This window comes from Vibrio sp. V15_P4S5T153 (genome assembly GCF_963874485.1).
Lineage (GTDB): Bacteria > Pseudomonadota > Gammaproteobacteria > Enterobacterales > Vibrionaceae > Vibrio > Vibrio anguillarum.
Genome location: NZ_CAWNHR010000011.1, coordinates 91,306 through 206,648, shown reverse-complemented (window position 1 = coordinate 206,648; position 115,343 = coordinate 91,306). Strand labels below are relative to the sequence as shown.

The 115,343-nt window shown below is 43.8% G+C and carries 108 protein-coding genes, 2 tRNA genes, 1 other RNA gene and 2 pseudogenes (1 of these 113 running past the window's edge); 57 read left to right on the top strand and 56 right to left on the bottom strand.

The window, feature by feature from the left end; translation table 11 throughout:
- The 12 genes from AACT42_RS02840 to AACT42_RS02785 all read left to right on the top strand — a co-directional run.
- Positions 1-334, top strand: partial view of an LPS-assembly lipoprotein LptE gene (locus AACT42_RS02840; RefSeq protein ID WP_064624756.1) — the 3' portion only. 293 nt of this gene lie to the left of the window's left edge; only the last 334 of its 627 coding nucleotides appear in the window; its start codon lies off the left edge, out of view; the stop codon is at positions 332-334.
- A gap of 9 nt (positions 335-343) precedes the next feature.
- Entirely contained in the window at positions 344-1,369 is a 1,026-nt protein-coding gene (gene holA / locus AACT42_RS02835) for a DNA polymerase III subunit delta (RefSeq protein ID WP_094132787.1), read from the top strand.
- A gap of 62 nt (positions 1,370-1,431) precedes the next feature.
- On the top strand, positions 1,432-1,749 hold the full coding sequence (rsfS, locus tag AACT42_RS02830; protein ID WP_094132789.1) for a ribosome silencing factor: 318 nt from the start codon (positions 1,432-1,434) through the stop codon (positions 1,747-1,749).
- Positions 1,750-1,752: 3 nt separating this feature from the next.
- On the top strand, positions 1,753-2,223 hold the full coding sequence (gene rlmH, locus AACT42_RS02825) for a 23S rRNA (pseudouridine(1915)-N(3))-methyltransferase RlmH (RefSeq protein ID WP_013857336.1): 471 nt from the start codon (positions 1,753-1,755) through the stop codon (positions 2,221-2,223).
- 6 nt (positions 2,224-2,229) lie between these two features.
- Positions 2,230-4,110, top strand: coding sequence for a penicillin-binding protein 2 (gene mrdA / locus AACT42_RS02820; RefSeq protein ID WP_094132791.1), 1,881 nt, complete (start codon positions 2,230-2,232; stop codon positions 4,108-4,110).
- Positions 4,110-5,231 carry a rod shape-determining protein RodA gene (gene rodA, locus AACT42_RS02815; RefSeq protein WP_013857338.1) on the top strand — a complete coding sequence of 374 codons (1,122 nt, stop codon included), beginning with the start codon at positions 4,110-4,112 and terminating at the stop codon, positions 5,229-5,231. The genes mrdA and rodA overlap by 1 nt, the downstream gene beginning before the upstream one ends.
- A gap of 2 nt (positions 5,232-5,233) precedes the next feature.
- Positions 5,234-6,016, top strand: a complete 783-nt coding sequence (locus tag AACT42_RS02810; protein ID WP_094132793.1) for a septal ring lytic transglycosylase RlpA family protein — start codon at positions 5,234-5,236, stop codon at positions 6,014-6,016.
- Positions 6,017-6,108: 92 nt separating this feature from the next.
- Positions 6,109-7,287: a serine hydrolase gene (locus tag AACT42_RS02805; protein ID WP_064624748.1), complete on the top strand. Its 1,179-nt coding sequence runs from the start codon at positions 6,109-6,111 to the stop codon at positions 7,285-7,287.
- Between the two features lie 118 nt (positions 7,288-7,405).
- Complete coding sequence (gene ybeD, locus AACT42_RS02800; RefSeq protein WP_010317329.1) at positions 7,406-7,684, top strand: DUF493 family protein YbeD; 279 nt, start codon at positions 7,406-7,408, stop codon at positions 7,682-7,684.
- A 213-nt stretch (positions 7,685-7,897) separates the two neighbouring features.
- Positions 7,898-8,551 carry a lipoyl(octanoyl) transferase LipB gene (lipB, locus tag AACT42_RS02795; protein WP_064624745.1) on the top strand — a complete coding sequence of 218 codons (654 nt, stop codon included), beginning with the start codon at positions 7,898-7,900 and terminating at the stop codon, positions 8,549-8,551.
- 5 nt (positions 8,552-8,556) lie between these two features.
- Positions 8,557-9,525 carry a lipoyl synthase gene (gene lipA / locus AACT42_RS02790; RefSeq protein ID WP_013857343.1) on the top strand — a complete coding sequence of 323 codons (969 nt, stop codon included), beginning with the start codon at positions 8,557-8,559 and terminating at the stop codon, positions 9,523-9,525.
- 146 nt (positions 9,526-9,671) lie between these two features.
- Positions 9,672-9,998, top strand: a complete 327-nt coding sequence (locus tag AACT42_RS02785) for a hypothetical protein (RefSeq protein WP_013857344.1) — start codon at positions 9,672-9,674, stop codon at positions 9,996-9,998.
- A gap of 117 nt (positions 9,999-10,115) precedes the next feature.
- On the opposite strand, the gene glyA is transcribed toward AACT42_RS02785, so the two are convergent.
- Entirely contained in the window at positions 10,116-11,366 is a 1,251-nt protein-coding gene (glyA, locus tag AACT42_RS02780) for a serine hydroxymethyltransferase (protein WP_013857345.1), read from the bottom strand.
- A gap of 346 nt (positions 11,367-11,712) precedes the next feature.
- Here glyA and AACT42_RS02775 point away from each other — a divergent pair, with 346 nt between their 5' ends.
- The 8 genes from AACT42_RS02775 (at position 11,713) to AACT42_RS02740 (ending at position 21,292) form a co-directional block, all read left to right on the top strand.
- Complete coding sequence (locus AACT42_RS02775; protein WP_013857347.1) at positions 11,713-12,312, top strand: YitT family protein; 600 nt, start codon at positions 11,713-11,715, stop codon at positions 12,310-12,312.
- A 373-nt stretch (positions 12,313-12,685) separates the two neighbouring features.
- Positions 12,686-14,080, top strand: a complete 1,395-nt coding sequence (gene vpsL, locus AACT42_RS02770; RefSeq protein ID WP_017045831.1) for an exopolysaccharide biosynthesis glycosyltransferase VpsL — start codon at positions 12,686-12,688, stop codon at positions 14,078-14,080.
- 20 nt (positions 14,081-14,100) lie between these two features.
- Positions 14,101-15,291 carry an outer membrane beta-barrel protein gene (locus tag AACT42_RS02765; RefSeq protein ID WP_094132794.1) on the top strand — a complete coding sequence of 397 codons (1,191 nt, stop codon included), beginning with the start codon at positions 14,101-14,103 and terminating at the stop codon, positions 15,289-15,291.
- A 6-nt stretch (positions 15,292-15,297) separates the two neighbouring features.
- On the top strand, positions 15,298-15,816 hold the full coding sequence (gene vpsN, locus AACT42_RS02760) for an exopolysaccharide export protein VpsN (RefSeq protein WP_088732057.1): 519 nt from the start codon (positions 15,298-15,300) through the stop codon (positions 15,814-15,816).
- A 13-nt stretch (positions 15,817-15,829) separates the two neighbouring features.
- Positions 15,830-18,034, top strand: a complete 2,205-nt coding sequence (vpsO, locus tag AACT42_RS02755) for an exopolysaccharide regulatory tyrosine autokinase VpsO (protein WP_094132796.1) — start codon at positions 15,830-15,832, stop codon at positions 18,032-18,034.
- A 2-nt stretch (positions 18,035-18,036) separates the two neighbouring features.
- Positions 18,037-18,738: a VpsP family polysaccharide biosynthesis protein gene (locus AACT42_RS02750; protein ID WP_094132798.1), complete on the top strand. Its 702-nt coding sequence runs from the start codon at positions 18,037-18,039 to the stop codon at positions 18,736-18,738.
- Between the two features lie 551 nt (positions 18,739-19,289).
- Positions 19,290-19,904 carry a hypothetical protein gene (locus tag AACT42_RS02745; RefSeq protein ID WP_013857353.1) on the top strand — a complete coding sequence of 205 codons (615 nt, stop codon included), beginning with the start codon at positions 19,290-19,292 and terminating at the stop codon, positions 19,902-19,904.
- Between the two features lie 71 nt (positions 19,905-19,975).
- Positions 19,976-21,292, top strand: a complete 1,317-nt coding sequence (locus tag AACT42_RS02740) for an O-antigen ligase family protein (RefSeq protein ID WP_094145619.1) — start codon at positions 19,976-19,978, stop codon at positions 21,290-21,292.
- Positions 21,293-21,446: 154 nt separating this feature from the next.
- On the opposite strand, the gene AACT42_RS02735 is transcribed toward AACT42_RS02740, so the two are convergent.
- Entirely contained in the window at positions 21,447-24,323 is a 2,877-nt protein-coding gene (locus AACT42_RS02735; protein WP_094132039.1) for a beta-prism lectin domain-containing protein, read from the bottom strand.
- A gap of 273 nt (positions 24,324-24,596) precedes the next feature.
- Here AACT42_RS02735 and AACT42_RS02730 point away from each other — a divergent pair.
- A pseudogene (locus tag AACT42_RS02730) lies at positions 24,597-25,828 on the top strand (hypothetical protein).
- 164 nt (positions 25,829-25,992) lie between these two features.
- Here AACT42_RS02730 and AACT42_RS02725 read toward each other — a convergent pair.
- The 15 genes from AACT42_RS02725 to AACT42_RS02655 all read right to left on the bottom strand — a co-directional run bounded on the left by AACT42_RS02725 (position 25,993) and on the right by AACT42_RS02655 (position 44,498).
- Positions 25,993-26,772 (bottom strand): RbmA family biofilm matrix protein, encoded by a 780-nt coding sequence (locus AACT42_RS02725; RefSeq protein ID WP_176429039.1) that lies wholly within the window; start codon positions 26,770-26,772, stop codon positions 25,993-25,995.
- Between the two features lie 214 nt (positions 26,773-26,986).
- Entirely contained in the window at positions 26,987-27,739 is a 753-nt protein-coding gene (gene vpsK, locus AACT42_RS02720; RefSeq protein ID WP_094132041.1) for an exopolysaccharide biosynthesis glycosyltransferase VpsK, read from the bottom strand.
- Positions 27,729-28,892, bottom strand: coding sequence for an exopolysaccharide biosynthesis protein VpsJ (vpsj, locus tag AACT42_RS02715; RefSeq protein WP_047689545.1), 1,164 nt, complete (start codon positions 28,890-28,892; stop codon positions 27,729-27,731). Before vpsj ends, vpsK begins: the two co-directional genes overlap by 11 nt.
- Positions 28,889-29,953 carry a glycosyltransferase family 4 protein gene (locus tag AACT42_RS02710; RefSeq protein ID WP_094132042.1) on the bottom strand — a complete coding sequence of 355 codons (1,065 nt, stop codon included), beginning with the start codon at positions 29,951-29,953 and terminating at the stop codon, positions 28,889-28,891. Before AACT42_RS02710 ends, vpsj begins: the two co-directional genes overlap by 4 nt.
- On the bottom strand, positions 29,928-31,028 hold the full coding sequence (locus tag AACT42_RS02705; protein ID WP_176432265.1) for a sugar-transfer associated ATP-grasp domain-containing protein: 1,101 nt from the start codon (positions 31,026-31,028) through the stop codon (positions 29,928-29,930). The genes AACT42_RS02710 and AACT42_RS02705 overlap by 26 nt, the downstream gene beginning before the upstream one ends.
- 65 nt (positions 31,029-31,093) lie before the next feature.
- Positions 31,094-32,425: an exopolysaccharide biosynthesis protein VpsH gene (vpsH, locus tag AACT42_RS02700; protein WP_094132044.1), complete on the bottom strand. Its 1,332-nt coding sequence runs from the start codon at positions 32,423-32,425 to the stop codon at positions 31,094-31,096.
- 212 nt (positions 32,426-32,637) lie between these two features.
- On the bottom strand, positions 32,638-33,852 hold the full coding sequence (gene vpsF / locus AACT42_RS02695; protein ID WP_094132045.1) for an exopolysaccharide biosynthesis protein VpsF: 1,215 nt from the start codon (positions 33,850-33,852) through the stop codon (positions 32,638-32,640).
- On the bottom strand, positions 33,849-35,258 hold the full coding sequence (gene vpsE, locus AACT42_RS02690) for an exopolysaccharide biosynthesis flippase VpsE (protein WP_094132046.1): 1,410 nt from the start codon (positions 35,256-35,258) through the stop codon (positions 33,849-33,851). Before vpsE ends, vpsF begins: the two co-directional genes overlap by 4 nt.
- A complete protein-coding gene (locus tag AACT42_RS02685) occupies positions 35,255-36,415 on the bottom strand; it encodes a VpsD family glycosyltransferase (RefSeq protein ID WP_094132047.1) in 1,161 nt (386 codons plus the stop codon). The genes vpsE and AACT42_RS02685 overlap by 4 nt, the downstream gene beginning before the upstream one ends.
- 115 nt (positions 36,416-36,530) lie before the next feature.
- Complete coding sequence (vpsB, locus tag AACT42_RS02680; protein ID WP_047689523.1) at positions 36,531-37,772, bottom strand: UDP-N-acetyl-D-mannosamine dehydrogenase VpsB; 1,242 nt, start codon at positions 37,770-37,772, stop codon at positions 36,531-36,533.
- 17 nt (positions 37,773-37,789) lie between these two features.
- A complete protein-coding gene (wecB, locus tag AACT42_RS02675) occupies positions 37,790-38,908 on the bottom strand; it encodes a non-hydrolyzing UDP-N-acetylglucosamine 2-epimerase (protein WP_081245367.1) in 1,119 nt (372 codons plus the stop codon).
- Positions 38,909-39,208: 300 nt separating this feature from the next.
- On the bottom strand, positions 39,209-39,736 hold the full coding sequence (locus tag AACT42_RS02670) for a low molecular weight protein-tyrosine-phosphatase (protein ID WP_013857370.1): 528 nt from the start codon (positions 39,734-39,736) through the stop codon (positions 39,209-39,211).
- 305 nt (positions 39,737-40,041) lie between these two features.
- Positions 40,042-43,152, bottom strand: coding sequence for a vibriobactin export RND transporter permease subunit VexH (gene vexH / locus AACT42_RS02665; protein WP_094132048.1), 3,111 nt, complete (start codon positions 43,150-43,152; stop codon positions 40,042-40,044).
- Positions 43,152-44,204, bottom strand: coding sequence for an efflux RND transporter periplasmic adaptor subunit (locus tag AACT42_RS02660; protein ID WP_094127336.1), 1,053 nt, complete (start codon positions 44,202-44,204; stop codon positions 43,152-43,154). The genes vexH and AACT42_RS02660 overlap by 1 nt, the downstream gene beginning before the upstream one ends.
- Before the next feature lie 144 nt (positions 44,205-44,348).
- Positions 44,349-44,498, bottom strand: coding sequence for a hypothetical protein (locus AACT42_RS02655; RefSeq protein WP_176432263.1), 150 nt, complete (start codon positions 44,496-44,498; stop codon positions 44,349-44,351).
- A gap of 188 nt (positions 44,499-44,686) precedes the next feature.
- Here AACT42_RS02655 and AACT42_RS02650 point away from each other — a divergent pair.
- Both AACT42_RS02650 and AACT42_RS02645 read left to right on the top strand, forming a co-directional pair.
- Positions 44,687-44,771, top strand: a tRNA-Tyr gene (locus AACT42_RS02650).
- 79 nt (positions 44,772-44,850) lie between these two features.
- Positions 44,851-44,935: transfer RNA gene (locus AACT42_RS02645), tRNA-Tyr, on the top strand.
- A 99-nt stretch (positions 44,936-45,034) separates the two neighbouring features.
- On the opposite strand, the gene AACT42_RS02640 is transcribed toward AACT42_RS02645, so the two are convergent.
- The 9 genes from AACT42_RS02640 to gmhB form a co-directional block, all read right to left on the bottom strand.
- Complete coding sequence (locus tag AACT42_RS02640) at positions 45,035-45,802, bottom strand: PKD domain-containing protein (protein WP_094132049.1); 768 nt, start codon at positions 45,800-45,802, stop codon at positions 45,035-45,037.
- Between the two features lie 22 nt (positions 45,803-45,824).
- The gene (locus tag AACT42_RS02635) at positions 45,825-46,061 is read right to left on the bottom strand and encodes a hypothetical protein (RefSeq protein ID WP_047688867.1); all 237 of its coding nucleotides are present in this window, start codon (positions 46,059-46,061) and stop codon (positions 45,825-45,827) included.
- 76 nt (positions 46,062-46,137) lie between these two features.
- A complete protein-coding gene (locus tag AACT42_RS02630; RefSeq protein ID WP_019282941.1) occupies positions 46,138-47,772 on the bottom strand; it encodes an ATP-binding protein in 1,635 nt (544 codons plus the stop codon).
- On the bottom strand, positions 47,763-48,485 hold the full coding sequence (locus tag AACT42_RS02625; protein WP_013857376.1) for a winged helix-turn-helix domain-containing protein: 723 nt from the start codon (positions 48,483-48,485) through the stop codon (positions 47,763-47,765). Before AACT42_RS02625 ends, AACT42_RS02630 begins: the two co-directional genes overlap by 10 nt.
- A 257-nt stretch (positions 48,486-48,742) precedes the next feature.
- Positions 48,743-50,434, bottom strand: a complete 1,692-nt coding sequence (treC, locus tag AACT42_RS02620; RefSeq protein WP_094132050.1) for an alpha,alpha-phosphotrehalase — start codon at positions 50,432-50,434, stop codon at positions 48,743-48,745.
- A 61-nt stretch (positions 50,435-50,495) separates the two neighbouring features.
- Positions 50,496-51,920, bottom strand: a complete 1,425-nt coding sequence (treB, locus tag AACT42_RS02615) for a PTS trehalose transporter subunit IIBC (protein WP_026027679.1) — start codon at positions 51,918-51,920, stop codon at positions 50,496-50,498.
- A 167-nt stretch (positions 51,921-52,087) separates the two neighbouring features.
- On the bottom strand, positions 52,088-53,035 hold the full coding sequence (gene treR, locus AACT42_RS02610) for a trehalose operon repressor TreR (protein WP_094132051.1): 948 nt from the start codon (positions 53,033-53,035) through the stop codon (positions 52,088-52,090).
- Between the two features lie 55 nt (positions 53,036-53,090).
- Entirely contained in the window at positions 53,091-53,435 is a 345-nt protein-coding gene (locus AACT42_RS02605) for an MliC family protein (RefSeq protein ID WP_017044208.1), read from the bottom strand.
- Positions 53,436-53,461: 26 nt separating this feature from the next.
- Positions 53,462-54,013: a D-glycero-beta-D-manno-heptose 1,7-bisphosphate 7-phosphatase gene (gmhB, locus tag AACT42_RS02600; RefSeq protein WP_013857382.1), complete on the bottom strand. Its 552-nt coding sequence runs from the start codon at positions 54,011-54,013 to the stop codon at positions 53,462-53,464.
- A gap of 197 nt (positions 54,014-54,210) precedes the next feature.
- Between gmhB and metN the strand changes: the two genes are divergently transcribed.
- From metN to AACT42_RS02585, 3 genes are read left to right on the top strand one after another with little or no spacing between them, the layout of a single operon-like run.
- Complete coding sequence (metN, locus tag AACT42_RS02595) at positions 54,211-55,245, top strand: methionine ABC transporter ATP-binding protein MetN (RefSeq protein ID WP_013857383.1); 1,035 nt, start codon at positions 54,211-54,213, stop codon at positions 55,243-55,245.
- Positions 55,235-55,912, top strand: a complete 678-nt coding sequence (locus AACT42_RS02590) for a methionine ABC transporter permease (protein ID WP_094132052.1) — start codon at positions 55,235-55,237, stop codon at positions 55,910-55,912. The genes metN and AACT42_RS02590 overlap by 11 nt, the downstream gene beginning before the upstream one ends.
- Before the next feature lie 49 nt (positions 55,913-55,961).
- Positions 55,962-56,771 (top strand): MetQ/NlpA family lipoprotein, encoded by an 810-nt coding sequence (locus AACT42_RS02585; protein WP_013857385.1) that lies wholly within the window; start codon positions 55,962-55,964, stop codon positions 56,769-56,771.
- A 94-nt stretch (positions 56,772-56,865) separates the two neighbouring features.
- Here AACT42_RS02585 and AACT42_RS02580 read toward each other — a convergent pair whose 3' ends face one another.
- Entirely contained in the window at positions 56,866-57,642 is a 777-nt protein-coding gene (locus tag AACT42_RS02580; RefSeq protein ID WP_088728698.1) for a Zn-ribbon-containing protein, read from the bottom strand.
- A 2-nt stretch (positions 57,643-57,644) separates the two neighbouring features.
- Complete coding sequence (syd, locus tag AACT42_RS02575) at positions 57,645-58,190, bottom strand: SecY-interacting protein (RefSeq protein WP_176429088.1); 546 nt, start codon at positions 58,188-58,190, stop codon at positions 57,645-57,647.
- A gap of 98 nt (positions 58,191-58,288) precedes the next feature.
- Between syd and queF the strand changes: the two genes are divergently transcribed.
- The 5 genes from queF (at position 58,289) to xni (ending at position 65,648) form a co-directional block, all read left to right on the top strand.
- Entirely contained in the window at positions 58,289-59,134 is an 846-nt protein-coding gene (gene queF / locus AACT42_RS02570) for an NADPH-dependent 7-cyano-7-deazaguanine reductase QueF (protein WP_013857388.1), read from the top strand.
- A gap of 14 nt (positions 59,135-59,148) precedes the next feature.
- Complete coding sequence (locus tag AACT42_RS02565; RefSeq protein ID WP_094132054.1) at positions 59,149-61,416, top strand: tetratricopeptide repeat protein; 2,268 nt, start codon at positions 59,149-59,151, stop codon at positions 61,414-61,416.
- A gap of 109 nt (positions 61,417-61,525) precedes the next feature.
- Entirely contained in the window at positions 61,526-63,082 is a 1,557-nt protein-coding gene (locus AACT42_RS02560; RefSeq protein ID WP_017044199.1) for a GGDEF domain-containing protein, read from the top strand.
- Between the two features lie 301 nt (positions 63,083-63,383).
- The gene (ppnN, locus tag AACT42_RS02555) at positions 63,384-64,751 is read left to right on the top strand and encodes a nucleotide 5'-monophosphate nucleosidase PpnN (RefSeq protein WP_017044198.1); all 1,368 of its coding nucleotides are present in this window, start codon (positions 63,384-63,386) and stop codon (positions 64,749-64,751) included.
- A 111-nt stretch (positions 64,752-64,862) separates the two neighbouring features.
- Positions 64,863-65,648: a flap endonuclease Xni gene (gene xni, locus AACT42_RS02550; protein WP_026028115.1), complete on the top strand. Its 786-nt coding sequence runs from the start codon at positions 64,863-64,865 to the stop codon at positions 65,646-65,648.
- A 44-nt stretch (positions 65,649-65,692) separates the two neighbouring features.
- Here the strand turns inward: xni and rlmM are convergent, their stop codons facing one another.
- The 6 genes from rlmM to pomA form a co-directional block, all read right to left on the bottom strand.
- The gene (rlmM, locus tag AACT42_RS02545; RefSeq protein ID WP_017045575.1) at positions 65,693-66,784 is read right to left on the bottom strand and encodes a 23S rRNA (cytidine(2498)-2'-O)-methyltransferase RlmM; all 1,092 of its coding nucleotides are present in this window, start codon (positions 66,782-66,784) and stop codon (positions 65,693-65,695) included.
- On the bottom strand, positions 66,781-67,179 hold the full coding sequence (locus tag AACT42_RS02540; RefSeq protein ID WP_013857395.1) for a DUF423 domain-containing protein: 399 nt from the start codon (positions 67,177-67,179) through the stop codon (positions 66,781-66,783). Before AACT42_RS02540 ends, rlmM begins: the two co-directional genes overlap by 4 nt.
- Complete coding sequence (locus tag AACT42_RS02535; protein ID WP_026027676.1) at positions 67,169-68,080, bottom strand: transcriptional regulator GcvA; 912 nt, start codon at positions 68,078-68,080, stop codon at positions 67,169-67,171. Before AACT42_RS02535 ends, AACT42_RS02540 begins: the two co-directional genes overlap by 11 nt.
- Before the next feature lie 376 nt (positions 68,081-68,456).
- On the bottom strand, positions 68,457-69,905 hold the full coding sequence (gene thiI / locus AACT42_RS02530; protein ID WP_094132055.1) for a tRNA uracil 4-sulfurtransferase ThiI: 1,449 nt from the start codon (positions 69,903-69,905) through the stop codon (positions 68,457-68,459).
- A 162-nt stretch (positions 69,906-70,067) separates the two neighbouring features.
- Entirely contained in the window at positions 70,068-71,012 is a 945-nt protein-coding gene (locus tag AACT42_RS02525) for a flagellar motor protein MotB (RefSeq protein ID WP_017044193.1), read from the bottom strand.
- An 11-nt stretch (positions 71,013-71,023) separates the two neighbouring features.
- Positions 71,024-71,788 (bottom strand): flagellar motor protein PomA, encoded by a 765-nt coding sequence (gene pomA / locus AACT42_RS02520; protein ID WP_013857399.1) that lies wholly within the window; start codon positions 71,786-71,788, stop codon positions 71,024-71,026.
- Between the two features lie 353 nt (positions 71,789-72,141).
- Here pomA and xseB point away from each other — a divergent pair, with 353 nt between their 5' ends.
- The 3 genes from xseB to dxs all read left to right on the top strand — a co-directional run bounded on the left by xseB (position 72,142) and on the right by dxs (position 75,320).
- The gene (gene xseB / locus AACT42_RS02515; protein ID WP_010319093.1) at positions 72,142-72,384 is read left to right on the top strand and encodes an exodeoxyribonuclease VII small subunit; all 243 of its coding nucleotides are present in this window, start codon (positions 72,142-72,144) and stop codon (positions 72,382-72,384) included.
- Between the two features lie 148 nt (positions 72,385-72,532).
- On the top strand, positions 72,533-73,417 hold the full coding sequence (gene ispA / locus AACT42_RS02510; protein WP_094132056.1) for a (2E,6E)-farnesyl diphosphate synthase: 885 nt from the start codon (positions 72,533-72,535) through the stop codon (positions 73,415-73,417).
- Positions 73,418-73,436: 19 nt separating this feature from the next.
- Positions 73,437-75,320: a 1-deoxy-D-xylulose-5-phosphate synthase gene (dxs, locus tag AACT42_RS02505; protein WP_017049457.1), complete on the top strand. Its 1,884-nt coding sequence runs from the start codon at positions 73,437-73,439 to the stop codon at positions 75,318-75,320.
- A gap of 110 nt (positions 75,321-75,430) precedes the next feature.
- Here the strand turns inward: dxs and truC are convergent, their stop codons facing one another.
- A complete protein-coding gene (gene truC / locus AACT42_RS02500; RefSeq protein WP_094132057.1) occupies positions 75,431-76,153 on the bottom strand; it encodes a tRNA pseudouridine(65) synthase TruC in 723 nt (240 codons plus the stop codon).
- Positions 76,147-76,467, bottom strand: coding sequence for a YqcC family protein (locus tag AACT42_RS02495; protein ID WP_094132058.1), 321 nt, complete (start codon positions 76,465-76,467; stop codon positions 76,147-76,149). The genes truC and AACT42_RS02495 overlap by 7 nt, the downstream gene beginning before the upstream one ends.
- A 122-nt stretch (positions 76,468-76,589) precedes the next feature.
- Here AACT42_RS02495 and AACT42_RS02490 point away from each other — a divergent pair, with 122 nt between their 5' ends.
- Both AACT42_RS02490 and AACT42_RS02485 read left to right on the top strand, forming a co-directional pair.
- The gene (locus tag AACT42_RS02490; protein WP_094132063.1) at positions 76,590-77,633 is read left to right on the top strand and encodes a DUF3549 family protein; all 1,044 of its coding nucleotides are present in this window, start codon (positions 76,590-76,592) and stop codon (positions 77,631-77,633) included.
- Between the two features lie 11 nt (positions 77,634-77,644).
- Complete coding sequence (locus AACT42_RS02485; protein WP_017045584.1) at positions 77,645-77,944, top strand: DUF3301 domain-containing protein; 300 nt, start codon at positions 77,645-77,647, stop codon at positions 77,942-77,944.
- Here AACT42_RS02485 and AACT42_RS02480 read toward each other — a convergent pair.
- Positions 77,904-78,416 carry a GNAT family N-acetyltransferase gene (locus AACT42_RS02480; protein WP_013857407.1) on the bottom strand — a complete coding sequence of 171 codons (513 nt, stop codon included), beginning with the start codon at positions 78,414-78,416 and terminating at the stop codon, positions 77,904-77,906. The two genes, AACT42_RS02485 and AACT42_RS02480, sit on opposite strands and share 41 nt — an antisense overlap.
- A gap of 868 nt (positions 78,417-79,284) precedes the next feature.
- Here AACT42_RS02480 and AACT42_RS02475 point away from each other — a divergent pair.
- Positions 79,285-79,572: a hypothetical protein gene (locus AACT42_RS02475; RefSeq protein WP_094132059.1), complete on the top strand. Its 288-nt coding sequence runs from the start codon at positions 79,285-79,287 to the stop codon at positions 79,570-79,572.
- A 7-nt stretch (positions 79,573-79,579) separates the two neighbouring features.
- On the top strand, positions 79,580-80,029 hold the full coding sequence (locus AACT42_RS02470; RefSeq protein ID WP_026027673.1) for a YaiI/YqxD family protein: 450 nt from the start codon (positions 79,580-79,582) through the stop codon (positions 80,027-80,029).
- Between the two features lie 51 nt (positions 80,030-80,080).
- On the opposite strand, the gene ykgO is transcribed toward AACT42_RS02470, so the two are convergent.
- Complete coding sequence (gene ykgO, locus AACT42_RS02465) at positions 80,081-80,206, bottom strand: type B 50S ribosomal protein L36 (RefSeq protein WP_010319082.1); 126 nt, start codon at positions 80,204-80,206, stop codon at positions 80,081-80,083.
- A gap of 3 nt (positions 80,207-80,209) precedes the next feature.
- Positions 80,210-80,464, bottom strand: a complete 255-nt coding sequence (locus tag AACT42_RS02460; RefSeq protein WP_010319081.1) for a type B 50S ribosomal protein L31 — start codon at positions 80,462-80,464, stop codon at positions 80,210-80,212.
- Between the two features lie 121 nt (positions 80,465-80,585).
- Here AACT42_RS02460 and tsaA point away from each other — a divergent pair, with 121 nt between their 5' ends.
- The 5 genes from tsaA (at position 80,586) to AACT42_RS02435 (ending at position 84,373) form a co-directional block, all read left to right on the top strand.
- Positions 80,586-81,281, top strand: coding sequence for a tRNA (N6-threonylcarbamoyladenosine(37)-N6)-methyltransferase TrmO (gene tsaA / locus AACT42_RS02455; protein ID WP_017045586.1), 696 nt, complete (start codon positions 80,586-80,588; stop codon positions 81,279-81,281).
- Between the two features lie 88 nt (positions 81,282-81,369).
- Positions 81,370-83,085: a proline--tRNA ligase gene (locus tag AACT42_RS02450; RefSeq protein WP_017044181.1), complete on the top strand. Its 1,716-nt coding sequence runs from the start codon at positions 81,370-81,372 to the stop codon at positions 83,083-83,085.
- 140 nt (positions 83,086-83,225) lie between these two features.
- The gene (locus AACT42_RS02445; RefSeq protein ID WP_094132060.1) at positions 83,226-83,867 is read left to right on the top strand and encodes a tellurite resistance TerB family protein; all 642 of its coding nucleotides are present in this window, start codon (positions 83,226-83,228) and stop codon (positions 83,865-83,867) included.
- A 108-nt stretch (positions 83,868-83,975) separates the two neighbouring features.
- Positions 83,976-84,182: a YaeP family protein gene (locus tag AACT42_RS02440; RefSeq protein ID WP_010319078.1), complete on the top strand. Its 207-nt coding sequence runs from the start codon at positions 83,976-83,978 to the stop codon at positions 84,180-84,182.
- The gene (locus tag AACT42_RS02435) at positions 84,182-84,373 is read left to right on the top strand and encodes a DUF4250 domain-containing protein (RefSeq protein WP_010319077.1); all 192 of its coding nucleotides are present in this window, start codon (positions 84,182-84,184) and stop codon (positions 84,371-84,373) included. Before AACT42_RS02440 ends, AACT42_RS02435 begins: the two co-directional genes overlap by 1 nt.
- Before the next feature lie 38 nt (positions 84,374-84,411).
- Here AACT42_RS02435 and AACT42_RS02430 read toward each other — a convergent pair whose 3' ends face one another.
- Together AACT42_RS02430 and purL are read right to left on the bottom strand one after the other, a co-directional pair.
- Positions 84,412-84,645: a DUF3622 domain-containing protein gene (locus AACT42_RS02430; RefSeq protein ID WP_010319076.1), complete on the bottom strand. Its 234-nt coding sequence runs from the start codon at positions 84,643-84,645 to the stop codon at positions 84,412-84,414.
- Between the two features lie 240 nt (positions 84,646-84,885).
- Positions 84,886-88,782 (bottom strand): phosphoribosylformylglycinamidine synthase, encoded by a 3,897-nt coding sequence (gene purL, locus AACT42_RS02425; protein WP_094132061.1) that lies wholly within the window; start codon positions 88,780-88,782, stop codon positions 84,886-84,888.
- A gap of 312 nt (positions 88,783-89,094) precedes the next feature.
- On the opposite strand from purL, the gene mltF reads away from it, so the two are divergent.
- Positions 89,095-90,633: a membrane-bound lytic murein transglycosylase MltF gene (gene mltF, locus AACT42_RS02420; RefSeq protein WP_094132062.1), complete on the top strand. Its 1,539-nt coding sequence runs from the start codon at positions 89,095-89,097 to the stop codon at positions 90,631-90,633.
- Positions 90,634-90,842: 209 nt separating this feature from the next.
- The gene (locus AACT42_RS02415; RefSeq protein WP_254917022.1) at positions 90,843-90,977 is read left to right on the top strand and encodes a hypothetical protein; all 135 of its coding nucleotides are present in this window, start codon (positions 90,843-90,845) and stop codon (positions 90,975-90,977) included.
- A 37-nt stretch (positions 90,978-91,014) separates the two neighbouring features.
- On the opposite strand, the gene tadA is transcribed toward AACT42_RS02415, so the two are convergent.
- Both tadA and AACT42_RS02405 read right to left on the bottom strand, forming a co-directional pair.
- Positions 91,015-91,530 (bottom strand): tRNA adenosine(34) deaminase TadA, encoded by a 516-nt coding sequence (gene tadA / locus AACT42_RS02410; protein ID WP_170888572.1) that lies wholly within the window; start codon positions 91,528-91,530, stop codon positions 91,015-91,017.
- Positions 91,531-91,550: 20 nt separating this feature from the next.
- The gene (locus tag AACT42_RS02405; protein ID WP_017045589.1) at positions 91,551-92,438 is read right to left on the bottom strand and encodes a LysR family transcriptional regulator; all 888 of its coding nucleotides are present in this window, start codon (positions 92,436-92,438) and stop codon (positions 91,551-91,553) included.
- Positions 92,439-92,564: 126 nt separating this feature from the next.
- Here AACT42_RS02405 and AACT42_RS02400 point away from each other — a divergent pair, with 126 nt between their 5' ends.
- Both AACT42_RS02400 and fghA read left to right on the top strand, forming a co-directional pair.
- The gene (locus tag AACT42_RS02400) at positions 92,565-93,698 is read left to right on the top strand and encodes an S-(hydroxymethyl)glutathione dehydrogenase/class III alcohol dehydrogenase (RefSeq protein WP_013857421.1); all 1,134 of its coding nucleotides are present in this window, start codon (positions 92,565-92,567) and stop codon (positions 93,696-93,698) included.
- A gap of 51 nt (positions 93,699-93,749) precedes the next feature.
- Complete coding sequence (fghA, locus tag AACT42_RS02395) at positions 93,750-94,592, top strand: S-formylglutathione hydrolase (protein WP_094134196.1); 843 nt, start codon at positions 93,750-93,752, stop codon at positions 94,590-94,592.
- Between the two features lie 63 nt (positions 94,593-94,655).
- Here fghA and AACT42_RS02390 read toward each other — a convergent pair whose 3' ends face one another.
- The 5 genes from AACT42_RS02390 to AACT42_RS02370 all read right to left on the bottom strand — a co-directional run bounded on the left by AACT42_RS02390 (position 94,656) and on the right by AACT42_RS02370 (position 99,319).
- Entirely contained in the window at positions 94,656-96,215 is a 1,560-nt protein-coding gene (locus AACT42_RS02390) for an AbgT family transporter (RefSeq protein ID WP_094134195.1), read from the bottom strand.
- Positions 96,216-96,471: 256 nt separating this feature from the next.
- The gene (locus AACT42_RS02385) at positions 96,472-96,885 is read right to left on the bottom strand and encodes a type IV pilus modification PilV family protein (protein WP_047688932.1); all 414 of its coding nucleotides are present in this window, start codon (positions 96,883-96,885) and stop codon (positions 96,472-96,474) included.
- Positions 96,875-98,182 carry a hypothetical protein gene (locus tag AACT42_RS02380; RefSeq protein WP_094134194.1) on the bottom strand — a complete coding sequence of 436 codons (1,308 nt, stop codon included), beginning with the start codon at positions 98,180-98,182 and terminating at the stop codon, positions 96,875-96,877. The genes AACT42_RS02385 and AACT42_RS02380 overlap by 11 nt, the downstream gene beginning before the upstream one ends.
- Positions 98,173-98,841 (bottom strand): PilW family protein, encoded by a 669-nt coding sequence (locus tag AACT42_RS02375; RefSeq protein WP_094134193.1) that lies wholly within the window; start codon positions 98,839-98,841, stop codon positions 98,173-98,175. The genes AACT42_RS02380 and AACT42_RS02375 overlap by 10 nt, the downstream gene beginning before the upstream one ends.
- Positions 98,819-99,319, bottom strand: coding sequence for a GspH/FimT family pseudopilin (locus AACT42_RS02370; RefSeq protein WP_017043370.1), 501 nt, complete (start codon positions 99,317-99,319; stop codon positions 98,819-98,821). Before AACT42_RS02370 ends, AACT42_RS02375 begins: the two co-directional genes overlap by 23 nt.
- A gap of 102 nt (positions 99,320-99,421) precedes the next feature.
- Between AACT42_RS02370 and AACT42_RS02365 the strand changes: the two genes are divergently transcribed.
- Positions 99,422-99,853: a type IV pilin protein gene (locus tag AACT42_RS02365; protein WP_176429100.1), complete on the top strand. Its 432-nt coding sequence runs from the start codon at positions 99,422-99,424 to the stop codon at positions 99,851-99,853.
- Between the two features lie 109 nt (positions 99,854-99,962).
- Here AACT42_RS02365 and dnaJ read toward each other — a convergent pair whose 3' ends face one another.
- From dnaJ to grpE, 3 genes are all read right to left on the bottom strand, one after another.
- Positions 99,963-101,105: a molecular chaperone DnaJ gene (gene dnaJ, locus AACT42_RS02360; RefSeq protein ID WP_026027474.1), complete on the bottom strand. Its 1,143-nt coding sequence runs from the start codon at positions 101,103-101,105 to the stop codon at positions 99,963-99,965.
- 286 nt (positions 101,106-101,391) lie between these two features.
- A complete protein-coding gene (gene dnaK, locus AACT42_RS02355; protein ID WP_013857431.1) occupies positions 101,392-103,299 on the bottom strand; it encodes a molecular chaperone DnaK in 1,908 nt (635 codons plus the stop codon).
- A gap of 344 nt (positions 103,300-103,643) precedes the next feature.
- A complete protein-coding gene (gene grpE / locus AACT42_RS02350; RefSeq protein WP_038148829.1) occupies positions 103,644-104,243 on the bottom strand; it encodes a nucleotide exchange factor GrpE in 600 nt (199 codons plus the stop codon).
- A gap of 142 nt (positions 104,244-104,385) precedes the next feature.
- Here grpE and nadK point away from each other — a divergent pair, with 142 nt between their 5' ends.
- The 4 genes and pseudogenes from nadK to AACT42_RS02330 form a co-directional block, all read left to right on the top strand.
- On the top strand, positions 104,386-105,270 hold the full coding sequence (gene nadK / locus AACT42_RS02345; protein ID WP_013857433.1) for an NAD(+) kinase: 885 nt from the start codon (positions 104,386-104,388) through the stop codon (positions 105,268-105,270).
- Positions 105,271-105,905: 635 nt separating this feature from the next.
- Complete coding sequence (gene tnaA / locus AACT42_RS02340; protein ID WP_017043367.1) at positions 105,906-107,324, top strand: tryptophanase; 1,419 nt, start codon at positions 105,906-105,908, stop codon at positions 107,322-107,324.
- 116 nt (positions 107,325-107,440) lie between these two features.
- Positions 107,441-108,655: an aromatic amino acid transporter gene (locus AACT42_RS02335; protein ID WP_094134191.1), complete on the top strand. Its 1,215-nt coding sequence runs from the start codon at positions 107,441-107,443 to the stop codon at positions 108,653-108,655.
- Between the two features lie 49 nt (positions 108,656-108,704).
- Positions 108,705-108,815: pseudogene (locus AACT42_RS02330) on the top strand (Rid family hydrolase); the annotation flags it as partial.
- A 54-nt stretch (positions 108,816-108,869) separates the two neighbouring features.
- Here the strand turns inward: AACT42_RS02330 and AACT42_RS02325 are convergent.
- On the bottom strand, positions 108,870-109,022 hold the full coding sequence (locus tag AACT42_RS02325; RefSeq protein ID WP_161441836.1) for a hypothetical protein: 153 nt from the start codon (positions 109,020-109,022) through the stop codon (positions 108,870-108,872).
- 297 nt (positions 109,023-109,319) lie between these two features.
- Here AACT42_RS02325 and recN point away from each other — a divergent pair, with 297 nt between their 5' ends.
- Positions 109,320-110,984: a DNA repair protein RecN gene (recN, locus tag AACT42_RS02320; protein WP_026028979.1), complete on the top strand. Its 1,665-nt coding sequence runs from the start codon at positions 109,320-109,322 to the stop codon at positions 110,982-110,984.
- A 144-nt stretch (positions 110,985-111,128) separates the two neighbouring features.
- On the top strand, positions 111,129-111,488 hold the full coding sequence (gene bamE, locus AACT42_RS02315; RefSeq protein ID WP_026027472.1) for an outer membrane protein assembly factor BamE: 360 nt from the start codon (positions 111,129-111,131) through the stop codon (positions 111,486-111,488).
- 111 nt (positions 111,489-111,599) lie between these two features.
- Here the strand turns inward: bamE and AACT42_RS02310 are convergent, their stop codons facing one another.
- Together AACT42_RS02310 and AACT42_RS02305 are read right to left on the bottom strand one after the other, a co-directional pair.
- Positions 111,600-111,902 carry an RnfH family protein gene (locus AACT42_RS02310; protein ID WP_010319507.1) on the bottom strand — a complete coding sequence of 101 codons (303 nt, stop codon included), beginning with the start codon at positions 111,900-111,902 and terminating at the stop codon, positions 111,600-111,602.
- Positions 111,902-112,333 (bottom strand): SRPBCC family protein, encoded by a 432-nt coding sequence (locus tag AACT42_RS02305; protein ID WP_013857438.1) that lies wholly within the window; start codon positions 112,331-112,333, stop codon positions 111,902-111,904. Before AACT42_RS02305 ends, AACT42_RS02310 begins: the two co-directional genes overlap by 1 nt.
- A gap of 116 nt (positions 112,334-112,449) precedes the next feature.
- Here AACT42_RS02305 and smpB point away from each other — a divergent pair, with 116 nt between their 5' ends.
- From smpB to AACT42_RS02290, 3 genes are all read left to right on the top strand, one after another.
- A complete protein-coding gene (gene smpB, locus AACT42_RS02300; RefSeq protein ID WP_013857439.1) occupies positions 112,450-112,935 on the top strand; it encodes an SsrA-binding protein SmpB in 486 nt (161 codons plus the stop codon).
- Between the two features lie 67 nt (positions 112,936-113,002).
- Positions 113,003-113,369, top strand: a transfer-messenger RNA (tmRNA) gene (gene ssrA, locus AACT42_RS02295).
- A 183-nt stretch (positions 113,370-113,552) separates the two neighbouring features.
- Complete coding sequence (locus AACT42_RS02290; protein WP_094134190.1) at positions 113,553-114,794, top strand: integrase domain-containing protein; 1,242 nt, start codon at positions 113,553-113,555, stop codon at positions 114,792-114,794.
- 146 nt (positions 114,795-114,940) lie between these two features.
- Here the strand turns inward: AACT42_RS02290 and AACT42_RS02285 are convergent, their stop codons facing one another.
- Complete coding sequence (locus AACT42_RS02285; RefSeq protein WP_094168030.1) at positions 114,941-115,135, bottom strand: hypothetical protein; 195 nt, start codon at positions 115,133-115,135, stop codon at positions 114,941-114,943.
- Positions 115,132-115,343, bottom strand: a 212-nt coding sequence (locus AACT42_RS02280) for an integrase core domain-containing protein (protein WP_141192795.1), incomplete at its 5' end; no start/stop codon positions are given. The genes AACT42_RS02285 and AACT42_RS02280, both read right to left, overlap by 4 nt.

The following is a 115,343-nucleotide window of genomic DNA, read 5'->3' as shown; positions in this document are numbered from 1 at the left end:
TGAATTGGAATTGACGTTCAACGCCTCCTATAGCGTCACCCTACCTGAAGTGGGGATAAAAACGTTTTCAACCAGTGTGACTCGTAGCTATCTTGATAACCCATTAACCGCTCTCGCCAAATCGGTAGAGCGAGACATGATTGAAGATGAGATGCGCAAACTAGCTGCAACTCAAATTTTACGCCAAATGGCACGTCTAAAAGCCGATATTGCAGCGAATGAACATCAACTTGAACAACAAGAAAATGAACAGCAGCGAACAGACCAGCAGGCCTATGAGATAAACACCGTGGAAAGTGAACCGTCACAATTCACGGCTCCTGCGACAAACTAAAGGCGAGTAATGAGAATATTTGCTGACAAGCTGGCCGATCACTTAAACAGGCCCTTGATGGGACTTTACTTACTGTTTGGCAACGAACCGCTATTGCTGCAAGAATCACGCGTGGCGATAGAGAAAAAAGCGTTAGAACAAGGATTTGAAGAACGCCATCGTTTCAGTGCCGATACCCATTTAAACTGGGATCAAGTCTATGACTGCTGCCAGGCTTTAAGTTTATTTTCCAGCAAAAAAATCATTGAAATTGAATTACCTGAAACGGGTGCAAATGCAGCAACAGCAAAAGAGCTCGTCGCCCTAGGTCAATCGCTTCATCCTGACGTACTACTTGTGATCATCGGTGAGAAATTGACCAAAGCACAAGAAAGCACTAAATGGTTTAAGACACTCTCAAGCCTAGGATGTTGGGTGAGTTGCTTAACCCCGGATATCAGCAAACTGCCACAATTTGTCATGATGCGCTGCCACACATTGGGGCTAAAACCTGATCAAGAAGCAGTGCAGATGCTGGCGCAATGGCATGAAGGCAATCTGTTCGCACTATCTCAAAGCTTAGAAAAACTCGCGCTACTCTATCCAGATGGCTTACTGACGCTGATCCGCTTAGAAGAATCATTAAGCCGACATAACCACTTCACCGTCTTTCACTGGGTCGATGCGCTGCTCGAAGGGCAAGCGAATCGGTCACAACGTATTTTACGCCAGCTCATTACCGAAGGCACTGAGCCTGTGATTCTGATACGTAGCCTACAAAAAGAGCTGCTACTGCTGCTGCAAATGCATCAAGATTTAACCCAGATGCCGATTGGCTCAATCTTTGATAAGTACCGAATTTGGCAATCCAAGCGACCTTGGTACGCGGCAAGCTTAAAAAGACTATCGAGAGATAAACTCAAACAGCTGATTGCATTACTCACCCAAGCCGAAAGAGTAACTAAAACTCAGTATGAAACCTCAACTTGGCCAATATTGCAGCAAATCAGTATCGAATTTTGCTTGCCACAGTCCGTTGTATCAAAGTTGGCTTGAAGGCGTGTTATACTCCGCGCCATTTTGTCAGTAACCAGACCAATTTTTAAAGGAGATGACGCTTGCAACACCACGAATTGAAAGACTTTCTTGCCGATAAAGCCGACGATATGAAAGCCATTGATATCAAAACCTTAGATGTTAAGGGAAAATCTAGCATCACCGATTACATGATCATTTGCACAGGCACATCAAAACGACATGTAGCCTCGATTGCCGAACATGTCGCAACTGAAGTCAAAAAAGTGGGCATCGAACCACTGGGTATGGATGGCGAAAGTGAAGGTGAATGGGTCGTGCTAGACATGGGCAGCAGCATGTTGCATGTTATGCAAGAAGAGCACCGTGATCTGTACCAGCTTGAAAAACTTTGGAGTTAAGTTTTGAAAATTCAGTTGATTGCCGTTGGTACCAAAATGCCGAAATGGGTAGAAGAAGGCTTTCAAGAGTACCGCCGACGTTTTCCACACGATATGCCGCTTGAATTAGTGGAGATACAAGCGGGCAAACGTGGCAAAAATGCGGATATTGCAAGAATTTTGCAAAAAGAAGGCGAAGCTATGCTCGCGGCCGTGCCAAAAAGCAATCGAATTGTTACTCTCGATATTCCAGGTAAGCGTTGGGATACCGAACAACTGGCGGAACAACTTGAAAGTTGGAAGCTCGATGCCCGTGATGTATCGATTTTAATTGGTGGCCCTGAAGGGCTTTCTCCTGCATGCAAAGCCGCCGCAGAGCAGAGCTGGTCGCTTTCGCCGTTGACACTTCCTCACCCTTTGGTTCGAGTGGTCATGGCAGAGAGTTTGTACCGCGCTTGGAGTATTACGGCTAATCACCCTTATCACCGAGAATAACTATTCATGTTACGTAAGCGTAGCCAAATTCGTGACTACCAATCAGAAGCTCGGCTGTTTCGCAACCGAGCAATTGTCTCTTTTATTGCGATCATCATACTGGTGGGCGTTCTGCTTACCAATTTGTACCATATTCAAATTAATCAATATCAAGATTACAAAACGCGATCCAACGATAACCGAATCAAAATCGTCCCGATTGCGCCTAATCGAGGGTTAATTTATGACCGCAATGGTGTGCTACTAGCGGAAAACCGCCCTGTATTCAACTTAGAGATCACACCTGAGCAAGTGCGCGATATGGATGATACGATCACGCGCTTACAGCAATACCTGACCATCTCACCAGAAAAAATTGCCACCTTTGAAAAAGAGCGTCGTCAGACACGCCGGTTTAATTCAGTGCCGCTTTTGACACAGTTAACACCGGAAGAAGTGGCCATTTTTTCGGTCAATCAGCACAAGTTTCCCGGTGTATCAGTAAGCGCAAGCTTAAAGCGCTACTACCCCTATGGTGAAGTTCTCACTCATGTTATCGGTTATGTATCCAGAATCAATGACCGAGATATGGAACGTCTAGAACGCGAAGAGCGCTCAGCCAATTACCAAGCCACTCGTGATATTGGCAAACTGGGGATTGAACGCTTTTATGAGGATGTGCTGCACGGCACGGCTGGCTACCAAGAAGTTGAGGTCAATAGCCGAGGACGCATCATTCGCACCTTAAAATACGTCCCTCCCGTGGCAGGGAAAGACATTGTATTAAGCTTGGACATTGATCTGCAGCTTTATGTGCACAAGTTGTTGGATGGCCGTCGAGGTTCAATTGTAGTGCTCGATCCAAAAGATAACGGTGTCCTTACCATGGCATCAAGTCCAAGCTACGATCCAAACCCATTCGTACATGGTATTTCTAGCGCCGCCTACAACGAACTTCTCAATGACCCAGACCGCCCGTTAGTCAATCGAGCGACACTTGGTATTTACCCTCCCGGCTCAACGATTAAACCTTTTATTGCCGTCGCTGCACTTCAAGAAGGGGTTATAACCCCAACAACAACACGTAATGATCCTGGTTATTGGGTGATACCAAACTCCAAAACGCGGCCCTTCCGAGACTGGTTGCGCTGGGGGCATGGTCGAGTGGACATTAATAAGGCGCTCGAAGAGTCTGTCGATACCTTCTTTTACCAAATCGCCTACGACTTGGGTATTGATCGTCTCTCTAGTTGGATGATGAAATTTGGCTTTGGTGACTATACAGGTTTAGACATTTATGAAGAAGGCAAAGCGAACATGCCAACGCGTGAGTGGAAAATGGCACGTCACCGAACCCCTTGGTATCAAGGTGATACGATTCCGGTCGGCATTGGCCAAGGGTATTGGACATCAACACCGATGCAAATTGCCAAAGCGACTTCCGTGCTTGTTAATCACGGCAAAGTGATTGCGCCGCATTTATTGCGTTCGACGCTCAAAAATGGTGAAGAGTTTAGCAGGCAAGAGCTTTCAGAATTAGAAACTTCGCCACCGATCGAAGGGGTGCCGAAACGCTATTGGGACATCGCAATCAATGGCATGCGTCTTGTAAACCACGGTAAAAAAGGAACCGCACGGCGCTCATTTACCAATATGAAATATGTCAGCGCTGGAAAATCTGGAACTGCGCAAGTGTTTGGCTTGGCAGAAAACCAAGTGTATAAGGCCGATGAATTAGCCGAACACCTTCGTGACCATGCCCTATTCACAGGCTTTGCGCCTGTAGATGACCCGCAGCTCATTGTCACTCTGGTACTCGAAAACGCAGGGGGAGGTTCTGGCAATGGTGGACCCGTTGTTAGGAAAATATTTGACCGCGCCATTCTAGGTAAAGAGGCTGAAAAATAATGGAACTGGATCCTTCAACAGGACAAAATCGAGCGCTTTTTGAGCGCTTGCACATCGACTTGCCATTACTGCTGGGTATTTTGTTATTGATGGGGTTTGGGCTGGTCGTGATGTACAGCGCCAGCGGTCAGAGCTTAACTATGATGGATCGCCAAGCTATGCGTATGGTACTGGCTCTTGGTGTGATGATCTTTCTTGCTCAAATTTCCCCAAGAACTTATGAGTCTCTTGCACCCTTTATGTTTTTCTGTGGCGTACTGCTGTTGCTCGGCGTGCTGTTTTTTGGCGAATCGTCCAAGGGAGCTCAGCGCTGGTTAAATTTAGGCTTTGTTCGTTTTCAGCCCTCAGAATTGCTTAAACTCGCAGTGCCTCTCATGGTCGCTCGCTACATAGGGAAACGTTCTCTTCCACCCACCTTTAAAACCCTAGTCGTTTCGCTGTTAATGGTGTTTATCCCTACCGTGCTAATCGCGAAGCAGCCCGATCTTGGCACTTCAATATTGATTGCAGCCTCCGGCATTTTTGTCATTTTCTTATCTGGAATAAGCTGGCGAATCATTTTTTCTGCCGCCGTGGCTTTGGGTGGCTTCATACCTGTGCTTTGGTTCTTCCTGATGCGTGAATATCAAAAAACCCGAGTCAGAACACTTTTCAATCCGGAATCCGATCCACTCGGTGCAGGCTATCATATCATTCAGAGTAAAATAGCCATTGGGTCTGGTGGGTTGTCAGGAAAAGGATGGCTACACGGCACACAGTCGCAACTTGAATTCTTACCTGAGCGGCACACCGACTTCATTTTTGCCGTCATTGCTGAAGAGTGGGGCATGATTGGCATCTTGTGTTTACTCGCTATTTATCTTTTTATCATCGGACGTGGTCTATACCTCGCGAGCAACGCACAAACGGCTTTCGGCCGAATGATGGCTGGAAGTATTGTACTCAGCTTCTTTGTTTACGTTTTTGTAAATATAGGTATGGTCAGTGGTATTTTACCCGTGGTTGGTGTTCCCTTGGCTCTCATCAGCTATGGTGGCACATCCATGGTCACTCTCATGGCTGGCTTTGGCATACTGATGTCTATCCACACTCACCGAAAAGCATTTTCTAAGGCAACCTAAGCATGAGAAACTCCCTATTTATCTTTATATTAACGAGTCTATTTCTCATCGGTTGTAGCTCTTCAAGCCGCTATTCAATAACAGACGACGTGGCCCCTAACACGCCACTCTCGGTTGAGCATATTGAAGATGCACATCCGCAATACGAACCCTATAGTTTGGGCGGCAACAAGAATTACACTTTGAGATGCATAAACTACACCATTGTCAAAGAGGCCAAAGGATTTACAGAGAAAGGCCAAGCCTCGTGGTATGGAAAAAAGTTTCATGGACATCTGACATCCAACGGTGAAATCTACGACATGTATTCGATGACGGCCGCCCATAAAACGTTGCCGTTACCCAGCTACGTTAAAGTAACGAATTTAGATAACAAAAAAACCGCGATCGTTCGGGTAAACGATCGCGGTCCCTTTCATGAGGGACGAATTATTGATTTAAGTTACGCTGCCGCTTACAAATTAGGTGTAGTTCAAACCGGGACTGCGAATGTGGCTATCGAAGTCATCACCATCGATAAACCCATCACGACGTCACCACAGAAAAAGAAGGTTCAATATCTCATCCAAGTTGCCTCTGCAAAATCAGAGCAAAGAATACAAACTTTATCCGAACAATTGAGTCAAACATTGACGGTTGAAAGCTTTGTAGACAGTGTGAATGGCAGTCATCGCGTATTTTTAGGGCCATTTAATGACGATGCCCTGACTCAACAAACGCTAGAAAAAGTTAAATTACTCGGTTACGAGACCGCCTTCATCAAAGCGCAACCCGTCACTCAGTGACTTATCAAATCCAGTGATCTTGATTCAAGCTCTGGTTTGATAGGTCGTTTCTGTTAAGATATGGACAGTTAATAAGATAATTTGCATTCCTCATGAAAAAACACACATTCTTAAAACCGATTCTAGCGTCTTCTATTGCGCTTTCTGCAACCTTTACTAGCTCAGTATTTTCTGCGCCTATCGTGATACCTGATGCTCCTCAGATTGCCGCTAAAGGCTATGTATTGATGGACTTCCACTCAGGTAAAGTGCTGGCAGAAAAAGAGATGAATACCAAACTTTCACCTGCAAGTTTGACGAAAATGATGACCAGCTACGTGATTGGCCAAGAACTGAAACGTGGCAATATCTCTCCGCAAGATAAAGTGGTGGTCAGTAAAAATGCGTGGGCGAAGAATTATCCTGACTCTTCAAAAATGTTCATTGAAGTCGGCACTACAGTTACCGTAGAAGAACTCAATAAAGGTATCATCATTCAGTCTGGTAATGACGCTTGCGTGGCGATGGCTGAACACATTGCTGGCTCAGAAGACGCTTTTGTTGACCTAATGAATGCGTGGGCAAGTTCACTAAAAATGAGCAATACGCACTTTGCTAACGTACACGGTCTAGATAACCCAAATCTCTATTCAACTCCATATGACATGGCGCTACTAGGTCAAGCGTTGATTCGTGATGTACCAAACGAGTACCGTATTTATTCAGAGCAGAAATATACCTATAACGGGATTACCCAGTACAACCGAAATGGTTTGCTGTGGGATAAAAGTATGAACGTAGATGGTATTAAAACCGGTCATACGAGTAATGCTGGGTACAGTTTAGTTAGCTCTGCAACGGAAGGGAAAATGCGCCTCGTTGCTGTGGTTATGGGGACCAAAGATGAAAATGCTCGTAAATCAGAAAGCAAAAAACTTCTGAGCTATGGCTTTAGATTCTTCGAAACCGTTGCGCCACACAAAGCAGGTGAAACATTCGTCGAAGAAAAAATCTGGATGGGTGACAAGGATAAAGTGGCGCTTGGTGTCAATGAAGATACTTACGTTACACTCCCTCGCGGTCAAGCGAAAGATCTCAGCGCAAGCTTTGTTCTTGAAAAAGAGCTCAGAGCGCCAATAAGCCAAGGTGATGTGGTCGGTAAGCTTTACTACCAGCTTGATGGCAAAGACGTGGCTGAATACCCTCTTTTGGCATTAGAAAATGTGGATGAAGGCAGCATATTTAGCCGTCTTTGGGACTACATTATATTACTTTTCAAAGGGTTATTCTGATATCCCTTATAGAAGTAAAACAAAGCCGCCTTACCGCGGCTTTGTGATTATTGAGTTCCATCAACATTCGCTGTAGTATTCGCCACCGCTAATCGAATTATCAACGGGAGTTTCCATTATGCTGACTATCAACTCTGATGCAAAACTCAAAGACTTACTCGAGTTTCCTTGTTCATTTACCTACAAGGTGATGGGCCACGCAAAGCCCGAACTTCCAGAGAAGGTTCTTGAAGTTATCCAACGTCACGCTCCAGGTGATTACAGCCCACGAGTTAAACCCAGTGCAAAAGGGACTTATCACTCCTTATCGATTAACATTACCGCCACCTCTATCGAGCAAGTTGAAATACTGTACAAAGAGCTAGGCGAGATCGATATCGTACGTATGGTTCTGTAGCCCAAAAACCGTGATTGAGATGCCTAGCCTCTCATTTTTTGATTTATTCAATTTTTTTTGAAAGCAGCTTAGGCTGCTTTTTTAATATAAATCATATAGCTAGCATATACCCCATCACACTAAGGACAAATTTATCGTCCTCATTAGTAGTCCATTCGCTGGAAGAAGTTTATAATCCAAAAACTTTATTTATACGGTAGATGAGTCACGCTGATGTTAAATTCGCTTGTTGTAAAACGTCTGGGTCGCCAAGAATACCTTCCTGTATGGGAAGCTATGCATGAATTTACCGATACAAGAACCGAAAGCACACCGGATCAGATTTGGCTTGTCGAACATCAACCAGTTTTTACCCAAGGCCAAGCAGGTAAAACTGAGCATCTTCTCAATACTGGCGATATTCCAGTGGTACAAAGTGACCGAGGCGGCCAAGTTACCTACCATGGTCCAGGCCAACTGGTGGCTTATTTCTTGATCGATTTGCGCCGCAAAAAATTAGGTGTAAGAGAGTTAGTGACCAAAATTGAACAGATCGTGATCAATACCTTACAAGCATACCGTATTGACTCAGCCGCAAGACCGGATGCCCCTGGTGTCTATGTCAAAGGGAAAAAAATCTGCTCTCTTGGGTTACGGATCCGTAAAGGTTGTTCGTTTCATGGTTTAGCGCTAAACGTCAACATGGATCTCTCCCCTTTCCTACGCATTAACCCTTGTGGCTATCAGGGTTTAGAAATGGCCCAAGTCAGTGAACTGGGCGGCCCGACAGAACTACAAACCGTAGAAAAACAACTTATAATAGAACTCGTTAACATATTGGCTTACGAGCAAGTAGAATTCAGCACAGAAGCACCTCTTCAAAGGTAAAAAGCATGAGCAAACCGATCCAAATGGAAAAAGGCGTTAAATACCGCGACGCTGATAAGATGGCATTAATTCCTGTAAAAAATATGCCAGCCGCCGAACAAAAAGAAGTTTTGCGTAAGCCCGAGTGGATGAAAATTAAGCTGCCGAGTGATAGCCAACGCATCCAAGAGATCAAATCGGCAATGCGTAAAAATAATCTCCATTCGGTGTGTGAAGAAGCGTCTTGCCCTAACCTAGCAGAATGCTTTAACCACGGAACCGCCACCTTTATGATTTTAGGCGCCATCTGTACAAGACGGTGCCCATTTTGTGACGTTGCTCATGGACGGCCAAATGCCCCAGAGACAAACGAACCACAAAAACTGGCGCAAACCATTAAGGATATGAAGTTGAAATACGTGGTTATCACCTCAGTTGACCGTGATGACCTACGTGATGGTGGTGCCCAACATTTTGCCGACTGTAACCGTGAAATTCGAGCATTAAACCCAGAGATCCGTATCGAAACGTTAGTACCGGATTTTCGTGGCCGTATGGATATCGCCCTTGAACTACTCAAAGATAACCCACCGGATGTATTTAACCACAACTTAGAAACCGCACCACGTCTATATCGTAAGGCGCGTCCTGGGGCAAACTATAAATGGTCATTGGAACTGTTGAAGAAATTCAAGCAACAGCATCCAAGTATCCCTACCAAATCAGGCATCATGATGGGGCTTGGTGAAACAAAAGAAGAGATAGTGGAAGTATTGAAAGATCTTCGAGCTCACGACGTCACAATGCTTACTCTTGGTCAATATTTAGCACCGAGTCGCCATCACCTGCCAGTTGAACGCTACGTTCCACCGTCTGAATTTGACGAACTTAAAGAGATCGCACTAGAGCTTGGATTTACTCACGCCGCCTGTGGCCCATTCGTACGTTCCTCCTATCATGCGGATATGCAAGCCAAAGGGCTAGAAGTGAAATAACCACACAGCACAAGTTCAATCAAGCCGATGTTTACTCATCGGTTTTTGAGACTCTGCTCGGTTAATGATTGAAGCTTGAATATTGATTCTATGTTCTATAGGCTAACGGCATAGAAAATAGATAACAAAGCTAGGGATTTATTAATATGAAAACGATCAGTACATTAGCACTTGTTACAGCCACTTTAATGGCCGGTTGTGCGTCTAATACTCAGCAAGATAACTATCGTGAAGCCTCCTTTGAGCTTTGTAATACTGAAGTCAACATTTACTCTGTAAGTGATGATGGCCGCGTTCGTATTGTCTGCGCTGACGGCTCTAAGTTTGCCTTAAATAGCGAAAAGACACTTGATACCATGCGCAATATTAATATTGAGTATTGTGATGGTGAAGGTTTAGGCAAATTTAACGAGAGCACTAAATATTACTCTTTTCAATGTAAGTCAGGCACATTGCTCAGCATTGCAAAATAGTTCTGCAGAGCACATTCAACAGCAAGAGGCCACTCTTCTTATTGGTGCTCAATAAAATAAATAATGACCAAATAAAAAAGCTCCTAAATATTAGGAGCTTTTTTATTGTGCGTAAAACTACGCGTATACAGGCAAACGCTTACAAATTTCTAACACTTTTGCCTTCGTTGCTTGAATAACAGATTCATCACCCATGTTGTCCAAAATATCACACATCCATCCAGCTAGTGCTTTCGCATCAGCTTCAGTAAAACCACGGCGAGTAATTGATGGAGAACCCACGCGGATGCCAGAGGTCACAAATGGGCTACGCGGATCATTCGGTACAGAGTTTTTGTTCACTGTAATGTTAGCCGCACCCAATGCCGCATCAGCATCTTTACCTGTAATATTTTTATCGATCAAATCGACAAGGAACAGGTGATTTTCTGTGGAACCTGAAACAATGTTGTAACCACGAGCCAAAAACTCGGCCACCATCGCTTTCGCATTGGCGACTACGCGTTTTTGATACTCTTTGAACTCTGGTTCTAGAGCTTCTTTGAACGCAACCGCTTTACCTGCGATAACGTGCATTAAAGGACCACCTTGACCACCAGGGAATACGGCTGAGTTAAGCTTCTTATATAAGTCTTCACCTGCATTCGAAAGAATAAGGCCACCACGAGGACCTGCCAGTGTTTTGTGGGTAGTGGTCGTCACTACGTGGGCATGAGGAACTGGGTTAGGGTAAACACCCGCCGCAATCAAACCAGCTACATGCGCCATATCAACGAACAAGTAAGCGCCCACTTTATCAGCAATTTCACGCATTCTTTTCCAGTCGCAAACTTGTGAATAAGCAGAGAACCCACCGATGATCATTTTTGGCTGATGCTCAACCGCTAATGCTTCCATCTCTTCGTAGTTAATTTGACCTTTTGCATCAATGCCATAAGGAATGATGTTGTACAGCTTACCAGAAAAGTTGACAGGAGAACCGTGAGTCAAATGGCCACCGTGTGCCAAGCTCATTCCTAATACGGTATCACCTGCGTTAAGCAAAGCCATATAAACCGCGTTGTTTGCTTGTGAGCCTGAATGCGGCTGCACGTTCGCATAGTCTGCACCAAACAGTTCACACGCACGTTCAATCGCCAGTGTTTCTACTTTATCGACAAACTCACAACCACCGTAATAGCGTTTACCTGGGTAACCTTCAGCGTATTTATTGGTGAGCTGTGAACCTTGCGCTTCCATTACACGTGGGCTTGTGTAGTTTTCCGAAGCGATAAGTTCAATGTGTTCTTCCTGACGAAGAGTCTCTTCTTGAATAGCTGCGAACAGGTCCGCATCGTAATCTGCGATGTTCATATCACGCTTAAGCATCTGTATCTCCTGACTCAGATTTTACTGAAAGTTTCAAAAAAACCACACAACGACCAAAAGCAAACGTTTTCGTCACCGTAATATGGCGCACATTCTACATAATTTGATCTGGGTCATAAAGAACAAATTACAGAAATTATCATGCAGTTTTTTCATAATGGATAGTGAGGTAACTCATGCTAAACAGTAAGTTGGATAATGATGAGTTAGTATGTCAACCATTCTGCTTTACACCTTGTAAAGCTGCAATTACATAGGTTTACCTCAATTTTCACTCTCTATCTACCGAAAATATTACTTTTTCTTTACTATGCTCGCCATTCTTAGCTATTAAAATTATTTATCGATGCGAACACACACACGTAAAGAAGATTGGGTTGCCATTTTAACGGGAACCTTTTTGGTCGCACAAGGCGTCTTCTTTCTCCAGTCCGCTCATTTACTGACAGGTGGAACCGCTGGTTTAGCACTGCTGATCAGCCAGTTAGTCCCAGCCTCATTTGGTAGCATTTATTTTTTGGCTAACACCCCTTTTTACATTTTGGCTTGGAAACGATTCGGTCATCGCTTTGCCATCAACAGCGCGCTATCCGGCGCATTAGTCTCTATTTTTGCAGACCATCTTTATTTGGTAATTTCTTTGGAAATGGTCAATGAAATTTACTGCGCCATTGCCGGGGGATTATTAATGGGTCTTGGCATGTTAATTCTCTTTCGTCACCGTTCCAGCTTGGGTGGCTTTAATGTCTTGTGTTTGTTTATTCAAGATAAATTTGGGATCCCTGTTGGCAAAAGTCAGTTGGTTATAGATTGCTCAATTTTAGCTGCTTCTGCCTTTTTTGTTTCGTTTTCCATTGCCACACTGTCTGTGCTCGGGGCTGTCTCACTTAACCTTGTGTTAGCAATGAATCATAAACCCACACGATATAGCGTGACTTACCCTTAAGCTGTCGCAATACCCATAAGATTACGAAGAGATAAAAACACAACCAAATTTAGCCTTAATTCTTACACCGTAAATGCCCCCCATTATTTTTATTTAAACATTAGCTGGCTCTTATATAGAGGACCTCTAACAAGGTGACCACATTAAGCTAATGCAGTAATAGCAAGTGATTACATCACCTTATCCGACTCTCGGTACTCCATCTCAAATTGAAAAACCCAAAATACAGTCACCCATTCCATATATCACACATCGCGTCTTATTTTTGATGCACCTGATCAGTTGAAGTCGTCGGAGCTTAATATGAGAATGCACTGCTAAAAAATAATTATTATTCGTTACCTTAATAATTGAGCGGTTAGGAGCTTCTACAATGGGTGAAAGAGGAAGGATCCGTATTTCTAACTATCAAGGTAAATTTTTCTACCGCCTGATAGATTGCTTAGTAATACTGATCACAATGTATATTACACTAAAGTTTCACTCACATATCGTTACGATGTCTTATATATCTGTGGGACTTTTAGGGGTTATTTTTTATTCATTTATTGCTGAAAGCCTTGATATATACAGCGGTTGGCGAACCACAAAACTTAGAGTTTTAACTCTACACACTGCTTTTTGTTGGGCTTCAACTGTTGGCTGCTTAACTTTAGTTGGTTATTTCACAAAAACTGGAAGCGATTTCTCACGTTTAATTTTAGGTTTTTGGTTTGTCGGATCATTTATTTTATTACTGCTTTGGCGCTTCGTCGCATTTACAGTCATTTACTATCTACATAAAAAAGGTTATCACACCACTAAAGCTGTCATTATCGGCATGACACCGCAGGGCCTAGAACTATCGAAAAATCTCATCAATAACCCTGAGTTAGGTATTAAACTGACGGGTTTTTACGATGATAGGGGTGATGAACGTATCGCAAGCGATATTCCAGTGCTCGGTAAAGTTAATGATGCATTAACACTTGCCAAAAACGGTCAAGTAAAAAGTGTGTACATAGCACTACCAATGCAAGCCCAGCATCGAATCAGCAAGATTCTAGAGGCCTTTTCGGATAGCACAGTGAATACCTATATTGTGCCAGACTTTTTCACCTTCAATTTACTGCATTCGCGTTGGTATACCATCGGCGATGTTAATGCTTTTAGTATTTTTGACACACCGTTCAATGGGTTAGGTACGTGGCTAAAACGTTTTGAAGATTTAGTCTTAAGTAGTCTTATCTTGATTTTAATCAGTCCTGTCCTTATTGCAGTTGCAGTAGGCGTGAAACTCAGCTCACCAGGTCCCATTATTTTCAAACAGATGCGTTATGGGCTGGATGGAAAGTCTATCAAAGTATGGAAATTCAGAAGCATGCGTGCCATGGACAATGGGAACAAAGTGACACAAGCAACAAAAAATGATCCCCGAGTGACTCCTTTTGGTGCGTTTATTCGGAAGACATCATTAGATGAGCTACCACAGTTTATTAATGTGCTACAAGGTCGAATGTCAATTGTCGGCCCTCGCCCTCACGCCGTCGCACACAATGAGGAATATCGAACGATCGTTAACCGCTACATGCTGAGACATAAAGTAAAACCAGGAATTACTGGCTGGGCACAAATTAATGGCTGGCGTGGTGAAACCGATACCCTAGATAAAATGGAAAAACGTGTCCAATTTGATTTGGACTATATACACAGATGGTCGTTGTGGTTCGACATCAAAATCGTATTTCTCACCGTATTTAAAGGATTTGTAGGCAAGAATGCTTACTAGAATGGATAAAGCATACTCATATGAAAACAACTAATTTAAATAGAATCGCGTCCTTTGGTTTGGCTTTTTTTACGTTATCAGCCGTGCAAGCAAAACCGCAACCTAACCCAATCATAACTGAATCAGGGATTGCTATTGTACCGTTTTTAAACTTATCAACGGGTTATAACGACAACTTAGCAAAAGCGTCACAAGATCTCGAACATTCCCAATATTCAGTGTTCGAACCAGGTATCGGTTTAGCAATAGAGCCGACAAGTGGCCAGAAACATCGCGTAGGTTATCGACTACAAAGAGGCGATTTTTTCAGCTCTAGCAAAGATAACTACACTGACCATTTCTTTGATTTAGCCAGTGACTGGGAGCTCAATTCCAAGCATCGATTTGACTTCAGCTATGCTCTTGCATTAACTCATGAACAGCGTGGTGATAACGATACGACACTCAATTTGTCGTACAACGAATACAACACCAATAACGTCAACCTCGGTTACGGTTTTGGTGGTGAAGACGCCAAAGGTCGAATAGAAACCAACCTTGGTTGGGGCAATTTGGACTATAAAAACAACCAAAATATTACTCAATACCAAAATTGGGATGAATTACGATTCAACAGCTCTCTATACTATAAAGCGCTGCCAAAAACATCGTTGGTTTTCCAAATTATCGTTAATGATAGGCATTATAGTGATATAGCCCCAGGCTCAACTCTCAAAGACAGCACCCATTATATGGGATATGTTGGTACCTCGTGGGACGCAACAGGGAAACTGCAGGGAAATGCCAAGGTCGGTATGCAACATAAAGATTTTGAATCCTCTTCTAGGGAAGATTTCGACTCTTTTTCATGGGATATTGATGTCACTTATCTCATCCGCACATACTCTGCAGTGCAGTTGAAAACAAATCGTAAATCAACCGATACTGACGGTACAGGTGATTCAATCGATACCAAAGTGTATAACGCAAATTGGACACACAATTGGAGTGACATCATCTCTTCTAACGTCGATTATTCTCTATTAAGCGAGAATTACACCAGCACTGCTCGCGACGATGACACCAGTAAGGTAACACTTTCATTAAGCTACGATTTTCGTCGTTGGCTAACATTCAAAGTCGGCTACCAACTTGAATCGAGAGATTCCAGCATCAATTCGTTAAGCTACGATCAAAATGTTTATTACTTTGCTATTGAAGGTGTGATGTAACTTACGATGAAGTACTTCTTAGTCATTCTATTGAGTTGTCTTTCCTGGTCAACATTGGCCAATGAGAGTTTTTATAAGTTAGGCGTTGGGGATCAAATTCGGATTCAAGTTTATGATGAACCAGAGTTATCTATTGAAACGCGTGTGGGTGACAGTGGTAACATTGATTACCCTTTTTTGGGACGAATTAAACTGAAAGGAAAAACGATTGAGGAAGTAAAAACTGTTATCCACAATGGTTTAATCGATGGGTATCTGGTTAACCCCAATGTTTTTGTCAGCATAGTCGAATATCGTCCCTATTTTATCAACGGACAAGTGAAAATATCCGGGAGTTACCCGTATCATCCGGGGTTAACCGTAAACAAAGCCATTACGATTGCGGGTGGATTCACTGAGCGAGCGTCTAAAACTAAGATCTATATATCATCAAGTGATGCTCCTGAGGCCAAGCCAGTAAAAGTAACATTGCTTCATAAAATTCAGCCTGGTGACATTCTCACCGTAGAAGAAAGCTTTTTTTAGGTAACTTAGTTGTATGGAAAACTCTTTAATTAAAAATCACTTGAACTCAGATGAAGTTATTGATATTCGTCAGTATTTTCATGTTCTTCTCAACTATAAATGGCGTATTCTACTTTTTTCTACAATGGTCACCGCCATTGCCGTATTGATTGCATTATCGATTCCTTCGCAATATACCGCTCGCGCCTCACTGATCATCGAATCAAAACAAGCAAAAGCTGTTTCGATTGAAGACATCTATGGTTTAGATACCAAAAGCCAAGAATACTATTTGACTCAAATAGAGATCTTGAAATCAGACCGAGTCGCAGAGGAAGTCATTAAACGCCTTAACCTTGCCAGCCACCCAGAATTTGACCCTACTGTAGAAAATAATCAAAAAACTGGGTTTAAATTCGATGTATTGGAATGGTTTCCTGTTCTAAAATCGTTCAAGAAAGAGCCAGCGGAAATATCACAGGAAGACCAAAACTATCGGACTAGCCGATTGGTTCTGGCTAAGTTTAAGCGTGGGCTAGAAGTTAGCCCAATAAGAAAAACTCAACTAGTGAATATTTTCTACACCAGTAAAGACCCTAAATTATCGGCTCAAATTGCCAATGAGATTGGTAACGTCTTTATGGATAGTCATATCGAAGACAAACTTCAAGTTGAACTGAAGGCGAATAGCTGGCTCAACAACCGCATGGGTGATTTGCGCGAACAACTAAAAAAGTCAGAAGCTCAACTACAAGCATTTTTAAAATCTGAAGGACTAGTTGATATCCAAGGCGTTGAAAGCCTAGCATCTCAAGAACTTGAAGAACTGACCTCTCAATTGAATAAAACGAGAGACAGACGCGTTGCAGCTGAAACTCTTTATTTGGTCGCTCAAACGTACAGCCGTCAAGATGGTGACCTCTCTGCCCTTGCATCTATCCCAGAGATCTCTAACCACCCGACGATACGAGATGTCAAATTGGCTGAAGTGCAAGCTGAAAAGAAAGTCTCGGAACTATCAAAACGTTATGGTGACAAACACCCAAAGCTAAAATCAGCTCAAGCCGAACTAGCCTCTGTTAAACGCAATTTAAATTCCGAACTAAAACAGCTACTAAACGGGATCAACAATGAGTTACAGGCTGCTAAGCAAGCAGAGAGTTCTTTGCACCGGGAACTTGAGAAACGCAAATCAGAGTTTCAAAGCCTCTCCGTAAAAAATGCAAGATATTCAGAGCTAAAGCGTGAAGTCCAAACAAACCGAGAGCTGTTTGATCTCTTTTTAAGTCGTCAAAAAGAGACCAGTGCATCGAGCGACTTTAATGCTACGATTGCTCGTTTTACCGATTTTGCCAATCCGCCCCTCGCCCCAAGTAAACCGAATCGTAAACTGATTGTATTGTTAGCGTTTGTCGCTTCGTTTGGTTTGGCGTGTGTTGTTGCTTTTATTGCTGATGCGGTAAACGATACATTCCTTGATGTAAAACAGGTCGAAAAACAGTTATCACTAAGCTTACTCGGTATTATACCGGCAATTAAAACTCGAGGTCCCCTGACGCTCAAAACCTATTTTGATTCGAAACACCGAGAGCTAACAGAAGCGATTAGAACCGTTCGGACTGGTTATTTACTTGCCAACACCAACAAAGATCATCATGTTGTAATGGTTACTTCTTCACTACCAGAGGAAGGAAAAACAACCTCGAGTATCAATTTGGCTTTTTCACTGGCACAAATGGAAAAAACACTACTGATTGACTGCGATTTGAGAAAACCATCGGTTGCACACCGTTTTGGCATCTCTGGTTCACAGCCAGGAATGAGCAACTTGCTCATAGGTACGCATACCATAGAAGAGTGTCTCTATACCGATGAAGAATCAGGGCTTGATGTTTTGGCAGCAGGAGTCGTGACAGACAATCCTCTTGAACTTATCTCCTCGCCTAAGTTTGCCTCACTACTCGAAGAGCTAAAGACACGCTATAGCAGAATTGTGATTGATACACCTCCGTGTTTAGCTGTTAGTGATGCATTTATGCTGTCGCAGTACGTGGACTCGACCATACTCGTGATCAATGCTCCACACACACGCACTAAAGTAGCTAGAGATGTGGTTGGACGCTTAACGCAGCAAGGAGCGAGAATTGATGGCGTCATATTGAACAAACTGAACACCAAAAAAGCCTCTAATTATAGCGGTTATCATCAATATCAATCCTATTACGGCCCAGAAAAATAACCATGAAGGTCGTGAATCACCCTTTTTTAGCCCATGCTTTGCGTTTGAGCATTGGGCTAACTGCACTCGTTACTCTCTATTTTGCATTTCATTTTTTGACGGCGTCCATTTACGCGCTAGCAACAGAAAGAAATATCGACTACTGGACAAAGCACAGTGATGGTGTAACTTCAGAGCAAGTGAATGAAACAAAGGCCATGATACTAAAGGCAATACAGCACCACAGAGACCATCCTCACTACCACAATTTACTGGGTAAGGTCTATGAGTGGGAAGCCTATTTGAGCGATGATGTAGGTAAAGAGAGCCGCTTGCTCAATGCAAAAAATGCCTACTTGGAAAGTGCATTATTGAGACCTACTTGGTCAGATACATGGGCTGATTTATTGGTGATTGAAACTCAGTTGAAAGGGGAAAATATTGATCTCTATTTTGCACAAGCCAATAGATATGGGCCTTTTACACCCAAAGTGAACAACACACTTTCCCAGATTGGCCTTAACCATTGGTCTATTTTTTCAGCGCCGCAGCGAACTATCATTATTGATCACGCCGCAAGAGCATTAGCTCATCCTCAAAGCCGAGGAGAAGCCTACCAGTATCTTAAATCAAACGGTCTCTTAAAATTTACCTGTGCAGCTATTATTTATAACCCTCAACGTTATACTGAGAAAAATAATCTCTGCAAGAGAGCGCTAGAGTGATCTCGATGATAAAACATTATTCAATAAACCGGCCTATCGCCTTGTTCATGTTAGCCTTGCTTTCTCTTGGTACGGCTTCGCTATCACTGGCAAAAACACTGAATATTCATGCTGAGATACCGGTATTTTTGGAAAAGTCACTCGGCGGTGATATTTATCTCCACTTTACACTTGCGCTATTCATTACCTTGGTTTTTATCCGAGTAATTTCCGCCACTCTTTCCCCTATACAAAGCATATTTCTCGCCATAGTTATCGTCTCGACCTGTTGCGTAATTGATGAAAGTTTACAAATGTTATCGCGTTCACGATCATTCTCTTTGCTCGATTTAGGGGCAAGCTTACTTGGTATAACAATGGCCTCAATAATCTATTACGTTACTAGCAGACTTCAATCTTCAAACTTATGCTCCAAACTAAGACAACCTCGCGCATAAAAACGCCTTAAGAATGAGAATCGAACCCTTATTAACAGAAGTACGATATCACTGGATGTACTACTTCACTTATAATCATCGCAACAGTAAATCGTAGGCTTTTAGGACTTACCAATGAAAAAATCACTATGGATATTTTGGATTGCTATTTCAGCTTTGCTGGCTAGTTCAAGGTTATATGCCGAAACAGAAATTACTTGTTCACTTTATAAAAACCATAAAGTGGCCACAGACACAATAAGAGCCAGCCTAGAACAAGCAGACGATGCCATTATTTCTCTGCAAGCTTTGATGAAACTATGCCCAAGCATGGCACTAGAAATGGCGGACCTAGCGTCTACTCTGCACCCACAACTAGCACTCGATATCTTCAATACAGTATTTGACCATATATCGAGTGACCAAGTCGCAGCTTTGACTGCAATACTCGTTAAAAATGCACCTCAAGAGATGCGTTCTGAAGTCATTCAGCTTGCTGTAACTAAATCACCAGAGTCAGCTCAAGCTATCGTTGATGCTGTTATTGCAATGGATTTAATGGACTCAACTGATGTGATTGTTGCTGCAATCTCCGGTGGCGCTGACCCAGCGACCATTACTGAACCGACAGCGGCAGGTACTCCATCGGCTTTACCTGGTGGCTTACCTCCAGTCGCAACGGTGCCAGGTAACACCACAACACTTGGAACCGGCAATGGCAGTGGTGGTGGTACCGCTTCACCAAACTGATCGTTTAATTCGATGCTTTCATCCAGTTTAGGGCAGGTATATTCCTGCCCTTCTTAATTGATATTAATAGTATGCGTCTAATAGAAAAATCCATTTTCCCAATATTTCTCATTTTTATATTTTGGCTGCCCATACCTTTAGGTAGTAATCGCCCATTAGCATGGTCATTCAATGAAATCTGGATTGCATTGCTGCTTATTGCCTGTTTATTCAACTACTCTTTTGAGCACTGGAAAAACTGTCTGATAAAGGGAAAATTAGTCATCATTCCCATCGCACTTATCACTTGCTGGTCATTCATCCAAAGTATTCCACAACTTGGTATAACTCAGGATCCTAGTTTAGTCTTTGTCTCTGCAATCAAATCGCTCCACTATTTCCAGTTTTGTCTTATTGCTCTTGTCCTTATCAACACACCTAAAAAATTAAAACTTCTCGCAGTAGTCATGGTTAGCAGTGGAATTTGCCAAGGCTTTTACGCTGGCGTGATTTTGCTACTCAACCTAGATCATTCGATAGTTTTCAACCTACCACTAGGTAACAGAGCATCCGGAAGCTTTGTTTACCATAACCACTTAGCTAATTTTCTGATGCTGAATCTTTGCATTGGATTTGGTTTACTGATCGCGCAACTCGATAGCTCACATAAAAATGGATTGAGAAATATCACTAAACAATTTTTAGCGGTGCTACTAACCGATAAGGCTTTTGTTCGTTTAGGGCTCGTGATCATGGTGATCGCACTAGTCTTAACACGCTCAAGAATGGGAAATATGGCTTTCTTTATCGCCCTAACCGTAGGTTGTGTGCTGTTGCTATTGTTTTACAAACCGAAACCCAAAAGTGTTTATGTGCTTATAATCAGTTTATTCATCATTGATACGTTCATCGTGAGCCAATGGTTTGGATTGGAGAAAGTCAAACAACGTCTTATTGAAACTAGCTTGGAAAGTGAATCAAGAGATGATGTTGTCAGATATTCCCTAGTTGCAATACAAGAAAGGCCTCTGACTGGCTTTGGGGCTGGTACTTTCTACTCCACTTTTCCTTCCTACAATCAAGGAAAAGTAAAACTGTTTTACGATCATGCTCATAATGACTACATCCAATTCACATTAGAATCAGGCCTTGTCATGGTTTCGATATTAGGTGTAATGATCTTAGTCGCCGCCCAACGCGCATTTTATGCGTTTAAAAACCGCAGAAATAGATTGATGAAAGGGATCGGATTATCATCCATGATGGCTATTATTGGTATGTTGATACACATGAGTGTTGATTTCCCACTTCAAGCTCCCGCAACAACACTTTATTTCTTGCTGTGTTTATTGATGGGACACTGGTCAAATTCAATGCCGAGTCTGGTCACTCGTTCAAAATATTCCTGATATATAAAAACGACTTTAAGTTGCAGGTAAACGAATGTATCCAACACCGCGCAGCTTTAAGTAGGAATGGTATACGTCCTGAGCAATTTGATTAATAAAAAAATCCCTCGATTATCTCGAGGGATTTTCAATTATTAAATTAAAACGATATCAATTAATCGAATACAAACTGTAAGCCTTCAACTAACCAACCACCAGTCCAAACATTAATCTGCTTGATGCGTTTACCTTGCGGCACAGTGTACGTTTCAACTTTTTTGTTGCTCGCATAGTAGGTTGACCCCAATAACACGCTAGAGCCATCCTTCATCGTGAACTTAATCGCCACTATGTGGTAACCACCCCAGTTATAAAGACCAGAGGTAACTTCCACGGATTGCAATTGTTCAAGAGCAATCGGTGCTCTTAGCACACCACCGTTAGTACCTTGTACCGGGCCGCCCACCAAGTTATTGGCCGTCGTGCCGATCGCATCGATCGCAAAACCAGAACGCAGATACATCTGGTTATCCGCCGTCACGACACGTTGCGATTGCTGAGTATTTGAGTAACCAAAAATTGGAGACTCACCACCCACCGTTGCACGTAATGTACTCGAACGGTATGTATTATGGCTCAACCAACTTGGCTCAACAAAAGTAGGTAAAGTGCCATCTTGATTGATGTTGGTCAGGTGGAAAGCGTGCTGGTTCCAAATACGAGTCGCATTCTTCCAAGGTTTTGCACTGTCCGCCGATTCATAAACAAACACACCATGGTTAACGACATAGTTTTTATCAAAATCATTAGCAACAACAATCAGCTCTGCATTATTGTCACCTTCCAGATCGACCACGATAGGATATTCCCAAAGTGTCGCCGTTGAGTGCGCTAACGAAGCACGTTCTTTACCCGTTTTGCCATCTAACACACGTACACGAGCATGGTCTTGCACTAGTACTTCATCGATACCATCATTATCAAAGTCATAGGCAGACACACCAATTTTGCCGCTGCCAGTATCATCGTTCGCAACAGACCAAACGCGCTCACCTTTGCTGTTATACATATCGACAGCGGCATAACCCGCGTAAACAATCCCTTTTACATCCAGATCATTGGTACCATTTAGCGTAGCTAACTCAAACTGAACACCGTCCAACAGCCAACCAGCGCTCCAAGCTTTAATGCCTTTAATACGACTACCTGCTGGTACAGTAAAGCGCTCGGTCTGCTTGGAATAAGCATAGTTTTTAGAGCCCATAGAAATCACGCTACCGTTGCTCATTCTAAAATCGAGCGCCAATAAATGATAACCACCCCAATAGTATTTACCCCAAGTCAGATCAATCGCTTTAATATCTTCGACGTTAACTGCGGCATTAAGATTGCCTCCCGTACCACCGACTAAAGTCGAAGCAGAGGCACCAATCGCATCAATCGCGAATCCTGAACGAACAGAGATTTTACCATCGACCGCCAAAACAATAGAAGCAGGATTGCTATTAGGTTGATAACCGTAGATTTTTGAGAACTCAGTCGTTTCAACTGCTTGAGCTTTGCCTAAAAAGTTAGATACCGCCTGCACGCCACCGCCTGGATTGGCAGTATTGTTGATTTCCCACTTAATGGTGCCATCGTGTTCTAGCACAGCAAAACGTGCGTTATGCCCAGTTGATGCAGAAGCAGGAACTGAAGCGATAATCTCTGGCTCAGCATCATTATCTAGGTTAACCAGCGAAGAGAACCAAACTGCATCATTGGCATGATATTGCCAATTGATCGCGCCGTTATTTTGAAATAGAGTACCACCTGAAAATACTTCTTGTTGCTGATCGCCATCGACATCAACGTTGATCGATGACGGTGCCCAAGGGTGGTTAAAAATCAGCCCTGTGTGGTAGTTATACACACCATCTGCAGCCAGAATTTCGACGCTGCCATCATGGTCTAAATCAGCCAACGTGATATCACCAACAATACGCCAGCCACTTTCTGTGGTTGGGATCTGTTTTTTGATGTTGCCTTGGTTATCCAAAATCGTGATGAATTGATCGCGATTGTTGGTTGTAACAATTTCAACGATTCCGTCACCATCCAGATCGCCTACGGCAGGAGAATAACGCGCATCCGCGATCACACCACCATTCGCATAACTCCACAACTCAGAACCATCCACACCACTTAAAGCACGCACTAAACCGCCATTGGCATATTTGTTTCCTTCAAATGTCACTACGATCAAATCTGCGACATCTTTTTCATCAATCTTGCCATCGCCATTGTCATCATTCAGTTGCGCGGCAACCGGCGTAACCATCACTTGGTTAGAATTAGGTTGGAAAGCACTGCCTTGCCAAGACCACTTAAGCTTCATATTGAGTGCAGAGCTGTCACCTTCATAAGGAACAACACGCATTGAACGAGGCTTTGAGAAATCAAGAGTTTCGCCATTGTAGGCTGTGACTGCTCGCATCTGCTCATTTTGAGTATGACCACCAAATACCGCTAAACGGTTATAAGAGAGGTTATCCCAATCACTCAGCATGACACCTAAACCTTGTGGCGCTTCCACATCCACTTCATGAGCATAGATATAAGCAGGCAATGAGTAGCCTGAGCGCTCACCCTCTTTCAAACAGAAACGCTCACCCGTTTGGCGGCTAACGATACAAGCCTCAGGATAAGTTTCAGAAGCCAGCACTCGCATTGAGCGTGGTTTAGAAAAATCTAAATAAGCGCCGTTGTAGGCCTTAACATTCTTAAGATCTTCGTTGCCAGTATAACTATTGAACACAGCCAAACGGTTATAAGACAGGTTGTCCCAATCACTCAGCATGACAGAGACACCACTCGGAGCCTGTACATCGACTGGATGAGCATAAATCCAGCTAGGTAGGGAGTATCCCGAGCGCTCTCCTACATTCAAACAATATTTTTCGCCATTCAGGCGGCTGATAATACACCCTTCGGCTTCATTCGTTGTGGCTTGAGCCACGGTGCTACTTAGCGACAAAAGACTGACAGCAAGTGCAATATATTGAGACGTCATTTGTAAGACTCCCTTTACTTGGGGTTAATTTTTTCAAAGCCAGAAACGATATGCATCTGGTTGATTTTTTGTAATTATTATTTTTCAAACCTAGGAACTGGTGAACTGGTATCGTGAATTGCCAATAAAAATCCGACGGAATTATCAATAAATGGAAGGGATATTTCAACACAGCACGCCTATTTTTACGCCTCACTAATGAGACATCTCAAAGTTGAGAAACGAACCGACTATAGTGAATATCGCTCTATTTTTTCAAGAAGCGTTTTATAGGTGCTGTTATACTTAAATCAATTAGATAAAGAGGGTGGTATCTTGCGTTACATATTTATTTCACTTATTTTAATCAGCCTAAGCCCAGCCATTATCGCTGAAGTCGTTTCTCATAATGTAATAGAATATGGTGCCATCGCAAATGATGGAGAGGATGATTCATCCGCATTTCAAAATGCACTGAATCAATTAAATGATAATAATGTACTGATTATTCCCTCTGGCGAATATCAGATTTGTAAAACCCTTTATTTAAAGGAAAAGAATAACATTGAAATTATTGGCTCCATACACAGTAAATTAAAGAAATGTAGTCCATTTAATGGTGAGTATTTACTCAGTATCATGTACACACAAAATATCAAACTGCAAGGTCTCAGTTTTGAAGGGCTGAATAATGGTGACTTAAAACCTATATGGGGAGAACAAGGTGTCTACCTTGGCAGCACTAAAGGCACCTTAGTGGTTCAAAATCAATTTACTCGCTTTGGTGACGCGGCATTGCGCATGACTACCGCAAGTCAGGACCACTCTATGCCACCCGGGTCGATGGCAATCAAAGTGAGCCATAATCACTTCGAAGACTGCGCTCAAGTCACTACAACGCAAGCGACTGTAGGAACAGAGATGCCAGGCACACAAGATATTATTATTGATAATAATCAATTTAATGCTTGTAAGTTAAAATTATCAGCACGGGCCGATACCAAAAGCGCCAAAGTCATTAATAACCAATTTGAAAATATTAATGGTACTGCAAATGAAGTCAGTTATTATTCAGACGTTTATTACTCAGGAAACATCTTTTCAAATATAAATGGATTCGCTATCAATATTTATCCAAACTCTAGAACAAAAAAAATGTTCGGTGGGGAAATATTTCCATTATTGGAAACGCTTTTGATACTATTCAACAAGGTATACGTTTACAAAGCTTCAGTAAAAATGACCCAATAAATCAATCCATTAAAAACATTCAAATAAGTCATAACACATTCGAAAACATTTACTTTGGAAATGAAATTGAAGAACAGTATAAAGCTATTATTAGAACCAATAGCCAAGATAATCTCGTTTCTTTTGAAAACGTCAATATTATAGGAAATCAGTATCATTTAACACCATATAGTAAATTCATCTCAATTGACAATAAAAGCAAGCTTATTAACATTAGAAACAATGAACAACTTTATAATGAAAATTATCATATACAGGATGTTATTAAAGATTGATAAGTGCGCACCACCAACAAGATACAACTATTTGATTGAGCTCAAGAGTAAGTGACCACTATGTAATTCAACGTTAAGAATATATTGCTTATATCATTCAAAAAGTACAATAAAAACCGCCAAAGGCGGTTTTTATACACATAAGATTAGATCACTAGATAAAACTATTTTTTTACCACTATCATTGACTGCTCAATTCGCTCACTAGAGACAGTATCTACAACCTGAGCATTAATGGTATATTCACCTGCGGGATAGCTTTTATCGAAATTAATTCCACGCACTTTTGAATAAGTATCACCTGAAGCAATAACCCATTTCTCTCTCGCGTTGACAGGAATAATCAAACCATTAGGGCCTACCGCAGTTATCCAAAACTCGACATTAGCATCTCCCTCACGGCTATTATTTAAATCAATGGTGAATGGAACAAAACCGCCGGTACTTTCCACACTATTAATACCAAATTGATTTTTGATATCAATAGTCAAACCATTGAGTTCAGGTAGGCTATTTAAATCGACCCCTTTCACAAAGTCTTGGTTGGCTTTAAATACTTCTCCATTTTCTGCAACAACTTGAAGAGAAACAGTATATTTTCCGTCTGCCATATACTCTGGAACCCAGAAACCACGTTGAACATTCAACATACGACTATCAGACTCTTGCTGAGCTGTATCCACTCCAACTACCGCTTTGGCTGGAAAGTAGATACCTTCTGGGCCTTTAATTGATAGCCAATACTTGAACTTCACTGTTTCACAGCTTTCATTATGAATCCCTAGCTGAGTAGAAATGTATCCACCGTTACTTGCCAGCTGGTTTTGATTTAATGAAAGGTTTGCTTCAATCACTGGCTGTAACTCACAATCCACTTCAGCATAAGAAGCGGTTGAAAATAACAGTGCCAAGCATGATGCCAGATAATAATGAGGTTTGTTCATAATAGATCCTTTAAAGTTAGACAACTATTTGTTTTTACAACTGGCGCTAAGGCTAATTGATAACTATAGAAAACACATCCGCTTTTTATTAAAGGATCAGCTTTTATCAAATCTAAGACAATCACATTGACTAAGTATTAATAATAATAAACAAATTTTATTCAACTAATAGCTTCCCTGAAAACAAACTAAAGTTTACTTTAATTTAAGCAATTTAATTCTTTCGCTTTATCTTTTCGTTAAGTAGTAGCCAAGCATAACGACTATTAGTCACTAAATAACGCTTCCACATTCTTCTAGGTTCTTGTAATACACGATATAACCATTCCAACCCAGATTTTTGCATCCATAAGGGTGCACGAGAAACATGACCTGCAACAACATCAAATGTTCCCCCTACCCCCATCACAAATAACACGCCCAACTGCTCTTGCCAGCGGTTGATAAAATTTTCCTTTTTCGGCGACGTGATCGCCACAAACAGTAGTTTCGCCCCTGATTGACGGATCTTTTCAACTATCGCGTGCTCATCATCCCAAAAATAGCCATGGTGATAACCCGCAATCACTAATTGTGGATGCTTTGCCTGCATGGCCGCAGCCGTTTTTTCAACAATCTCCGACTTTGCGCCTAGGTAGAACACTGGCATTTGTTCTTGTGCAGCCATCGCATTGAGCTCTAGAAACAAGTCAACACCCGCCACTCGTTCGGGAACTTGGTGACCTAAAAAGCGCGCGCCCCAAACCACACCCATACCATCGATATTGATAATGTCACACTCGGTCACGGACTGAGCCAATTCAGAATCCTTACGCATATTGACTAACTTAGCGACATTGACGACCACATGCTGGGTAAACTCTTGTCGCAAAATGCGATCGCGGATCAGAGCAACAGTTTCACTCATCGAAGCCACATCCATTGGGCTACCAAGAAAATTAATGCGTTTCAATCGGTTATTCCTCATTGGTAATTCTTAAATAAAAACGGAATGAAAAGTACATCCACGCCTGTGTCCAGCGCGCGTAGTGAATTCGATTAACCAAACGTTTGTTACGTTGATAAACAAACTGATCCCGCTCGGGCATGTACAGCGTTTGAATAGCACGCTGAATGACGCGTTTAACCAAAACAACATCACTCTCCTCACCTCCAACACTGAGTAAGGTAATAATTGCCTGTGATACTGAGTGCGGATCCAGTGGATAAGGATTGTTGTGGTAATATTTCGCTGTTCCATCGGTTTCAAATAGATGCTGCTTGTAAAAATAAAAACCGCGTGCAATCACCTCATCAAATTCCTTTGTCGCTAAAGTAGTTCGTATGAGGTGTAGTGCTTCTAAATTGTAGCCCGTATGAAATCCGTCAATAAACACATGATGATGACGAGTACCATAGGCCCAGCTGCCATCGGCAGCTTGAGCCTGAGCACTGTTACGCGCAATGCGTAATGCCAACTCAGTGTAGTCTGGGCGAGACGTTTCTCGACCGACCACGGCCAGCCAAGCTGCCGCCCACAAACTGGCGTTGTGCACAAACGCCGTTTCCCCGGGGATATACGCAAAAAACTCCCCGCTCTCATTTTGAGTCAATAAATGGCCAGCAATAAAATCACCACTGCGCAGCGCCAACTCGACCCAGTCAGCTCGCCCCGTCAGTTGCCCCAATTGGTGTAAGGCACGGCTGACATAGACTGTCGTGATCACATTTGGCTTCCCCTTAGGAACAAAGAATGCACGCGCTTTCCAATCAAAATGATACCCCCAACAGGCACCATGCCAGATTTGCTCATCACAACGCTGAGCCACTAGCCACAGCGCAAGTTGCTCCGCTTCTGTGAGCAAAGCGGGATCTTTGGTCACTTGATACTCTTCGATTAATCCGAGAATAAACAGAGCCACGCCTTTAGGGTTTCGCGCTTTGGGCACACCTAGCCATGGCCGAAGATTAAGGGGAGAGCGTTTGAACAACTGGATCCATGCTAAGCCGAAAGTCGAGTCTTTGCTTATCGGCAAGCGCTTGAACCAGCTTGAATTGAGTCCATCAAAAGGGTCATATCCAGCAAATTGTTCTGTACGAGCTTTCTTAAGAATAGCGGTGGCGATGCTATTGACGGTCATTTAGCTCTTCCTCGTTCCTTATTCGTCAATAACTCATAAAACCCTAGTAGCTTTTGTGCAACCACGTCTTCGTGAAATAATTCATCAAACTTTTCTTTTCCTAGTGTTGCAAGTTCTAGTCTTTTGGCTTTATCACTTCCCAGAACATTTATAGCACTTGCCAGTTCATAAATATTACCAGGAGGAACTAACAGGCCATTAATATCATGAGTAATAGCATCATCAATAGCACCCACTGGGGTCGTTATAACAGCGACACTTGCTGACATAGCCTCTAAGATACTAATAGGTAACCCTTCTGCATAGCTGGGAAGAACAACAACATCGGCTATAGATAATAAAGAACCTTTCTGTTCAGAATCAATCCAACCAAGAAATTCAACTCTATTTTTAACACCAAGTTCATTACAAAAGTCTGTTAGGCTATCAATATCCCCGCTCCCTGCCACGTACAATTTTGCATTATCATTTTTAACGAGGGAAAACGCTTCAATTAAATCTCTTATCCCTTTCCTTTTTGACAGTTCCCCCATGAAAACCAAATTAAATTTTTCATGTTGTGATTTTTCAAATGGAAAGGTAGCAACAGGATTATGTAACACATTCCATTTTAGTCCTGTAATATTTTCAAAATTACTCTTCCAACAGTTGCCTAAGCATAATCTTAAATCATATTGTTTGAAAATCTTATTGACTATGTACTTTTTTAGTGAATTAGAAAAAAAATCATCCACCTGAGCCGCGTGACATTGATATACTACAGGTATTTTGTATATCTTAAGCCAAAATAAAAAACATGCTTTCCTAAAGAAACTACCTTTAAGTGAACCATGAACATGAGCGCCATCAAAACAATTAAAAAACAAGAAAAATGGAAACTTAATCCATAAATAAAAAAATGAAAAATGCTTATTTAAAAAACTGCTAGGATTATGTGTGAAATAATAAACAATCTTGTATCTACTGTTTATATAGTCATTCAGTATAAATGTGGAAACAACAGATGCCACCCCCCCCTTACCTTCAGGGCTAACACTAATAACTAAAATTTTGGGGTTCATATTTTTTACCTTTGAAATTATACACTTTAGAAAATGGCTTAGGCTCTCCATCAATAAACAAGTCCCTTATACCTCCGACACCGGATTGTAATCCATCAATTCCAAATACAGTGTTAACTTCTATAATCGATATCCCATTTTCTGTTATAGCAATATCCCACCCAGCGAGATTTAACTGCGTAAGCTTATCTGCAGAAAGCAATATTTCGTTTTTAATATATTCCCAATTAGGAAGCTGTAATGAAGAAAAATCAAACCCAGAATCAGGATGTCGTTCAACCCTTTGGTTTCCAAAACTATATGTAGCAAAAGACTTCACGCAACCTCCTGTATCCACGTCTATTCCAATAAGCAAGCCACCAGCACAGCAGTTATCAATTTCCTTCCCAGCGACGCCAATCCTTAATATCGCAGCAATAAATTCAACATTACCATTATCATGCCTAAGAGTGATAGCCCTTAATGTATTGACACTTTTGGAATATATTTCATTTAAATAATTGTGTTGTATAATTTCAGACTCAACAACATAATCACCTTTTAAATTAATAAAATAGTTATAATCTATTCGCCTTCCGTCATAATAAAACTCAGAACCAATGCGTTTAGCTATTATTATTCCATTACCACCACGTCCCATCACCGGCTTTATAAAAAGCCTACTACATACAGTAGTGTCTAATGTGTTTTTTACATACTCATCTGTTAGTAAATCACATTTTATACTTCTCAATTCTAACCCAGACTTCACGAATAATACTGTTGAATTTTGCAATCCGACACTTCTGAATAAATAATTCATTTCTATCTTATTTTCGACAAGTTTAGACACCAACTTAACATTATCGTATTGCGGGAACAATATTTTGTAAAAATAATAGCTTGGAATGTATTTCTTCATTTCATTCAATGTTAAATCACAGTCATTCGAATAAAAATCATGAGTATAGTACTGACTTGGAATATAGCCCCAATACTTTCTTAGTTGCGTAACCTCACTCCAAATCAAAGAGTATGATTTTTTATTTTTAGAATATATGAACCGTTTTAAATTATATCTGACACGTTCATTCATCAAAACCTGATATAGTAACCTAACACAATCCAACACTATATGTTTAGTATAATAAATCATATATCTCACTCTATATAACAAATTGCTTGACGATACTTGCCATTGGAGGTTCGTTCGATCTCAGAAACAATTTCAATAATAACCTCACTAGAATTACCGACTCTTTTCTTTGTATTATCCACCAATTTTCTCTGCTGGATAGAATCAAAAGCCTCTTGATTGACAACAACTTTAACAACTATTTCCTTGGGATTTATTTGTATAAATTGACAAGCAATAAGACCCTCTATTCCTTTAGGAATGTGATTCAGTATGTGTATCTTTTGCCCGTCCTCACCAATTAAATAGTCACCAATCCGTCCCTCAATACGGTCAATCACAGGAAAGATCCGACCACAAGGACAGATCTCGTTTTCAGATAAATGCACATGATCACCGGTCTTATAGCGGATCAAAGGGAAATACTGATTATTAAAGTTAGTGCCGACCAATTCATAACGCCCGTCGCCTACGGCTAACAATTCCACATGCGAATAGTCGGAGAGCAAATGGTAGCGACCATGCTCACACTGCCCTATCGCAGCCACTCGCTCAAATAGGCCATACCAGTCAAAGACTTTGCAGCCAAAGCGTGTCTCAATCACCTGTCTATCTTCTGCTGACAACGATTCTGATGAAGTCATAATGGATTTGAGCTTCGCCGGATAATAACTTTGGTTAGCTTCTAAATAGCGGGCTAACGTAGCAATCGAAGAAGGGTATGCCTGAATCACTTCAACCCCAAAATCGACCATGGCTTGCAGATAACTCGACATCGTTTGCGATGTCAGATGGAAAGATGAAAGCACTATCATCTGCTCAAACCAAGAGTAGCGCCAGAATGGTCCTTGCTTTTGACTTAACGGCACCACCATATCGCCACGGATCCACGCTCGTTTATCCCCTTTACGATATCCAGCCCAAGCCAACTGTCTTTCGACAAAGGCTTGCTCACGAATAACCGAATGCCTATCTTGCAAAATAGTCAAAGGTGTCCCCGTTGTGCCACTGGTCGCCCCTTTCACCACCACTGACGGCTTATTTTGTGAGATAAACTGTTTGTGATCACGGCGTAATACGGATTTATCCAGATAAGGGAAAGCCTCAAGCTCAAGATTAGGCAACTCTAAATCCTGATAAAACGGCACATGGTTACGAGCATTCGCCAAGGTTTTTTGTAGCTGCTTGTGTTGATAATCCGCTAAATGAGTACGTGGAAACTCGTTAGCTTGGATCTCTTGCAACACCGCGCGCATCTCACCATTTTCTCTGACCATTTTGCGTGACAGCGCCCGTACAGAAAGCATGACATTTTGCAGCCAGATTGGTGCTTTAATATAAAGTGAACTGGTAAACATCAGTAAAAGTCCTTTGGAACAAAATTTGTATAATTTAGGCTGTATTGACAACTGCATTGGTTACATTTAAAAAATCACCCGTCAGATATTATTGCTAACTATCTTGATGAATATTAAAGTGCAGTTCCGCTCATTGAAAAATCACTCATCCGCTGTGATATTCAGTCCACACATTTCCTTAAGGAGAAAATTAATAGATAAAACCATATTTATTATCTCCTGTGTAGATGGTGATTAGATGAACGGTAGTGACAGGATAAAACCACCACCAAAAACATCAACGCAGGCGTTTTTACTGTTAAGGCATTATTAGTAACTGATATCAAAATAAAACTGAGCAGAGCAATTTTCGCGGACCATTCTTGCTTATAAACCAACATAAAAGGAACAAGATAAGTAGAAAGCAATAAGCCTATACACCCTAATAAACCAAAATTCAGAACCCATCCAATCACGTAGTTTTCAACAACATTAATACCAATATAAAAAACAATATCATTCAATAGATCATGTGAAGCACCGAATAACCACTCTGAAAAAGAAAGCTGTTCAAGTAAAATAAAAACATCGAATCGCGCTTCGGCGCTCGTATCTATATACAACTTAGACAATATCCGTTCTCCAATCGGGCTTAATACTAGGGTCAAAATAACGGCAATCACAGAGAAATAGACCAAAGCCTGAAGATAAGCAAATTTCAGCTTTGGGTAGCGCACTCCCTGACCGAAAAAGTCACGTAATTTAGGTAACATCATAAGAAAATTACCCAATAGGAAAATCCCCAACGCAGCTCGCCCTCCAAAAGCAAACAGGGCTAGCACGATAACAGAGAGATACATAGCCGCCGGAATTCGTGTATAACGCATAACAATCGGCGTTAGCGATGCCGTAATGAGAGCATTGTTAAGGGGATGTGCCATAAAAGCAGTAGAGCGGAAGAATGAAAAACTACCAATCTCAACAGCAACAATGCTCTGCCCCAAAACAAGTTCAATAATCGCGATGCATGCATTAATAAATAAAAGATAACCGAGTAGAGCCAGTAATCGATTTTTAGCTGCATCGGATAACCCGTATACAACAGGAACCAGAACTAAAGGGATAAAAATCGTATCAATAAGATAAGCGAGTCCCGACGTACCGAATCGCATAAAGCCATATAAAATAACGGCCAGCATCGACACTATGGCTAGCCACCAAGCCTTTTTGAGATCGTGTAATGGCTTAATTAGGTTGAAAAGGCCAACGCGCAATATCAACAGAGCAAAAGCTCCCATACTCAAATAGGAATAGACATGAATTTTAAGTACGGGACTCCCGCCTTCTGAAACGTACTGAATTCCCATATTTTCGAGTAAAAAAGCCCCCAGCAAAAACGCACTGAGGATAATCAGAATCATCCATCGAATGAGATTACGTTCGCTCAATTGGGCCTCCAGATTGAGAATAAACGTTGACGTGCATTAAAAGCATTCGTGCACCACAAACAGATGCCATAGAACAACAAGGATGAGGTGACATAAAAAGCTAGGATAAATAAGGGGTTGATAGTTAATGGTAACTGTTTGATGGCATATAAGTATCCCCCCATAAAGAGTGCCGAAATGATCACTTTGACGCCATCAATGCCGATGGCATAACGATAGCCCGCTCGCCATGAACTGATAAAAGAGAGTATAGCGACTAAACCACTCACTATAAGCAAGGTGATAGCTGCACCCAACATGCCAAAATGATTGAGCATCACAGGTAGCAGTGAAATAGTCGTCACTAAGCCCGTGATAGAAACCCATAGTAGCTTGCGAGTCTGTAATAGAAACTGCAAACCATGATCAAGGTAATGACCTTTAACATTAATCAGATAAACAGCGATCGCTAACACCCAGAATAGTTCAGTAGAACCACTGATATATTGCTCACCCAAAAAGAGCCTAATGATCTCTTCTTGTAATATTCCAAGTCCAAGTAGAGCCGGGAAAGTAAGGGTAACCAATAAATGCAGATAGGTTTTATGCTGACTCACAAGGGTGATTTTATCTTCCGAATATTTAGCCAAATTAGGGTAGAGAGGCATCGCAATCATCATAAAAACTAAGCTCATAACTCCAGACAGCAAATTAATTTGCGCAGCATAAATACCAGTTTCATTAATACCAACAAAATGGGCGATAAATAAACGATCGACTCTTCCCCCTAATACGCCAATTCCTCCCGCTAACATGATCGGAATACCGTAAGTAAGCAGACGCTTTAATATAGCAATATGCCATTCAGGCCGCCTAGGAAAACCCAGCCCCAAAGCTCCAATGCCAAAGCTCAAGGTTAAAGCAAACAACGCAGACTCAATAGTAGCAGCCCAAGAGAGTGAAAGGATGGAGAGCATTACCGCAGAAATTGACTGCAATACGGTCGCTTGACGATAAGCGCTCAATCGCTCATTTAAGCGACTCAATTCTAACTGGTATTGAAATATCGATTTAACCGACAGCAAAGCACCCAGTATCAATAATCGTTCCCAATTCAATTGCTGATAAATGAATAAAGTTACGGCGATAACAATAAAACCAAGCAAAGATCCGATAATAACCAGCAGTGAAATGGTTTGAACGAGTTGGACTTGCTCCCGATCCGAATACCCGGGGTAGAGACGTAACATCGACGTGTTGAGCCACTGGGTACTAAAAGCACGCACGAGTTCGATAACCACCATAGCCACCGCTAACACACCATAATTTTCTGGTGTAAGGAAACGGGTTTGTACGGCGATTAGCATAAAGACGCTCAAAGCAGCAAAAACCTGAACAGGGGCATATCTGAGTAGGCTTGCTATCACCCCATCACCTCATCATATAAAGACTCATATTGTTCTAAAACACCTTGGGATGAAAAATTCCTGCGTATATAATCCTGTGCATTTTGAGTATCACGAGAGGAAATAGAGTCTATAGTTTTTGCTATATAATTTGCTTGTTCATCTGAAAAAAATGTCACACCTAGTTTAGCAAACGCGTCTTTCCTCTCGCCTAAAATCCCCACAGGTGTCGCAATAAGAGGCAAGCCTGCTGCCAACATTTCCAGAGGTGCTAGGCCAAATGTTTCTTGATCTGATAGAAACACACCGATATCAGCGTATTTATATTGCTGAATAATTTCTTTCTGATTCAGTTTTCCAAGAAAAGAAACATTATCGGATAAGTCCCATTCTTCAATTAATTTTTCAAGCTCAGAATAGTAAACAGGATCAACATTAGGACCTATTATATTTAATGTTACATCTCTACCTAAATCTCGTATCTGTCTTAGTAAATCTAAAATGAGATCCAAACGTTTACGACGTGAAATGAGAGCACAGGTGACTAAATTTATTTTATTATCCAGCACCTCATTAGCGTTTTTTTTGTTAAGTAGAGAAACATAAGCTTTATCAATAGGATTACCAATTAAGTGTATTGGCTTTTTGGTATCCATTCCTACAGCATTAAGTAGCTCTTCTCCTACACAAGTAAAAGTATCAACAGAGAATTGGCTGAAAAATGGAACAACTTTTTCATATAAAAAGTCATTACTAAAAGATACTGGCTTTCGTCCTATTTTTCGATATGAATGAAGAGTTAGAATATTCTTAGAATTGCCTCCAGGCCAAATCATCCAACTATTCATATGCCCATGTACTATGTCAGGCTTGTAATTTGAGATTTGTTCTCTTACTCGTAACCATCCTGTCAATATTCCGGGTAAGGGTATCCCTATACGTGATTCATGGGCAGGCGAAAATATAACTTCTACTTGTTCAGAGAGATTAATTGGACGACCGTTATACTGCTCTTGACTGCTAGGATCAAAAGCCAAGATGCGATAGTGATATTTTGAAAGCTGAGTTTTAGAGGCTAACTCACGAACCAACATCTGACATACAGAATCTACGCCACCTGCATTTTTTTCTCCCCAGTTAAGGGTTGAAATAGGCATGATCAGTAACACTTTTTTCATCAGTTCGATTCCATCTTCATCAATGAACAAAACGTTTAACCCCGACCACTTTTCTCTAGTAGTCAGAGTTGTGTACACATTAGTCTTTATTTGTTTAGCGCAAGATTAGGTGAACTCAAGCAACCACACCACGAGTATCAATCACGACTTTCTTGGCAAACGCCGTTTTATCTGCTTCTTTAAAATCTCGGTGATCAACCAGCACCACAACGATATTGGCTAACTCTAAAGCACGCTCTAACGAGACTAGCTCAACATCATGTTCTGTTAACTTACCCGGTAATTGGTGGATATTTGGCTCTACCGCTAGAATTTGTCCAATATTGTCTTGTGCTAAATGCAAAGTGATGTCTAAAGCTGGGCTTTCACGTAAATCATCAATATCAGCTTTAAAGGCCAAACCTAAGCAAGCAATAACTGGTTTTTTGAACTGATCTGCGGCTTGTTTTACCTGATCAACGACCCAGTGTGGTTTACCATCATTAACATAGCGAGCAGCAGCAATCAGTTTTGCTTCTTCTGGGCAGCTGTTAACAATAAACCAAGGGTCAACTGCAATACAGTGCCCGCCAACACCTGGTCCTGGATTTAATATGTTGACCCGAGGGTGGCGGTTGGCCAATTTAATTAATTCCCAAACATTGATTTTTAATTTCTCACAAATAAGGGAAAGTTCGTTCGCGAATGCAATATTGACGTCGCGAAAGGAATTTTCTGTTAATTTCGCCATCTCCGCCGTACGAGAGTTGCTGATGATGCATTCGCCTTTAACAAAGGTTTTATACAGAGCCATCGCTTTCTCGCTACACGATTTACTCATGCCACCAATCACTCGGTCATTACTGACCAACTCTTGTAGTACATAACCCGGTAAAACTCGCTCTGGGCAATGCGCTACCTTAATGTCAGCCGTGTCACCTTTGTGCTGTGGGAAAGTTAAATCAGGACGAGCCTCTGCTAGCCATGCGGAAAGCTTTTCTGTCGCACCGACAGGGGAAGTACTTTCCAATACCACCAAGTTGCCTTTTTCCAGAACTGGTGCAATCGCTTTGGCCGCGGCTTCTATATAGCTAAGATCAGGCTCGTGATTATCACCTTTAAATGGTGTGGGTACCGCCACTAAGAAAGCATCAGCTGGTTCAGCTGTCACAGTTGCTTTTAGTTTGCCAGTCATCACTGCACTTCGAACTACGATATCTAAATCCGGTTCGACAATGTGAATTTCACCTTTGTTGATTGTATCGACAGCGTGTTGATTGACATCTACGCCAATCACTTCAATACCACGCGAGGCTATAACGGCAGCCGTTGGCAGGCCGATATACCCTAAACCAATCACAGAAACTTTATTAAACATCTTATTTTCCTTAAATCTTATCTTGCTAGAATGTCGGCGATACGTTGACAGGCTTTGCCATCACCGTATGGATTGTGTGCTTGACTCATGAGTTGGTAAGCGCGCTCATCACTAAGCAACCGGTCTAACTCTTCACAAATCAGTTGTGTGTTAGTCCCAACCAGCTTGACCGTACCCGCGCTTACCGCTTCAGGTCGTTCGGTGGTGTCTCTCATCACTAATACAGGCTTCCCTAGCGACGGTGCCTCTTCTTGAATACCACCGGAATCGGTTAAAATGATGTGTGCTCTGTCCATCAAATAGACAAAGGGCAAATACTGTTGTGGATCCACTAAGAAAATGTTTTCAATGCCTTTTAAAAGACGATTGACGGGCTCTTGAACATTCGGATTAAGATGTACCGGATAAAGAATTTGACAGTCAGGGTGGCGCTTTGCTGTGATGGATAAGGCTTCACAAATACGCTCAAATCCATCACCAAAACTTTCACGACGGTGGCCTGTAACAAGAATGAGTTTTTTATTGTTATCAAGCATCGGAAACTGGTGTGCCAGCGTAGCATTGAGATCTTGCTCGTTATGAATCTTGTTACGGATCATAAACAAGGCGTCAATGACGGTATTCCCAGTAATATGGATGTTCTCGAGGCAATAATTTTCATCCAATAAATTTTGTTGAGATGTTGCCGTTGGTGCGAAATGGTAGTGAGTCAATGCACCCGTAAGCTTGCGGTTCGCTTCTTCAGGCCAAGGGGAATAAATATTGCCGGTGCGTAATCCAGCCTCAACGTGGCCGACTGCAATTTGCTGATAATAACAAGCAAGTGAAGTCGCAAACGTTGTAGCGGTATCGCCATGAACTAAGACGATGTTTGGTTGAAAGTCTTTTAGAACCGTTTCCATACCGTTCAAGATTTTAGTCGTTACTGTCGTCAGTGTTTGCCCTGGTTCCATGATATTAAGATCAAAATCAGGCACCACTTCAAACAACTCTAAAACCTGGTCAAGCATTTCCCTGTGCTGGCCAGTGACGCATACTTTTGTGTCGAAGCGGTTATCTTGTTTAAGCTGATGAACTAGAGGCGCCATTTTAATTGCTTCAGGTCGTGTACCAAACGCAATGAGTATTTTTTTCACTTTATTTATTTCCTTGGGCTAAACTAAACGACTGTTAAGAACAAACTGTTCAACGCTATTTCTTCAAAAAAGCAGATAAAAATGGTGAATAGCAACGGTTAAATACGCTACCGCCACTAGATGTCGCCTCTAGAATGCGCATTTTCTTCACATTTTTTTGCTTTATGTATATAAGAGAAAACTTATTAACCACCCATATTTAATCACCTACTTACAAACTATGAGTAGAAATTAATTGCCAAACTGTTGCTTTGTTTTTTGGGGTGGGTAATCAAAAAGTCATATAAAACTTTCTATGTGCTACACACAAAGTTTCATTGCACTTTCCTTTAATTGATATTGTTTAGATATATGTTCGATGATCCCTTGGGCCCCGCTCTCTATCAGTTCCAAAACCCGTTCAAACATATGAATATTTCCTTTGTAAGGATCAGGGACTTCCGTGACACCGATGTGGCTATGCGATAGAAACAGTGAAAGTTTCTCTTTATGTTTAGCAGGACAAATGTCAATCAGATCCGCTAAGTTGGCTTTATCTAAGGCAAAAATAAGATCAAATTTTTCGAAATCCTCAGAACAAACCTGCCTTGCTCTTAAATTTGACATTGAATAGCCACGCTGCTCAGCGACAGATATCGCTTTGGGATCTGGTTTTCGGCCCACTTGATAATTCACAGTACCAGCGCTTTCAACAAATAAATTAATTCCATGTTGTTGCGCTTTTTGGCTCAAAACAGCTTCAGAAAGCGGTGAACGGCATATATTTCCCATGCATACGATGAGGATAGAGAGTTTTTTATTTTCCATGGCCATTACTGATGCATTCACTTCATTTTGTCTCTGTATTAAAGAGGTGGATAGAGTATCGCAAGGCGCATTGCAATGGGTGTCTCAAAATTGAGTCTATCTATAATTAATACCTAAGATTTAAATAGGAAAAATGAACTGGCTATTTTGATGGATTATCGAAAATGGCATTAACCATTTGATATCTCGCTTGTATGTTCAAATAACTTGATGTGATAAGCCGGCCGCATGTGATTTCATCTAATGAGCATAGATAACGGTGAATGGAATAGGTGTGAACGGTGAACAAAGAAGAGCCTGCAGGGCGCAGGCTCTTGATACGTTAATCAGTGAACACTTCTGGTTTTAACATCATGCAGCAGTTCTTGATTAAGTTCAGCTTCAACATGACCTGGAGAGCGTGTTGATGCCGAGACCAAACGATACATAGCAGGGATAACAAACAGAGTAACTAAAGTGGCAAAACCCATACCGAAGAAAATCACCGTACCCACCGCAACTCGGCTTTCATAGCCTGCTCCTGTCGAGATAATTAATGGGATGGAACCTGCTAAAGTAGTAAAGGCGGTCATCATGATTGGCCGTAAGCGCCTTGCTGAAGCATCAATAATTGCTTTTTCAAACTCAACCCCTCGGTCACGCAGCTGGTTGGCAAATTCAACGATCAAAATGCCATTTTTGGTCACCATACCGATCAGCATAATCATCCCAATCTGGCTATAGATGTTGATACCTTGTCCCATAATTGATAGACCAAGAAAGCCGCCAAACACACCCATCGGCACCGTCAACATCACCACTAACGGGTTGATAAAACTTTCAAATTGGGCGGCTAGTACCAAATAAGCGACAAGCAGCGCTAACGCAAATACAATGGCTACACTCGATTGGTTTTCTTTAAAATCTTTTGACTCACCTGAGTAACTAATGGAAATATCACTAGGTAGCGTTTCAATGGCTTTCTGATCCAGAAAATCAAGCGCTTCGCCCAACGTGTAACCAGCCGATAAATTTGCAGTAACCGTGATCGCCTTTTGCTTATTGTAATGAGACAAGCGGATTGATGATGCCACTTCTTCCACTTTCGCAAGTGCATCCAGTGTAACAAGCTCACCGGATGCGGTTCTCATGTAGATCTGGCTTAAATCGGAGGCGTTATTGAAGCTATTTTCGTCCCCACGGAGATAAACATCATACTCTTCGCCACGCTCAACAAAGCTGGTTTCACTCTTCCCGCCGAGCATCACTTCTAACGTATCTGAAATATCCGCGACACTGATCCCCAATTCCGCGGCACGCTGCCTATCAATCGTCACCACCAGTTCAGGTGTCTTTTCGGAATAATTGGTGTCAGCTCCTTCCATAAAGGGGGAATTTTCAGCTTCCGTTTTTAACAATTCAGCCCATTTTTTGAGTTCAGGATAGTCTGACCCACCTAACACAAACTGAACAGGCTCGTTAGAGCCACCACGAAAGCCGGGCATAAAGGGCATAACTCGTACATCGGGAATTCCCGTTAGCGTTTTTTTGACCTGCCCTAATGCTTGTTGAGCGGTGATGCTTCGTTCGTTCCAGTCATCCAAAATCATGATAACAAACCCCGTCTGATCACCCGCTTGCCCACCGAACGCGGGCGATTGAATACTAAACGACTTGAGAAAACCTTTGCCAACCAAGGGCATTAACCGCTGCTCAACAAGATCCATATTGGCCGACATCCGATTATAACTGGTCGCATCCGCTCCGCGCACAAAGGCAAAAATAACGCCGCGATCTTCTGAAGGCGTGAGCTGAGAAGGCACTTTCTGCATCAGAAAATAACTGCCACCAACGCATGCAAGGATGACGAGCGGTGCAGCCCATTTCCAACGGATAGCAAAACGTAAAGAGGATTTGTAACCCGCTTCTAAACGGCCAAAAACACGATCAACAAAACGATTAAAACGGTTTGGTTTGACATTGACCTTTAAAATCTTGCTACCGAGAACGGGCGTTAAAGTTAACGCTATTAGCGATGAAAAGAGAACCGACATGGCCAAAAGTACAGAGAACTCGGTGAACAACAGGCCGACCATACCGTCCATAAAAGAGATCGGTAAAAAGACCATCACTAATACCAATGTGGTGGCAATCACGGCAAAGCCGACTTCGCGCGTCCCTTTATAAGCCGCCAGCAGTGGCTTCTCTCCCTGTTCTATGTGATGAAATATATTTTCCACCACCACAATCGCATCATCAACAACCAAACCGATGGAAAGAATCAGCGCCATCAAGGTGATAAGGTTAATGGAGAATCCGAAATAGTAAGCGGCAATAAAAGAAGAGATCAATGATACTGGCACAGTAACGGCTGGGATTAGCGTTGCCCGAACTTGGCCGATAAAAATGTACAGTACCAAAATTACTAAACCACCCGTGATAAACAGTGTGCTATACACTTCCGAAATTGAGCGATCAATAAAGACGGTCGAGTCGTAGTCAATGGCCAAGCGCGTTCCTTTGGGTAGAAACTGCTGAATATTATCGACTTCTTGATGGACACGCTGCGCCACATCCAAGGGGTTAGCATCTGACTGTGGCACAATGCCCATGCTCACATTAACCACACCGTCGCTTTTGAAGGTTGAGTTTTCGTTCTCAGCGCCGATGAAGACATCCGCGACATCTTTTAAGTAAATCGGCGAATTGTCACTTGCGCGCTTAACCACCAAATAGTCAAAATCTTGAGCCGTTTTGTACGCTCGGTCGGTACGCACCGACATTACTGTCGAATCGTTACGCACTTCCCCGCCCGGGCTTTCAATATTTTCACTGCGCAATGCACTTGATATATCAGAAGTCGTGACACCACGCCCAGCCATCAGATTCGGCTTGAGCTTGACATACATCACCTTATAAAGACCACCAGACACATCCACAGAACTGACGCCAGAGATTAAACTAAAACGGTCAATCAAAGCTCGTTCGATATAATCGGTCAGTTGGGTTCGATCCATCTCTGAAGAACTGAGATTAATGTACAAAGAAGCTTCACCAGAGCCATTATTTTTGAATACGGTTGGATCATCTGCTTCATCGGGTAATGAGCGCTGTGCTCTCGCAACGGCGTCGCGGATATCGCTCACACCAGTATTGAGATCGTAACCCAGTTCAAATGTAACGGTAATCCGTGACATGCCATTACGCGTGGTAGATTCAATTTCATCAATCCCGCTAATGCCTGCCAGTTGATCTTCCAATACAGAAGTGATTTGGCTTTCAATGATGGTAGCTGAAGCCCCTGCATAGCGAGTACTGATTGAAACCACCGGGCTTTCAATATCGGGCATTTCCCGGACCGAAAGCTTAGAAAATGACACTAGACCAAAAACGCACAACAGTAAGCTTAATACCACCGCCGCCACAGGGCGCTTCACTGAAACATCGGATAACCACATTATTTGTCATCCTTTTGTATCGGTGAGCCATCCACATTGACTTCAGTAACGACAATGCCGTTTCTCATATTCACGATACCTTGCACCACAATCTTATCGCCAATGGCTAAACCTTTATCAATCACCACTTGATTGTCGATCCGCGCGCCAAGCCAAACTTCCGTGCGTATTACTTTATTATTGCTATCAATCACATAGACATAGCGTTTAGTGCCTGAATATTCGAGTGCTTGAACAGGGATAATGGGCGCTTCAATCGCTGGGAAATTCAACTTAGTAGAAAGCAACATTCCGGGTTTTAGCTTGCCATCTTGGTTATCGAAATGAATACGGACACGCAAATTCAAGGTTTCACGGTTAATGCGTGAATCAATACCCACAACTTTGCCGGTAAACTCGTTTTTTGCCCAAGCATTACTCTTCGCCGTCACCGTCATACCTTTACTGATTAACGAAAGGTAACGCTCTGGCACTTGGATATCGAGTTGCATCACCGATAGGTCATCTAAAGTCAGCAATTCCGTCCCTGCACTGACCATTTTGCCCAAACTAAAATCAATAAAACCAACGGTGCCATTAAATGGCGCGCTAATGCGCAGATCGTTTAAATTTGCGTTTGCTGCATCTAAACGTGCTTGAGCAATATCAACACTCGCTTTTTGCGCATCGATTTCCGTTTGGGTAATGGCATTCCGTTTGACCAAACGTTCAAACTCTTTCAACTTACGCTGTTCATCGTTCAAATAGGCTTGAGCCTCTGAAAGTGCGGCTTTGGCTTTATCATCATTAAGCTGAATTAAGAGCTGACCTTTCTTGACCTCTTGATTAGCCTTAATCGCAATATGGCTGACCTTTCCCGAAACTTCAGATGAGATCTCCACTGCTCGTTCAGCTTCTAATTTACCAATCAGTGAAAGAGACTGAGACACTTGATGAGTTGCCACACGCTCTGCGACCACCGCAACGGCTTGTGGTGCTTGCGCAGCGAACGCACTTAACGGTGTGGTAAGCAAGGTAACCATCATTAACGAAAGAATAGACGTGTTTTTCATAGTTTTTATTCAACAATAAATAGACTGATTGAATTGTAACTGCTTATACGACGCTCGAACGTCAAGGAGTGTAAATCTTATTAAATATCTGTAACGTGCGTCATAACTTAGCCTCCTCCGGCTGCTTTTTAGGCGTCACACAGGCTATACCCAAACAACTTGAAGTTGCAGGTAGGCGGCAAGTAAGTTCATCCCCATGAGCATAGATAAACTATGTGATTGGGGTGAGCGAACGTAGCCAAACACCGCTGCAGCTCCAAGTGGGAAGGGTATAAATAGAGCAAAACTATCCATTCCTCCTCCCTTTGCCCAAAAAGGCAGCATTCAATTCAAAATCATAAGAAAAAGGCTTTACAGAGAGAGCGAGTTTGCTATCATGCGCTCCGCACTTGAGCAATGCGTTGGGAAAACGTTGTTTAAGCATACTGTGAGCCAATAGTGTCGTTATAAGCACTATAAATCACATTGTATGAAAACCCTCTGGAGGGGTTCCCGAGTGGCCAAAGGGAGCAGACTGTAAATCTGCCGGCTCCGCCTTCGATGGTTCGAATCCGTCCCCCTCCACCATATTCTCTCGTAAGAGAAACCTTGATTGATACGTTGGGAAAACATCATTCAAGCCTATTTTTAGAATAGGAAAACACCCGGAGGGGTTCCCGAGTGGCCAAAGGGAGCAGACTGTAAATCTGCCGGCTCCGCCTTCGATGGTTCGAATCCGTCCCCCTCCACCATATTTTCTCGATTGAGAACGATAAAAAGCCAGCTTTCGAGCTGGCTTTTTCGTTTCTTTACATCATAGCTCTATAAATTGACGTCACTAAGTAGTCTAGTTAACCCTCAATATACTGAAGTAGAGCGGTAACACAGCTTTGTGCATCACTGCAATTGATACTCTCTGGCAGTTCAGTCTGCAATAAAAACCCTTGTTCCAAAGAGTGGCAAGATGAACTTTCACTTAAACAAATCGGAACTCCTTGAGCAGAAAGGGCATTTAATAACAACAAAGCCGTTTGTATATTTCCCCCAGCATTGGCGGTAAAATGCAGCTCAAACTCAGCAGCGCTATTGAGTGAGGTCAGCGCATGCTTTAATTGAGTGTCCACTTCGGTTAAAGAAACCGAATCTAAATCACTAAAGATCAGCATGCCTTGGTTCCTATCAGCATACTGCCAAGCAACGATATCAACCTGCTGCATATAGGCTCGCTGCATGCTTTGCGCGGCCGCCTGAATGATCACCTGCATTTGGTCACTGTTGCTTCTTCCACCACTGTCTTTAACTGATAATTCAAAAATATACGTGCCAGCAATCGTAGGATAAAACGCCGTTGCTTTCAGAGAATCTGCATTGATTAAGGTAAGCGATTGAGGCCCAGAAACTTGACGCCAAGACTTCGTTTTAATTTCATATATTGATAACTCAGATTTCGCCGTTCCGCTCAACGTAATACTATTTACTGGCAGTATTAACATCTGATCAGCACCAGCATTAACCGTAGGCTTAGTCAGCTTATCCGCATCTTTCAAATCATCGGCTTTACATCCCACGATAAGTGCGAGCACACTCAGGATCACGAACAACTGGTTTAACTTAAACATAATATTTTCCTGTGATTAAGCATTAGAAGAGGTAACTGGTACTGGTGGAAAGAAAGGCGACTTCACTACCGTCCAAATACATTGCAGCATCTTGTTGCGCGTAATCCATCATCACATTCGATTGCGTATTGGTTTGGCTGAGCTGGTCATTTAAGCGGACCCCATCGCTGAAGGCTGAGATCCATTCCATCGGTTTAGTGGCACTGGTGGATGAGAAAAATACGCCGCTTAAAAACAGCGCTAATAATTTGGTATTCATGCTTACTCCTTGTGAGCGGTCTGATTCACCGACCCATTCAAGGTAGCATTCTCAATACAAATAAATCGTCAGCAGTTTATTGACCATTTGTATCCAGTTTGGTCACATTAGGTAAAGAAATCTGTTTCGGCCATTGCAGTTCAAAACATGCGCCCCCTAATGCTGAACCATTTACTTTTACTCTAACCTTACCTTGATGCCAACGAGTGATCTGTTTGACAATCGCCAGCCCAAGACCATGGCCTTTTTCACTATTACGCTCTTGATTATTCACTTGAGTAAAGGGCTCAAAAATACGTTCAATATCATCTGGCGCAATACCGGGGCCATCGTCTTCTACCACCAAAAAAAGTTGCCCATCAGATTCGTTCAACGAGAGATGGATCTCTTGCTGCGCAAATCGCGCGGCATTACTCAGCAAGTTTTTAACGGCCCGCAATAAAGCTCGATTATCGACAAATATCGTTTGCTGTCGCAATGAATCCAACACGCTGACACGCAATGTGAGTTGCGGGTTTTCAAGCTGGAAATGCTCCGCTTCTGCAACCAAATTGTCGGCAAAGTGGCAATAAGAAAAATGGCGAATATCTGTGATACGGTTATAGCGCGACAAAACAAGTGTCTGGTTAATCAAATGATCGAGATCTTCAATACTGGAGTGAATCACTTGGCGGTATTTTTCTTTCTGGCTTAAGGCAATGTCTTCATCCTCAAGCATTTCAAATGCAAAGCGTAAACGGTAGAGCGGTGTTCGTAAATCATGCGCCACGGCGTTGGTTAAGGTTCTTTGGCTGGCAATCAGCTTTTCGATGTTATTTGCCATGTTATTAAAAGAATGACTGAGCTGAGAGACCACGGACAGCCGAGATGTCGTCGCTCTACGAGATAATACTCCTTGGCCAAATTCATTCGCCGTTTTTACCAGACGTTTCAGATCTCGCCATAAAGGATAAATCCACATAACTAAGGCCACAGAAATGGCTAAAAAAAAGAAACCGCCGATAGCCGTAGTGAGCTTTAATTGGGTTTGGTAGGAAATATTGTCCTCGACGCGTAACCACGTATTCTCATCCACCGCAGCCAATAAGATCATGCTGCCTTGTTGATTGATATAACTGGTCATCTGCTCTTCATCAGCCAACAATTTACTTCGCTCGATGGATGACAAATCTTGCTCTTGCAATAGACTCAACTCTAAAGGTATTCGGCTATTTTGCTCAGCAATACTAGTTTGCCATTGAGTACGGGGTTGGCTACGGAGATCTTCTACCGCGAGGTATAATGTGCCTCTGGACTGGTTAAGCGCAGCGAGCTCTCTCGGTTCATTGATCGCGAAATAGAGCACTTTGTCACTCTTCAACACTCTTTGCAAAAGTGCCATAGGATCACCATCTTGAAAAATGATCTCGCCTTTTTGCAACGCTTGATAAACTTCTGGGGAGGCGTGGTAACGGTCTAATGCCTCTAATCGAAGTGGGTAACTGAAATGCTTAGCATAGCCATCAATAATCGTTGTCCACTCAGCTTGAGGCACTTGACGTAATTTTTCAGATAGAAACGTAAAGTTACTCTGATAGACAGGCTTATAAAATTCTTCAGAGATACTGCGGCTAAGATATGGGATCGGATTAAATTGCGTGGGAATACTGAGTAATAAGATCGGCAGAAACACAGCTACCCAGAGTACCCAAAAAGATCGAATCATGACCACTTCCCTTCCGATACAGCGCAGAGCTGATATCCTTTACCTCGAACCGTTTTTATCAACTTAGGTTCATTAGGATCATCTCCGAGCGCACGCCGCAAGCGTGATATACGACGATCAATTGAGCGATCTAAACCATCATATTCAAAACCACGCACATGCTGAGCGATATCATCTCTCGTGACAATGGTGCCGACATGTTGGGCGAGTAGATACAAAAGCTCAAACTCGCTGGTCGTGAGTTTTATGGGCTGCTGCTCAAGTAATACCGCTCGATGCTGTAAATTCATCCACAAGTTACCTATACACAATTCGTATTTGTCACTTTGACTTCCTCTTGCTTGCCTCCGAAGTAAAGCTCGAATACGTGACAGCAACAAACGGGGCTTAACCTGCTTAACAACATAGTCATCGGCACCCAGTTCCAGCCCCATCACCTGATCAATATCGTCGTCTAACGCCGTTTGCATTAAGATCATACCGTGGTATTGATCTCGGACAGCGCGGCAGACATCCATACCACTTTGCCCTGGTAGCATAATATCCAGAATGACTAAATCAGGTTGCTCATCCAAAATCCGATCAACGGCTTGAATCCCATCAGCAACCGTTGAGACACAAAATTCATAGTGGTTGAGAAAATCTTTGATCAGTTCCGAGAGTTCTAAATCGTCTTCAACGAGAACCACTCGATAAGAGGGGGAGAGAGTACTGTTCATTGTGTTTCACATCCGTTTGCTAAGAACGCAAACTATAGCGGATTGTGTTTCATCTTTGTGTGACTAATTGTGACCAAGCAACAAAGTTGTGGTGTTGTTAAAATATTAAACAAACCATCAACAGCCGAACCTACCGCGTTGAATCAATAAGAGCACGAAGAAAGTGCCATTGGGCCGTGACTCATAAACAGAGTCGATAAAAAAGCCCCGAAAATTCGGGGCTGAAAAATGACTGAACCTATAGGGGTAGGCCTCAATCAGGATACTAAATCGAACAAAATTACGCGTGTTTCATACGGACGAAGCACTTGATGTTCCAAAACTTTGAGTGGTTTTATATCTGTATAGTTACCTAACAGGTATTTTGCTTTCTCAATCGGTAACTCTTTTGGCAACACACATTCGGTGTCAACGCCATAATAGTTATTGATACAGATCAGCACCTGTTTCGCGTTGCGTCGCTGGTAGGCAAAAATCTCTTTATGATCGGGTAGCAAATCGGTGTAATCACCATCGGTAATCACTCCTATTTTTTTGCGCAGCGCTATCAACTCTTGGTAGAAATAGAAAACCGATTGCTCATCAGCTAACGCGCATTGCGCATTCAATTCTTGATAGTTTTCTGCGATATCTAACCAAGGCTTACCTTGGCTAAAACCAGCAAAGCGCTCTGCATTCCACTGCATTGGCGTGCGAGAATTGTCACGGGATTTTTGTGCAAGAATGGCCATCATGGCTTCATGACTTACCCCTTGCTGGTTCACCATGATGTCGTAAATGTTAGTACTTTCCACATCTCGGTACTGTTCAATAGAGGTGTACCCGGGATTGGTCATGCCAATTTCTTCACCTTGATAAACATAAGGCGTGCCTTGCATCATATGAATCGATGCGGCCAACATTTTTGCCGACTCGACGCGATAACGTTGATCATCCCCTAAACGGCTCACGATACGAGGTTGATCATGGTTACACCAAAAAAGTGCTCCCCACCCTTTACCATTTAAACCCGTTTGCCAATGGTTGAAAATCTGCTTCAATTGCAAGAAATCAAATGGCGCTTTCGTCCATTTTTCACCGTTCGGATAATCCACTTTTAAATGGTGGAAGTTAAACACCATCGACAGCTCTTTGCCGTCCAAGCGTGAATATTGTTGGCAATGTTCAAGCGTTGTTGAAGACATTTCCCCCACAGTGACGCTGCCGTATTGTTGAAAAACAGCTTGGCTGATCTCTTGTAAAAATTCATGCACGCGCGGGCCATCGGTATAAAAACGGCGTCCATCACCTTGGTGATCATCACTGAAATCCTGCGCTTTTGAGATTAAATTGATCACATCGAGACGAAAACCATCCACCCCTTTTTCGGCCCAAAAACGAATCACTTGCTTCACTTCCTCACGAACTTGAGGATTTTCCCAATTTAGATCCGCCTGCTCTTTGGCAAATAGGTGCAGATAATATTGCCCTGTTGCGTCATCTAACGCCCATGCACTACCACCAAACTTTGACTGCCAATTATTTGGAGCCTGACCATTAATCGGGTCTTGCCAAATATAATAGTCACGATACGGGCTTGATTTATCACCCAACGCCGACTGAAACCAAGCGTGCTCGGTTGAGGTGTGGTTAACCACAATATCCATAATAATACGGATACCTCTTTGATGAGCTTGAGCCAGCAGTTCATCAAAATCTTGCATGCTACCGAATTGAGGATTGACACTGTAATAATCCGAAATGTCATAACCGTTATCAACCATCGGAGATGAATAAATGGGTGTCAGCCAAATGGCATCAATTCCCAAGCGGTGCAAGTAATCCAGTTTAGAGATGATCCCTTTGATATCTCCCGTTCCTTTATTGCCGCTATCACAAAAACTTTTGGGATAAATCTGATAGATGGTCGCAGTTTTCCACCACTGACTATCACTCTTGGTTATAACCATATTGACAACTCACTTACCAAAATGAAAATGAGTGGTGAAAACTCACCACTCGAATGAAAGGTTATGCACTTGCTGGCTCTAGCTCGCCTTTAGCTTGAGCTCGTTTGTATAAAAACAGAGTAAGCAGAATTGGGACGGCCATCGCCACCAGCATCGCGATGCCGTAAATACCCCAGTATTGTGGTTGAATCGAAAGAATACCTGGTAAACCACCCACACCGATGCCATTCGCCATCACCCCTGCACTACCACAAATTGCGGCTGCAATAGCACTACCAATCATGGCGCTTAGCATTGGGAACTTGTACTTTAAGTTGACACCATACATCGCTGGCTCTGTCACACCCAAATAAGCCGAAATAGCCGCAGGAACAGAGATGTCCCGCTCACCGTGTTTTTTGCTGATAAAGATGATACCGACGACCGCAGACGCTTGAGCAATATTTGACAGTGCAATCAGTGGCCAAATTGGCGTACCACCCATTTCTTGCATCAATTGCAGATCCACCGCGTTAGTGGTGTGGTGAATCCCGGTAATGACCAGTGGCGCATACAAGAAACCGAACACCATTGAACCGATAACCGCAAAATCGCCAGTCATTGCAGCTTTAGCCGCAAACGCGACGCCATCGCCCAATACGCGACCAAATGGACCAATTAAAGCGTGGGCCAAAATAACGGACAATATGATAGAGATAAACGGCACAACAACGAGGTAAAGATAAGAAGGGATGATGCGCTTTAAGTTTGTCTCAATAAACGCCAGAGCAACACCCGCCAACATTGCAGGAATAACCTGAGCTTGATAGCCGACTTTCTCTATCACAAACAAGCCAAAATCCCACACTTCGGGCATCTGCTTACCGATCAGATAAGCATTCATTAATTGAGGCGAAACCAGAGTCACACCCAAAGTAATACCTAGTATCGGTGTTCCACCCAACTTTTTCACCGTTGACCAACAAACACCAACCGGTAGGAAGAAGAAAATAGCCTCGCCAATTAACCATAAGAAAGAATGAACCGTGGCCCAAAATTGGCTAATTTCAACCAAAGTTTTTCCATCGAACATGCGAATGTCGCCAATGACATTACGAAAACCGAGGATTAAACCGCCGGTGATGATCGCTGGCAGCAAAGGAACAAAGATTTCCGCAAGATGCGAAATGCCACGTTCTAAAAAGTTCATGTTTTGGCGAGCGGCTTTCTTCGCTTCATCTTTAGAAACGGCTTCTTTGCCTGAAAGCCCGATTAAGATGGCGTAAACTTCGTCCACCTCAGTACCAATCACAACTTGAAACTGCCCAGCATTGGTAAAACACCCTTTAACCATGCTCAGCTGTTCTAGTCCTTTTTTATCCGCCTTGTCGGTATCATTTAAAACAAAGCGTAAACGAGTCAAACAGTGACTCACACTGGCGATGTTCTCTTTACCACCTACCAGCTCGATAAGACGTATCACGTCTTGCTTCGCTATCTTGGCCATACTTTTGCCCACCCTATATTGGAATACTGTCTGTTTTTCTTTTTAATGGGAACATTCCCACCTACAAGTGCAATATTGACATAAATAATAAAAGGTAAAAATGGGAACAATCCCATTAATTGAATAAGATCACAGACTAATTGTAATTCACTTTAAGAAATAAGGAGTTAGATTGTTAGCGGTTGTTGAGTGATGTGTGCAGGGTTCATTTCATTATTAAGCTGTAAAATCAATAAATTAGCTGCTTTTTCTCCCGCTTGAGCATAGCCAGGATCAATACTATAAATATTAGGGAAAAGAAAAGAGAGCAGCTCATTACCACCCACACCAGTGACGGCGATATCATCTCGGCCCAATTCTTGGAGACGTTTAATCACGCCAAGTGCCAGAGTGTCACTGGCGCACACGATAGCTTGAGTCTGATCATTCAGCACTTCATCAACCAGTTGGTAGGCACTTTCATGATGCAAACGTCCAGTGCGATAATTGGGAGTGCATCCACTTTGTTTGCACCAATCTAAGTACGAATCTAAACGTAATTTACCTGTCGTTTTATCGCTAGGATCGACCCCAATGTAGGAAATATGAACTCGATTTTTCGAAGTCAAATGAGCAAGCGCGCCTTGAATAACACCATAATTGTCATAGTTAATCGATGAGACTTTATCGGCATCCATCGCAATCACAACCGCTCGCGATGCCCATAGGTTGAGTTGTGTGATATCGAGATCGGTAAAACCAAATACAATTACACCATCCACATTACGCTTATGTAAAACCTCAAGGTGCTCGTTCGTTTTAGTGCGATCAAACTGGCTTTCCATAATCACCACATCGTACCCATTTTGATACAACACCTGTAGCATTCGCCCCACGGCACGGTTTTCAGACGGTGACTCAAGGCGTGAGATAATCACGCCAATCACTTTCTCACTGCCACCACGCATTAACTGAGCCGATTTCAGTGGCACATACCCAGAATCTTGGATAACGCGTTCCACTTTTGCTCGTGTTTCAGGCTTCACTTTTGGGTCGTTCGTCAATACACGAGAAACCGTCGATTTACCAACACCAGACAGTTTTGCAATATCCAAGATAGTCAGTTTTCTGCTCATGCGAACCTATAGCGTAAATAAAAATGGAAGATAGCATGCGCTTATCTTAAATGAATTATTGAGTGGTACAGCCTTGATAAGTCGTTGATCCCACTTCGAGCAAAGCCTCATCGCCTTTCGTATGTAAAAGCACGGTTTGAGGCTGAGTTTGCTCGCTATCGTCGATCACATACTTTGCGCCAGAGGCGGCTGGAATTTGTATTAATGTATATTCGCGATCGGCAATACGGAGAACGGCTGACTGTTGCTCAATATACGCAACATCAAAATGCTCACCAGAACGGCATTGATAATGCTGGAACAGGTTCTCACTTTCAACGCGCGAATCGTTCGCGTAATGTGGTGAGCATGCTGCTAAAAAACCAACACTGAATCCAACAAAAAGAAATGATTTATTCATATTGCCTTCCACAAAGGGGGGAATTTTTACGGTGCAAGAAAAGCAGGGACATCGCGAATACTATCAAGTACCACGGTGGCGAGTAATTCACCCTGCTCAGTAACTGGCTTACCCGTACGCACTAACACACGAGTACCAACACCTGCGGCTTGTGCAGCCATCATATCTTCAGCTTTATCGCCTATCATCACGGATTTTTCCATATCGATATCAAGAAAGTCCCGTGCGGAGATAAACATACCAGGCTTGGGTTTGCGGCAATCACACTCTTCTTTATACTTACCTTCACCGTGCTCAGCATGGTGCGGGCAGTAATAAATACCATCAAACTCGACACCGTGATCGGCAAAATTCCAGTCCATCCATTGCGTTAAAGATAAAAAGCGCTCTTCACTAAATTTCCCACGAGCGATACCTGATTGGTTGGTCACCAAAACCAGCAAATACCCCATGTCTTGAAACTTCTTAGTGGCTTCAAATACACCATCAATAAACTCAAAATCATGCTCATCATGAACATAGCCATGGTCAACGTTGATCACGCCATCGCGATCTAAAAACACTGCAGGTTTAGCCAAAATAACTCTCTCATATCACGCCAGATATGATGATTATTACACGCTTTATTTTTTTCATCACTACCTAATTCACCAAAGCGTTTAGACGTCTAGACGTAAAAATATCTATTGACTTAAATCAAGTTAAGCCATAGCATCGTCCAACAAGTGAGAGAGAGTTCAACATTTTATTCTGTTATCCCTGCACAGGTTTTCCGATGATTCAAATTAATCAAGTAAATAAAGTTTTCTATCAAGGCAATAAGGAAATTCATGCTTTGAAAGAGATTAATCTTCACATTAAGCAAGGCACTATTTTTGGTGTAATTGGCTCGTCAGGTGCAGGGAAAAGTACGCTGATTCGCTGTGTCAACATGCTAGAAGCTCCAACAACAGGTTCGGTTGTGGTTGATGGCGTTGATTTAACTCAACTGAGCAAATCAGAACTCAGCCAAGCTCGTCGCAACATTGGCATGATCTTTCAACACTTCAATTTGCTTTCATCACGTACGGTATTTGACAACGTTGCTCTGCCACTTGAACTGGCTGGTGTCGAAAAAAATAGCATTGAAAAGAAAGTGTCAGAGCTGCTGCAACTGGTCGGCCTGACGGATAAGCGCGAAACTTATCCTGCAAATCTGAGTGGTGGTCAAAAGCAACGTGTTGCAATAGCGCGAGCACTCGCCTCTGATCCCAAAGTATTGCTGTGTGACGAAGCCACCAGTGCGCTTGATCCTGCGACGACTCAATCGATTTTAGAGCTATTGAAAGAGATCAACCGCACACTCAATATCACCATTTTGCTAATTACTCACGAAATGGATGTGGTAAAAAGTATTTGCCACGAAGTGGCCATTATTGGCGACGGTGAACTGGTTGAAAAAGGCACAGTTGGCGAGATTTTTGCTCACCCTAAAACCGCCTTGGCCCATCAATTTATTCGCTCAACACTCGATTTATCAATTCCGGAAGATTACCAAGCTCGCCTGCAAGCCACTCGCGTAAAAGGTAGCTACCCACTGGTGCGATTAGAGTTTACAGGCGCAACGGTTGATGCTCCCTTGATGACACAAATTGCCCGTAAATTTAATATTGATGTCAGTATATTAAGTTCTGACCTTGATTACGCTGGTGGCGTTAAATTCGGCATGATGGTCGCTGAACTGTTTGGTAATGAGTCGGACGATACGGCTGCTCTTGAATTTCTTCGCGAAAACAACGTAAAAGTAGAGGTACTTGGTTATGTCCTTTAACACCATCACCGCTTGGTTAAACCTGAATGGCGATCTTCTACTGATAGCAACCTGGCAAACACTCTACATGGTCGCTGTCGCGGGCATCGTCGGTTTCGTGGTTGGTATTCCACTAGGGGTTATTTTACATACCACCAAAAAAGGCGGCCTTCTCGAAAACACTCAGCTGAACCGCATTCTTGGTGCCATCGTCAACATTGGTCGCTCTGTGCCATTTTTGGTGCTTATGGTGGCCATTATTCCGGTGACAAAACTGCTTGTCGGTACGTTTATTGGCACCACGGCGGCCATTGTGCCGCTGACGATTGGCGCAATTCCATTTGTCGCTCGTTTAATTGAAAGTGCATTGCTGGAAGTGCCCACTGGTTTGGTCGAAGCTGCGCAGTCAATGGGGGCTACGCCGATCCAAATTATTCGTAAAGTGTTGCTTCCTGAAGCGCTACCAACCATTGTCAACTCAGTCACCATCACTATGGTCACTCTAGTAAGTTACTCTGCCATGGCCGGAACCGTTGGCGGCGGTGGCTTGGGCGATGTCGCTATTCGTTACGGCTTTCATCGCTACGACTTAGGCATCATGACGGTCACCGTGGTGATGTTGATTGTCTTAGTACAAATTATTCAATCGATTGGCGATAAGTTTGTCCGCCGTGTCGACCACCGTTAAATCACAATAAAGTTAAAACACAGATTCGTTTTATAACAAGGAGTTAATCATGAAATTTAGCCTTAAAGCTCTACTTACCCTCGCCGTTAGCGCTTCAGCACTCGTGCTGGCAGGCTGTGGTGAAAAAGCGGTCGACAACAATAAAATCAAAGTGGGTGTCATTGCCGGTGCTGAAGCACAAGTTGCTGAAGTTGCAGCAAAAATTGCAAAAGAAAAATACAACCTAGATGTAGAACTCGTGACGTTTACCGACTATGTTACCCCTAATGCGGCACTGGATGATGGTTCGATTGATATCAATGCATTCCAACACAAGCCATACCTTGATCAACAGATCGCTGACCGCGGTTACAAATTAGCGATTGCAGGTAACACCTTTGTTTACCCGATTGCTGGCTATTCAAAACAAGTGAAATCGGTTGATGAGATTCAAGATGGCTCTCGTATTGCGGTACCTAACGATCCAACCAACCTTGGTCGCTCTTTACTGCTGCTAGAACAGCAAGGCCTTATTACTCTACGTGACGGAGCAGGCCTACTGGCAACGGTACGTGATGTGGTCGCCAACCCAAAAAACATCACTATTGTTGAGTTAGATGCCGCGCAACTGCCTCGTTCACTTGACGACGTTACGCTCTCTATCATCAACACGACCTACGCCAGCTCAATCAATCTAACGCCTGAAAAAGATGGTGTGTTCGTTGAAGATAAAGAGTCACCTTATGTCAATATCATTGTTTCTCGTGCAGAAAATCTGAATGCTGAAAACGTGACTAACTTTGTTAAAGCCTACCAAACAGAAGAAGTGTACCAAGCCGCTTCGAAAATTTTTGACGGTGGCGCAGTAAAAGGCTGGTAATTAATAAGCCTATTACCTGTGCAAAAAAGCCCATAAAAACAGAAAAGCCGATACGCGATGTATCGGCTTTTTCGTATCAACAACACGCACCTGTTTACTTAATATGATCCCAAGACATATTGGACACAATACGGCATGGGTCGCATTTAAAATGGAAAATGTCGTGCAGCGGTTCATCGAGTAGCCACTCTCCCCCACATTTCGGGCATTTTCTGGCTTGTTCGTCCGCTAGGCTCTGGCCGCCAACTCGATACTGATAGTAATAAGTAGGGACGTGGGTCAAAAACTCAATTCGTCCTCGTAAATCCCATCCTCTAATAAACAGCACACTGTCCACATCGCAAATCTCGTGCAGTGCAGCGTGTTCTGCTCGGCAACCACCCGCCATCTGAAGTTCATCACACGCCTGCCACTCTGTTTGCCATTTGATCACTGCTTTATGATCGCCATTTAAGGTCGCAGAATTACGATATAAAGGGATCGGCAGCAATGTGTCACCACTGCGCAGCGGAGAACAAGTGTGTACATAAGTGGTGTAAAGTATCTGCCAGCTAGGCAAAACATCATCAGCGGCTTGCTCGGAATTAAGATCGCGCCCCAACAAACGGGCTTTCGGAGCCAGCAAACTAGCCTCCGTCAAGCGACTCAGGCACACCCTAACAAAATCAGAATGATACTTAGGGTGTAAGCTTTCTTGCTCTGGGCAAACCACCCGCACAAAGAACTCGCCCTCTCCCATCACGATGGGGAATTCACGCCCAAGCACTTGACCGTTATAGCGTAAAGCATCCATTAGGCCATTAATCGCTTTATCTACCGCCGAGATAGTCGTGTTATCAAAACACTCAAACTGCAATTCAACCACGTACATCGTTACACCACAGGTTCTAAATTAGCGAAAAACTCGGCCACACTTTCGGCCAGCACGTCGCGTTTATCGGTACCTAAACGTTCTAAAATCACATGTCCAGAAAGGTTACAGATCGAAATTACATCCATCTCCGCATCGGTTGCACCAATAAACACGGTTGGTTTGAGTTTTAGTCGGCGCTGAGTCACCAAATGACCGAGGATATTTTCCTGCAAACGAACAAAATCATCCTCACTCCACACTTGCAATAGAGCGAGCTCGTTGCCTTGCCATTTAGCTGGCATGTCCGCACAAAACTGTACGCCATAAAAGGCTTTAATATCAGAATGTAGAGTCAATTCAATCGCTGCTTCTACGTTAGAAAAATCAGCTGCAACCGATCTGACGACGGGTTTCCACAGCACACGGTCTTGGTCGTTCATCACTGCGCAAGGGGAATCCAACTCAGCCAACTCATCATTACGAGGAGACTCGCCATGCTTTGTTTGGTAAGCGTCAAGATAACGTTGAGTAAATGAAAGTAAGGCTTGCTCGGCAGTTTGTGCCATGAAGTGCTCCAAAATTGATGAGTCGCTGCCTTGTGTGATGACAGCAACCCTAGGATTGCGTAAAATTCTGCTTATTCTAATCGAATTGACGTGAAAGTATGAGCAAATATTCCGATGCCAAAGCGCTGGCAGGGTTAACCCTTGGCAAAAAAACCGACTACGCCAAACAATACGATCCAAGCTTACTGCAACCTGTCCCTCGTAGCTTAAACCGTGATGATCTGCATTTGGGGGATAGCTTACCGTTTAAAGGCTGTGACATTTGGACTTTGTACGAGCTATCTTGGCTCAATGAAAAAGGGTTACCACAAGTGGCAATTGGCGAGGTTTCTATCCCTGCGACAAGTGCTAGTTTGATTGAATCTAAATCCTTTAAGCTCTACCTCAATAGCTATAACCAAAGCAAAATAGCCAGTTGGGATGAAGTAACGCAGCGCTTAACCAACGATTTATCGGCCTGTGCCGGCGCGCCAGTCAGTGTCACTCTCAACCCGGTGACCGATTACACTGGCCAAGCGATTGTAACTATGCAGGGTGAATGCATTGATGGACAAGATATTGAGATTGAAAGTTACCAATTTGATGCCAGCTTACTGAAAAGTGCCGCGCGTGGTGAGCAAGTCAATGAAACACTGCACAGCCATTTACTGAAATCGAACTGTTTAATCACCAATCAACCCGACTGGGGCAGCGTCGAAATTCATTATCAAGGTCAACAAATTGATCGAGAAGCACTGTTACGTTATCTCGTCTCATTTCGTGAACATAATGAGTTCCACGAACAGTGTGTAGAGCGCATCTTCACCGACATTATGCAATACTGCCAACCGACACAGTTAACGGTATACGCTCGATACACTCGCCGCGGCGGTTTGGATATCAACCCATTTCGCTCAACCGAACAAGAACGGCCAACACATAACCAACGTATGGCCCGTCAATAAGGATTAGCATTAGGATGATCAACGTGCGCTGGACACTTTTGCTCAGTTTAACTCTGGCTCTGTTTTCATTGGCTTCACAAGCCACTATCTACTCGTCGCCAATGTTAAATGAAGCCAATGGGTTGATTGATATCTCACCGAATCAAGCCAAAACCCTAGCCACTGAGTATCTGACTCAGCGCAAGTTGGCCGAAAAATCAGAAAAATCATCATCAGTGATGGCGCGCGATGAAAGCGACAGTCGGATTCGAACACCGGGCAGCAGCGTTGATGCGTTAAAGATTTTAGCCAAAGCAGAGTTCCAGTTGCACAATATGGATGCCGCACTGGCCGCGTTAAAACTTGCTGAAGAGCTCACGCAACACTATCAATTACCTTATTTAGCCACGGATGTACAAATACTCAAAACTCGCCTAATTTGGCTCAATAATAATGATGCAAGCGCCGCTCGGCAGGCGCTACGCGCGATCAGCATTCAATATGATGCCATCAAAAATGCGGATCAAGTGGCAAAAGGTCTCGATTATAAAATTACCCTGCTCAAAGCAGAAATTGCCTCAAAAGCCAATGATATCGAACTGGCCAATAAGCTTTTTGCTGACCTAAAGCCTTACATTGATTCGATCTCCTCACCGAAAACCGTGATTGAATATCAGATTGTTATTGGTCAACATTTTCTCATTCATGGCTTTTACAATCGTGCTTTATCTGAGTTGCTAGTTGCCTATTGGGGCGCGATTGAAAACAACTCAAGCGCCCTACTCGCTAAAACCAATACCTTACTGGCTCAGCTTTTTTTTGAAAGAAAAGTGCTCGATAAGGCTTTAGAGCATTTGTCTCAAGCCGCCGATTTTTATGACGGCTATAACAAGTCGCCAGCCTTGGCTGATGTATTGCAACGTATGGGCGATGTCTATTACCAGCAAGGTAAATACAATCTAGCGCTCGTTCACTACTTCAACGTGATCGATCACGAAACGAGCCGCAATGATCTGGAAAAAGTCATTGAAGTGCGTATTAGTTTGGCGGCGACCTACCTTAGTCTCTATAACTACCCATTAACTGACCAATATCTCACTCGCGCTGAAGACTTGCTTGAGCTGAAAGATTATCCTCGTTTAAAGGCACAGGCTTACTTACTGCATTCAGGATTAGCCTTTCACCAAAAGCAAGCCGATGTGGTCATCAGCAACGCTCAACACGCCTTAAGCGTTGCTAAAACGATGCAAGATGAAGAGATTGAAGAGCATGCCTATCGGTTACTGGCCTTGGGTTATGAGCAAAACGGTCAGTACGCACAGGCCTTAGAGAACATAAAACGCAGCAATGCACTATCGCAAATACGCCAAGAAAAACTCAATCAGATCAGTGAAGATGCTTTTCGTCAACAAAAAGAGTTTGTAGAACAAACCTTACATCTGGTCGGGCAAGAAAAAGCGCTGCTCAAAACTCAAGAAGAGTATAATAAGTTCAAAAAGATCGCCTTTATTCTGTTTATTATCTCCATTATTTTATTTTTACTGCTACTGCGTAGAGGCTACCTTATCCAGTTGCAAAATGAAGAAATCGATGAACTCAACAGCACGCTCTTTACCCATTCTCGCTCTCGCTTACGTAACCTGCGCATGCTCAATGCTAAGCTTCCTTCAGCGATGCAAAAAAGCAGCCGTCATTTTGAGCCGTGGTATATTGGTGAACTCATCCACGAGCCACTGAGTGATCGCCTCCGCTTTGTGATGATTGATATTCCCTTTCTGCGCAACATGTACTTAGAACATGGCTATTCAGCTGGCTTAGAATTGGAGCATCAATTTGGTCAGTTTTTAAAATCGAAAATCAAAGAACCGAATCGGATTTATCACTTTTCAGATTCCAATCTGCTCTATATCGAACCGAATGCCGATCGCAATACACCGCCTGAAATCGCATTCGATCAAATTCAGCAATGGATAGATGAATTTCAACCTGAACGTCGCTTAAACCGTACAATACGGATGGGCATCGCCGACTACCCATTTTTGCCAAGAGCTTATATGGCGATTAATGATAAAGAGCTGCTCGATATTCTGCTGATGGCAACCAACACGGCTCGTGAGCTAAGTATGAGAGAAGAAGCAAGCCATTGGGTCTACTTAAAAGCGATTGATAACGCTCCAGCCGCTAGTTTTGCCTCCAACAATATTCGCAAATCATGCAAGCACGCCATCAATCAAGGGTTGATAAAAGTGCATTCTTCTTATAAGAATGAGGAGAGCATCAAAAAACTCCTAAAAGATGGGTAATTACTCGGCATTCAATGTGTTAAAGCAGTGACGTGGGCAATTAATTTGTTATTATCGATAAATCAATTAATAGGATCCTAACGATCCTCGCAGTTTAGTTTAGTTGTACATGGGCGCTCTCGAACAGGATATTCAAACACAGTTACAGCAGCTGAAAACTCAGTTGGAACAGGTTCGTTTGACACACAGGGACACTTCGTTCAAATTTAAACGAGAACATACTGTCCTAAAACGGATCGTCGCATCATTAAGCTTGGCATGTCAGGGTAATGATCATCAGCTAAATATTAATTTATCGGATCTTCGTGAAGCTCTAGAGCAACAAAAAGATGTAAGCACGCTCATACCTCGCTTAGCCGTATTGGAGCGCATGTTGAAGCAACAAACTTTGGTTATGGAAAAAGAAAACTCTCATTTGGACTCTCAAATCAAACATTGTGGAGAAACATTACTTCGCGTTGCTGGCCTACCCGCCAAACTTAAGCGTGATTTGCGTGATCTGCTCAGTTTTTCAGAAGCTCAGCCTAAAGCCGAACAAGCGATTCAACTGCTTGGGATTTATGAACGTGCAATCAAAATAATAACAGCGAACCCGAACACGGCCATCAGCGAGCTGCATGTCGCGGATAGAGAGCTATTGACCAAGCTATCCGATGAACTGCAACACCTGATCACTGAATTGGATTTTGAAGGTGAATCAGGGGAACTACTGGTAGATATTCGTGCCAAGCTGTTGATTGGCGTATCGACATCAACGCTCTTAGAGTTGACGTTAGAGATTCTAAAACTGGTGATTGATGGCACCAACAGTGAGCGCAAAACATCTGAGAAGTTTTTAGAACAGGTCAACTCATCACTCACAAAACACATTAAAAGTAGCACTCACAACGCAGACCAAAGCCAGAGTTACTTTGAACATCGCCAAGAGATGAATGCTGAACTCGCCGCTTTGATTACCCAAAGCCAAACCCTAATCAAAGATTCTGTGGCGATTGACGATCTTAAGCTCTCCGTTTCACCTATATTATGCGAAATGGCGTCACTTTCTGAACGCTTAAGTCATGCAGAGCAACGCGAGCAGGCACTGATTGAACGCTTAAATTATGGCAAAAATCAAATGGAAGCTCTGTTTGAGCTCACTCAAGATTATCGCCGTCGATTGGAAGATCAGTCTCAGCGCTTGCTGCTTGATCCACTGACAAAAGTCTATAATCGCACGGCCTTTAATGACCACCTTGAGCTGGAATATCGGCGCTGGATAAGAGCTCAACACACTTTCCGAATCGTAATCTTTGATATTGATAAGTTCAAAACTATCAACGATAGCTTTGGCTATACGGCAGGTGATAAAGCCCTTAAAATTATTGCCCGCACCATATCCAAAGAAGCATCCGATACGGATACCGTGGCACGTTTCTCTGGTGAAGAATTTATTATTTTACTTCCCGATCAAGAAGATAATCACTGTTTCAAGGTGGTAAAAAACATTCAACGTCATGTATCGAGGCTCCCTTTCAAGTTCAGAGACAAGAGTATTACGATTACACTTTCAGCCGCGAGTACCTGTTTTAAAGACTCCGATACGCCAGAGGAAGTACTTGAACGTTTACGCCGCTCGTTACTAGAAGCCAAGAGTTTCGGCCCTAACCAAGTGGTTTGGAAATAAACACAAGTCCAGATCGGATGTAGACAAAAGAAACCCATTCAAATCGCGGCCTTAACTGGTCGCTATTTGAACAAAACCAAACTAAAGCGTGCTTAACATCACACTCTGCTTGCATAAACATTTCCTAACAATCGAGAAAAGAACTAGATTGATACTGTAATTTCAATCAGTTATGTCGTCCTATCGCACATCCGTCACTAAACGAACCATGACCTATACTCCATACTAAGCGAGTATATATAAAAACCAACTTTAGTCGTAGCGTGGACATTTTCCTTACTTCTCAACTAAGGAGGCCAGTATGATTACTCATATCAGCCCTACAGGCAGCATGGATCTGCTTTCTCAACTTGAAGTTGAGCGTCTAAAAAAGACCGCGTCGAGCGATCTATATCAACTGTATCGCAACTGCACTTTGGCGGTACTTAACTCTGGTAGCCATACGGATAACTCAAAAGAACTTCTTGAAAAATATAAATCTTTTGATGTCACTGTCATGCGCCGTGAACGCGGTATCAAGCTAGAGCTGACGAATCCACCAGAACATGCCTTTGTTGATGGGCAGATCATTAAAGGAATTCAAGAACATCTGTTTTCGGTCCTGCGCGATATCGTTTATGTCAACATGCATCTGGCGGATAATCAGCGCCTAAATCTTACCAATGCCATTCACATCACCAACTTAGTGTTTGGTATTTTGCGTAATGCCAGTGCCTTGGTTCCCGGTCTTGAACCTAACTTAGTGGTTTGTTGGGGTGGACACTCTATCAACCCTACTGAGTACCAATATACGCGGGAAGTGGGCCATGAACTGGGCTTGCGTGAACTGAACATTTGTACAGGCTGCGGACCAGGCGCTATGGAGGGGCCAATGAAAGGGGCCGCCATTGGACACGCTAAACAGCGCTATACCGCACAACGCTATCTTGGCTTAACCGAACCATCGATCATTGCCGCCGAGCCACCAAATCCGATTGTGAACGAATTGGTGATTATGCCGGATATTGAAAAACGCCTAGAAGCTTTTGTGCGAATGGCGCACGGCATCATTATTTTCCCCGGTGGAGCAGGAACAGCGGAAGAACTGCTGTACATTTTGGGTATCATGATGCACCCAGATAACGCAAGCCAACCAATGCCAATTGTACTGACTGGTCCAAAAGAGAGCGAAGCCTACTTCCGTTCAATCGACACATTCATTGCCGAAACATTAGGTGAAAAAGCACGCCAGCATTATCAAATCGTCATTGATGATCCAGAAAAAGCGGCGCGTATCATGAGCCAAGCGATGCCGCTGGTTCGTCAGCATCGTAAAGATAGTGGTGATGCTTATAGTTTCAACTGGTCCCTCAAAATCGAGCCTGAGTTCCAACTGCCTTTTGAACCGACTCACGACAGTATGGCCAACTTGGATTTACACCTAAACCAAAAACCAGAAGTACTCGCTGCTAACTTGCGTCGCGCCTTCTCTGGCATTGTCGCTGGTAATGTGAAAGCGGAAGGCATTCGAGAAATTGAACGTCACGGCCCATTCATCATTGATGGCGATGCCCAATTGATGAAAAAAATGGATCTATTACTAAAAGACTTCGTTGCACAACACCGAATGAAGCTGCCCGGCGGCAGTGCTTATGAACCTTGCTATAAAATTGCAACCAATAACCATTAACCATTAACCATTAACCATTAAAGGCAAAAATAACTTATGCCGGGGATGAGTGGCAATATTAAGTGAGATCATTACAATAAGGGCTTATTAAGCCCTTATTTTTTGGTCGTTATGTCTTTACACCTTGTCATCATTGATGCTTTGAATTTGATCCGTCGGGTGCACTCCGCACAACCCGATCCTAACGATATGGCAAGAACCATAGAGACAACCTCGCGCACCTTGCACCGTATCATCAATGAAGCTCAACCGACCCACATCATCGCCGTGTTTGATCATCACTTACAAGACCGGGGCTGGAGAGCACAACTTCTACCGACTTATAAGCAGAACCGGAAGCCGATGCCAGAAGCACTGCAACTTGGCTTAGACGCCATTCAGCAAGCATGGTGGGAATTAGGGATTGATTCACTGCTCTCGGAAGGTGATGAAGCCGATGATTTGGTGGCCACCTTAGCCACGAAAGTGGCAAGCCACGGTGAAAAAGTAACGATCATTTCAACCGATAAAGGCTACTGCCAACTGCTCTCTCCCACTTTACAAATTCGTGACTACTTTCAACATCGTTGGTTAGATCAACCCTTTATTGAACAGGAATTTGGCGTAAAGCCGAGCCAATTAACCGATTTTTGGGGATTAACGGGCATCAGTTCAAGCCAAGTTCCCGGCATTGCCGGCATTGGTCCAAAAGCAGCAAAAGAGATATTAACACAATTTCCCGACATAGAAGCGGCCTACGCCAGTGCTGATTTGGCCAAGAAATACCGTAAAAAATTTGATGAGCAGATCGATATGGCGCGAGTCTGCAAACACATTGCCACACTAAAGACCGATATAGAGCTCGGTTTTAACTTGCAAGACATTCGCTTTTCAGCGCAAGTATCCCATCCAGAATAGCAAAACGCTCCTAGAAAGGAGCGTTAAATTAACCTATTGGAGCATTAGTGCGGAGAGATGTTCGACAAGCATTGGACATGCACTGTGATCTCTTCACGATCATGATACAAATGCTTTGCCTGCATGCGGAACTTTACATCATTTTTAATCAGAAAAACTTTTAGGTTTTCAATATCTTGTAAAACTTCATCATAGCGCCCTTTCATTGGCAGCTTTAAGTTGAAGATGGCTTCTTTCGCCCAACCCTTGAGGATCCACTGCCCCATTAAATGCGCAACACGAGCTGGCTTTTCAATCATGTCACACACAATCCAAGTCACGTTCTTGCGTGGCGGCTCAAATTTAAAACCATCCTCGGCATGGTGTTTCACTTGTCCTGTGTCCATCAAACTTTCAGCCATTAGACCGTTGTCGATAGCATGAACAAACATCGAACGCTTCACCAGTTGGTAAGTCCAGCCCCCCGGGCATGCGCCCAAGTCTACCGCCCACATTCCCGGAGCCAAACGTTCATCCCACTCTTCACGAGGAATAAACACATGGAAAGCCTCTTCCAACTTCAGTGTGGAACGACTTGGCGCATCGGCTGGGAATTTCAAACGAGGAATACCCATGAAAAAAGGCGAGTTATTGTTGGTGTACGAATACCCGACGAAGCAGTGGCCGGGTTGAATAAAGCAGACATGTAGCACAGGTCTCTTCGCCGACTCTTTGTTAGACAGAATCCCCTTGCCACGTAACGCTTGACGCAATGGCACGGTAAACTTACGACAAAATTTGAGCAACTCTTTCGCTTCATTGGTATCTGGCGTTTCAATGCGAATGTCACCACAACGCGGAAAACCCTCAAGTTCGGCGAGTTCAGATAAGATAGGCGAAATACGATCATCTTTAGGTAAATCGCTAAATTCCGCCGCTACCGCAAACATCTGACGAGCAAAAATAAGCGATTGGAAATCGATCTCTTTAATCAGCTTATCAGCATCACCGGCCTGATAGCACTCAAACAAAACGTAACCCGTATTGTTTTTCAAACGAGGAAAACCAAAAACCTCTAGCTTAGTCGCTTTATCTTGGATCTCTCCGGCACACTCTTTTTCAAAGCCTGCACGACAATAGAGCATTACGTGTTTCACTGGTCCACCTCTTGAATATTAAGTGCTGCATAGCCAAACACTCCCCACCCTAGCATAAAGAACACGCCACCAAATGGCGTGATCGGGCCAAACCACTTGATGCCCGTGAGTGCTAAAGCGTAAAGACTGCCGCTAAAACAAAGGACGCCGATGATAAAGCAAATTGCCGCAATGAAAAAATATTTTTGTGCTTTCGATCCCAAACGACAACGCAGCAAAATACCACACGCTAATATGGCTAAAGCGTGAATCGATTGGTACTGCACTCCCGTTTCAAATACCGAAAGCAAGTAAGGGGTTAAATACGCTTTTAGGCCGTGCGCCGCAAAAGCTCCTAGAGCGACACCAACGCCCGCCATAAAAGCCGCGATAGTGAGCAATAACTTACTCTTCATCTAGCAATACCTCTTGTTCCCTTCTGGCTTTTTTGAGCATCCAATCACGGAAAGTGGCGATGCGCCCCATATCGGCCTGCTTCTCGTGACAGACCACATAGAAAGCATTTTTAGTCATCAGCACTTCGTCAAAAGGCGCAATCAAGCGACCCGCTTCCAGCTCTGGCTGAGCTAACACGTTATTCCCCAGTGCGATACCTTGCCCATGCGCCGCCGCTTGCAGCACCATGGTCGAATGGCTAAAGATGGGGCCGTGGTTGACATTCACCCCTTCAAGATCGTTCTCTTTGGCAAACTGTTTCCAATCTTTACGTGAAGTATCGTGTAGCAGAGTATGGCGTGTTAGATCGTCCAGTGTTTCTAAAGGCTTAGGGCCTAACAGCAGTGAAGGAGAACAAAGCGGGATCAAAAACTCTTGATACAACTTATCCGCGCGTAAACCAGGCCAGTTACCTCGCCCATAATAAATCGCCACATCCACATCATCGGTTAACGAACCTTCATCCATATCAACCGCTTTGATACGCACATCAATATCCGGCTCTTGCTGGTTAAAATCGGCCAGACGCGGCACGAGCCACTGAATCGCAAAACTCGGCGGTAAACTAATGGTTAATGCCCCTTTCTCACTGCGCTCTAGTACCTTATCGGTGGCTTCAGAGAGTGCGGTGAAGATATCTTTAATGTCGAGAAAGTAACTTTGCCCTTCTTCTGTCAATAGCAGAGAACGATTACGACGGCGAAATAGCTTTAACCCTAAAAATTCCTCTAACGCTTTGATTTGATGACTGACTGCGGCTTGTGTCACAAATAGCTCTTCCGCAGCGCGAGTAAAACTCAGCTGGCGAGCTGCCGCTTCAAACACTTTCAGCGAGTTTAATGGTGGCAATCTTCTGGACATAGGTACACTCAAAAATTAGATTAGTTTTTTTAATCTGAAACATTATAAATTGTCCATTGCCGAGCGGCTAGAGAAATTCTATATTTCACCCCGCAACAAGGCCTGAACGGCTTGATTCAGTTATGAATCAATTGGCTTTTGTTGCGATGTTGTGTTTGCAAACTCGTATTTCGAGTGAGGTAGAATTCTACCATCCTGTTTTGTGCAGTTATCCCCTGCACCAAAACATATACTTCCTGTATTTATTGTTTGACCTGTCTGTCAAATTCTTTAGCACCGCCCTTGGGCGGTGTTTTTTTATGTCTGTGATTAAGTCGGAGCCATAAAAAAACCGCTCACGAAAACGTGAGCGGTCGATTCTGTATCGAGATAACGATTAAGGTCGATATACCTTGATGTTGTTAAAGCCTTGCTCTTTCAAATACAGAGCTTGAAGCCGGCTCATCACACCGCGCGCACAATATAAGAGATATGTTTTCGATTGATCCAAATCGCCAAACTGAGTCGATAACTTGTAGAAAGGCAAATGTTTTACTTCCACACCTTCAATCAGCAGTGGCTTGTCATCTTCTTCATCTGGGCTACGAATATCAAGTACCACCGCATATTTTTCGATAGCGGTCACTTGTTCAACTTCAGGTGCTTGCTCTTGGCTCTCTTTCTCAATATCACGAATATCCATTTGACGAGCGTTGTAAACAACGTGCTCTAGGATTGAGAAATCAAACTTCGCCTCTTCGGCTTCTAATTTCGCTTTCACCGCTTTAACTGTTGGGCTTTTTGAAATAACCCCACAGTATTCTGGCATCGTTTTGGCGAAATCTTCTGTTCCAATCTCGCGCGCCACTTTAATAATCTCTTCTTTGTCCCAGTTGATGAGAGGACGTAAAATTAAAGTATCTGTCACACCATCAATATGACGAAGATTAGTTAGAGTTTGGCTCGAAACTTGACCCAACGCTTCTCCGGTCACTAAAGCTTCAATATTTAACTTATGAGCTATCATGCCTGCGGCGCGCATAAACATACGTTTTAGCACCACACCCATTTGGCCATCGTCTACTTTTTCTAAGATTTCAGCCACCACTGGCTCGAAATCGACCGAGATAAAACGCACTTTGGCTGAAGAACCGTATTTATTCCACAAATAATGGGCCACTTGCTTTACACCAATTTCATGCGCTGGGCCGCCTAAATTGAAGAAGCAATAATGCACTTTTGAGCCACGTTTGATGTGTAAATAGCTTGATACACCCGAGTCAAAACCACCAGAAATCAAACTCAATAAATCTTCTTGAGTGCCAAGAGGGAAACCACCTAAACCTTTATAACGGGCAATCACTTGATTGAGCAATTCATCGGCTATTTCAATGTTGATGGTAACGTCTGGGTTTTTTAGTTGAACTTTTGCACTCTCAACTGCTTGGTTTAAACCACCACCAACATAACGCTCAACATCGATTGAGGTAAAATCATGCTTTCCTCGACGCTTAGCACGCACGACAAAAGTTTTTCCTTCGATGTTATTACGGCTGAGCGCTAACACTTGCTCGTAAATGTCATGCATATCCTTAAACTCAGATTGCTGCACTTCGAGCACTTGCTGGATGCCAGGAGTATGAGTCAGAATTTCAAGGACTTCTTGATAGTATTGGTCACTTTGCGCAGCCACTTCAATGTGATCGCGACGGTTAAATACCGCGACCGACTCTGTTCTTCGTTTGATGATATTACGAATATTGGACTCTAAAATTTTTGTGAAGCGCTTGCGTACTGAGTCACTTTTAACAAAAATTTCCGGATGGGGCTTAACAATAAATTTCATAGTTCTATTCGCAATCTGATTGGGCAACGTGGTGAATCAATGGGTCGCATTCTGCTTGCTACTGATACACCGCTAAGGGCGCAGGATTATACACGAGGTGATAACCATAAAAAAGACGAGCCTTAGCGCTCGTCTATGTGTTTTTACATAATCCAACGTAACTTACTGAACGGATGGAACTTCATCACTGTACAGCGGTTCACCTTGCATGATACTGATTTCTACTCGGCGGTTGCGTGAACGTTCACTTTCCGTATCGTTAGAGCCGACTGGGTCGGTATCGGCCATACCACGCACCCTGAGTCGTTGATGAGAAAACCCACGAACCTTTTCCATCTCTTGCGCCACAGAAACCGCTCGTTGAGCCGAAAGATCCCAGTTTGAGCGATACAATTCAGAATCGACACTTTGATTGTCGGTATGGCCAGAAATACGCACAATGCCCGGCACATCTTTAACCAGATCGGCAATTTGACGAACCAATGGACGAAACTTAGGTTGTAGAAATGCAGAACCTTCGGGAAACGCACCTTTTTCACGAATACGGATCACCAATTGCTGACCTAAGTTTTCAACTTCAATAGCGCCTTGTTCGATTTCTCTTGCTAACGCTTTTTTGATGTCCTGTTCAACAATTTCCATCTCTTGCGACATAGATTCTGCTTGCTGTTGTTGCATTTCCGATTGAGTATTTTGGTTATTCTGCGTTGAAGTTTCAGGGGATTGCCCCCCCGTCAATTGACCTTCTTCACGCTGAACACCACCCGCTCGATCTGAATCCCCTTCTTGAAACTCAAGTGTCTGCTGCGTGATATCAATGGTTTGTTGCATGATGACATCAATCGGTGTCGGCTCGGGGCGGCCTGGGCGAAACTCTTGTGCAATGATGCTTGTCCCTTTAGGAATGTCTTTCACTTCCAAACGATTTTGCACACCAAAAGCAAACTTCATCGAGCCTGCTATCTGTTTAAACTTCAGTACGTCCATCTCGGAAAAAGAGAGCAGCAGTACGAAGAAACACATCAACAGCGACATTAAATCAGCAAAGGTTCCCATCCACAACGGCAAGCCGGGAGGTGGGCATTTACAACCTTCTTCATCATCCATTACAGGCTCCGTTATTCGCTATCAACATCTAAAACACGCTTGCCTTCATTGAGGTAGTTTTTCAGATAACTATCAATGACCCGTGGGTTTTGTCCATCCTGAATGGCCAGAACGCCATCCATGATTAAACGGCGGTTAAGCTTTTCTTGATCTCGGCGCAAAGCGAGTTTGTCTGCAATCGGGAAAAAAATCATGTTCGAGAGAACAGCGCCGTACAAGGTAGTTAATAAGGCAACGGCCATGGCAGGACCAATTGATTTAGGGTCATCCATGTTAGACAGCATGGCAACCAAGCCCACCAAAGTACCGATCATGCCCATCGCTGGCGCTACGTCACCAAAAGCACGAAATACGCCAGTTCCCTGTGAATGACGCTCATCAGTCAATACAATGTCTTTTTGCAACGCAGAACGCACCACGTCAGCATCATGGCCATCCACCAGCAAATCGATCCCCTTTTGCATGAAGCTATTGGTAATTTCCATCTCTTCTAATGCAAGAAAACCACCTTTCCGCGCCGCATCAGCCATTTCTACAATTTTCGCGATCAAATCTTCAGGTTCATCGGATTTGAACATAAATGCCTTACCTGCCACCTTGGCTGCACCGAAGAATTGTCCCATCGTGAACTTCATCAATACAACAAACATTGACCCACCCACTACGATCAAGATGGATGTGACGTCGAAGAACATCATTAGGCTTCCGCCTAAAATCATCGCCATAATAACGAAAGCGAGGCCTCCGATCAGGCCTATCAGCGTTGCTAAATCCACAAAGCACTCCTCATGCTGCTTACCCGCGATAATGAGTTTAAACTCGTTATCGGCAATAGATTCAAATCTTTAAGTAAATTATTGGATCATACCGAAATTCTCTCTATTCAGTTTATACCTAAACTGAGCAAAGATGCACTGTTGCCAGCACAATGATATGGCCAAGATTCTGAGTCACCGTTACTATTTCAGTAAATATCGGTCTGGTTGCTAAGTATCGTATTATTATTTTTATTATTTGTGATAGTGACAGTTCCAAAAGAGGGACTTTTCAGACAAAAATCGTTGGTTAAATTTGACCATCACTACGCCCTAAGGTAACTTTCGTGCATATTTACCAAGATAAAAAGATTATGGCGAGCAAGAAACCTGAAAATATGTCCTTCGAAGCGACAATCGAAGAACTTGATAGCTTAGTGGAACAGCTAGAAAATGGCGATTTAGCCTTAGATGATGCGCTAAAAAAATTCGAGCGCGGAATATCCCTTGCTCGTGCTGGACAAAGTAAGTTAAGTGAAGCGGAACAGCGAGTCAGTATTTTGCTCAGTGCGAGCGATGACGCGCCACTCTCTGACTTTACTGAACTACCTGAGTAATAGGCACGTATTACTGATACATACTTATTACTGACTCATATTTATCGATCTCATCGCTCGCTATGTGACATGAACCTGTCAATTAAGTCACAGGGAAACGGTCGATCGTAACCTAGTAGATACCACAACTTAGTAGAAAGAGTGCCCTATGATTGAGGCTCTGAGCTCCTATCAGCAAAGAAATATTGACCAATTAAACCTTTGGTTAGGCCGTTTACCGCACCAAAAACAACCGTTGATTGACGCGATGCGCTACGGTTTGTTACTTGGCGGCAAAAGAGCTCGACCTTATTTGGTGTATATCACAGGGCAAATGCTTGGTTGTACGCCAGATGAACTCGATACCCCAGCCTGCGCAATAGAATGTATTCATGCTTATTCATTGATCCACGATGACCTTCCCGCGATGGACGACGATGAATTGCGTCGCGGTAAAGCCACTTGTCACATCGAATTTGACGAAGCCATCGCGATTTTAGCGGGCGATGCCCTGCAAACACTGGCCTTTACTATTTTGGCAGAAGGTCAACTCGCCGAACATGCGCAAGTCAACCGCATTAAGATGGTCCAAATGTTGGCTCAAGCTTCCGGTGCTCAAGGTATGTGTATAGGGCAAGCGTTGGATCTGCAAGCCGAAAATCGTCTGGTCTCAGTGCAGGAATTAGAAGAGATCCATCGCAATAAAACGGGAGCCTTGATGCGTTGTGCAATCCGTTTAGGTGCGCTTGCGGCTGGTGAAAAAGGGCTGGCGGTACTACCACAATTGGATCGCTATGCCGATGCCGTTGGTCTCGCATTCCAAGTTCAAGATGATATTTTGGATATCGTTAGCGATACCGCGACATTAGGTAAACCTCAAGGCTCGGATCAACAACTCAATAAAAGTACCTACCCAGCGCTGCTAGGGTTACAAGGTGCTATTGATAAAGCACAAAGTCTGTTACAGGAAGCTCTTCAAGCCTTGGAAGCAATACCCTACAATACAGAATCACTCGAAGAGTTCGCCCGATACGTCGTCGAGCGCAAGAACTAAACTATAAGCGCGCAAAATTATGACTCTTGATATTTCAAAATACCCAACACTGGCTTTAGCAAATACACCCGATGAACTGCGCAGTCTGCCGAAAGAGGTTCTGCCAACGTTGTGTGATGAATTAAGAAACTACCTTCTTAATTCCGTCAGTCAGTCGAGTGGCCACCTTGCGTCAGGCTTAGGCACGGTTGAATTAACGGTTGCCCTACACTACGTCTATAACACCCCTTTTGATCAGCTGATTTGGGATGTAGGCCACCAAGCTTACCCGCACAAAATATTAACTGGTCGCCGCGAGAAAATGTCGACCATTCGTCAAAAAGACGGTCTTCACCCTTTTCCTTGGCGTGAAGAAAGTGAATATGACACGCTCTCTGTTGGTCACTCGTCCACCTCAATCAGTGCCGCCTTAGGGATGGCGATCAGTGCAGGTAAAGAAGGGAAAAATCGCAAAGTGGTGGGCGTGATTGGTGATGGTGCTATCACCGCAGGTATGGCCTTTGAAGCAATGAACCATGCTGGCGACGTTCATCCGGATATGTTAGTCGTGCTCAACGACAACGAAATGTCGATCTCTGAAAACGTCGGCGCACTGAATAACCATTTAGCGCAACTGCTTTCCGGTAGCCTTTATACCTCAATCCGTGAAGGGGGCAAAAAAGTGCTCTCTGGCATACCGCCTATCAAAGAGCTGGTACGCCGCACAGAAGAGCACTTGAAAGGCATGGTCGTACCCGGCACCTTGTTTGAAGAGCTTGGATTTAACTATATCGGCCCAGTCGATGGCCATGATGTGATTGAACTTATCAAGACATTACGCAACATGCGCGAGCTCAAAGGCCCGCAGTTTTTGCACATCATGACCAAAAAAGGCAAAGGTTATGAGCCCGCCGAAAAAGATCCGATTGGTTACCATGGCGTTCCTAAATTTGACCCGAGCCACACTAGCCTGCCAAAAAGCAGCAATGCTAAACCTACTTTTTCTAAAATCTTTGGCGATTTTTTATGCGATATGGCCGCGCAAGATCCAAAATTAATGGCGATTACACCCGCGATGCGCGAAGGCTCTGGCATGGTTCGCTTTTCAAAAGAGTTCCCACAACAATATTTTGATGTGGCGATTGCTGAGCAACATGCCGTCACCCTTGCGACAGGTATGGCGATTGCGGGAGATCATCCGATAGTGGCGATCTACTCAACCTTTTTACAACGGGGTTATGATCAGCTGATCCATGATGTTGCCATCATGAATTTACCAGTTATGTTTGCCATTGACCGCGCAGGGTTAGTCGGAGCTGATGGCCAAACTCACCAAGGTGCGTTTGATTTAAGCTTCATGCGCTGCATTCCCAACATGGTGATCATGGCACCCGCCGATGAAAATGAGTGCCGACAAATGCTCTATACTGGCCATAAACACACAGGGCCAAGCGCAGTGCGTTATCCTCGTGGCAATGGCATGGGAGTCGAAATTCAAACCCAATTTAGTGCGTTAGAGATTGGCAAAGGACGCATTATGCGCCAATGTGACACGGCTATCGCGAATGAAAAAATCGCGATCCTCAACTTTGGCACTTTCCTACCAAACGCGCTTGAAGCAGCCGATAAGCTAAATGCAACAGTGGCTGACATGCGATTTGTTAAGCCCCTTGATGAAACACTCATTCGCCAACTGGCTGCGCAACATGATGTGCTAGTGACCTTGGAAGAGAATGCGATTGCAGGTGGTGCGGGTGCTGGTGTCATTGAATTGATGATGAAAGAGAAAATCCTAAAACCGGTACTCAATCTAGGTTTGCCTGATCAATTCATCGCTCAAGGCACACAAGAAGAGCTGCATGCAGAATTAGGTTTAGATGCCAAAGGCATCGAGCGCTCCATTCAAGAGTATCTAGCGAAGTAGCTCATTTTTTTGTTCGCTGTCGGCTTTTATAAACTGAATGTCTTGATGAACCACATCACTTTCAGTTACATCCCAAGACTCAAAACCCTCGCATCGCGAGGGTTTTGTTTTTATATCGGCAGGCTCCACTCAAACTGAGTAAACAGCCGTTGCCATACCTCATCAAAACCAGCTTTAAGCACTAATGTTTGGCCAGTAAACGGATGAGTAAAACGTAATTCAGAGGCATGGAGCATCAGACGCTGCGCGTCATAATGATCGCGAAATAGGCGGTTGTGCTTACCATCACCATGAGTGGTATCACCAATAATTGGATGACTCAAATGGTGCATATGACGACGCAACTGATGTTTACGGCCCGTTTGCGGTTTCATTTCCACCAAACAGTAGCGGCTGGTTGGGAAACGCCCGGTTGAATACGGCACTTCTACTGTCGCTAATGGTTGATAAGCGGTGATCGCTTCTTGGGCTTCTTTATCTTGTTTGGCAAACTTATCGGCAATTTTATCTAGCTCGATTTTGAGTGGGTAATCAAGCACATCCCCTTGTTCAATCCAACCACGCACAATCGCATGGTACGTTTTTTCCATTTGATGGTTGGCAAACATCGGCATCATTTGCGCCGCCACTTCACTGGAGAGCGCAAACACAAGCACGCCAGAAGTTGGCCTATCTAATCGATGTAGGGGAAACACATGCTGGCCAATTTGATCGCGCAGCGTTTGCATCACAAATTGCGTTTCGTGTTTATCTAGCCATGAGCGATGCACCAGCATTCCTGCAGGTTTATTCACGGCGACCAAATCATCGTCCTGATACAGAATCTCTAACATGGTTGGCTTACCTCATCAATCAAACGTAGCAGCGCAATCACCTCAGCCAATTCCGCTTGATGTTGCCATGCCTCTTCAAAATAGGGAGTGAGCGAGAACCCTTGAGGAAGCTCTGTTTGCTGCTCAATTGCCAATAACATTTTGGGGATGAAAATCCACTGCAGCCACTGCTCCGGAGTGAGGGTATCGATGGAGAAAGGCTCTGTGCTCATCAATGCGCTTTCGCTTGGCGGCTGAGATTGCCAGCACTGAGAATTGCGTAACTGAGTTTCTAGTTGCTTCAACAGGTGGGTCAGTTTTGTGCTTACTGTCATTATTCACCAAGTTAATTTGCTAAGTGACCTTGAAAATGGGCTATAGAGTACCATTTATTGTTCAAAGAGAGTTATTGATCAAAAATAGTTATTCAAGAACACAAGTTAAGGCCACTTTATCCATGGATACCATTCATACGCTTAGCCAATTGCTCACCAATAGTGGTAGCCAATATCGGATCTTTGATTTAGGAAGACGCATCTGCCCGATTGAAAATACACACTTTTCTCAAGTAGAAAAAGGTCAACAACCGTATCCCTATCCATTGCAGCGTCATGCTCATCTTGCCATCGCGTATTGGAACCAAGCCCAACAACCTTGGATCTGGTTTCTTAAATTCTCTTTGGATGAACGCGGCCTACTCAAACAAGCTGAGATAGGTAACTTCATCAAGTTTGTACTTGAAGCGATGGGGTCACGTTTGCATCAAGACCTCAGCGATGAGCAGCAGCAAAAGCTTGCCAATAACCCTTATACCTTTAAACCGAGCGACGACAAAATGGCGGTATTCCACAGCCAAATACGCGCCCAGTTGAACCTACCATCAAGCCAATATTATGAGCATGCGCAACACTATTTTAGTGGGGATTTAGGCTGGGAAAACTGGCAGACGGTCGGCTTACAAGGCATTACTGATATTTGTGCTCGTTTAAGCAAAGAACAAAATAGCGTGTTATTAAGGAAAGCATTAAACCACCTACCAGCTCAGCCTTTGTATGCCCTGCTGGGTGCACTCGAACATAGTGCACCGTTGAATGATAAGTTGGCGCTGCGTTTGCAAGAGATGGCGATGTTGCACATCGAAAGCCACGAACCTGATCTGTTCTTACTCTCTGCTTTAATACGAGCCTTATCAGGTGCGGATAATGCACTCACCGCAACCTTGGTTGAACGTATTCTGCAAAGCCCACGCTTGAGCCATCAAGAGATATTAATTGCCATTGCAGGGCGCTCGTGGCATGTATTGTCTAACCCATCACTTGCCGAAACGTTTTTATTACGCTTGGCGCAAACAGGCAATCAAGCCCTCTTTAACCAGCTCTTTGCTGATTTAGTGATGCTGCCAGAACTGCGAATGGTACTGCTGCCACTGCTGCATTCTAGCCCTTCGATCGAATTAGCCGATGCCTTAATTCGCTTACAACAAACAACTAAAGCTCAATAACTGGAATGTTTATGCTAGGCGATCTATTGGCTATTTTATTACTCAGCTTGGGCTGCTTTCTTTTCTGGCAACAGCGTCGCCAAGCCGAATTGGCAAAAGCGGCGATCAGTCGAAAATGCGAACAACTCGACTTACAGCTGATCAGCGTTGCTTTTGGACGCCACAAATTCAAAACGCCAGAAGGACTCTGGCGTTGGCATACCGTTTATTGGTTTGAGTTTTCTGCACTAGGTGACGACTGCTACCAAGGTGAATTACAAATGATAGGCTTTAGGCCATCTGCTTTTCATTTGCCGCCTCATCGTATGTAAACTCAAATTCCCAATAAGGGCCAAAAACATCTTCTTTCTCACCCAACAGCTCAAAGCCGAGTTTTTTGAGTACCGCAATAGAGGCATGGTGGCCAATATTAGCAGTGGCTGTAATTTTTTGTCGTTGCAATTGGTAGGCTGCTTTAGGTAAAAAAGCCTTCAATGCCTCAGTTGCAATGCCTTTGCCCCAATACAATTTATCAAAAAGAAAACCGAGTTCTGCTCGCTCTTCGTCAAGTTCAATGAACAAATGCCCCATGTATTCGCGGTTATAATTATCTAACACCGCCATTGCGTACAAATGAGGATCATGAAGCACTCGTTGAAAAAGCTGTTTTGCTGAAGCGACCGTTTTAGGGCCATTCATCTGTGCCCGATTTTTGGCGCAACAATTGAGCATCAAAAAATCAGACTCTAACGAATCGGTGTAAGGGAGAAGAAGCGTTCTTCTTGTTACGGTTGTCACGTACAATCCTTGTTAGCCGCAAAATAATACCGAAAGACTCAACTAGGCTTAGGGCAATACGCCTTAGCCCAAATAAAATCTGGTACTCTATTTTTGCAAAGAAGCCGAAAATTAAACCAACCGAACGATGAGGTAATTGATCTAGATTGTTTTTTTGTTGTTATTATTTTGCAGCACTTATCATATGAACTTTTTTTGAAGCAACAACACGCTAAAGCCAGAATGCAAGTAATAAGAAAAGCCTCAACACGCATGTGTCGAGGCTTAAAGTCTTACTCGCAGCAGTCCAGCTACTAAATTGTGTGCTCCATGCATCATCCATAATAGTGGCCAATTCTTCGGCTCATCCTGCATCGCCATCCTAGCGGTGTCCAAACTTTCCATGGTACTAACACTCCGGTCAATACTCATCACTTGTTCCTTGAGCGGTGTCCATAACATCATCCTGATGTTGTCCTGCCTTATCCACAAGGTGTCCATCGCCAATCCATGCAGCTCGCATCCTGCCAACTGTTGTATCCTTACGCTGTCCTAGCATCCTGCGTGGTTATTCTTCGTGAACAACCTTGTCTTCTTCCTGAAGAGACCAAACCTTGGTGCTTTGTAATTCCTTGTCAGAATCCTTCCGACAGGGTTCAATTTACTCGTTTGGCTTTAAGAAACAATCACCTAAAAATATCATTTTTAAAAAAACAACCTAAAGAAATAGATATATTAATTAAAAACAAATAGTTATAAAAAAATCACCACCAAACACTGCGTTAAACACTGTGATTTCTTACAAACAATGTGCGAGATCTCTTACAACACTTCGCCACTTTTGCTCTTGGTAAATAAAAGGTAAGATCACAGCAACTCACAAAAAGGATAACCTATGCTCACAAAAGATGTCACTCAAGAACTAGAAAACATCTTGACTCTCTTACAACAACAGGGAAAGGAACCGAGTGTGGCCTTAGTAAAGTCACGTCTTAGCACCTCAGTGCCAATGCCAGCCTTGATTGCAACCATCAAAAGTTGGAAAAATGCACACCGAGTTCCCAAAGTAGAAGTGAGCGTTAGTACGGAAAATAGCGTGAACAAGGTAGCCGAACTTGAAACGCAACTAGCCGCTTTGTCAGCCCGAGTAGCAGCCCTAGAGGCACAACTAAACGAGAAGTAATTGAATGATGAAAATTTGGGTGGACGCCGATGCATGTCCGAAAGTAATTCGTGAAACCATTGTCCGCGCAGCCGAAAGGACGGGCGTTGAATGTACTTTTGTGGCCAATCATGTTGTTCCGATTCCGCAACGATCTAACATTCGTTCACTGCAAGTCCCCAGTGGTTTTGATGTTGCCGATAACGAAATCGTCAAACGGGTAGAAGTGGGCGATTTGGTAATTACTTCCGATATTCCACTGGCCGATGAAGTGATAACCAAAGGTGGCTTGGCGCTCAATTCTCGTGGTGAGCTGTATACCAAAGAGACCATCAAGGCACGCCTCAATATTAGAGATTTTATGGATACGATGCGATCAAGCGGTATCCAAACTGGCGGACCAAGTGCGCTTTCTCAAACAGAACGACGCGAATTTGCCAACCATTTGGATCGCATTTTGGCTAAAGCGAACAAATAACCACGTTTTGACGGTTGGACAATCACTAGCCTGTCCAACCGTTCCTCTTCATTAGCGCTGAACCGCCTTAAATCTTGGATTGGTTTTACAAATTACATATAAACGACCGCGTCTTTTGACGATTTGACAATCTGGATGACGTGATTTTGCGCTTTTTAATGAACTTAATACTTTCATAGTTTACTCCTTACCAAACTGAGCAAAGCGACGATTGAAATTCGCCACTCGTCCTTCTTTTTGAACAACTCGCTGCTTACCGGTGTAATACGGATGCGATTCAGACGACACATCTAAGGTGAAATAAGGATAGGTGTTGCCATCTTCCCACTCGATCGTCCGATCAGTTTTTAGCGTTGAACCCACAATAAAATACTTATCCACACTGGTGTCGTGGAAAACCACTTTTTGGTATGGCGGATGAATTCCGTCTTTCATCAATTTCCCCTCACTTAAATTGTTATGTTATAACATGCCAATTAATAATCATTACCAAGAAGAAAAGCAAGCTTAAATGTGATATTTTTCTCAACCAACGTGAAAAAAGACGGATACGGATATGCACACCATTGCTCCGATTGGCACTATTGAAACGCCTTATAAAGAAAAATTTGCCGTTCCTCGCCAACCTCGCTTAGTGGCGAGCGCAAGCGCGAGAGTCAAGCTCATCGGTCACGCTAATTGCTTAGAGTCGGTGCGAGGCATCGAACAATTTAGCCATGTCTGGTTACTTTTTCTGTTTGACCAAAACCTCGATGCCGGTTGGAAACCGACGGTGCGCCCACCGCGCTTAGGCGGAAATGAGCGGATCGGCGTATTTGCTTCACGGGCCACGTTTCGACCTAACGGTATCGGTATGTCTGCCGTTGAATTGAAAGGCGTCACTCAGCAAGGTGATCAGGTTTATTTGGAACTAGGCAGCGTAGATTTAGTCGATAACACACCGATCATTGACATCAAACCCTATATTCCCTATTCCGATTCGATAGCCACAGCCAGCGGTGGCTATGCCGAGAGCGAGCCCGACAAGATCGCAGTGACCTTTAGCCAAGCGGCGTTAACGGTACTGAATGCGCGGGCAGATCACGACATGGTTAAAGCCGTCATTGAGCAAGTGCTGGCTCAAGATCCTCGCCCAGCCTATAAAAAACATAAAATCGATCATAAAGAATATGCGGTAAATCTGTTCGATCTGAACGTAAAATTCACTATCGCAAACAACTTAGTCTCAGTAACCGCAATAGAACGCTTTTGACAAAGCCGATTGGCTGATATTATTAGCGGCTTAATTCTAGCCTCTCATTGGAGAGCGCTTTTAACTATCATGAAACGGATACCATAGAATGCGTACCAGTAAATATCTTCTTTCTACTTTGAAGGAGACTCCAAACGACGCAGAAGTCGTGAGCCATCAGCTCATGTTACGTGCAGGTATGATCCGTAAGCTGGCTTCAGGTCTTTATACCTGGCTGCCTACTGGTCTACGTGTGCTGCGTAAAGTCGAAAACATCGTTCGTCAAGAGATCGACAATGCCGGTGCAATCGAAACCTTGATGCCCGTTGTGCAACCGTTTGAACTGTGGGAAGAGACAGGCCGCTCTGAGAAAATGGGCCCTGAGCTACTTCGCTTTACTGACCGCCATACTCGTCCGTTTGTGCTTAGTCCAACTGCTGAAGAAGTAATCACCAGCTTGGTACGCAACGAAGTCAGCTCTTACAAGCAATTGCCGCTGAACCTGTACCAGATTCAAACCAAATTCCGTGATGAGAGACGTCCTCGTTTTGGTGTGATGCGTGCTCGTGAATTCTGCATGATGGATGCCTATAGCTTTGATATAGATAAAGCAGGCTTAGAGAAATCTTACCAAGCGATGCACGAAGCTTACTGTAAAGCCTTCGATCGCATGGGGCTTGATTACCGCCCAGTATTAGCCGACACCGGCGCTATCGGTGGTAACGGCTCTCATGAGTTCCATGTATTGGCTGAAAGTGGTGAAGACATCATCGCCTTCTCAACTGAATCGGATTACGCCGCCAACATCGAAAAAGCAGAAGCCATTGCGCCAGCCGTTGAGCGCGCCGCGCCAACTCAAGAGATGACGCAGGTTGATACGCCAAACGCCAAAACCATCGCTGAATTGGTTGAGCAGCATGGCCTACCGATTGAGAAAACAGTTAAAACACTGTTTGTAAAAGCATCTGATGAGATCGATGCCTCTATCGTGGCACTGATTATCCGTGGTGATCATGAACTCAATGAAATCAAAGCCGAGAAACTCGCTGAAGTTGCCGCTCCGCTAGAAATGGCTAGCGAAGAAGAGATTCGCGCGCTGATTGGCGCAGGCCCAGGCTCTCTTGGCCCTGTTGGTCTTGAATTGCCATTTATCGTTGATCACAGCGTAGCCGTCATGAGCGATTTTGGCGCAGGAGCCAACATCGATGGCAAACACTACTTTGGCATCAACTGGGGCCGTGACGTTGAGCTAGCGAAAGTGGAAGATCTTCGTAACGTCGTTGAAGGCGACCCAAGCCCATGTGGTAAAGGGACACTAATGCTCAAACGCGGTATCGAAGTGGGTCATATTTTCCAATTGGGTACTAACTACTCTGAGAAAATGAACTGTGGCGTTCTTGATTCCAATGGTAAAAACACCATTTTAGAGATGGGTTGTTACGGCATTGGCGTATCACGCGTTGTGGCATCAGCCATCGAGCAAAACAACGATAAATACGGCATCATCTGGCCTGACGCGATCGCACCTTTCCAAGTGGCGATTGTCCCTATGAACATGCACAAATCAGAGCGCGTCCAACAAGCTGCTGAAAAACTGTATACGGAACTGACCGCAGCTGGTATTGAAGTGCTATTTGATGATCGTAAAGAGCGCCCGGGCGTAATGTTCTCAGATATGGAACTGATCGGTGTGCCACATACCATCATTATTGGCGATCGCAGTATGGATGAGGGCAACTTCGAATATAAACATCGCCGCAGTGGTGAGAAGTCGGCCGTCGCTATGAATGAAATAGTCTCCTTTATTAATGCTCAAATCGCCTAATAAAGTATACTCTTGAAAAGGTTGCCTAAATGGCAACCTTTTTTATTTTGTCACCAGCCACAAAAGCTTTTTCAAGCATATTAATCTTCGATTCATCTACGGTGATCTATTCTTTAATCCATTATTAATGGAGGTGACCTATGGATCTAAAAAGTTTACTTAACCAAGCATTGAATTCAGACATCGTAAAACAAGGTTCAAGCCAACTCGGCGCTATCACACAAGATTCAAGTAAACTCAAAACCTTAGGAGCAGGTGCACTCGGTGGTGGCCTAATCGGTTTATTGATGGGCTCGAAGAAAGCAAAAAAAATATGCACTAAAGTGATAGGGATTGGTGGAGCAGCGGCGCTCGGCGCACTAGCCTATAAAGCGTATAATGACTGGCAAGCAAAACAAACGACCACTCAACCGCAGTCTAGCTTTGACCCTAATGATGCTAGCCACAGCACGCTGATCCTAAAAGCGATGATTGCCGCCGCAAAAGCTGATGGTCATGTGGATGAACAAGAAATGGCGAAAATTGAGCAAGCCATCTCTGAAATGGGCGCAGATAACCAATTGCAGCAGCTGGTAAAAAATGAGCTGCATAAACCGCTCGATCCCACGGCTATTGCACAGTTAGCCACAACGCCCGCACAAGCGAGTGAGCTTTATCTGGCCTCTTTACTTATCGCCGATGAACAAAATTTCATGGAAAAAGCGTATCTGAACGAGCTCGCTAAGCAACTACAGCTAGCCGACGATCTGGTTATGGCGCTAGAGCAGCAAGTGAACGCTTAAAGTTTCATCACATGCAATCAGAGCTTGCGCAAACGCAAGTTCTGATTTTGTCTTTGCCAAACGTAATGTGTATATTGAGAGCCATTATCATTAGTTAGGATTTAATCTATGCAAGTTTACGGTTGTTGTGAATTAGTGCGCGAGCTTTATGCGCAGATAGGCAGTGGTGATCAAGCTTATATTCCTCAAGCAATCTCCTGCGCCATCAAAACCTTGAATGATGTCGCAGCAGACGAATCGCTGCCAAAAGCGGTTCGAGAGCAAGCAGCCTTTGCGGCAGCTAACTTGCTGATTTCTGATTTCGAGGATAAGTGATGAATTTAGCCAATTTTGCCTCGATGGATCCAATCATGCTGATGAGCATCATCAATATGAAGCTACGTGATGATTTTAATGGCGATCTTGATAAGCTGGCGGATGACTTTGATATCGATCGTGCGGCATTAGAGGCTCGCTTAGCCAGTGCAGGTTTTGAGTTTTTACCGCAAATCGGTCAATTTCGTTAAGGCATAAAAAACCCGCTAATTTAAAGCGGGTTTTTGTACTAAGCTTTTTTCTCTTTTCTTGCCAGAGCCTTACGCTCATTGCGTTTCGCTTGGTTCTCAATAAAGCCACTGAGCTCTTTTTCCGCCCAAGCTTGTGCTTGTGCTTCGCTTTCAAAACCCATTTCGCGCTTTGAAACAACACTTCTGCGAGAGGTCACTTGACGTACGATTTCCGCCGCCCAACCATTGCGCTTTTCAGTCACTTTGATGGTAAATTTTTTACTTTCTGACATTTTCGTTTTCCTAAGGGAATAATAAGGGATTACTCATCAACGTTTGTCGCGCGCCATTATATTATATGGCGGCGGATGTTGAACACCATCCCTTGGTAAGCGCGGCATTAGAGCACAAATCACAATTTTTTTCTGCATTTTTTACAAAAAATTCATCCTCAAAGTAAACAAAAAAGCCGCTGAGTTGCAGCGGCTGGAATAACAAGACTAAGTCGTTTATCTCACTGGCGACAAGGTGAGTTACCCTAAGTTCTTACGTGCATTTTGGAACATACGCATCCATGGGCTGTTTTCACCCCAAGAATCAGGATGCCAAGAGTTCGCTACCGTGCGGAACACGCGCTCTGGGTGCGGCATCATGATCGTCACACGGCCATCTTGAGTCGTTAAGCCTGTAATGGCATTTGGTGAACCATTTGGGTTGTTCGGATATTGCTGCGTGGCATGGCCGTTGTTATCCACAAAACGCAGCGCAACGGTGCCTGATTGTTCAATCGCCGTTAAATGTGCCGTATCACGAACTTCAACGCGCCCTTCGCCATGCGAAACCGCAATCGGCATGCGCGAGCCAGCCATCTCATTAAAAAACAGTGAATCAGATTGCTGCACTTCCACTAAGCTAAAGCGCGCTTCAAAACGCTCTGATTCATTGCGCACAAAACGCGGCCATAAATCCGCACCAGGGATTAACTCTTTCAAATTCGACAGCATTTGACAGCCGTTACACACTCCTAGCGAGAAAGTATCTTCACGTTGGAAGAAACGTTGGAACTGTTCACGAGCTTGTACATTAAACAGCACAGATTTCGCCCAGCCTTCACCCGCGCCCAATACGTCACCATAAGAGAACCCACCACATGCGACGAGGCCTTGGTACTCTTCAAGCACCGCTTGACCCGTTAAGATGTCGCTCATGTGTATATCGGTTGTTTCAAAGCCTGCGCGATCAAACGCTGCCGCCATTTCAACGTGTGAGTTAACCCCTTGCTCGCGCAAAATAGCCATTTTTGGCTTCACGCCTTTAGCGATATACGGTGCCGCCACATCTTGTTGCACGTCAAAGCTCAAACTGACGTTAAGACCTTTATCACTGTTATCTTGTTTTGCTGCAAATTCTTGATCCGCGCACTGCGGGTTATCGCGCAGCGCTTGCATTTTATGCGTAGTTTCAGCCCAAATGGTGCGAAGTTCAGTGCGGTTACGTACAACAATAGGCTGCTCACCAGCGGTAATGACTAGCTCATCAGAAGCCTCCACACGACCGATAACGTGTGAACACGCTTGTAAACCATGCGCCGTTAGCGTCGAAAGCACCGTATCCAAGTCATGGTGACGAACTTGAATGACGGCGCCCAGCTCTTCATTAAATAACGCGGCCAATGCATCATCACCTAGTGCGGCAATATCGGCTTTCACGCCACAATGACCCGCAAAGGCCATTTCAGCTAGAGTAACGAATAGACCACCGTCACCTTTATCGTGATAGGCAATAATCTGCTGATTCGCGACCAAGGTTTGGATCGCTTCATAGAAGGCTTTAAGCTGCGCCGCATTATCTACGTCTGCGGGTTTATCACCCAACTGTTTGTAGACTTGTGCTAACGCCGTTGCGCCCAAGCGATTCTTACCATTACCTAAATCAATCAAAACCAGTGAGGTTTCGCCCTTATCGGTTCTTAACTGAGGGGTGATGGTGTTACGTACATCTTCAACACGAGCAAATGCCGTGATCACCAATGATAGCGGAGAGGTCACTTCTTTTTGTTCGCCATTCTCATCCCATTTGGTCTTCATCGACATCGAATCTTTACCCACAGGGATAGTCAGGCCGAGCGCAGGACAAAGCTCTTCACCGACCGCTTTTACTGCCTCATACAAACCAGCATCTTCACCAGGGTGACCCGCTGGTGACATCCAGTTCGCCGACAACTTAATGTGTTTGATATCACCGATATGGGTAGCGGCAATGTTGGTGATCGCTTCGCCCACGGCTAAGCGTGCCGATGCCCCAAAATCCAGCAAGGCAACTGGCGTGCGCTCCCCCATCGACATCGCTTCGCCATGGTAAGTATCATAACTTGCCGCGGTAACCGCGCAGTTTGCTACTGGCACTTGCCACGGACCAACCATTTGGTCACGAGCGACCAAACCAGTGACGGTTCTGTCACCAATGGTGATGAGGAAGGTTTTTTCTGCAACCGCAGGGAGACGCAGTATTCGATCAATCGCTTCGTTCAATTCGATATCACGGCGATCAAGTGCTGGATTATTAACTTTCAGCGTCTTCACATCACGATACATTTTAGGTGTTTTGCCAAGCAATACGTCCATCGGCATATCAATTGGCGTATTGTCGAAATGTGAATCTTCCAATTTCAGTTCACGCTCTTCAGTGGCAATGCCCACAACAGCATAAGGCGCGCGCTCACGTTGGCAAATGGCGTCAAAGCGCGCCATGTTTTCTGGCGCTACAGCCAGCACGTAACGCTCTTGTGATTCATTACACCAAATTTCAAGCGGGCTCATTCCTGGCTCATCGTTAGGTACATCACGCAGTTGGAAAATACCGCCACGTTCGCCATCATCAACAAGCTCAGGCAATGCGTTTGAGATACCACCAGCGCCTACATCATGGATAAAGGCGATCGGATTCGCCTCACCGAGTTGCCAGCAGCGATCAATCACCTCTTGGCAGCGGCGTTCCATCTCTGGGTTTTCACGCTGTACCGACGCAAAATCAAGATCTTCCGCAGATTGACCAGATGCCATAGAAGAAGCGGCGCCCCCACCAAGGCCAATGTTCATTGCCGGACCACCAAGCACAATTAAGCTCGCGCCAACAGGGATCTCTTTTTTCTGCACATGCTCGTCGCGGATATTCCCCATCCCACCAGCAATCATGATTGGTTTGTGATAACCACGCACTTCTTCACCAGCGTGAGAGTTAACTTTCTCTTCGTAAGTACGGAAGTAACCTAACAAGTTTGGACGACCAAATTCGTTGTTAAAAGCCGCGCCACCGAGCGGGCCTTCCAGCATAATATCGAGTGCCGTGACAATGCGCCCCGGTTTACCAAAATCCGTTTCCCAAGGCTGCACAAAATTAGGAATACGCAAGTTTGAAGTAGTAAAACCGACTAACCCGGCTTTAGGTTTTCCACCAATCCCCGTTGCACCTTCGTCACGAATTTCACCACCGGAACCCGTTGAAGCGCCCGGCCAAGGAGCAATCGCCGTCGGGTGGTTGTGTGTTTCCACCTTCATTAAAATATGCGCTTTTTCATGGTGATAACCATATTGGCGTGTCTCTGGATCAGGGAAAAAACGCCCAACTTCTGAACCCACCATGACGGCGGCATTATCTTTATAGGCAGACAGCACGTGATCAGGAGTCACTTCATAAGTGTTTTTGATCATCTTAAACAGCGATTTATCTTGCTTAACGCCATCAATAGTCCAATCGGCATTGAAGATTTTATGGCGACAATGCTCAGAGTTTGCTTGAGCAAACATCATTAATTCGATATCGGTTGGATTACGCTCAAGCTTAGTGACGAAGCTTTCGAACAAATAATCAATTTCATCGTCAGCCAATGCAAGCCCAAGGGTAACGTTTGCTTTTTCAAGCGCTGAGCGGCCGCCTTTCAGCAAGTCGACGTACGCTACGGGAGCAGGTTCAGCGACTTTAAACAGTGAAGTTGCTGATTCGAAATCGGTAAACACGACTTCCATCATTCGGTCGTACAGCAGGGAATAAAGCGTAACAAGTTGCGGTTGAGAAAGTTCGCGATCTAATTCGATGTAGTAAGCCGTGCCTCGCTCTAAGCGCTTCACCTCATTCAAACCACAGTTATGCGCAATATCCGTCGCTTTGGAAGACCAAGGCGAGATGGTTCCAGGACGAGGAGTGACCAGTAAAAGAAGACCTTGTGGCTCATGTTCTTGAATCGTTGGGCCATAAGTGAGTAGTTTCTCTAATTTTTCAAGGGATTGAGCGTCTAAATCCGCAGAGAGATCAGCAAAATGCATGAACTCCGCGTAAATACCCAATACAGGCAGTTGCTGTTCACGACAAAGTTCAACGAGTTTGTTAACACGAAACTCAGAAAGCGCTGGGGAGCCACGCAAAATTCTCATGTGCTTAGGTCTCTTATACAGTGGGTTGAGGTGTAATTGGAATGAATTCAAAATCATTAAAATACAATAAGTTAATAAAAGAAAACTGAATACATACCAATTTCACCTCGTGATTTCGAACGCATTATAAAGGAATTCTTTTTGTGACGTAACACCAAAAGCAACCGTTTGCGTCATTTTTTTTGTCAAATTTGAAATACAGCCACATTAGCGTGGTCGCCGACACTTTTTCATCCGTTTTTGATCTGAAACTTTGCCAATATGGCCGCCTTTGATATAAAGGCAGTAATTGATGTAAGAGATCGCTCATAAATGCCAAAGTATTATCTGATTCAGCTTCATCGCTCATTGTCCATTTTCCTACTCACTCTTTTTGTCGTCGGTTGCCAAATCGATTCAGATCCTAAAAGCGAGCTTGACCATATTCGTGAACGTGGCGTATTGCGAGTGGGTACGTTGAACAATCAACTCTCCTACTACATTGGCCCAGATGGCCCTGCAGGCCTGGACTACGAACTAGCGCGCGAATTTGCCAATCAGCTTGGGGTTAAACTAGAGATGAAACCCGCTTATCGGTTGTCTAGTCTCTTTCCTGCACTGAAAAATGGGGAAATCGACGTTGTTGCAGCAGGGTTAAGTCAATCGAATCAACGCTTGAATGAGTTCAGAACAGGGCCCGCTTATTACTATGTCAGCCAACAAGTCGTCTATAAGAAAGGCAACTGGCGTCCAAGAAATTTAAAACAATTACTGGAAAAACAACCGGAACTGATTGCTGGGCATGAAGGTGACAGCGTTTTTTCTATCGTGAATGAATCCCACTTTGAAAATACGCTCAGCGACATTAAACAGATCTACCCAGAGTTTCAGTACAATGTGAATAATAACGCCGACGTTAACGACCTTTTAAAACAGGTTTCGAATGGCGAACTGCTATTTACCATGGCTGATTCGGTCGAAGTCTCGCTGTCGCAGCGAATCTACCCTGACTTAGCCGTCGCCTTTGAATTAACTGAAGATCAGCCTATCGCTTGGTATATGCGTCGCTCTGAAGATGAAAGCTTATACGCCTTGATGATTGAGTTTTTTGGCAACCTTAAACAATCTGGTCAATTAGCGGCCTTGGAAGAGAAATATATTGGTCACGTGGGCACGTTTGATTATGTCGATACGCGCGCCTTTATTAGAGCACTCGATGTCCGCTTACCAAAATGGGCCCCTCTTTTCCAACAATATTCTGACGAGTTTGATTGGCGATTGATTGCCGCCTTAGCTTATCAAGAGTCTCACTGGAATCCATTAGCTAAATCCCCCACCGGGGTCCGCGGTATGATGATGTTGACTCTCCCTACGGCAAGAAGTGTTGGTGTCGCCAATCGACTCGATCCGGAACAATCGATTCGTGGTGGTGTCGAATACCTACGTCGGATGATACAGCGTATACCAGACTCCATCCCAGAACATGAGAAAATTTGGTTTGCTCTCGCTTCCTATAACGTCGGCTATGGGCATATGATGGATGCAAGACGCTTAACCAAGCAACAAGGTGCGAACCCTGATTCATGGACTGAAGTCAAAGAACGCCTCCCTCAACTGAGACAAAAGAAATACTTCAGCCAGACTCGATATGGCTACGCGCGAGGTGACGAAGCCAAGGCCTACGTTGAAAATATTCGTCGCTATTATCAAAGTATTATTGGCCATGTTGATCAACAAAAGCAGATAGACAATAGTTCAGGTACTGATGATTTGGTTGTGATCAGTATTGAGGAGGAGGAGGCCGCGTTAGAAGCGATGGAATCGGCCGATGAGGCGCAGGATAATCAGTATCTCGACCCCGTAGCTCAATAAGCATAACAATAGCTAAATCTTCCACGTTGAACAAAAATTGCACACTTGATTTCCAAGTGTGCAGCCCATACATCAAAACGTGAAAAAGATCGTTTCCTAAGTTTCATATTATGGTAACAATCCTGCACTATAAAGGCAGATTAAGATTGTCATAAGGCACCCTAAACCATTAGGGATCATTGTCAAAACTCAGCAGTAGGAGGTTGTTTATGCTTAAACGTAAAAAGCTATCAAAACACCTTAATAAAACGGTGGCAGCGAACCGTCGTAAGCGTATGTTATCCAATAATAAAAAGAAAATTATCTGGCGTAACCGTGCATTTATGCAATTAATCTCTGCTTAACCTTCAGCGGCAAACATCTACTCAAAGTGGATGTTTGCTAAAGCCCATCACTCTGTTGTTTATTCCGCTGTTTTTCCGCCTGTATCTCTGCGCGTCTTCGTCTAAAAAAAGATTGCAGTTGCTCCCGACACTCCTCTTCTAACAATCCTTTATCGACCGTCGCGTAATGATAGGAGGCTTGGCTTTCAAATAAATTCAGCACCGTACCGGCCGCCCCAGCTTTGAGATCTGGAGCGCCAAAGACAATCCTTTTGACTCGGCTATGCAGCAGTGCGCCTGCGCACATTGGACAGGGCTCTAAAGTGACGTATAAGGTAGTATCTAGCAAACGATAATTTTGTAACCGTTGACCTGCTTGACGCAAAGCCTGAATTTCAGCGTGCGCTGTCGCATCATGTTGACCAATAGAGGCATTCCAACCTTCAGCAATGATTTCGCCATCTTTAACAAGCACAGCGCCCACAGGCACTTCACCTGCTTGTTCTGCAAGATTGGCAAGCGCGATAGCTCGGCGCATAAACTTTTGATCTTGAACGGTAAACTGTGTATTCATATATCCTATTTTCTCTTTCACTAGCCTTTGCCGTTAGCGGACGATAGCCGTTCTGCCAGAAAATCCACCAGCAACCTAACTTTTGAGGACAAATGGCGATTTTGTGGGTATAAGGCCCATACACCTTCACGATCATCTCGGTACTGATGCAACACTTCTTGCAACTCACCCGAGAGCAAATACGGCTCTACATAATAGTCGGGCAATTGTACGATTCCAATCCCTTGCAACGCGGCATTCAATAACGCCACACCGCTGTTGCATTTAATTTTTCCTTTAACACCGATTTCACGAGAGCGTTGTTGATCCTTAAATCGCCAATAGTTCATAGTACCTTGTAAACATTGGTGATGAACCAACTCTGACAATGAATAGGGGGTGCCATATTTCACCAAATAGTCAGGGCTAGCGCAGACAAACAGTTGTCGGTTGGATAACTTTTTGCCAATAAAACTCGAATCATCTAACTGCCCTAATCGTACGGCGACATCAATTCCTTCCGCAATCAGATCCAATTTTTGGTTAGTGAGTATCAGTTCCAACTCCAATTGAGGATGTAACTGTAAAAACTCATGCAGCAAAGGCGCGACTTTCTGCTCACCATAAGTCACCGGAGCGGTCACTTTCAGTAAACCTGACGGCGTTTGCTGCATCTGCGTGACAGCAAGATCAGCCTGCGCTAAGCCTTCAACCAATTGCCGACACTGATGATAATAGAGTTGACCCGCTTCGGTCAGGGAGACTCGCCGCGTGGTACGTTGCAACAACTTTACCGCCAAGCGCTCTTCTAATAGCGCAATACGTCGACTGACATTCGCCACTGATGTCGATAGTTTGTGCGCTGCTGCGGTAAAACTTCCAGTTTCAGCCACCGCAACAAATTCATGAATGCCTTCCCAACTCGCCATCTTAATTATTACTGATAAGTAAAAGTGATTCTTATTTTAGACCGATTATCAAATTTCAAGAAGGGAATATACTGTCACTCTCCCCAACTCACTTGAAACTTCAAGTAATGTGCAAAGGAAAATCTTATGTCATCACATCAATTCATTAAATCTCGCGCGGCGATTGCGTGGGGGCCAAATCAACCACTAAAAGTCGAGGAGGTTGACGTTATGTTGCCCCAAAAAGGCGAAGTGTTGGTGCGTATTATTGCGAGCGGCGTTTGTCATACCGATGCCTTTACGCTATCTGGTGAAGACCCTGAAGGGATTTTTCCGGTTATCCTCGGCCACGAAGGCGGCGGTATCGTTGAGCGGATTGGTGAAGGGGTAACCAGCGTCGAGGTAGGAGATCATGTCATTCCCTTGTACACCGCAGAGTGTGGTGAATGCAAATTCTGTAAATCAGGTAAAACTAACCTGTGCCAAGCAGTACGTGAAACGCAAGGAAAAGGATTAATGCCTGATGGAACTACACGTTTCTATAAAGACGGCCAACCCATTTTCCATTATATGGGTTGCTCCACCTTTTCTGAGTATACCGTGTTGCCAGAAATTTCCTTGGCTAAGGTCAATAAAGCGGCGCCATTAGAAGAGGTCTGCTTGCTCGGTTGTGGTGTCACAACGGGCATGGGCGCGGTGCTCAATACGGCCAAAGTTAAACAAGGTGATACTGTGGCCATCTTTGGCCTAGGCGGCATCGGGCTTTCCGCCATTATTGGCGCAAGAATGGCTGGTGCCAGCCGTATTATTGGCATTGATATCAATGAGAATAAGTTTGAGCTTGCTACTCAGCTTGGTGCAACGGACTGCCTGAACCCGAAAACTCTGACTAAACCAATCCAAGAAGTGATTATTGAGATGACTGATGGCGGTGTTGATTTTTCTTTTGAGTGCATCGGTAACGTCAATGTAATGCGCCAAGCGTTAGAATGCTGCCATAAAGGCTGGGGAGAATCGGTCATTATTGGTGTGGCTGGCGCGGGCCAAGAAATATCAACTCGCCCTTTCCAATTAGTGACGGGCCGAGTATGGCGTGGTAGTGCATTTGGCGGCGTAAAAGGCCGCTCGGAACTGCCACACATTGTCGAGCGCTATCTGGCGGGCGAATTTGGTTTGCAAGAGTTTATTACCCATACCATGGGTTTAGAGGATATAAACCAAGCCTTTGATTTAATGCATAAAGGCGAAAGTATTCGTTCTGTGATTCATTTTGACCAATAAGCCTTAATAGCCAGCCCTTTTTTCTTAAAGGGCTGGGTGGGGAAACTTGCTATGCACATTGAAAACATTAGCCAAGCCAAAGTATTTGAAGGCTGGCATAAACAGTACACGCACTCATCACAAGTACTAGGGTGCAGTATGCGTTTTGCTATTTATCTTCCACCTCAAGCGGCCTACCAATCGGTTCCGGTGTTGTATTGGTTATCCGGCTTAACATGCAGCGATGAAAACTTCATGCAAAAAGCTGGCGCATTTCAAAGCGCGGCTAAGCTCGGTATCGCGATTGTTGCCGCCGATACCAGCCCAAGAGGTGAAGGTGTTCCTGACGACCCGCAAGGAGCGTATGATTTTGGCCTTGGCGCAGGATTTTACCTCAACGCAACTCAAGCGCCTTGGGATAAGCACTACCAAATGTACAGCTACATTGTGCAAGAACTTCCAGCCTTAATAGAGCAACATTTTCCCGTAAACCAACAGCGAGCGATTGCAGGACACAGTATGGGTGGCCATGGTGCATTAACCATCGGATTGAAAAACCCTCAACGCTATCGCTCGATTTCAGCCTTTAGCCCGATAAGCAACCCAATACACTGCCCTTGGGGGCAAAAAGCATTTCGCCACTACCTTGGTAGTAACCTGCAAGATTGGAAACAATACGATGCGGTTGAATTGCTCACCACTCACTCATCATCCTTACCCATTTTGGTTGACCAAGGAGAGGAAGACCCGTTTTTACACGAACAGCTTAAACCTGAACGCTTACTCGCCGCTGCACAAGCGAGTAATAGCCCACTCTCGTTAAGAATGCATAAAGGTTATGATCACAGTTATTTTTTCATTCAAAGTTTCATTGATGATCACTTAGCATTTCACGCACAGCATCTGCACAAATAAGATTGAAAAAGCCCGCGATACACTCGCGGGCTTTAAATTCAGACTCGATAAATAATGTTAACGCTACAAGCTGTATGTGTAAGGCGCTTGCACCCCTAGCGGAATACCAAAAGCCCAGTAAGCGAGCAGGAACAGCGTCCAACCAATCAGCATCGCAATGGAGAAAGGCATCATCATTGAAGCCAAGGTGCCAATGCCCGTCGATTTTACATAACGTTGGCAATACACCACGACTAATGGGAAGAAGACCATCAGTGGAGAGATAATGTTAGAAACCGAATCGCCCACGCGGTAAGCCGCTTGCGATAGCTCGGGAGAAATCCCTACCGCCATCAGCATAGGTACCAGAATTGGACCAATCAATGCCCATTTTGCCGAAGCCGAACCCACCAGCAAATTAACGCTAGCCGTAAGTAAAATCATCCCCACAATCGTTGCTTGGCCGGGTAAGTCCATCGCTTTTAGGCCTTCGGCGCCATACAATGCCAACATAGTACCAATATTAGACTGACCAAACGCTGATAAGAACTGAGCACAGAAGAACGACATCACTATGTATCCGCCCATCGTAGCCATGGTGCCAGACATCGCTTTTATCACGTCATTACTGTTTTTAAAGGTGCCAGCCACTCGGCCATACACAATTCCCGGAATAATAAACAAGATAAAAATCAAAGGAACGATCGACTTCATCACTGGCGCAGAAAAGGCCGTTAGCTCACCATCAGGCGAACGCAGTGCTGAGTTTTCTGGGATCAAAGCCGCTACTAGTAATGCAATACCTACCACCATTGCCCAGCCAGCAAAACGAAATGCTCTCGATTCAGTTGCGCTGAATGTTCCTAGATCAGGCGCTATTTCCGCATCTTCATCGACAGGCATATTCGCTAGACGAGGTTCAATAATTTTCTCAGTCACATACCAACCAATCGCAACGATGATCACCGAAGATAAACCCGTGAAGAAAATGTTCGCCAGCGGATTCACTATGTATTGAGGATCCAAAATTTGTGCGGCGGTTTGTGTAAAACCAGCGAGCAAAGGATCAATACCAGAAGGGATAAAGTTCGCTGAAAAGCCACCAGAAACACCAGCAAATGCGGCTGCAATACCGGCCAGTGGATGACGCCCTGCCGCATGGAAAATAATCCCACCCAGAGGAATAACCAATACATAACCAGCATCAGCAGCCGTATGCGACACTATCGCCACCAAAATCAGCATCGGTGTTAGTAGTTTCGCTGGCGTGAAATTTAGCATTTTCTTAAGGCCTGTAGTGATAAACCCAGAAGAATCAGCCACTCCCACACCGAGCATGGCAACCAGCACGATACCTAGCGGCGCAAAGCTGGTGAATGTGGTCACCATATTGGCTAGAAAACTCGCGAGCGCTTTACCTGTCAGTAGGTTATTCACCTGCAATGCTTCACCCGTTCGAGGGTTGGTCAAATCAAATGTCACATTCGATAACAGTGCCGATGAAACCCAAACAATAATCAGTGCCCAGAAAAACAAAATCGCAGGGTCAGGAATTTTATTTCCTGCACGTTCAATAAAATTTAAAAAGCGATCCATACCGCTCGGCTTCGGAAATGGTGCTTGTTTTACGACTTGGTTACTCATTCGTAACTCCATATGTGATGTTGCTGCTGTAGGCCTATATCAATTTATTTAGCCGACCTATTAATCGTCGGTTATTCTATAAAAAAGCCTCAACCAAAGCACAAGCTTCTACAGTTTTTTACAAAAACGGGGACATATTTTGCAAAAATAGCATTCCACCACAACAATCCAAACACATTCTTATGCTCTTTTTTCCTACAAATCAGTAACCAATTTGCAAAATCAAATATTTCATTTTTGTATAAGCATCGAGACGCTAATCAAACTCACTGAACTGCGAAATCATGGTTTTCAGCTCAACCGACTGCTTATTTCCCTGACGATCATGCCAATAGGACTCAATATAAATGGTTTTCAGTGAGCCCGATAAAGAGACCGTTGGTACTGACCAACTGAGTGTATAAAAGGAATGTGAGTTATCTTGTCCGTTAACAATATCACTATCAAAATTCGCTGGCGTGAGAGTAGAAATCGCGGCAGAAGCGCCACGGCTACGAAACCATTCCAACTTTTGTTCGGCCAAATGTAGTGCTTCGATACTATGAACGGCAAAATCCGCCTTTTGCTCAACCAACACTTGTAATTTGACCAAACCCAGTGCCCCAACACCAATTAGAACAAACGATATCATTACTTCTATTAGGCTAAATCCTTGCTGTTTAGAGATCATTCCATGAACCTTTTTGCCATCTAGGTGGAACCGAAAAGGAAAAGCTGTTTTCAATATCACTGTTATATTGCAAACGTAGCGAGTTATAAAATAGTGCTATCTGACCTTGGGTATCAAAGGCCATTCCTCCGGTAAATTGAAAAGATCCCGACTGTAAGTAGGTAGCGTGCTTTGGCGTCAAGGTGGTAGCGCTGCCGTACAATGTTTTTATCGGTGCATCAAAATTAGCATTGAGATCCGCGATGAGTTCAGTATCAAATCCATTCCAATTTGCCGTATCAGCGGCAAATCCACTGTTAAAATGAAAGAGCACCCCTTGAATGCTGCCACTCCCTCGAATCCCTAACACGCCATTATGCACCAGCAAAAAAAGGTAAGTCCCAGGATGAGCATTTTGTATGGTTGACATTGTATCAATCGATGCTTGGTTCAGTTGACAACTGCCATCAATCCATACTTGATTCGGCTGACCAAGAACTAAAGCACCTTTAAATTTCGAAACACAATCAACATCACCACTGGTCATTGTGTAACTCAAGAACTTAAATTCAGTATCGTCGCGTGCTTTTTCCCATTCTCCCCGTTCGTAACCAAAGAGATCTTTAAATGGGTTTAGCGTTTCATCTCGGTAAATATCATTTTTGACATTGACTGCTTCATAAAGACCGCTACTATTTTTCCAAATACCGCTTTGTGAACTACTGTTCGTTTTATGCGTCGGCGCGCAATCGGCACTATTGTCAAAAACAGCGCTTGGTTTTTGAATAGCACTCCCAACACCATTATTTGTCACTCCCGCCGTAGCAATAACATATTTAGCAACGGCGATAGCCGCGCATTCATATTTCCCATCACTATTTTTGGGCCCGGGATCTGGTGGAGAAATAAGTGTAGAGCCAAACACTATTAAGTCTGAAGTAGAGCGAATGGCTCCTGGACTTCTCCCACGTTGAAACAGAATGTTCTTTTTCAACGTCGTCATTTGATACTGGGACATAAGTGTACTGGCGTTAGTAGGGTCTGCAGAGAGGTACGTTAACTCTAAATCGACACACAAGGTATTGAGGTTATTTGGAATTGAACTATTTTTATTGTTCACAATATGGCTATAACCACACTCAAGCCCCCCTTCTGCTCGCCAATGCTGTTGCCTCGCTTGCACCTCATTTTGTGCTCGTTTGATCTGAAAAAAGAGCGAACGGTAGGAGCCTAATGCCACCACTAAAGCGAGCACCAACAAAAGCGTGGTGATCAATAACGTTACAGCGCCTTGCTGAGCTTGCTTCATTACTGCCAATTCCTTTGTTTTATTGCCACTCCAAATGATGTTGATACACGGCTATCCCCCACCAACTCTGCTGCCATAGAGATCGTCATGTAGGCTGAGCTCACACCATTCGCCGCTAATGATGCTCGCTGGACTTGAAAATGAGTCACATTAATCTGGTTAGTATCAAAAATAGCAGAGCAACCAGCCGTCGCTTGGGAAACGGTTTTGGCCCCAGAAATCACAGACGTCGGCCTGTCACAGACACCCAACGCGCCAGAAGTCATGACAAACCCAACATTTCTGATCTGTTTCGTTGCCCCCGTATCATCAAGGTAGGCATACGCGAGCGTTGATTGGTCGGCCGAAACAAAAACGATATCATCGTTATCCAATAACGTGAGTGAGTTACCATGACCGCCATCATAACCTGCACGTTGAATATCTTGTTTGAGGTATTGCAGCGCGCCCGTCACTTGTTGCAGTAGCAGTAGCTCCTTGCCTCTTTCGGTCGCTACCTTCTGCCCAGTGATGAATACAGAGCCGATAATGGCTATCGCAATCAAGCCAAGCATGGATGCCACCATGAACTCAATTAACGTTGCCCCCATCTGCTTGGTTTCAGCGATATGAACTTTATAGGCATGCTTTTTTGCTCTCGGTATGTTAGCTGCACTGCTTAAAACCAAAATAGTCTCCTCCATTACCACATAGGCGCATTCGTCCTGAAGGTCTATAGGTCGTGAATTTGAGTGCACCTTGGTGTGTTGAAAAATCAAGGCTCCCATTTACAGCTCGGCCATTAATGGCTTCAAAATGGATCTGATTTGACGGGTAATTCACCCCCAATTCAATATTTCGATAAGGTTGCCCCGATAGCGATGAAATCACTTGCCCCCCGGGATAGGTTCCTGAATTAGTCAGCACGATTTGCCATTCACCTTGGCTATTAACCGAACCCGACATGACAATATGCGCCCATAGCGGCTGCTTTCTCATTACTGCTTCCGAACGGGCGCTCATCATCAAGCCATTAATCTCACCCGCTAAACGTTGCATCTTTTGCGTATCACTGACTTGTTTGAAATTGGGAGCCGCTATCGTGAGTAAAATAGACAAAACGGAAACCGTGATAAGCAGCTCAAGTAAAGTAAACCCGCGAGCCATTTCCCAAATTCCTATGTAATTAAAATATGAAACAAAATTCACCTTGCGCGAATGCTATCACCTAATAAAAATAGCGGGTAAATCAACAAGGAACTCCACGTGATGATTCGAAATTCTAAATGCAACAACCACAACCGGCGGTCGTTCGGGATGACATTGATCGAATTATTGATTGCGGTTGTGATTATTGGCGTACTGTCTGCAATCGCTTATCCAAGTTATACCAAGCACGTTTTAAAAGGACACCGAACCACCGCTCTCGCCGATATGGGGAGAATTCAACTGGAACTGGAGCATCACTACGATAAGGGTTATGACTGGAGCGGGATCATTTCAGGGGGAAATTGCGTCATCTGTGAAAGCGATGCTGAACGCTATCAGTTTTCAGTCGCCAGCTCCGCAGCCAGTAGCTACACCATCACCGCGACGGCGCAGAGCACCAGAGGCCAAGACAAGGATGAATGTCTAACCAGCGATAAGGTCATGACATTGAAATCAACCAACGAATCAGCCCCAAGCGCATGTTGGAAATAGAACACCACAAAGGTTCAGTTTGTGAGGGGAGGAGAAAATCATCCTGTATCAGGAACGAATAAGGCCTGCATTGCAGGCCTTATTGGATAGATAATAATTCAACAGTGAATTAGCTGGTTAAATCATCGAAGAACTTTTTCACGCCATTAAAGAAACCTTCAGATTTAGGCTTATGCTTATTTGCCGCTTCACCACCGCAAGTTTCTTCAAATTCACGTAATAGTTCTTTTTGACGCGCGCTCAGTTTCACAGGTGTTTCAACCACGAGTTTGACAACCAAATCACCGATCGCCCCACCGCGTACGCCTTTCACACCTTTACCACGCATACGGAACATGCGCCCTGTTTGCGTCTCTTCTGGCACTTTCAAGTTTACACGACCATCGAGTGTTGGAACTTCAACTTCACCGCCAAGTGCCGCCATAGCAAAACTTACAGGGACTTCACAGTATAAGTTGTTGCCATCGCGTTCAAAAATGTGGTGCTCTTTGACGTGAACTTGTACGTACAAATCCCCCGCTGGAGCGCCCATTTCTCCCGCTTCACCTTCGCCAGATAAACGAATGCGATCGCCCGTATCCACACCGGCTGGAATTTTAACATTAAGCGTTTTGGTTTTTTGCTTACGTCCCTGTCCGTGACACACGTTACATGGGTCTTTAATGATCTTACCTTTACCATGGCAAGTCGGACAGGTTTGCTGTACAGCAAAAAATCCTTGGCGCATCTGTACTTGGCCGTGACCATGACAGGTTCCACACGTTTGCGCAGACGAGCCTTTCTTCGCGCCAGTACCTTCACAAGAATCACAATGGACCAGTGTTGGCACTTCAATCTCTTTTGAACAACCACGAACGGCCTCTTCTAAAGACAGTTCCATGTTGTAACGCAAGTCAGCACCACGTTGTGCACGCGCTTGACCACCGCCCCGACGACCACCACCGAAAATGTCACCAAAGACATCACCGAAGATATCGCCAAAATCGGCACTGCCGCCACCAAAGCCGCCACCGCCCATTCCGCCTTGTTCAAAAGCAGCATGACCGTACTGATCATAAGCCGCTTTCTTTTGCGAATCGGTTAAAATTTCATACGCTTCTTTTACTTCTTTAAACTTGTCCGAAGCGCTGTCATCCCCTTGGTTTCTATCAGGGTGAAACTTCATTGCTAGGCGCTTGTACGCCTTTTTAATATCGCGCTCAGAGGCATCTCGGCCTACGCCTAATACTTCGTAAAAATCACGTTTTGACATCTTCTTCGTCACCAATTTGTTACCGCAAACGACACGCTGCCGCTTGGTGTTTATATCGACCTAACTAATGGCTCTAGATTCTAGTGAATTCAAACTAAAAAGACACTGTTAGTTAGATGGACACCAATGAGTTTTCATTAATTACAGACATACGGGCGTAAGAGTTACCCCAAACGCCCGCATCATACCGTTGATTTCATTCTTCTCTTAGAGAAGTTAGGGGGGGTTAAACTCGCGAGCCACCCAACCCTAGCCCTCCCCGTTTAAAAGGAGGGAACTCAATCAATTACTTTTTGTCTTCTTTGACTTCTTCAAACTCAGCGTCAACGACATCGTCTTCTGCAGACTGTTGTTGGCCTTCACCCGCTTGTTGTGCTTGAGCTTTTTGCTGAGCGATCTCCATCAGTTTTTGAGCAGCAGCCATAAGCGCTTGAACTTTAGCGTCGATCGCTTCTTTGTCTTCACCTTTCTTCGCTTCTTCAAGCTCAGTAATGGCCGCTTCAATCTTCACTTTATCGTCAGCAGGAAGAGCATCACCCGCTTCTTCAATTTGCTTACGAGTACCGTGAATCATTTGGTCCGCTTGGTTACGTGCTGTCGCTAACTCTTCGAACTTTTTGTCCGCTTCTTTGTTTGCTTCAGCTTCTTGGACCATTTTCTCGATTTCAGCATCGCTCAAACCGCCAGACGCTTGGATAGTGATCTTCTGCTCTTTGCCTGTTTGTTTATCTTTCGCAGACACGTGCAAGATACCATCCGCATCCAAGTCAAACACAACTTCAATTTGTGGCATGCCACGTGGTGCAGCTTGAATACCTTCTAGGTTAAATTGACCTAGCGATTTGTTGTACATGGCTTGCTTACGCTCACCTTGTAGAACATGGATCGTTACTGCGTTTTGGTTGTCTTCAGCGGTAGAGAATACTTGATTCGCTTTAGTTGGAATCGTTGTGTTTTTCTCAACCAACTTAGTCATCACGCCACCCATTGTCTCGATACCGAGAGACAGAGGCGTTACGTCAAGTAGCAATACGTCTTTTACTTCACCCGCAAGCACACCACCTTGAATGGCCGCACCAACAGCAACCGCTTCATCTGGGTTAACATCTTTACGCGCTTCTTTGCCAAAGAATTCAGCCACTTTCTTCTGAACCATAGGCATACGAGTCTGACCACCCACTAGGATAACGTCAGTGATGTCGCCGACAGACAAGTCTGCATCAGCCAGCGCCACTTTTAGTGGCTCAAGCGAACGCTGAACAAGGTCTTCCACTAGAGATTCTAGTTTCGCACGTGTCACTTTCACGTTCATGTGCTTAGGACCAGCAGCATCAGCGGTGATGTAAGGCAAGTTCACATCTGTTTGTTGCGCTGATGACAACTCAATCTTCGCTTTTTCTGCGGCTTCTTTCAGACGCTGCATCGCAAGTGGATCAGTTTTTAGGTTGATGCCTTGCTCTTTTTTGAACTCATCAACGAGATAGTTGATCATGCGGTTATCAAAGTCTTCACCACCAAGGTGTGTGTCACCGTTAGTTGCTAGAACTTCGAATGTTTTCTCGCCTTCAACTTCATCGATCTCGATGATTGAAATATCAAATGTACCACCACCAAGGTCGTATACCGCGATAACGCGATCGCCACCTTGTTTGTCCAAACCATAAGCAAGTGCAGCCGCTGTTGGTTCGTTGATGATACGTTTTACTTCAAGACCTGCAATACGACCTGCATCTTTCGTTGCTTGACGTTGTGCATCGTTAAAGTATGCAGGAACCGTAATAACGGCACCAGTAACTGGCTCACCAAGAAAATCTTCAGCTGTTTTCTTCATTTTCTTCAGAACTTCAGCTGAAACTTGAGGAGCGGCCATTTTTTGGCCTCTTGCTTCAACCCAAGCATCGCCATTATCTGCCTTCACGATTTTGTAAGGCATGATTTCAATATCACGTTGAACTTCTTCGTCTTCAAAACGACGACCGATCAAACGCTTAATTGCAAATAGCGTATTGGTTGGGTTTGTTACCGCTTGACGTTTTGCAGGCTGACCTACTAGCGTCTCACCATCTGTATATGCAATTACCGATGCAGTTGTACGTTCACCTTCAGCGTTTTCAATAACGCGAGGTTTGTCGCCATCTAAAACAGCAACACAAGAGTTAGTAGTACCTAAGTCAATACCAATGATTTTACCCATCAGGCTATCTCCAAATAAATTCTATTTTTGTTTTATGCTACCCCCTATGTGGGGGAGGGAGAACAGGGTTTCAACCCTTACTCACAAACTAAACAAGGATGTTCGTTTCTCGTATGCCCAATAAATAAGGTCACTCAGCACCTTTTCAAGGGCAAAATTGAAAAAAGTTATGATATTTCGACTAAACAGCGTAAATAACGACTTTTTCAATCCCGAAATCACTTAATGAAGGTTTCTATCTCGACATTAATCGATTTCGACATAAAAAAGAGAGGCGACGTACACCTCTCTTTGGCACTGAATAAATTAACGCCAATAAAGCATTTGGCTTATTTCGCAACTCTTTACTTTGATACCATGACCATCGCAGGGCGAATCACTCGGCCATTCAACTCATAGCCCTTTTGCATCACAAACATCACAGTGTTAGGTTCATGATCTGGGCTCTCTTGAATTGACATTGCTTGGTGCAATTCTGGGTTGAATGTTTCGCCTTCAGGATTAATCTCTTTCAGGCCAAACTTTTCAACTACGCCAATGAAAGTTTTGTGCGTCAGTTCCACACCTTCCACCAGCGGTTTCACTACTTCGTTCTCAGCGTCAGCAGCTTGAATCGTGCGCTCTAGGTTGTCTAACACTGGCAACAACTCTTCAGCAAAACGGCTCAACGCATATTTACGCGCTTTATCGATCTCTTGCTCTGAACGGCGGCGCATATTTTCAACTTCCGCTTTCGCTCTTAGCACCGAGTCTTTTTGCTCTTGAATTTTTGCTTCGCTCGACAGTAGCGCCGCTTCTAATTGCGCAATTTGGGACTCTTTCTCATCGACTTCAACTTGTTCGTTCCAATCGATATCCGCGTCAGTACCAACGACTTCAGCTTCTTGACCCACTACTTCTTGCTGTAGTTCTTCTTCTTTGATTTTGTTTTCTTCGTTGTTCATGATATCTCCAGAATCCAACTATTTTGCGCTTAACCTCCACAGTTCAAAAAGTTAAGCACACAAAAATTCGCACAAAGGCATAACTTGCCCTTATTATGGGGATGAACAATCCTGATTCAAGCCTAATTAGTTTGGAAAATTTATGAAAAAACCATTTGAAGTGATCGCTATCATTGGAAAACCAAGAGATCAACAAGCCATTCAAACACATAAAGAGCTTTATCAATGGCTAACTTCAATGGGATATCCGGTCTTTATTGATGATCGTCTCAGCGAAATATTGGAAGGTGTACCTGCGGAACATTTCGCTAGCTTGCTTGAAATCGGCAAAAAAGCAGACCTTGCTGTGGTGGTCGGAGGCGATGGCAATATGCTCGGTGCCGCGCGCGTATTATCGCGATTCGACATTTCCGTGATTGGGGTGAATCGTGGCAATTTAGGATTTTTGACCGATCTCAACCCAGAAGATTTTCAACCAAGGCTACTTGCAGTACTCAATGGCGAATATTTAGAAGAACAACGCTTCTTACTGGAAACAGAAATTCATCGCCACGGGCAAGTCAAAAGCCATAATGCAGCGCTTAATGAAGCCGTATTACACCCCGGCAAAATTGCACATATGATTGAATTTGAAGTCTATATAGATAATAGCTTCGCTTTTTCTCAACGCTCCGATGGCCTTATCGTTTCTACACCAACGGGCTCTACCGCTTATTCACTTTCTGGCGGCGGGCCGATTTTATCTCCCAGTTTAAACGCCATTACACTGGTCCCCATGTTCCCGCATACCCTTTCAAGCCGCCCCCTAGTTGTGGATGGCAACCGCCAGATAAAACTGCTGGTTTCACCTGATAATCGCGGAACACAGGAAGTTAGCTGCGATGGACAAGTATCCCTACCGGTTTCCCCCGGTGATGAAGTGCATATTTACCAAAGCCCAAATATTCTAAAGCTCATTCATCCTAAAGATTACAGCTACTATCACGTGCTAAGAAAGAAACTGGGTTGGTCGAGTAAATTGTTTTAAACCAACCTCTTCACCTTCTATTTACTGTCGACCTCGATTAATAATATCGAGGTCTTTTTTACAGGGAATCATTAATATTTAATGGGTTTTAAAATTTCCATTTATTTTCCATCATAAATTTACTTATCCTATAGCTGATTATTTGTGAGCCATGATTTATTCCATATTCAAGTTAAGGACTTCGATCACAATTATTATTTCTATCAATTTACTTACTGAACAACTTGGTTAAGAATCGTTCCATCAGTCAACCAGCTATAACTCACCACGGATTTAGATATGAGTAAAAATCTAAAAATTCAAGATAAGTTATGGTCAAGCTCCCTAGCTTGGTACACGCACGACTATCAAATCTCAATTTTACCATCTTTTGCACACGCCTAGCCTGCTTGGTTGTTTCTGCATTCTTTCGAATCCATTAAACAATCAGCATCAACACTAAATCTATTTATATCGTTTTTCGATACTTGCATTCATCTTTATTAATTTAAAGTTGTTGCTTGGTTATTCTCAAATAGATTTATTTCACTCGAATTTTATCGCTAATTATTTGGCGCGATATTTTGCACTCTAAATATATAAAGGGTGTTGACTAATATCGCCTGACGAAAATTAAATTATTCAAAGGTATTATCATGGAAAACTTTAAACACTTACCAGAACCCTTCCGCATTCGTGTTGTTGAACCAGTAAAACGTACAACACGTGAATATCGCGAAGAGGCCATCCTTAAAGCGGGTATGAACCCATTCCTTATTGATAGTGACGATGTATTTATTGACCTTCTCACTGACAGCGGCACAGGCTCTATTACTCAAAGAATGCAAGCAGCAATGCTCATGGGTGACGAAGCTTACAGTGGCAGCCGCAGCTACTATGCGCTGGCGAATGCGGTGAAAGATATCTTCGGTTATGAGTTAACTATCCCAACTCACCAAGGCCGTGGTGCAGAGCAAATCTATATTCCTGTTCTAATTAAAAAGCGTGAGCAAGAAAAAGGCCTCGATCGTTCAAAAATGGTGGCGCTGTCTAACTACTTCTTCGACACCACTCAAGGTCACACTCAGGTTAACTGCTGTGTGGCGAAAAACGTCTATACCGAAGATGCGTTCGATACATCTGTCAATGCAGATTTCAAAGGTAACTTTGATATCGCGAAACTGGAAATGGCGATTGAAGAAGCAGGGCCTGCGAACGTACCTTACATTGTCAGCACGATTACTTGTAACTCTGCCGGTGGTCAGCCTGTCTCTATCGCTAACTTAAAAGCGGTATACGAGATTGCTCAACGCTACGATATTCCTGTCATCATGGACTCTGCGCGTTTTGCTGAGAATGCTTACTTTATTCAGCAACGTGAGCCGGGTTATCAAAATTGGACTATCGAAGAAATCACTCGTGAAACCTATAAATACGCAGATGGTTTAGCCATGTCTGCTAAGAAAGATGCAATGGTTCAAATGGGTGGTCTGTTGTGTTTCAAAGATGAATCGATGATGGACACTTACACGGAATGTCGCACGCTTTGTGTGATTCAAGAAGGTTTCCCTACTTATGGTGGTCTTGAAGGTGGTGCAATGGAGCGTCTTGCTGTCGGTCTATACGATGGCATGCGTCAAGACTGGCTAGAGTACCGTATCGGTCAGGTTCAGTACCTTGTTGATGGCCTAGAAGCCATTGGGGTTGTGTGTCAGCAGGCTGGCGGCCACGCAGCATTCGTTGATGCAGGCAAACTATTACCTCATATCCCTTCGCATCAATTCCCAGCTCATGCTTTGGCCTGTGAACTCTACAAAGTAGCCGGTATTCGCGCGGTAGAAATCGGTTCGTTACTATTAGGCCGTGATCCTGCAACGGGTAAACAACACCCTTGTCCTGCTGAGTTGTTACGCCTAACCATTCCTCGTGCTACTTACACTCAAACGCACATGGACTTCGTTATCGAAGCATTTGGGAAAGTAAAAGAGAATGCCCACAACGTGAAGGGACTCGATTTCACCTACGAGCCACAAGTGCTACGCCACTTCACAGCCCGTCTAAAGGAAGTTGAATAATCACTAACTAAAGCGCGCCTAATTGGCGCGCTATTTCCTTCTAAATCGAGCAAAACAAAATCTATAAATTTAGCGGGCTTTTTCCTCAACATGAAACTTAAACAAGAGTAACGATTATGAACAATAATCCATCTTTAGTAGGCGGAGCTTGTATCATAGCAAGCGTCTGTGTCGGAGCCGGAATGTTAGGGTTACCGAGTGCGGGAGCCGGCGCTTGGACGACTTGGTCTCTTATCACAATTACCTTCACCATGATCATGATGACACTCTCGGGTTGGATGCTATTGGAAGCATTCAAGCGTTACGATCTTAAAGTGTCTTTCAACACTGTGACCAAAGACATCCTTGGCGATAACGTCAACCGAATTAATAATTTAGCAGTTTATTTTGTCGGCGGTATCTTACTTTATGCTTACATCACATCTTCAGGTTTAATTCTAGAAGGTGTTTTAGGTATCAATAACAAAATCACATCAGTCCTGTTTGTTGCTGTTTTCTCTCTTTTCGTTTGGCACTCTACTCGAGCAGTCGACAGGATCTCTATTGTTCTTATTGCCTTTATGGTACTGAGCTTCGTATTTGGTGTTTCTGGTTTAGCCGTTAACATAGATACTAGCGTACTTTTCGACCGCATTAACGAAGAATCCAATTATGCCCCATACGCTATGGCAATGTTACCTGTGGCGTTAACTTCATTTGGTTATCATCACTCAGTGGCCAGTATACGTTCTTACTATGGATGTGAGCATCGCGCAAAATACGCCATTTTGGGCGGTACCGTTATCGCACTATGTCTGTACTTCCTATGGATGGCCAGTATTTACGGTAACCTACCACGTAGCAATTTCGGCCCAGTGATTGCCCAAGGTGGTAACGTTGAAGTTCTGTTAGCAGCGTTAGGCTCTGTGATTGATTCAGACAAGGTATCGCACGCAATCAACACCTTCTCAATGGCAGCCATTCTTTCTTCGTTCATCGGTGTAGGCTTAGGTGTTTTTGATTTTCTGGCAGACCTGTTTAAATTTGAAGACAACAAACAAGGTCGCACTAAAACGTGGCTAGTGACATTTATTCCACCACTCACCCTTTCTTTATTGTTCCCTTTTGGCTTTATTCTGGCGATTGGCTATGCGGGTGCTGCTGCAACAATCTGGGCTTGCTTAATTCCAGCGTTATTGGCTCGTAAATCACGCACTTTAGAAGGTGGTCAAGAAGGATTTATGGCACCGGGTGGCAACGCAATGATCGGCATGCTGATCTTATTTGGTATCGCAACCGGAGTATTCCACTTTATGTCAATGATGAACCTATTACCGACATTCAGCGGTTGAGTCAGTTTCACTACACCAATGGCAACCCACTAATGACGAGAATTACGATGGCGAGTTCTTTGAAAACCACCAAGCCTCTTTTCCAGCGCGCTCATGCGTGAAAGTTGCTCGCCTTCCTATGGATGCGAAAGTGGAAATTGAAGTGATAGCGACCAAGTAAACGCTATTCTCTAGATGATAAAAAAGACGCATCAAGCGTCTTTTTTATGTGAATTTATGCAATGTAGATTAACCCTAGCAAACCAACTACGGCGATTGTCGCGCCAAACACCATGACACTCGATAGTTTGTCAGCCAATGTCGATTGGGATTTACCTTTTTCAGAGGTGTTTTTATTTTCTAATAGCGAAAGAAGTGCTGAGTTCATGATTTACTACACCTTGTTACATTGTATACAGGTTGCGTATTCTATCTTTTTTGTGAACCTCGTCAAACTATTTAATGAACATTTAATAATCAATTCAAAACTAATTAACCCCATCGAATGAAGTAAAATTCATTAGAAAGCCAGAGCTATCAAGCAACATAAATCACTTTCTGTCGCATGCACTAAACTCAGCGCAGTTTCCAATACTCATAGTTTTCTGACAGGCATCTTTACTGTATAAAAAAACAGTTTATACTGTTCACTTATACAGTGTTATTTGATTATATAGGTACAGAAATGCTGGCTCATTTAAGTGTGAATAATTTTGCTATTGTTAAATCATTGCAGTTAGAGCTTTCCAAAGGAATGACTACCATTACTGGCGAAACCGGTGCGGGTAAATCCATTGCAATTGACGCGCTCAGTTTATGTCTTGGTGGCCGTGCGGAAGCAGGAATGGTCAGGCAGGGTGAAGAAAAAACCGAAGTCAGCGCCGCCTTTATTTTGGACAATAACCTCAACGCCACGCGCTGGTTGGAAGACAATGACTTGCTCGACCAAAAAGAGTGTATTTTACGCCGAATCATCACCAAAGATGGCCGCTCTCGTGCCTTCATCAATGGCAGCCCTGTGCCTCTTTCACAACTCAAAGCTCTAGGTCAATTACTGATCAACATCCACGGTCAACACGCCCATCATCAACTGATGAAAAGTGAGTATCAAATGAGCATGCTGGACCAATACGCAGGTCACGTGAATCTTGTCAAAGAGACACGCTTAGCCTACCAAATGTGGCGTCAAGCAGATAACCAGCTCAATCAACTCAAAGAAAATAGTCAACAAAACCAAGCTCAAGTTCAACTGCTGGAATATCAAATCAAAGAACTCAATGAATTGGCGATTGGTGAAGAAGAGTTCACCGAACTCGAACAAGAGCACAGACGTTTAGCCAACAGTGGCGAGCTTGCTACCACTTGCCAGCAAGCCATTGAACTTATTTATGAGGGGCAAGAAGTCAATGCGCTAAGTTTGCTGCAGTCAGCCAACCACGCCTTGCTTGAACTGGCCGAGTTAGATGAAAAACTTGCCACCTTACCCAACATGGTGGCTGAAGCCATCATCCAACTCGAAGAAGCCAACAGTGAATTGCGAAACTATCTGGACAGTATCGATGTCGATCCTGAACGTATGGCTTATGTAGAAGAACGTTACTCTAAAGTGATGTCCATATCGCGCAAGCACTACATCGCTCCTGAAACGCTTTACCACCACCACCAAGATCTGCTCAAACAAATAGCGCAACTTGACTGCTCTGAAGATAAATTACAAGAACTGGAAAGTAACGTTGCCAAACAGTATCAGCAGTTTGCAACCTGTGCCGACAAACTGCATAAGTCTCGTAGCCGTTACGCGAAAGAGCTGGATAAATTAATCACCAATAGCATGCACGAACTGAGCATGGAAAAAGCCAAGTTCTGCATCGAAGTTAATCATGAAACAACGCATCCATCACCACTGGGTTTTGACACCGTAACTTTCTTAGTCTCAACCAACCCGGGTCAACCGCTGCAGCCTATCGCTAAAGTCGCGTCAGGCGGAGAACTGTCACGGATATCTCTAGCAATCCAAGTGATCACCGCTCAAAAAGTAGATACTCCTAGCCTTATTTTTGATGAGGTCGATGTCGGTATCAGTGGCCCGACAGCAGCGGTAGTCGGAAAAATGCTAAGAACATTAGGTGAATCAACTCAAGTACTGTGTGTGACTCACTTACCACAAGTGGCAGGCTGCGGGCACCAACAACTGTTTGTTAGCAAGCAAGCCAAAGCAGGAAAGACAGAAACACAAATGAAACGATTAGATAGTGAACAACGCATCGCTGAACTTGCTCGCCTTTTAGGGGGTAGCCAAATCACCGAATCTACCCTTGCTAATGCGAAAGAACTGCTGATCGCCGCCTAAGCTGACATTTTTCTTTTTAGGTTTGCAACCAAACTCAAAATTTGCAGTCTCAACTAGCTCGTAGCTCAGTCTATTTTTTACTTCTGCTGCGAGCTTGTTTATTATCAGTCCAGTTTTACGACCTATTGGCAAAGAATTTTGAATATGCAGTTAAAAAAGTGGTTAATCGCAGTCCCTTTAGCAATGACAATGCTGACTGGATGCTCTTTATTAGAAAAACTCGTTTATCGTATTGATATTAACCAAGGCAACTACGTTGAACAGCAAGCCGTCGATCAACTCAAGTTCGGTATGAGCAAAGAACAGGTTAGGTTTGTCATGGGGTCGCCGATGCTTATTGAAAACGGTTATCCCGATACTTGGTATTACATTTATCACCACACGGAAGGCCACAAAGAATCGATACAGAAAAACCTGATTGCGACATTTAATACCGCAGGTGCTTTGATGGAAATCAGTGGCGACTACCCTCCTAGCGAACGGTTTTTTGAAGGCGTAAACTGAACGAAAACACGTTCAAACAAATGATACCCAAAGTGCACCTCACAATGAGTGACACTAACGGACAGGGCTCATAACGAGCCCTTTATCTTGCATCCAATACCGCAGTAACGTTTACTGTTGCGCTTTTGCCTGCTCGGCTCTCTTGCGACGGATCTCTTTAGGATCGGCCAATAACGGACGATAAATTTCAATGCGATCACGGTCTCTGACCGTCGAATCTAGCTTAACGTTACGACTAAAAATCCCGACCTTATTTTTTGATAAATCAATCTCTGGGTAGAGCTCAAGCACACCGGACTGTTGAATTATCGTTTCGACGGTTGAGTTTTTGTCTACCACCAAATTCAGTACTCTTTGCTCATGAGGCAATGCATAGACTACCTCAACATGGATCATCTCAGATTCAATACTCATTACTGATACACCTGTTTCGCTCGTTTGGTAAATGCGTTAACCATATTACTGGTCAATTCATTGAATATCTTGCCAAAAGCCAATTCCACCATTTTGCTCGAAAATTCAAACTCCAGTTTAAGTTCAACCTTGCAGGCCTGTTCATCAAGTGCAGTAAAATACCAACCGCCTTTTAAAGCCTTAAAAGGACCATCGACCAAATTCATCAAAATAGCTTCACTGGCCACCAACACATTCGACGTTGTGAACGTCTTACTTATCCCTGCCTTTGAAACATCCACCGAAGCCACCATCGACAAATCGGAAGATTCAATAACGCGAGAACCAGAACAACCTGGTAAAAATTCAGGATAACGAGCAACGTCATTCACGAGATTAAACATTTGTTCTGCACTAAAAGACACTAAAGCAGAACGACTGACTTGCTTCATATTCTCTCCTCATCACCACCGAAAGAGTCTGGTGTGTAACAATTTTACTTTTATTCTTATCCTACGCAAATAAAAGGATTTCCTAAGCTCAAACCAAGCCGTATAATGCCGCCACTATGGTAAAGAAAAAATCAAACTCAAAAGCAGGTAGCAATACCATTGCTGTAAATAAAAAAGCTCGCCACGAATATTTTATCGAAGATGAAGTAGAAGCAGGCATGGAGCTCCAAGGCTGGGAAGTCAAATCTCTTCGTCAAGGCAAAGCGAATATCGCAGAAAGCTACGTTTTCATGCGAGACGGAGAAGCCTTTGTTTCCGGAATGACAATAACGCCACTGCAGCAAGCATCCACTCACGTGGTTGCCAACCCAACTCGCGTGCGCAAGCTGTTAATCAGCCGCCGTGAACTGGATAACCTTTATGGACGCATCAACCGTGAAGGCATGACACTTATCGCACTATCACTGTATTGGTCTCGCTCTTGGGTGAAAATCAAAATTGGTGTAGCGAAAGGTAAAAAACTGCATGACAAACGTGATGATTTAAAAGAAAAAGATTGGGCAAGAGAGAAAGCACGCGTAATGAAGAGCTCATTGCGTTAATCTTGACCACTTAGACGCAGAAAGCTAGACAGACAAAGGTTTTCTGGTAGTATGCGTCAACACACTTGGGGCTGATTCTGGATTCGACGGGAATTTTGCAGTCTGAGGTGCATGCCGTGGGGCGGTTTGCCACGTTAAAAGCCGCAAAAAAATAGTCGCAAACGACGAAAACTACGCACTAGCAGCTTAATAACCTGCCAAGAGCCTTTCTGCCCTAGCTTCCGCTCGTAAGACGGGGAACAACAGAGAGTCAAAACCAAACAAGCTCGTGCCGCGTCTCCCGCCTGAGAGACAAAGCATTAAAACTAATTCAGGATAGCCATTAGATAGCGTGTCGGTTCGCAGTTTGATGGTGAAATTAAAGATCGAATAAGCATGTAGTACCAATGATGAATGATTTTCGGACGCGGGTTCAAATCCCGCCAGCTCCACCAATCATAAGTTTAAAGACGTCCTAGGGCGTCTTTTTTCTTGCCTGAAACATAATAAAATCAACAGTTTATAGTCCATTATCGTCCACAACGTTCTCTACCTTCCATACTTTTTGGTATTCCACGTGGTATTCCAAGCAATAAATGATAGTATTTGGAATACCATTTATTTGAGGAGTTGACCCAATGGGAACCAGAGCAACTAGACTAACAAGTAAAGCTATTACCAACGCAAAGCCTAAAGAGAAGGATTATGTTCTTTCAGACGGCGACGGTTTACAGCTACGAGTTAGGACAAATGGTTCTCGGTTGTGGAACTTCAACTACCGCCACCCTATTACTAAAAAACGCATCAACATGGGTTTAGGTGCTTTCCCTGAGTTATCTCTCGCTAATGCCCGTAAAAAGACAATAGAAGCAAGGGAGCTTGTTGCTGATGGCATTGATCCTAAAGAAGCCAGAGATTCAAAGCTTTCTGAAATGCAAAAAGAGCTTGAAGACACATTACTCAACTTAGCTAAAGAGTGGTTTGAAAGAAAAAAAGAAAGTGTCACACCAAACTATGCCGATGATATCTGGCGTTCTTTAGAACTACATGTATTTCCGCAAATAGCGAATACACCAGTAAAAGATATCGATGCCCCACTCGTTATTGATCTACTTAGACCTATCGAAGCAAAAGGCAGTTTAGAGACGGTTAAACGCTTATCTCAACGCTTAAACGAAATAATGAACTACGCGGCAAACTGTGGTCTTGTTAAAGCGAATCCATTAACAGGTATTCGAGCCGCTTTCAAAAAGCCCAAAAAAGAAAACATGGCAGCACTAGCACCAGATGAGTTACCAGAGCTCATGGGAGCTATCGCCAATGCCAGTATAAAGCGTACTACTCGTTGTTTAATTGAGTGGCAACTTCACACTATGACACGACCTTCTGAAGCCGCAGGCGCTAGATGGGATGAGATTGAGTGGGAAGAAAAGATATGGACTATTCCAGCCGAGAGAATGAAAAAAAGAAGAGAGCACCGCATCCCGCTCACAGAGCAGATGCTAGCGCTATTAGAAGTAATGAAGCCGATAAGCGGCCACCGTGTATTTATCTTTCCTTCAGATCGCGATCCAAAGAAACCATGTAACAGCCAAACGGCAAATATGGCTCTGAAACGTATGGGTTTTGCGGGAAGATTGGTTAGCCACGGTCTGCGCTCTCTCGCAAGTACTACACTCAATGAACAAGGCTTTGATCGTGACTTAATTGAGGCGTCATTAGCCCACGTTGATGATAACCAGGTTCGTAGTGCTTATAACCGTACTGACTATCTAGAACGCAGAAAGCCTATGATGTGCTGGTGGAGCGGGCATATAGAAGAGGCTAGCAAAGGAAAACTATCAATTACAGGCTCTTTATCGTTAAAGGCTATAATTTAGTAGCAAATTCAATACCACCAGCGTTGCTGGTGGTAATTAAAACAACAGAATACCTAGAAATAAGAGGACGGATAACGTGACGTTTCTCCTTAACTCGTCACAATATCTGAGTAAAAGTGTTACATATAGCTGAAACTCTAACTGACTTACTGCATAAAACCATTTAATTCAGTAAAACCAAGGCCGACTCGAGACTGATTGGAACCAAATTTTTGTAATAGATTAAGCGCATATTCATACCTCAACTCTGAAACTGGCGTCGCAAGTAGCTCTCGAGTTTCTAGAAGAACTTTCCCTATATCATCTTTATTTTCCTCATCACCTTGCTCTGTAGTGGTCAACTAAAATTGGCCACGGTTTTAGAGTTTTCCCAATATAATCGTTCTGATTCATTGGGAGTTAGACCACCGTTATACTGATGTGGCCTGAGTTGGCAGTAATATCCGATAATGTAGCGGGTGATCTCTTGTTGAGCCTCAGCGAAGCTATGATAACCCACAGTTGGCACCCATTCCGTCTTCAAACTTCTAAAGAAGCGCTCTATCGGCG

Coding starts and splice junctions, on each gene's coding strand:
- holA (WP_094132787.1), top strand. CDS start 344: ATGAGAATATTTGCTGACAAGCTGGCCGATCACTTAAACAGGCCCTTG.
- mrdA (WP_094132791.1), top strand. CDS start 2,230: ATGTTACGTAAGCGTAGCCAAATTCGTGACTACCAATCAGAAGCTCGG.
- rodA (WP_013857338.1), top strand. CDS start 4,110: ATGGAACTGGATCCTTCAACAGGACAAAATCGAGCGCTTTTTGAGCGC.
- AACT42_RS02810 (WP_094132793.1), top strand. CDS start 5,234: ATGAGAAACTCCCTATTTATCTTTATATTAACGAGTCTATTTCTCATC.
- AACT42_RS02805 (WP_064624748.1), top strand. CDS start 6,109: ATGAAAAAACACACATTCTTAAAACCGATTCTAGCGTCTTCTATTGCG.
- ybeD (WP_010317329.1), top strand. CDS start 7,406: ATGCTGACTATCAACTCTGATGCAAAACTCAAAGACTTACTCGAGTTT.
- lipB (WP_064624745.1), top strand. CDS start 7,898: ATGTTAAATTCGCTTGTTGTAAAACGTCTGGGTCGCCAAGAATACCTT.
- lipA (WP_013857343.1), top strand. CDS start 8,557: ATGAGCAAACCGATCCAAATGGAAAAAGGCGTTAAATACCGCGACGCT.
- AACT42_RS02785 (WP_013857344.1), top strand. CDS start 9,672: ATGAAAACGATCAGTACATTAGCACTTGTTACAGCCACTTTAATGGCC.
- glyA (WP_013857345.1), bottom strand. CDS start 11,366: ATGCTTAAGCGTGATATGAACATCGCAGATTACGATGCGGACCTGTTC.
- AACT42_RS02775 (WP_013857347.1), top strand. CDS start 11,713: ATGCGAACACACACACGTAAAGAAGATTGGGTTGCCATTTTAACGGGA.
- vpsL (WP_017045831.1), top strand. CDS start 12,686: ATGGGTGAAAGAGGAAGGATCCGTATTTCTAACTATCAAGGTAAATTT.
- AACT42_RS02765 (WP_094132794.1), top strand. CDS start 14,101: ATGAAAACAACTAATTTAAATAGAATCGCGTCCTTTGGTTTGGCTTTT.
- vpsN (WP_088732057.1), top strand. CDS start 15,298: ATGAAGTACTTCTTAGTCATTCTATTGAGTTGTCTTTCCTGGTCAACA.
- vpsO (WP_094132796.1), top strand. CDS start 15,830: ATGGAAAACTCTTTAATTAAAAATCACTTGAACTCAGATGAAGTTATT.
- AACT42_RS02750 (WP_094132798.1), top strand. CDS start 18,037: ATGAAGGTCGTGAATCACCCTTTTTTAGCCCATGCTTTGCGTTTGAGC.
- AACT42_RS02745 (WP_013857353.1), top strand. CDS start 19,290: ATGAAAAAATCACTATGGATATTTTGGATTGCTATTTCAGCTTTGCTG.
- AACT42_RS02740 (WP_094145619.1), top strand. CDS start 19,976: ATGCGTCTAATAGAAAAATCCATTTTCCCAATATTTCTCATTTTTATA.
- AACT42_RS02735 (WP_094132039.1), bottom strand. CDS start 24,323: ATGACGTCTCAATATATTGCACTTGCTGTCAGTCTTTTGTCGCTAAGT.
- AACT42_RS02725 (WP_176429039.1), bottom strand. CDS start 26,772: ATGAACAAACCTCATTATTATCTGGCATCATGCTTGGCACTGTTATTT.
- vpsK (WP_094132041.1), bottom strand. CDS start 27,739: ATGAGGAATAACCGATTGAAACGCATTAATTTTCTTGGTAGCCCAATG.
- vpsj (WP_047689545.1), bottom strand. CDS start 28,892: ATGACCGTCAATAGCATCGCCACCGCTATTCTTAAGAAAGCTCGTACA.
- AACT42_RS02710 (WP_094132042.1), bottom strand. CDS start 29,953: ATGAACCCCAAAATTTTAGTTATTAGTGTTAGCCCTGAAGGTAAGGGG.
- AACT42_RS02705 (WP_176432265.1), bottom strand. CDS start 31,028: ATGAATGAACGTGTCAGATATAATTTAAAACGGTTCATATATTCTAAA.
- vpsH (WP_094132044.1), bottom strand. CDS start 32,425: ATGTTTACCAGTTCACTTTATATTAAAGCACCAATCTGGCTGCAAAAT.
- AACT42_RS02685 (WP_094132047.1), bottom strand. CDS start 36,415: ATGAAAAAAGTGTTACTGATCATGCCTATTTCAACCCTTAACTGGGGA.
- vpsB (WP_047689523.1), bottom strand. CDS start 37,772: ATGTTTAATAAAGTTTCTGTGATTGGTTTAGGGTATATCGGCCTGCCA.
- vexH (WP_094132048.1), bottom strand. CDS start 43,152: ATGTGGTTATCCGATGTTTCAGTGAAGCGCCCTGTGGCGGCGGTGGTA.
- AACT42_RS02660 (WP_094127336.1), bottom strand. CDS start 44,204: ATGAAAAACACGTCTATTCTTTCGTTAATGATGGTTACCTTGCTTACC.
- AACT42_RS02655 (WP_176432263.1), bottom strand. CDS start 44,498: ATGGATAGTTTTGCTCTATTTATACCCTTCCCACTTGGAGCTGCAGCG.
- AACT42_RS02640 (WP_094132049.1), bottom strand. CDS start 45,802: ATGTTTAAGTTAAACCAGTTGTTCGTGATCCTGAGTGTGCTCGCACTT.
- AACT42_RS02635 (WP_047688867.1), bottom strand. CDS start 46,061: ATGAATACCAAATTATTAGCGCTGTTTTTAAGCGGCGTATTTTTCTCA.
- AACT42_RS02625 (WP_013857376.1), bottom strand. CDS start 48,485: ATGAACAGTACTCTCTCCCCCTCTTATCGAGTGGTTCTCGTTGAAGAC.
- treC (WP_094132050.1), bottom strand. CDS start 50,434: ATGGTTATAACCAAGAGTGATAGTCAGTGGTGGAAAACTGCGACCATC.
- treB (WP_026027679.1), bottom strand. CDS start 51,920: ATGGCCAAGATAGCGAAGCAAGACGTGATACGTCTTATCGAGCTGGTA.
- treR (WP_094132051.1), bottom strand. CDS start 53,035: ATGAGCAGAAAACTGACTATCTTGGATATTGCAAAACTGTCTGGTGTT.
- AACT42_RS02605 (WP_017044208.1), bottom strand. CDS start 53,435: ATGAATAAATCATTTCTTTTTGTTGGATTCAGTGTTGGTTTTTTAGCA.
- metN (WP_013857383.1), top strand. CDS start 54,211: ATGATTCAAATTAATCAAGTAAATAAAGTTTTCTATCAAGGCAATAAG.
- AACT42_RS02590 (WP_094132052.1), top strand. CDS start 55,235: ATGTCCTTTAACACCATCACCGCTTGGTTAAACCTGAATGGCGATCTT.
- AACT42_RS02585 (WP_013857385.1), top strand. CDS start 55,962: ATGAAATTTAGCCTTAAAGCTCTACTTACCCTCGCCGTTAGCGCTTCA.
- AACT42_RS02580 (WP_088728698.1), bottom strand. CDS start 57,642: ATGTACGTGGTTGAATTGCAGTTTGAGTGTTTTGATAACACGACTATC.
- syd (WP_176429088.1), bottom strand. CDS start 58,190: ATGGCACAAACTGCCGAGCAAGCCTTACTTTCATTTACTCAACGTTAT.
- queF (WP_013857388.1), top strand. CDS start 58,289: ATGAGCAAATATTCCGATGCCAAAGCGCTGGCAGGGTTAACCCTTGGC.
- AACT42_RS02565 (WP_094132054.1), top strand. CDS start 59,149: ATGATCAACGTGCGCTGGACACTTTTGCTCAGTTTAACTCTGGCTCTG.
- AACT42_RS02560 (WP_017044199.1), top strand. CDS start 61,526: ATGGGCGCTCTCGAACAGGATATTCAAACACAGTTACAGCAGCTGAAA.
- ppnN (WP_017044198.1), top strand. CDS start 63,384: ATGATTACTCATATCAGCCCTACAGGCAGCATGGATCTGCTTTCTCAA.
- xni (WP_026028115.1), top strand. CDS start 64,863: ATGTCTTTACACCTTGTCATCATTGATGCTTTGAATTTGATCCGTCGG.
- AACT42_RS02540 (WP_013857395.1), bottom strand. CDS start 67,179: ATGAAGAGTAAGTTATTGCTCACTATCGCGGCTTTTATGGCGGGCGTT.
- AACT42_RS02535 (WP_026027676.1), bottom strand. CDS start 68,080: ATGTCCAGAAGATTGCCACCATTAAACTCGCTGAAAGTGTTTGAAGCG.
- thiI (WP_094132055.1), bottom strand. CDS start 69,905: ATGAAATTTATTGTTAAGCCCCATCCGGAAATTTTTGTTAAAAGTGAC.
- AACT42_RS02525 (WP_017044193.1), bottom strand. CDS start 71,012: ATGGATGATGAAGAAGGTTGTAAATGCCCACCTCCCGGCTTGCCGTTG.
- xseB (WP_010319093.1), top strand. CDS start 72,142: ATGGCGAGCAAGAAACCTGAAAATATGTCCTTCGAAGCGACAATCGAA.
- ispA (WP_094132056.1), top strand. CDS start 72,533: ATGATTGAGGCTCTGAGCTCCTATCAGCAAAGAAATATTGACCAATTA.
- dxs (WP_017049457.1), top strand. CDS start 73,437: ATGACTCTTGATATTTCAAAATACCCAACACTGGCTTTAGCAAATACA.
- truC (WP_094132057.1), bottom strand. CDS start 76,153: ATGTTAGAGATTCTGTATCAGGACGATGATTTGGTCGCCGTGAATAAA.
- AACT42_RS02495 (WP_094132058.1), bottom strand. CDS start 76,467: ATGACAGTAAGCACAAAACTGACCCACCTGTTGAAGCAACTAGAAACT.
- AACT42_RS02490 (WP_094132063.1), top strand. CDS start 76,590: ATGGATACCATTCATACGCTTAGCCAATTGCTCACCAATAGTGGTAGC.
- AACT42_RS02485 (WP_017045584.1), top strand. CDS start 77,645: ATGCTAGGCGATCTATTGGCTATTTTATTACTCAGCTTGGGCTGCTTT.
- AACT42_RS02475 (WP_094132059.1), top strand. CDS start 79,285: ATGCTCACAAAAGATGTCACTCAAGAACTAGAAAACATCTTGACTCTC.
- AACT42_RS02470 (WP_026027673.1), top strand. CDS start 79,580: ATGAAAATTTGGGTGGACGCCGATGCATGTCCGAAAGTAATTCGTGAA.
- ykgO (WP_010319082.1), bottom strand. CDS start 80,206: ATGAAAGTATTAAGTTCATTAAAAAGCGCAAAATCACGTCATCCAGAT.
- AACT42_RS02460 (WP_010319081.1), bottom strand. CDS start 80,464: ATGAAAGACGGAATTCATCCGCCATACCAAAAAGTGGTTTTCCACGAC.
- tsaA (WP_017045586.1), top strand. CDS start 80,586: ATGCACACCATTGCTCCGATTGGCACTATTGAAACGCCTTATAAAGAA.
- AACT42_RS02450 (WP_017044181.1), top strand. CDS start 81,370: ATGCGTACCAGTAAATATCTTCTTTCTACTTTGAAGGAGACTCCAAAC.
- AACT42_RS02445 (WP_094132060.1), top strand. CDS start 83,226: ATGGATCTAAAAAGTTTACTTAACCAAGCATTGAATTCAGACATCGTA.
- AACT42_RS02440 (WP_010319078.1), top strand. CDS start 83,976: ATGCAAGTTTACGGTTGTTGTGAATTAGTGCGCGAGCTTTATGCGCAG.
- AACT42_RS02435 (WP_010319077.1), top strand. CDS start 84,182: ATGAATTTAGCCAATTTTGCCTCGATGGATCCAATCATGCTGATGAGC.
- AACT42_RS02430 (WP_010319076.1), bottom strand. CDS start 84,645: ATGTCAGAAAGTAAAAAATTTACCATCAAAGTGACTGAAAAGCGCAAT.
- purL (WP_094132061.1), bottom strand. CDS start 88,782: ATGAGAATTTTGCGTGGCTCCCCAGCGCTTTCTGAGTTTCGTGTTAAC.
- mltF (WP_094132062.1), top strand. CDS start 89,095: ATGCCAAAGTATTATCTGATTCAGCTTCATCGCTCATTGTCCATTTTC.
- AACT42_RS02415 (WP_254917022.1), top strand. CDS start 90,843: ATGCTTAAACGTAAAAAGCTATCAAAACACCTTAATAAAACGGTGGCA.
- tadA (WP_170888572.1), bottom strand. CDS start 91,530: ATGAATACACAGTTTACCGTTCAAGATCAAAAGTTTATGCGCCGAGCT.
- AACT42_RS02405 (WP_017045589.1), bottom strand. CDS start 92,438: ATGGCGAGTTGGGAAGGCATTCATGAATTTGTTGCGGTGGCTGAAACT.
- AACT42_RS02400 (WP_013857421.1), top strand. CDS start 92,565: ATGTCATCACATCAATTCATTAAATCTCGCGCGGCGATTGCGTGGGGG.
- fghA (WP_094134196.1), top strand. CDS start 93,750: ATGCACATTGAAAACATTAGCCAAGCCAAAGTATTTGAAGGCTGGCAT.
- AACT42_RS02390 (WP_094134195.1), bottom strand. CDS start 96,215: ATGAGTAACCAAGTCGTAAAACAAGCACCATTTCCGAAGCCGAGCGGT.
- AACT42_RS02385 (WP_047688932.1), bottom strand. CDS start 96,885: ATGATCTCTAAACAGCAAGGATTTAGCCTAATAGAAGTAATGATATCG.
- AACT42_RS02370 (WP_017043370.1), bottom strand. CDS start 99,319: ATGGCTCGCGGGTTTACTTTACTTGAGCTGCTTATCACGGTTTCCGTT.
- AACT42_RS02365 (WP_176429100.1), top strand. CDS start 99,422: ATGATTCGAAATTCTAAATGCAACAACCACAACCGGCGGTCGTTCGGG.
- dnaJ (WP_026027474.1), bottom strand. CDS start 101,105: ATGTCAAAACGTGATTTTTACGAAGTATTAGGCGTAGGCCGAGATGCC.
- dnaK (WP_013857431.1), bottom strand. CDS start 103,299: ATGGGTAAAATCATTGGTATTGACTTAGGTACTACTAACTCTTGTGTT.
- grpE (WP_038148829.1), bottom strand. CDS start 104,243: ATGAACAACGAAGAAAACAAAATCAAAGAAGAAGAACTACAGCAAGAA.
- nadK (WP_013857433.1), top strand. CDS start 104,386: ATGAAAAAACCATTTGAAGTGATCGCTATCATTGGAAAACCAAGAGAT.
- tnaA (WP_017043367.1), top strand. CDS start 105,906: ATGGAAAACTTTAAACACTTACCAGAACCCTTCCGCATTCGTGTTGTT.
- AACT42_RS02335 (WP_094134191.1), top strand. CDS start 107,441: ATGAACAATAATCCATCTTTAGTAGGCGGAGCTTGTATCATAGCAAGC.
- AACT42_RS02325 (WP_161441836.1), bottom strand. CDS start 109,022: ATGAACTCAGCACTTCTTTCGCTATTAGAAAATAAAAACACCTCTGAA.
- recN (WP_026028979.1), top strand. CDS start 109,320: ATGCTGGCTCATTTAAGTGTGAATAATTTTGCTATTGTTAAATCATTG.
- bamE (WP_026027472.1), top strand. CDS start 111,129: ATGCAGTTAAAAAAGTGGTTAATCGCAGTCCCTTTAGCAATGACAATG.
- AACT42_RS02310 (WP_010319507.1), bottom strand. CDS start 111,902: ATGAGTATTGAATCTGAGATGATCCATGTTGAGGTAGTCTATGCATTG.
- AACT42_RS02305 (WP_013857438.1), bottom strand. CDS start 112,333: ATGAAGCAAGTCAGTCGTTCTGCTTTAGTGTCTTTTAGTGCAGAACAA.
- smpB (WP_013857439.1), top strand. CDS start 112,450: ATGGTAAAGAAAAAATCAAACTCAAAAGCAGGTAGCAATACCATTGCT.
- AACT42_RS02290 (WP_094134190.1), top strand. CDS start 113,553: ATGGGAACCAGAGCAACTAGACTAACAAGTAAAGCTATTACCAACGCA.